This is a genomic window from Pseudomonas viridiflava (assembly GCF_003702045.1).
Lineage (GTDB): Bacteria > Pseudomonadota > Gammaproteobacteria > Pseudomonadales > Pseudomonadaceae > Aquipseudomonas > Aquipseudomonas viridiflava_C.
In genome coordinates this window covers 57672-173014 of record NZ_RBTP01000056.1, presented here as the reverse complement: position 1 = coordinate 173014, position 115343 = coordinate 57672, and the positions used below count along the sequence as shown (strand labels likewise).

92 protein-coding genes (2 of these 92 cut by a window edge) are annotated in these 115343 nt (G+C 58.7%); 27 read left to right on the top strand and 65 right to left on the bottom strand.

The window, feature by feature from the left end:
* Positions 1-1046: the 3' portion of a polysaccharide biosynthesis/export family protein gene (locus tag ALP40_RS17685; protein ID WP_122209495.1), read on the top strand. The gene continues 43 nt to the left of window position 1, outside the view; only the last 1046 of its 1089 coding nucleotides appear in the window; the start codon falls outside the window, past its left edge; its stop codon occupies positions 1044-1046.
* Between the two features lie 369 nt (positions 1047-1415).
* Positions 1416-1997, top strand: a complete 582-nt coding sequence (ssuE, locus tag ALP40_RS17680) for an NADPH-dependent FMN reductase (protein WP_122209494.1) — start codon at positions 1416-1418, stop codon at positions 1995-1997.
* A gap of 43 nt (positions 1998-2040) precedes the next feature.
* On the opposite strand, the gene thrH is transcribed toward ssuE, so the two are convergent.
* Positions 2041-2658, bottom strand: coding sequence for a bifunctional phosphoserine phosphatase/homoserine phosphotransferase ThrH (gene thrH / locus ALP40_RS17675; protein ID WP_122209493.1), 618 nt, complete (start codon positions 2656-2658; stop codon positions 2041-2043).
* 175 nt (positions 2659-2833) lie between these two features.
* Between thrH and ALP40_RS17670 the strand changes: the two genes are divergently transcribed.
* Positions 2834-3568, top strand: coding sequence for a phosphoadenylyl-sulfate reductase (locus ALP40_RS17670; RefSeq protein WP_122209492.1), 735 nt, complete (start codon positions 2834-2836; stop codon positions 3566-3568).
* Positions 3569-3637: 69 nt separating this feature from the next.
* Here ALP40_RS17670 and cysB read toward each other — a convergent pair whose 3' ends face one another.
* From cysB to ALP40_RS17645, 5 genes are all read right to left on the bottom strand, one after another.
* Entirely contained in the window at positions 3638-4612 is a 975-nt protein-coding gene (gene cysB, locus ALP40_RS17665; protein ID WP_122209491.1) for an HTH-type transcriptional regulator CysB, read from the bottom strand.
* Between the two features lie 166 nt (positions 4613-4778).
* Complete coding sequence (locus tag ALP40_RS17660) at positions 4779-5267, bottom strand: universal stress protein (RefSeq protein WP_122209490.1); 489 nt, start codon at positions 5265-5267, stop codon at positions 4779-4781.
* A gap of 91 nt (positions 5268-5358) precedes the next feature.
* Positions 5359-6264 carry a 5'-nucleotidase gene (locus ALP40_RS17655; RefSeq protein ID WP_122209489.1) on the bottom strand — a complete coding sequence of 302 codons (906 nt, stop codon included), beginning with the start codon at positions 6262-6264 and terminating at the stop codon, positions 5359-5361.
* A 17-nt stretch (positions 6265-6281) separates the two neighbouring features.
* Entirely contained in the window at positions 6282-7238 is a 957-nt protein-coding gene (locus ALP40_RS17650; RefSeq protein WP_122209488.1) for a putative 2-dehydropantoate 2-reductase, read from the bottom strand.
* A gap of 26 nt (positions 7239-7264) precedes the next feature.
* Positions 7265-7600 carry a thioredoxin gene (locus ALP40_RS17645; protein ID WP_122209487.1) on the bottom strand — a complete coding sequence of 112 codons (336 nt, stop codon included), beginning with the start codon at positions 7598-7600 and terminating at the stop codon, positions 7265-7267.
* 235 nt (positions 7601-7835) lie between these two features.
* Here ALP40_RS17645 and ALP40_RS17640 point away from each other — a divergent pair, with 235 nt between their 5' ends.
* The gene (locus ALP40_RS17640; protein ID WP_181115578.1) at positions 7836-8912 is read left to right on the top strand and encodes a 3-deoxy-7-phosphoheptulonate synthase; all 1077 of its coding nucleotides are present in this window, start codon (positions 7836-7838) and stop codon (positions 8910-8912) included.
* 71 nt (positions 8913-8983) lie between these two features.
* On the opposite strand, the gene ALP40_RS17635 is transcribed toward ALP40_RS17640, so the two are convergent.
* A complete protein-coding gene (locus ALP40_RS17635; protein WP_004887702.1) occupies positions 8984-9265 on the bottom strand; it encodes a GNAT family N-acetyltransferase in 282 nt (93 codons plus the stop codon).
* Between the two features lie 608 nt (positions 9266-9873).
* Between ALP40_RS17635 and oprI the strand changes: the two genes are divergently transcribed.
* Positions 9874-10125: an outer membrane lipoprotei OprI gene (gene oprI, locus ALP40_RS17630; RefSeq protein WP_002553018.1), complete on the top strand. Its 252-nt coding sequence runs from the start codon at positions 9874-9876 to the stop codon at positions 10123-10125.
* A gap of 420 nt (positions 10126-10545) precedes the next feature.
* Here oprI and ALP40_RS17625 read toward each other — a convergent pair whose 3' ends face one another.
* From ALP40_RS17625 to ALP40_RS17615, 3 genes are all read right to left on the bottom strand, one after another.
* Entirely contained in the window at positions 10546-11511 is a 966-nt protein-coding gene (locus tag ALP40_RS17625; RefSeq protein WP_122209484.1) for a L,D-transpeptidase family protein, read from the bottom strand.
* A gap of 102 nt (positions 11512-11613) precedes the next feature.
* The gene (locus ALP40_RS17620) at positions 11614-11895 is read right to left on the bottom strand and encodes a hypothetical protein (protein ID WP_083181989.1); all 282 of its coding nucleotides are present in this window, start codon (positions 11893-11895) and stop codon (positions 11614-11616) included.
* A 56-nt stretch (positions 11896-11951) separates the two neighbouring features.
* Positions 11952-12557 (bottom strand): arylesterase, encoded by a 606-nt coding sequence (locus ALP40_RS17615; RefSeq protein WP_122209483.1) that lies wholly within the window; start codon positions 12555-12557, stop codon positions 11952-11954.
* A 10-nt stretch (positions 12558-12567) separates the two neighbouring features.
* Between ALP40_RS17615 and ALP40_RS17610 the strand changes: the two genes are divergently transcribed.
* A complete protein-coding gene (locus ALP40_RS17610; RefSeq protein WP_122209482.1) occupies positions 12568-13251 on the top strand; it encodes an ABC transporter ATP-binding protein in 684 nt (227 codons plus the stop codon).
* A complete protein-coding gene (locus ALP40_RS17605; protein WP_122209481.1) occupies positions 13251-15767 on the top strand; it encodes an ABC transporter permease in 2517 nt (838 codons plus the stop codon). The genes ALP40_RS17610 and ALP40_RS17605 overlap by 1 nt, the downstream gene beginning before the upstream one ends.
* A gap of 251 nt (positions 15768-16018) precedes the next feature.
* On the opposite strand, the gene greB is transcribed toward ALP40_RS17605, so the two are convergent.
* The 5 genes from greB to ALP40_RS17580 all read right to left on the bottom strand — a co-directional run bounded on the left by greB (position 16019) and on the right by ALP40_RS17580 (position 19509).
* A complete protein-coding gene (greB, locus tag ALP40_RS17600) occupies positions 16019-16492 on the bottom strand; it encodes a transcription elongation factor GreB (RefSeq protein WP_122209480.1) in 474 nt (157 codons plus the stop codon).
* Between the two features lie 46 nt (positions 16493-16538).
* A complete protein-coding gene (locus tag ALP40_RS17595) occupies positions 16539-16868 on the bottom strand; it encodes a hypothetical protein (RefSeq protein WP_122209479.1) in 330 nt (109 codons plus the stop codon).
* Between the two features lie 104 nt (positions 16869-16972).
* On the bottom strand, positions 16973-17281 hold the full coding sequence (locus tag ALP40_RS17590) for a class I SAM-dependent methyltransferase (RefSeq protein ID WP_122209478.1): 309 nt from the start codon (positions 17279-17281) through the stop codon (positions 16973-16975).
* Positions 17282-17525: 244 nt separating this feature from the next.
* Positions 17526-17960 carry a DoxX family protein gene (locus ALP40_RS17585; protein WP_122209477.1) on the bottom strand — a complete coding sequence of 145 codons (435 nt, stop codon included), beginning with the start codon at positions 17958-17960 and terminating at the stop codon, positions 17526-17528.
* Between the two features lie 103 nt (positions 17961-18063).
* Positions 18064-19509: a transglycosylase SLT domain-containing protein gene (locus ALP40_RS17580; protein WP_122209476.1), complete on the bottom strand. Its 1446-nt coding sequence runs from the start codon at positions 19507-19509 to the stop codon at positions 18064-18066.
* Positions 19510-19684: 175 nt separating this feature from the next.
* Here ALP40_RS17580 and ALP40_RS17575 point away from each other — a divergent pair, with 175 nt between their 5' ends.
* From ALP40_RS17575 to ALP40_RS17565, 3 genes are all read left to right on the top strand, one after another.
* Complete coding sequence (locus ALP40_RS17575) at positions 19685-20521, top strand: TatD family hydrolase (protein ID WP_122209475.1); 837 nt, start codon at positions 19685-19687, stop codon at positions 20519-20521.
* 84 nt (positions 20522-20605) lie between these two features.
* Positions 20606-21910, top strand: coding sequence for a methyl-accepting chemotaxis protein (locus ALP40_RS17570; protein ID WP_122209474.1), 1305 nt, complete (start codon positions 20606-20608; stop codon positions 21908-21910).
* A gap of 118 nt (positions 21911-22028) precedes the next feature.
* Positions 22029-22391: an Mpo1-like protein gene (locus ALP40_RS17565; protein ID WP_122209473.1), complete on the top strand. Its 363-nt coding sequence runs from the start codon at positions 22029-22031 to the stop codon at positions 22389-22391.
* Positions 22392-22604: 213 nt separating this feature from the next.
* Here the strand turns inward: ALP40_RS17565 and ALP40_RS17560 are convergent, their stop codons facing one another.
* From ALP40_RS17560 to ALP40_RS17535, 6 genes are all read right to left on the bottom strand, one after another.
* A complete protein-coding gene (locus tag ALP40_RS17560; RefSeq protein ID WP_122209472.1) occupies positions 22605-23402 on the bottom strand; it encodes an acyl-CoA thioesterase II in 798 nt (265 codons plus the stop codon).
* 135 nt (positions 23403-23537) lie between these two features.
* On the bottom strand, positions 23538-24299 hold the full coding sequence (locus ALP40_RS17555) for a CHAD domain-containing protein (RefSeq protein WP_122209471.1): 762 nt from the start codon (positions 24297-24299) through the stop codon (positions 23538-23540).
* Between the two features lie 22 nt (positions 24300-24321).
* Positions 24322-26325, bottom strand: coding sequence for a DUF3488 and transglutaminase-like domain-containing protein (locus tag ALP40_RS17550; RefSeq protein WP_122209470.1), 2004 nt, complete (start codon positions 26323-26325; stop codon positions 24322-24324).
* Positions 26322-27278: a DUF58 domain-containing protein gene (locus ALP40_RS17545; protein WP_122209469.1), complete on the bottom strand. Its 957-nt coding sequence runs from the start codon at positions 27276-27278 to the stop codon at positions 26322-26324. The genes ALP40_RS17550 and ALP40_RS17545 overlap by 4 nt, the downstream gene beginning before the upstream one ends.
* Positions 27275-28192, bottom strand: coding sequence for a MoxR family ATPase (locus tag ALP40_RS17540; protein WP_122209468.1), 918 nt, complete (start codon positions 28190-28192; stop codon positions 27275-27277). Before ALP40_RS17540 ends, ALP40_RS17545 begins: the two co-directional genes overlap by 4 nt.
* A gap of 174 nt (positions 28193-28366) precedes the next feature.
* A complete protein-coding gene (locus ALP40_RS17535) occupies positions 28367-28645 on the bottom strand; it encodes a hypothetical protein (protein WP_004887711.1) in 279 nt (92 codons plus the stop codon).
* 173 nt (positions 28646-28818) lie between these two features.
* On the opposite strand from ALP40_RS17535, the gene ALP40_RS17530 reads away from it, so the two are divergent.
* Complete coding sequence (locus tag ALP40_RS17530; protein WP_122209467.1) at positions 28819-29874, top strand: patatin-like phospholipase family protein; 1056 nt, start codon at positions 28819-28821, stop codon at positions 29872-29874.
* 101 nt (positions 29875-29975) lie between these two features.
* Here the strand turns inward: ALP40_RS17530 and ALP40_RS17525 are convergent, their stop codons facing one another.
* From ALP40_RS17525 to kdpF, 6 genes are all read right to left on the bottom strand, one after another.
* Positions 29976-30668: a response regulator gene (locus tag ALP40_RS17525; protein ID WP_122209466.1), complete on the bottom strand. Its 693-nt coding sequence runs from the start codon at positions 30666-30668 to the stop codon at positions 29976-29978.
* Positions 30669-30723: 55 nt separating this feature from the next.
* Positions 30724-33387 carry a sensor histidine kinase KdpD gene (locus tag ALP40_RS17520; RefSeq protein ID WP_122209465.1) on the bottom strand — a complete coding sequence of 888 codons (2664 nt, stop codon included), beginning with the start codon at positions 33385-33387 and terminating at the stop codon, positions 30724-30726.
* Positions 33388-33594: 207 nt separating this feature from the next.
* Complete coding sequence (kdpC, locus tag ALP40_RS17515; RefSeq protein WP_122209464.1) at positions 33595-34167, bottom strand: potassium-transporting ATPase subunit KdpC; 573 nt, start codon at positions 34165-34167, stop codon at positions 33595-33597.
* 60 nt (positions 34168-34227) lie between these two features.
* Entirely contained in the window at positions 34228-36294 is a 2067-nt protein-coding gene (kdpB, locus tag ALP40_RS17510; RefSeq protein ID WP_122209463.1) for a potassium-transporting ATPase subunit KdpB, read from the bottom strand.
* A 10-nt stretch (positions 36295-36304) separates the two neighbouring features.
* Positions 36305-37999 carry a potassium-transporting ATPase subunit KdpA gene (gene kdpA, locus ALP40_RS17505; RefSeq protein WP_122209462.1) on the bottom strand — a complete coding sequence of 565 codons (1695 nt, stop codon included), beginning with the start codon at positions 37997-37999 and terminating at the stop codon, positions 36305-36307.
* 2 nt (positions 38000-38001) lie between these two features.
* Positions 38002-38097: a K(+)-transporting ATPase subunit F gene (gene kdpF / locus ALP40_RS17500; RefSeq protein ID WP_122209461.1), complete on the bottom strand. Its 96-nt coding sequence runs from the start codon at positions 38095-38097 to the stop codon at positions 38002-38004.
* Positions 38098-38341: 244 nt separating this feature from the next.
* On the opposite strand from kdpF, the gene ALP40_RS17495 reads away from it, so the two are divergent.
* Positions 38342-38605 (top strand): helix-turn-helix domain-containing protein, encoded by a 264-nt coding sequence (locus tag ALP40_RS17495; protein ID WP_122209518.1) that lies wholly within the window; start codon positions 38342-38344, stop codon positions 38603-38605.
* A gap of 105 nt (positions 38606-38710) precedes the next feature.
* On the opposite strand, the gene ALP40_RS25600 is transcribed toward ALP40_RS17495, so the two are convergent.
* From ALP40_RS25600 to ALP40_RS17470, 5 genes are all read right to left on the bottom strand, one after another.
* The gene (locus tag ALP40_RS25600; protein WP_122209460.1) at positions 38711-43660 is read right to left on the bottom strand and encodes an RHS repeat-associated core domain-containing protein; all 4950 of its coding nucleotides are present in this window, start codon (positions 43658-43660) and stop codon (positions 38711-38713) included.
* 92 nt (positions 43661-43752) lie between these two features.
* Complete coding sequence (locus tag ALP40_RS17485) at positions 43753-44238, bottom strand: hypothetical protein (protein WP_122209459.1); 486 nt, start codon at positions 44236-44238, stop codon at positions 43753-43755.
* Between the two features lie 41 nt (positions 44239-44279).
* Positions 44280-49397 (bottom strand): hypothetical protein, encoded by a 5118-nt coding sequence (locus ALP40_RS17480; protein WP_122209458.1) that lies wholly within the window; start codon positions 49395-49397, stop codon positions 44280-44282.
* A gap of 66 nt (positions 49398-49463) precedes the next feature.
* Positions 49464-54230 carry a hypothetical protein gene (locus ALP40_RS17475; protein ID WP_122209457.1) on the bottom strand — a complete coding sequence of 1589 codons (4767 nt, stop codon included), beginning with the start codon at positions 54228-54230 and terminating at the stop codon, positions 49464-49466.
* A 35-nt stretch (positions 54231-54265) separates the two neighbouring features.
* Positions 54266-56056: a hypothetical protein gene (locus tag ALP40_RS17470; RefSeq protein WP_122209456.1), complete on the bottom strand. Its 1791-nt coding sequence runs from the start codon at positions 56054-56056 to the stop codon at positions 54266-54268.
* A gap of 257 nt (positions 56057-56313) precedes the next feature.
* Between ALP40_RS17470 and ALP40_RS17465 the strand changes: the two genes are divergently transcribed.
* From ALP40_RS17465 to ALP40_RS17445, 5 genes are all read left to right on the top strand, one after another.
* Positions 56314-61530 (top strand): RHS repeat-associated core domain-containing protein, encoded by a 5217-nt coding sequence (locus ALP40_RS17465; RefSeq protein WP_259640724.1) that lies wholly within the window; start codon positions 56314-56316, stop codon positions 61528-61530.
* Between the two features lie 335 nt (positions 61531-61865).
* A complete protein-coding gene (locus ALP40_RS17460) occupies positions 61866-62417 on the top strand; it encodes a fimbrial protein (protein WP_122209455.1) in 552 nt (183 codons plus the stop codon).
* A 105-nt stretch (positions 62418-62522) separates the two neighbouring features.
* Positions 62523-63278: a molecular chaperone gene (locus ALP40_RS17455; RefSeq protein ID WP_122209454.1), complete on the top strand. Its 756-nt coding sequence runs from the start codon at positions 62523-62525 to the stop codon at positions 63276-63278.
* Positions 63279-63309: 31 nt separating this feature from the next.
* Positions 63310-65823: a fimbria/pilus outer membrane usher protein gene (locus tag ALP40_RS17450; RefSeq protein ID WP_122209453.1), complete on the top strand. Its 2514-nt coding sequence runs from the start codon at positions 63310-63312 to the stop codon at positions 65821-65823.
* A gap of 47 nt (positions 65824-65870) precedes the next feature.
* The gene (locus tag ALP40_RS17445) at positions 65871-67007 is read left to right on the top strand and encodes a fimbrial protein (RefSeq protein WP_122209452.1); all 1137 of its coding nucleotides are present in this window, start codon (positions 65871-65873) and stop codon (positions 67005-67007) included.
* Positions 67008-67033: 26 nt separating this feature from the next.
* On the opposite strand, the gene ALP40_RS17440 is transcribed toward ALP40_RS17445, so the two are convergent.
* The 3 genes from ALP40_RS17440 to ALP40_RS17430 form a co-directional block, all read right to left on the bottom strand.
* Complete coding sequence (locus tag ALP40_RS17440; protein ID WP_259640723.1) at positions 67034-68623, bottom strand: hypothetical protein; 1590 nt, start codon at positions 68621-68623, stop codon at positions 67034-67036.
* A 2-nt stretch (positions 68624-68625) separates the two neighbouring features.
* Positions 68626-70803, bottom strand: coding sequence for an autotransporter outer membrane beta-barrel domain-containing protein (locus ALP40_RS17435; RefSeq protein ID WP_122209450.1), 2178 nt, complete (start codon positions 70801-70803; stop codon positions 68626-68628).
* A 205-nt stretch (positions 70804-71008) separates the two neighbouring features.
* Entirely contained in the window at positions 71009-73012 is a 2004-nt protein-coding gene (locus ALP40_RS17430; RefSeq protein ID WP_259640722.1) for a hypothetical protein, read from the bottom strand.
* A 293-nt stretch (positions 73013-73305) separates the two neighbouring features.
* Here ALP40_RS17430 and ALP40_RS17425 point away from each other — a divergent pair, with 293 nt between their 5' ends.
* Entirely contained in the window at positions 73306-74055 is a 750-nt protein-coding gene (locus ALP40_RS17425) for a response regulator (protein WP_122209449.1), read from the top strand.
* Positions 74056-74065: 10 nt separating this feature from the next.
* Positions 74066-75121: a cell wall metabolism sensor histidine kinase WalK gene (locus ALP40_RS17420; RefSeq protein WP_122209448.1), complete on the top strand. Its 1056-nt coding sequence runs from the start codon at positions 74066-74068 to the stop codon at positions 75119-75121.
* 56 nt (positions 75122-75177) lie between these two features.
* Here the strand turns inward: ALP40_RS17420 and ALP40_RS17415 are convergent, their stop codons facing one another.
* From ALP40_RS17415 to ALP40_RS17380, 8 genes are all read right to left on the bottom strand, one after another.
* Complete coding sequence (locus ALP40_RS17415; RefSeq protein WP_122209447.1) at positions 75178-76227, bottom strand: AI-2E family transporter; 1050 nt, start codon at positions 76225-76227, stop codon at positions 75178-75180.
* Positions 76228-76317: 90 nt separating this feature from the next.
* A complete protein-coding gene (locus ALP40_RS17410; RefSeq protein ID WP_181115547.1) occupies positions 76318-77136 on the bottom strand; it encodes a DUF4892 domain-containing protein in 819 nt (272 codons plus the stop codon).
* A 139-nt stretch (positions 77137-77275) separates the two neighbouring features.
* Positions 77276-78130, bottom strand: coding sequence for an alpha/beta fold hydrolase (locus tag ALP40_RS17405; RefSeq protein ID WP_122209445.1), 855 nt, complete (start codon positions 78128-78130; stop codon positions 77276-77278).
* Positions 78127-78948 carry an alpha/beta fold hydrolase gene (locus tag ALP40_RS17400; protein ID WP_122209444.1) on the bottom strand — a complete coding sequence of 274 codons (822 nt, stop codon included), beginning with the start codon at positions 78946-78948 and terminating at the stop codon, positions 78127-78129. Before ALP40_RS17400 ends, ALP40_RS17405 begins: the two co-directional genes overlap by 4 nt.
* A 175-nt stretch (positions 78949-79123) precedes the next feature.
* A complete protein-coding gene (locus ALP40_RS17395) occupies positions 79124-79567 on the bottom strand; it encodes a hotdog fold thioesterase (protein ID WP_122209443.1) in 444 nt (147 codons plus the stop codon).
* Between the two features lie 68 nt (positions 79568-79635).
* Positions 79636-80091 (bottom strand): phosphohistidine phosphatase SixA, encoded by a 456-nt coding sequence (sixA, locus tag ALP40_RS17390; RefSeq protein WP_122209442.1) that lies wholly within the window; start codon positions 80089-80091, stop codon positions 79636-79638.
* Positions 80088-80432: a DUF4389 domain-containing protein gene (locus ALP40_RS17385; protein ID WP_122209441.1), complete on the bottom strand. Its 345-nt coding sequence runs from the start codon at positions 80430-80432 to the stop codon at positions 80088-80090. The genes sixA and ALP40_RS17385 overlap by 4 nt, the downstream gene beginning before the upstream one ends.
* A gap of 25 nt (positions 80433-80457) precedes the next feature.
* Positions 80458-81483 (bottom strand): NAD(P)H-dependent glycerol-3-phosphate dehydrogenase, encoded by a 1026-nt coding sequence (locus tag ALP40_RS17380; RefSeq protein ID WP_122209440.1) that lies wholly within the window; start codon positions 81481-81483, stop codon positions 80458-80460.
* A 318-nt stretch (positions 81484-81801) separates the two neighbouring features.
* Between ALP40_RS17380 and ALP40_RS17375 the strand changes: the two genes are divergently transcribed.
* The 4 genes from ALP40_RS17375 (at position 81802) to ALP40_RS17360 (ending at position 86711) form a co-directional block, all read left to right on the top strand.
* Entirely contained in the window at positions 81802-83727 is a 1926-nt protein-coding gene (locus ALP40_RS17375) for a response regulator (RefSeq protein ID WP_122209439.1), read from the top strand.
* A gap of 220 nt (positions 83728-83947) precedes the next feature.
* Positions 83948-84463 carry a 3-hydroxyacyl-[acyl-carrier-protein] dehydratase FabA gene (fabA, locus tag ALP40_RS17370; RefSeq protein ID WP_084916844.1) on the top strand — a complete coding sequence of 172 codons (516 nt, stop codon included), beginning with the start codon at positions 83948-83950 and terminating at the stop codon, positions 84461-84463.
* A 10-nt stretch (positions 84464-84473) separates the two neighbouring features.
* Positions 84474-85691, top strand: a complete 1218-nt coding sequence (fabB, locus tag ALP40_RS17365; protein WP_122209438.1) for a beta-ketoacyl-ACP synthase I — start codon at positions 84474-84476, stop codon at positions 85689-85691.
* 168 nt (positions 85692-85859) lie between these two features.
* On the top strand, positions 85860-86711 hold the full coding sequence (locus tag ALP40_RS17360; RefSeq protein WP_122209437.1) for a pirin family protein: 852 nt from the start codon (positions 85860-85862) through the stop codon (positions 86709-86711).
* A 13-nt stretch (positions 86712-86724) separates the two neighbouring features.
* On the opposite strand, the gene ALP40_RS17355 is transcribed toward ALP40_RS17360, so the two are convergent.
* Positions 86725-87453, bottom strand: a complete 729-nt coding sequence (locus ALP40_RS17355; protein WP_122209436.1) for a dienelactone hydrolase family protein — start codon at positions 87451-87453, stop codon at positions 86725-86727.
* Between the two features lie 94 nt (positions 87454-87547).
* Positions 87548-89455 (bottom strand): molecular chaperone HtpG, encoded by a 1908-nt coding sequence (htpG, locus tag ALP40_RS17350; RefSeq protein ID WP_122209515.1) that lies wholly within the window; start codon positions 89453-89455, stop codon positions 87548-87550.
* Between the two features lie 344 nt (positions 89456-89799).
* Between htpG and ALP40_RS17345 the strand changes: the two genes are divergently transcribed.
* Complete coding sequence (locus ALP40_RS17345) at positions 89800-90072, top strand: hypothetical protein (RefSeq protein ID WP_122209435.1); 273 nt, start codon at positions 89800-89802, stop codon at positions 90070-90072.
* Between the two features lie 81 nt (positions 90073-90153).
* Here the strand turns inward: ALP40_RS17345 and brnQ are convergent, their stop codons facing one another.
* Positions 90154-91467, bottom strand: a complete 1314-nt coding sequence (gene brnQ / locus ALP40_RS17340; RefSeq protein ID WP_122209434.1) for a branched-chain amino acid transport system II carrier protein — start codon at positions 91465-91467, stop codon at positions 90154-90156.
* Positions 91468-91766: 299 nt separating this feature from the next.
* On the opposite strand from brnQ, the gene ALP40_RS17335 reads away from it, so the two are divergent.
* Positions 91767-92342 (top strand): GNAT family N-acetyltransferase, encoded by a 576-nt coding sequence (locus ALP40_RS17335; RefSeq protein WP_122209433.1) that lies wholly within the window; start codon positions 91767-91769, stop codon positions 92340-92342.
* A gap of 100 nt (positions 92343-92442) precedes the next feature.
* Here ALP40_RS17335 and sucD read toward each other — a convergent pair whose 3' ends face one another.
* From sucD to sdhC, 9 genes are all read right to left on the bottom strand, one after another.
* Positions 92443-93324, bottom strand: a complete 882-nt coding sequence (sucD, locus tag ALP40_RS17330; protein WP_004882573.1) for a succinate--CoA ligase subunit alpha — start codon at positions 93322-93324, stop codon at positions 92443-92445.
* Positions 93324-94490 carry an ADP-forming succinate--CoA ligase subunit beta gene (gene sucC, locus ALP40_RS17325; protein ID WP_004882574.1) on the bottom strand — a complete coding sequence of 389 codons (1167 nt, stop codon included), beginning with the start codon at positions 94488-94490 and terminating at the stop codon, positions 93324-93326. Before sucC ends, sucD begins: the two co-directional genes overlap by 1 nt.
* Positions 94491-94695: 205 nt before the next feature.
* The gene (gene lpdA / locus ALP40_RS17320; RefSeq protein WP_122209432.1) at positions 94696-96132 is read right to left on the bottom strand and encodes a dihydrolipoyl dehydrogenase; all 1437 of its coding nucleotides are present in this window, start codon (positions 96130-96132) and stop codon (positions 94696-94698) included.
* A 165-nt stretch (positions 96133-96297) separates the two neighbouring features.
* A complete protein-coding gene (odhB, locus tag ALP40_RS17315; protein WP_122209431.1) occupies positions 96298-97524 on the bottom strand; it encodes a 2-oxoglutarate dehydrogenase complex dihydrolipoyllysine-residue succinyltransferase in 1227 nt (408 codons plus the stop codon).
* A gap of 41 nt (positions 97525-97565) precedes the next feature.
* The gene (locus tag ALP40_RS17310) at positions 97566-100397 is read right to left on the bottom strand and encodes a 2-oxoglutarate dehydrogenase E1 component (protein WP_122209430.1); all 2832 of its coding nucleotides are present in this window, start codon (positions 100395-100397) and stop codon (positions 97566-97568) included.
* A 260-nt stretch (positions 100398-100657) separates the two neighbouring features.
* The gene (locus ALP40_RS17305) at positions 100658-101362 is read right to left on the bottom strand and encodes a succinate dehydrogenase iron-sulfur subunit (protein WP_004882578.1); all 705 of its coding nucleotides are present in this window, start codon (positions 101360-101362) and stop codon (positions 100658-100660) included.
* A gap of 12 nt (positions 101363-101374) precedes the next feature.
* Positions 101375-103147 carry a succinate dehydrogenase flavoprotein subunit gene (gene sdhA, locus ALP40_RS17300; RefSeq protein ID WP_004882579.1) on the bottom strand — a complete coding sequence of 591 codons (1773 nt, stop codon included), beginning with the start codon at positions 103145-103147 and terminating at the stop codon, positions 101375-101377.
* A 3-nt stretch (positions 103148-103150) separates the two neighbouring features.
* A complete protein-coding gene (gene sdhD, locus ALP40_RS17295) occupies positions 103151-103519 on the bottom strand; it encodes a succinate dehydrogenase, hydrophobic membrane anchor protein (RefSeq protein WP_122209429.1) in 369 nt (122 codons plus the stop codon).
* Positions 103513-103899: a succinate dehydrogenase, cytochrome b556 subunit gene (sdhC, locus tag ALP40_RS17290; RefSeq protein ID WP_004882581.1), complete on the bottom strand. Its 387-nt coding sequence runs from the start codon at positions 103897-103899 to the stop codon at positions 103513-103515. The genes sdhD and sdhC overlap by 7 nt, the downstream gene beginning before the upstream one ends.
* Positions 103900-104248: 349 nt before the next feature.
* On the opposite strand from sdhC, the gene gltA reads away from it, so the two are divergent.
* Positions 104249-105538, top strand: coding sequence for a citrate synthase (gene gltA, locus ALP40_RS17285; RefSeq protein WP_004882582.1), 1290 nt, complete (start codon positions 104249-104251; stop codon positions 105536-105538).
* A 65-nt stretch (positions 105539-105603) separates the two neighbouring features.
* Here the strand turns inward: gltA and ALP40_RS17280 are convergent, their stop codons facing one another.
* The 9 genes from ALP40_RS17280 to ALP40_RS17240 all read right to left on the bottom strand — a co-directional run bounded on the left by ALP40_RS17280 (position 105604) and on the right by ALP40_RS17240 (position 113035).
* Positions 105604-106212, bottom strand: a complete 609-nt coding sequence (locus ALP40_RS17280; protein WP_122209428.1) for an START domain-containing protein — start codon at positions 106210-106212, stop codon at positions 105604-105606.
* Between the two features lie 56 nt (positions 106213-106268).
* Positions 106269-106526: a YkgJ family cysteine cluster protein gene (locus ALP40_RS17275; protein ID WP_122209514.1), complete on the bottom strand. Its 258-nt coding sequence runs from the start codon at positions 106524-106526 to the stop codon at positions 106269-106271.
* Positions 106527-106619: 93 nt separating this feature from the next.
* The gene (locus ALP40_RS17270) at positions 106620-107108 is read right to left on the bottom strand and encodes a translation initiation factor 2 (RefSeq protein WP_409077529.1); all 489 of its coding nucleotides are present in this window, start codon (positions 107106-107108) and stop codon (positions 106620-106622) included.
* A gap of 277 nt (positions 107109-107385) precedes the next feature.
* Complete coding sequence (locus ALP40_RS17265; RefSeq protein ID WP_122209426.1) at positions 107386-108825, bottom strand: PLP-dependent aminotransferase family protein; 1440 nt, start codon at positions 108823-108825, stop codon at positions 107386-107388.
* 392 nt (positions 108826-109217) lie between these two features.
* Positions 109218-110033 carry an OmpA family protein gene (locus ALP40_RS17260; protein ID WP_122209425.1) on the bottom strand — a complete coding sequence of 272 codons (816 nt, stop codon included), beginning with the start codon at positions 110031-110033 and terminating at the stop codon, positions 109218-109220.
* Positions 110030-110380: a DUF4398 domain-containing protein gene (locus ALP40_RS17255; protein WP_122209424.1), complete on the bottom strand. Its 351-nt coding sequence runs from the start codon at positions 110378-110380 to the stop codon at positions 110030-110032. The genes ALP40_RS17260 and ALP40_RS17255 overlap by 4 nt, the downstream gene beginning before the upstream one ends.
* A gap of 10 nt (positions 110381-110390) precedes the next feature.
* Positions 110391-111185 (bottom strand): substrate-binding periplasmic protein, encoded by a 795-nt coding sequence (locus ALP40_RS17250; protein ID WP_409077530.1) that lies wholly within the window; start codon positions 111183-111185, stop codon positions 110391-110393.
* 170 nt (positions 111186-111355) lie between these two features.
* Positions 111356-112285: an electron transfer flavoprotein subunit alpha/FixB family protein gene (locus tag ALP40_RS17245; RefSeq protein WP_122209422.1), complete on the bottom strand. Its 930-nt coding sequence runs from the start codon at positions 112283-112285 to the stop codon at positions 111356-111358.
* Complete coding sequence (locus tag ALP40_RS17240; RefSeq protein ID WP_122209421.1) at positions 112286-113035, bottom strand: electron transfer flavoprotein subunit beta/FixA family protein; 750 nt, start codon at positions 113033-113035, stop codon at positions 112286-112288.
* Positions 113036-113537: 502 nt separating this feature from the next.
* Here ALP40_RS17240 and ALP40_RS17235 point away from each other — a divergent pair.
* Positions 113538-115193, top strand: coding sequence for an electron transfer flavoprotein-ubiquinone oxidoreductase (locus ALP40_RS17235; RefSeq protein ID WP_122209420.1), 1656 nt, complete (start codon positions 113538-113540; stop codon positions 115191-115193).
* Positions 115194-115254: 61 nt separating this feature from the next.
* Here ALP40_RS17235 and ALP40_RS17230 read toward each other — a convergent pair whose 3' ends face one another.
* A protein-coding gene (locus ALP40_RS17230) for an AraC family transcriptional regulator (protein ID WP_122209513.1) crosses the window boundary here: on the bottom strand, positions 115255-115343 show its end. It continues 817 nt past the right edge of the window; 89 of the gene's 906 nt are visible here — the last part of the coding sequence; its start codon lies off the right edge, out of view; it ends in the stop codon at positions 115255-115257.

The following is a 115343-nucleotide window of genomic DNA, read 5'->3' as shown; positions in this document are numbered from 1 at the left end:
TGCAGGGGTGCGTGTTCGCGCCCGGCCAACACATGACGCCGGGGGATGTCACCACCACCGACCCCGACGAACCCAAGGCCTTACTGGTCGATATCAGCCCCAAAACCCTGCAGCAACAGCAGCAGAACACCGCTCTGGACACCAAAGCTTTACCTGCAGAACTGCTGAGCTACAAGACGCCGGAATACATCGTAGGGCCTGGCGACACGCTGCTGGTCACGGTCTTCGAACACCCTGAGCTGACCGCGCCCGGTTCCCAGGACCAACTGGATGCCAATACCCGCGAGGTGCTGAGCGACGGCACACTGTTTTTCCCGTACGTCGGCAGAATTCGCGCAGGCGGCAAAACGGTCAGCCAGATTCGTGAGCAATTGCGCATGGGCCTGGCGCCGCAGTACACCGAGGTCAAGGTGGACGTGAAGGTGTTGCGCTACAACAGCCAGCGCGTGCTGCTGTCCGGCTCGTTCAAAACCCCGGGGCCGCAATCGATCACCAATATTCCGTTGAGTCTGGTGCAGGCGATCAGCGTCGCGGGCATCGACCTGACCGACGCCAATCTGGCCGGTCTGACGCTGCGCCGCGATGGTCGTGACTACATGATCGACATCGACTCGCTTAACCGCAAAGGCTCGCAACTGAGCAAAGTCTTCCTCAAGGATGGCGACTACCTGCACCTCAACAGCGCCTCCAAGAACAAGATCTATGTGCTGGGCGAAGTACGCAATCCGCAGGTCATCTCGTTTGCCACCACCAACGTGACGCTTCTGGAAGCGCTGGGCAACTCCGGCGGGCTGAGTCCGGACAGTGCCGATGGCGATGCGGTGTACGTGATTCGCGGCGCGGAGAACTTCGCCAACGCGCCATCCACCGTATATCACCTGAACGCCAAGAAGCCCACGGCCTATCTGCTGGCCGGTCAGTTCGAACTCAAGGCTCAGGACGTGGTGTTCGTAGGCCCGGCCAACATCACCCGATGGAGCCGCTTCATCAGCCAGCTCCTGGGCTCGGCCAGCGTGGTACAGACCGGTGCTGCCTTCCGCAACTGATTCACTCGACGTCTAAACCTTGTCCCTGCCACTTCGGTTGCGGGGATTTTTTTATCTGCGGTTTGGTTTTTTGTGGTGTTGACACTGATTGTGCCGACGCTCTGCGTCGGCATGCAGCCCGTGACGCTGCGCGTCACACATGGCACAGATGGCGAACCCAGTGAGCCGAGCGCATGGCTCAAGCCCGCTTGAAAGTGTTGCTGATGCAACAGCCGTTCAACAGTTGACCGGCTTTTCAGCAGCTATTACACGGGCCGCTTTCACGGAAAAAAAGCCACCGGCCCAGTGTTTCCGGTGAATAAGCGACTTCACAGCGCGCTGGCACACATGCTGCTTTATCGTTTTACGCTTATCGCTAGGAATTCCCGCATGCTCGTTGTGTCGCTTTCAGGCAGTCCCTCCCCCAAGTCCCGCTCAGGTGTCGTATTGGCTCATGCTGGCCGCTGGCTGCAGAACCACGGTATTGACGTCACCACCCTGCGCATTCGCGACTTCAACGCCGAAGATTTATTGTTCGCGAAATTCGACAGCCCGCAGGTGCTGGAATTTGTCGAAGCTGTAAGGCAGGCCGACGGTCTGCTGATCGGCACGCCCGTTTACAAAGCCTCCTTTTCCGGCGCGCTGAAAACCCTGCTCGACCTACTGCCCGAGCGTGCCCTGCACGGTAAAGTGATACTGCCCTTGGCAACCGGTGGCAGCATCGCTCACATGTTGGCCGTGGATTACGCCTTGAAACCGGTGCTGTCGGCACTCAAATCCCAAGAAGTGCTGCACGCGATCTTCGCCATCGATACTCAGATCAGCTATGGCGACAACGAAGAAGGCGGCACGCTGGATGAAGTCCTCACCGAGCGCCTGCACGAAGGGCTCGAACATTTCTACCTGAGCCTGCAACACCGACTGCAGGCGCGGCACAAGGCGGCGGGCGGGCATTTGCAACTGGCGTTGTAGGTTTTACTCGACGCCGGCCTGTGGCCGCAGCCTCAATGACGGCCTATAACCTCAGCTCGCGATTCGACGCCTTGATGAATTCCTTTTTCAGGTCGTCGAACGTGTGCACGGCCGGGAACTGTGGAAATTCGCGGATCACGTTATCGGGGGCATGGAAGAGAATGCCGGCGTCGGCCTCACCCAGCATCGTGGTGTCGTTGTAAGAGTCGCCTGCCGCGATGATGCGGTAATACAGGCTCTTGAACGCCAGCACCGACTGGCGCTTGGGGTCTTTCTGGCGTAGCTGATAGCCGATGACCCGGTCGGTTTCGTCGGTGATCAGGCGATGACACAGCAAGGTCGGAAAACCCAGCTGACGCATCAGCGGCTGGGAAAACTCGTAGAACGTGTCCGACAGAATCACCACTTGAAACCGCTCGCGCAGCCAATTGACGAACTCCACCGCGCCGTCCAGCGGCGTGAGGGTGCCGATCACTTCCTGAATGTCGGACAACTTGAGGCCGTGTTCGTCGAGAATGCGCAGACGCTGCTTCATCAGCACGTCGTAGTCGGGAATATCCCGCGTGGTGGCACGCAACGACTCGATACCGGTTTTCTCGGCAAAAGCAATCCAGATTTCCGGGACCAGCACACCTTCCAGGTCAAGACAGGCAATTTCCACAGAGCGCTCCTCAAAGGACACTTCATAACGAAGGGAAGCGGCACTCTAGCCCCTGATCAGAGCCTGCGCAACGCAGTGCATCTGTTAGCGAAGCGGCCACGCCACGATGGATTTTGTTACCATTGCGGCCATCACGAGCGCTTAAGCGCCAACCTTTTGCCCAGGAAGCCGCCTGATGAGCCAACCCTTCGACGTCGCGCAACTGGCGACGACTTATGCGAACAAGTCTGCGCAAGACATTCTGAAACTGGCCTTTGAACAATTCGGTGACGAGCTGTGGATTTCCTTCAGCGGTGCCGAAGACGTGGTGCTGGTGGACATGGCCTGGAAGCTGAACAAGAACGTCAAGGTGTTCAGCCTCGACACCGGCCGCCTGCACCCGGAAACCTACCGTTTCATCGAGCAGGTGCGCGAGCACTACAAGATCGACATCGAGATCATCTCGCCGGACCAAAGCAAGCTCGAGCCTTTCGTCAAGGAAAAGGGGCTGTTCAGCTTCTATCGTGACGGTCATGGCGAGTGCTGCGGGATCCGCAAGATCGAGCCACTGAGACGCAAGTTGTCCGGCGTCAAGGCCTGGGCGACCGGTCAACGTCGCGATCAGAGCCCCGGCACGCGCAGCGCGGTGGCCGTCATGGAAATCGACACCGCTTTCTCGACGCCCGAGCGCACGTTGTACAAATTCAACCCGCTGGCGCAGATGAGCAGTGAAGAGATCTGGGGTTATATCCGAATGCTGGAGCTGCCATACAACAGCCTGCACGAACGCGGTTTCATCAGCATAGGCTGCGAGCCCTGCACGCGTCCCGTGCTGCCCAACCAGCACGAGCGCGAAGGTCGCTGGTGGTGGGAAGAAGCGACGCAAAAAGAGTGCGGCCTGCATTCGGGCAATCTGATCGCCAAGGTGTAGGTGATAGAGGCTCAGGTCAGCGGGGGCATCAGGTGATGCACCCGCTGACGCTGTATCAACGGTGTCCTATCAATGAACGGGCAGTTCGACATTGGCGAACAGCTCTTCCATCTCCTGTTTGTTGTGGCAGGTAATCGCTTTGGCCATCACTTCGCGGGTCAGGTGCGGGGCGAATTTCTCGATGAAGTCGCACATGAAGCCACGCAGGAACGTGCCGCGACGGAAGGCAATCTTGGTGACGCTTGATTCGAACAGATCACTGGCATCCAGAATCACCAGATCACTGTCCAGTTCTTCATCCACCGCCATCCGGGCCACGATGCCAACGCCCAGATTCAGCCGCACGTACGTTTTGATCACGTCGGCGTCCGCCGCTGTGAACACCACCTTTGGCTCAAGGCCCCGGTGACTGAAGGCTTCGTCCAGCTTGGAACGACCGGTAAACCCGAACACGTAGGTCACGATCGGGTATTCAGCCAGCAACTCCAGCGTCAACTTCGGCGCCTTGGCCAGAGGATGGCCCTGAGGCACTACCACGCAGCGGTTCCAGCGATAGCACGGCATCATCACCAGATCACTGAACTGTTCGAGCGCTTCAGTGGCGATCGCGAAATCGACCGTTCCGTCAGCCGCCATTTCGGCAATTTGCGTCGGTGATCCCTGATGCATGTGCAGCGCTACGTCCGGGTATTGCTTGATGAAATTGCTGATGACAGGCGGCAATGCGTAACGTGCCTGCGTGTGGGTGGTGGCAATCGACAGCGTGCCCTTTTTCTCGTTGGAGAATTCCTGAGCGATCTGCTTGATGCTTTCGACCTTGCGCAAAATCTCACCTGCCGTGGTGATGATGCGCTCGCCTGCCGGTGTGACACGCGTCAAGTGCTTGCCGCTGCGCGCAAACACCTCGACGCCCAGTTCGTCTTCAAGCAGACGGATCTGCTTGCTGATACCGGGCTGTGATGTGTAAAGGCTCTGTGCCGTCGCAGAAACGTTGAGGTCGTGGTGCGCCACTTCCCAAATGTAGCGCAGTTGTTGGAGCTTCATATGTATCCCTCAAAGCAGATAAACCCTAGGGGCATCAGCGACGGTATATAACTGGATTAATGGTCAGGCGAATAATTCTAGAACTTTTTATCACCTTTGTAAGGCGATGGCACGCTCGATTTCACTTAAACCGCCAATTAAACCTTGTTGCACCCCACCTCTACCCTCACCCTCTGTTCTGCATCATGGGCACCATGTAAACCGGTACTTCGGAAAGCTGTAAAACCCTGGCCGCCGTACGACCAATCGACGCGCCCTCTTTCGCCCTGTGGCTGTGACTGCCCACTACAAGCAAATCCACATCCAGTTTTCGCGCCTGCTCAAGAATCACGCTGGAGGGTTCTCCCTGAACGACCCGCACTGTGCGGATGAAAGACAGGTCTTTGTGACCATCACCCAGTTCCTCACGAAACCCGTCGAGCATCCGTTGCTCTATTGCATCCATGAACGCACTCACACCCCTGTCATGAAGTTCCCTCAACGCATCCTCACCCAGATAACTCTGCAGCACCGATTCGGCGAACAGCCCCATGGGTTCAACGACATGGATCACGTAAAGTTCGGCATCGAACGTCCGGGCCAATGCCAGCGCGTGTTGTGTCACATAAGGCGCGTACAGACCGAGGTCTGAGGCATAGAGCATCGAACGAACCATACAACCTCCCGAACAGCCACAATGGCGGAGATTGATTCAGCTTAGCAGCGCGCCAAAGGCTGCGACGGCGGGCAATTGACAGCCGGTCCGTTCAAGGCCTGATTTCGTTACTGATTCCGTGGGGAACATGGCCGGTAGCCACTACCTCACGGGCTTTTTCGCAGTGCCCGGGCTGATCATCGAAGAACACGTCGGCGGCAAAGGCTTCCAGGAAAGCCGATTTCTGCAACCCGCCCAAGAACAGCGATTCATCCAGTCGGATATCCCATTCACGCAATGTGCGTATCACGCGCTCATGAGCCGGCGCCGAACGGGCGGTCACCAGCGCAGTGCGGATCGGGCAGCTTGCCTCGGGAAATTCGCGCTGCAACAGATTGAGCGCGGCCAAGAACGGTTTGAATGGCCCACCCCGCAAGGGCTCGCGGGCAGATTCACGCTCGCTGGCCTGAAACGCCGCCAGTCCGCCGGACTGATAGATCCGCTCGGACTCATCGGAGAACAGCACCGCATCGCCATCGAACGCAATACGCAGCTCGGCGCTGGCCGCACGTCGCGCCCCGCCCGACAGGATCGTTGCGGCTGCAAACCCGGCATCCAGCGCGCTGCGCACGTCTTCGGCATGGGTCGACAGGAACAGATGGCAGCCGAACGCCGCCAGATAGGGATAAGGGCTGCGTCCGCCGACAAACGCAGCACGGCTGATGTCCAGCCCGTAATGCTGGATCGAATTGAACACCCGCAGCCCGGTATCGGCACTGTTGCGCGACACCAGCACCACCTCGACCCGCGCGCTGCTAAGGCTCGCGTTGAGGCTGAGCAGCTTTTCCACCAGCAGATAGGCGTCGCCCGGCTCCAGAATCTCGTCTTCATGCTCGATCTGATACTGGCGGTAAGCCTCGACACCTTGCGTCATGTACACCGCGTGGCTGTCGCTCAGATCGAACAGCGCTCGCGATGAGATCGCCAGTACCAACTTGTGACCTTCAGCGTCTGCCATGCCTTTTCCTCGTGTGTTTATCGGTTTTCACGGTCAATAAAGGCTAACGCCTGATACAGCGTGCGAACCCGTGGCATCTCGCAGCCCGCTTTCAATGCGGCCGCCAGCGGCCGGGCATAGATGGCGTCCAGTTCTAGCGGGCGCCGTTCAATCAGGTCGTGGTGCATGCTGGGCTTGTAGTCCGGCATGCCTTCGGTCACCGAGAACAGGTGACGCGCAATACCGTCCGGCAACGCATGACCACAGGCCTGTGCGCCCTGGACCACTTCATCCATCAGCGCCAGCACCAGATCTCGGCTGGCGGGGTCGCTCATCAAGCGCGATGTGCTGGTCCGCAACAGCGCCGAAAGCCCGTTATACGGCACGTTCCACACCAACTTCTGCCAGCGCGCCTGTTGCAGATTGGCCATCGCGTGGGCTTCGATGTCTGCGCGCCTGAACATATCCGCGCAGGCCTGGACAATAGACAGGCGTTCTGCGTCATCAGACGCCGGGCCGCTGTGATATCCCACGCTGACCGCACCGAAAGCCTGATGTGTCACGACGCCGGGCGCGGTTCGATGAACGCAGACGAAACACAGCCCACCCAGCACATGAAGGCCATCAGGCAACACGGCTCGCAACTGATCCTCGACCGCCAATCCGTTCTGCAAGAGCAGTACTTTCGCGCCCTCGGCGGCCATTCGGGTAATGATCGGACCCAGTTCGGCATTGCCGGTGCTTTTGGTGCCCACCAAAAGCCAGTCGCAGGGCGGCATATTGTCCGCCGAGCGGTAGGCTTGAACAGGGCTCAGATGCAGCGGGCCATGCACCGAACTGTTGACGTGAAGGCCGTCCTTCACGACCGCATTGAATTCGCTGCGCAGCAAAAAATGCACATCGAACCCGGCCCGTGCCAGCATCAGGCCGTAAAAGCCGCCGATGGCGCCAGTGCCTACAATGCCGATGCGTGGGCGTTTGGTCTCATTGCTCATAACGTCTCTCTTGCTGAGTGTCTGATTCAGGGCAATTCGTCAGGTGGGCTGCCCAGGGCACGCTCCAGCGCAGACGCTATTGACTCGAACGTCAGCGGTGCTCGAATCGCTCCGAAAAATGCACCGTCGCGTACCGCAAACAACGCCGGTAGATGAAACACCTCGTAGCGCTGCACGGCGCCGCCATTGTCCTGGGCGTCGATCCAGCACAGCCGGTCGATTGGCAGGCCCATGCCCGGCAACTGCTGCCTAGCCCAGCGGCAGGCCGAACAGCCGACGCTGGTGAAAATCACCAGTGACGTCCCCGGAAGCCCGAGCAATTGGTGGTCGATGTCCAGGTCGCTCAGTTGCAGTTCAATCAAAAAATTAGCCCTCACTTCAGGCGACACACTATCCGTTGCAGCGTCACGGGTTGCAAATGACAGATGCATTAAGGGGCATGAACTGCCGGTAAACCGGCCCAATGCGCAGCTTTGCCCATTGTCGAACAACGCGATAACGCGCTAAGGTTCCGCTCCCCACTGCGCTCAAACCTGCTGGGCACCGCCGCACAGGGGATCACAGGCGGCCAGTACCCGCGACCTGATGAGTAACACGATGGCTGATTTACCGATTGACGACCTCAACGTTGCATCCAACGAGACTCTGATCACACCGGATCAGCTCAAACGCGAAATCCCCCTGACCGACGCTGCGCTGCACACGGTCAGCCAGGGCCGCGAAGTGATCCGCAACATCCTCGACGGCAACGACCACCGCCTGTTCATCGTGATCGGCCCATGCTCGATCCATGACCTGAAAGCGGCCAAGGAATATGCCGAACGCCTCAAGGCGCTGGCTGCCGAAGTCTCGGACACTTTGTATCTGGTCATGCGCGTCTACTTCGAGAAACCGCGCACCACCGTCGGCTGGAAAGGCCTGATCAACGATCCGTACCTGGACGACTCGTTCAAGATTCAGGACGGCCTGCACATCGGTCGTCAGTTGCTGCTGGACCTGGCCGAGATGGGCCTGCCGACCGCAACCGAAGCGCTGGACCCGATCTCCCCGCAGTATTTGCAGGACCTGATCAGTTGGTCGGCCATCGGCGCCCGGACCACCGAATCCCAGACCCACCGCGAAATGGCGTCCGGCCTGTCGTCGGCCGTCGGTTTCAAGAACGGCACCGATGGCGGTCTGACAGTGGCCATCAACGCCTTGCAGTCGGTGTCCAGCCCGCACCGGTTCCTGGGTATCAATCAGGAAGGCGGCGTCTCTATCGTGACCACCAAAGGCAATGCCTACGGTCACGTGGTCCTGCGCGGCGGCAACGGCAAGCCCAACTATGACTCGGTGAGCGTCGCGCTCTGCGAACAAGCCTTGAACAAGGCCGGTATTCGTCCGAACATCATGGTCGATTGCAGCCACGCCAATTCCAACAAAGACCCTGCCCTGCAGCCGCTGGTCATGGAAAACGTCGCCAACCAGATCCTGGAAGGCAACGAGTCGATCATTGGCCTGATGGTTGAAAGTCATCTGAACTGGGGTTGCCAGGCAATTCCGAAAGACTTGTCCGAATTGCAATACGGCGTGTCCATCACCGATGCCTGCATCGATTGGGAAAGTACCGAAAAAACCCTGCGCAGCATGCACGCCAAACTCAAGGGTGTATTGCCGGCCCGCAAGCGTCAGTAAACGGTTATGCAGTCACGAAAACGCCGAGCAATGCTCGGCGTTTTTCATGCGGTTGATCAGGGCAACGGCGATCAGATTTTGGCGGCCTGTCGTTGGTGACGCTCCATGTACCGTTCCACATAAGAGCAGGAAGGAATCACCGTATAGCCCATGCTGTCGGCGTAATCGAGCGCCTTTTCGGTCAGCGCAGCAGCGATGCCCCTGCCTCGCAGTGCATCCGGGACGAAGGTCCGATAGAAATCCAGCGTCTGCTTACCCAGATCCATATAGGTCAGGTAGGCACGATGGCCGTCAATGTTGATTTCGAACTGATGGCCGGTCTGATCATGGTGGATGGACAACGCCTCGCTCATCGCTACTCCTCGCGGGTCTTGGAATTTGACCCCTACCTTACCGATCTTTTTCCGGCGAAGGAACATCTACGCCACCCTGTGCCTGTTTTGACACCGAGAAGAGCCTGGCCGATCTCTAAAAGAGCACCTGTAAATAGTAGGCGTCATTGCCGTTGATGCTCAAGTGCGTTGCTTATAAAAAAGCATAAAAACAAGCGTGAGTCGCAGCCGAACTCCACGCGACCCGCGCATCAGTTCATGCTGGAGGATCCAGACAACTCCGGTTCCGAACCATAGGCGCGCTTAGTCCACAAGTATGGAAAAGCGCTACACCCGGCATGAGAAGGCGATAACAAGCCGCCGTACATGGCCCGCTTGGGTTGGCTATGATGAGCCGCCTGGATCCGATTGTTATCGTCCCTTACAGCGGTCGTCGGTCACAGCAAAGTGGATAGTTTTTAGACAGTTTGCATGAGGAGTAACGCGGAACACTTTCAAAGCCAAGAAATTTATGCCCTTCTTGCGCTTCGTCCGTTTACTTACTACAAACAATGGGTACTATGTACGCCGGTCATTTTCTCACTTTCGAGAGATGACTAATTCGAATTAAGTCCTTGAAGGGGAACACGATGAACAACGTTCTGAAATTCTCTGCTCTGGCTCTGGCAGCAGTTCTGGCCACCGGTTGCAGCAGCGTATCCAAAGAAACCGAAGCTCGTCTGACAGCTACCGAAGACGCAGCAGCCCGTTCGCAAGCACGTGCCGACGAAGCCTACCGCAAGGCTGACGAAGCACTGGCTGCAGCTCAAAAAGCTCAGCAAACTGCTGACGAAGCCAACGAGCGCGCTCTGCGCATGTTGGACAAGGCTAGCCGCAAGTAATAGTCCCCTCGGGATTGTTGGAAGGCCGACCCGGCAACGGGTCGGCTTTTTTATTGGCTGACGTTTGAGATGTGTGGAGTGTGATCGCGCCCGAAGCCCTGTGCTCAGCGTTATATCCAGGTCATCTGGTTTCCAAAGGAAGCAGCAGCACTAACTCGCTTTTCTAACGCGATAGTCAGAACCCCGGCGAAGCCGGGGCCGGAACCGGAGCAAAGGGCTTTACTTGCTTTGGCCCCTCAAAGTAAGTCGCCGAGGGGCGAAAAGGTGACTTAAGCCGAGCGCATGGCTCACTGAATCGGCAGTCTGCTCCGCTTTTGACACGCAGCGTCACCGGCTGCGTGCCCTTGCGGAGCGATGAGCATGATCAAACGCTGCGGGATGGCACCACCCGAGGGTCGAGTGAGCCGAGCCTTCATCCGGTTACTGAAAAATAACCGGAGCCTCAGCCGCAGCAGGAGCCGTCCCCGGCACCGCGATCTCCACCGGCATGCCGTCTTCGGCCGCGACCACATCACGTACCAGGTCCCAGTTCATGCGCAGGTTATTGGCCAGATCGTCGCGCTTGAGCAGGGCGTTGATGACCGCCGTGTGCTTGTCGACCACCGAAGGATTGCCCAGATCATCCACCGGCGTGTGCGCTTCCAGGAAAACCTTACCGCCGCTCAGTCCGAACTTGTAGGGCTCGCTGATGATCCGCACCGTAGTGCCGACCGGCGCCATGTCGGCCAGCTCCAGCACATTGTCGTTGTACATGCGGAAACAGCCGTGGCTGGTGCGCATGCCGATGCCGAATTTCTTGTTCGAACCGTGGATCAGGTAGCCGGACATGCCCAGGCCGAACTTGAACGGCCCCAGCGGGTTATCGGGACCGGCCGGCACGACATTGGGCAACGGATCACCGTCTGCGGCATGCTCGGCCTTGATAGAGGCAGGAGGAGTCCAGGTCGGGTTCGGCGTCTTGGCCGTGACCTTGGTGACGCCGATGGGCGAACCCCAGCCCTCGCGACCGACACCCAGCGGATAGGTGTGCACCACGTTCTGCCCTTTCGGGTAGTAGTACATCCGGTACTCCGCCAGGTTGATCACGATTCCTTCACGCGGGCCCGGCGGCAGAATGAAACGGGTCGGCAGCACGATGTCTTTGCCTGCACCCGGCAGCCAGGGATCGACGCCCGGGTTGGCGGCAATCATTTCCAGATAGCCCAAGTCGTATTGGGTACCGATGTCAGCGAAGGTGTCTTCGTATTTGGCCTTGATGACCTGCACCTGCCCGACGATGTCCTCGCCGGGCGGCGGCAGAGGAAACTCCAGTGCATGGACAGAGCTCGCCGCGCAGAGAGCAGCAAGTGACAGACAGCGGGTAACGGCTGGAATGCGCGACAACATCCGGGAAGATCCTTCGGGTAACGGCGAGTTGGGAAAGAAGTGAAGTGTACACCTGCGTCCGGCGAATCGGGGATATCTGCGCCAGCCCTCTATTGGTAACGGCTATAACTCGGGCCAGATCGGGTTCATGCCTCGTCGCTGGGCATCCAGAATCGCCTTGCACAGGGGACACAAACGCTCATCGCGCAATGCATCGAGTTCGACCGCCGCCAGATGCGGTTGAGCCGGCAGCAAGGTGCCGCACAAGGTACGATCGATCGAACCGCCCAGCTCCAACTGACGGGCAATAAGATGCACCCGCACTTCCTGGCACGCGAACAGATCGAGCTGTTCGTCGGGCTCAAGCATTTGATAGGCATAAAGGGACCAGGCGGGACGCGGCATGGGGGGCTCCAGATCGGGGGCGCCACATTAGCCGAAAGCTCTCGCCTGGAAAAGCCTCAAAGCAGCGGTTTCAGGGTCGGCCAGACATTTTCCAGCAGTTTTTCCTGAGCCGCTGCCGCTGGATGAAGCCCATCGGCCTGCATCAACTGAGGCACGCCCCCCACCCCCTCCAGAAAGAACGGCACGAACGGGACCTTTTTCTCTGCGGCCAGGTGGCTGAAGACCTCCTCGAAGGCCTTGGTGTAACGCGGACCATAATTAGGCGGTATGCGCATCCCCAGCAGCAGCACCTTGGCGCCAGCGGCGCGGGAGCTGTCGATCATCGACGAAAGGTTTTGTTGCAATTGAGCAGGCAACTGACCACGAAGGCCATCGTTGCCACCCAATTCGAGAATAACCAGCTCAGGCTTATGCTCTGCAAGCAGCGCAGGCAGGCGCGCCTGACCTCCGGAGCTTGTGTCGCCGCTGATCGAGGCATTGACCACCTTATCGTCGAAACCCTGTGCCTTGAGCCGCTGTTCAAGCAGGCTCACCCACCCGACGCGGGTATCCAGTCCGAAAGCCGCGCTGATACTATCCCCAACGATTAACACCGTGCCCGCCACCGCGCCCTGTGACAGCAGCAGCAACCCCAGGCCAGCACTTAAAAACCACGCACGCATCGGATTCTCCATGAGTGAAAGTATTCTCAGTGCCCAAAGCCTCAGTAAAGTGGTCCCCAGCACCGAAGGTGACCTGACTATCCTGCACGAACTCTCCCTGGAACTAAACAAGGGCGACACGCTGGCCATCGTCGGGTCATCGGGTTCGGGTAAATCCACGCTGCTCGGTCTGCTCGCGGGGCTCGACCTGCCCAGTGCCGGTTCGGTGACCCTTGCAGGCCGCAACCTGAGCGAACTGGACGAAGACCAGCGTGCCCGGGTGCGCGCCGAGCATGTCGGTTTTGTCTTTCAGTCGTTCCAACTGCTCGACAGCCTGAATGCGCTGGAAAACGTCATGCTGCCGATGGAGCTGGAAGGCCGTCGCGACGCCCGCGAACAGGCGCGCAACCTGTTGGAGCGTGTCGGCTTGGGTCAGCGCCTGACCCACACGCCGCGCCAGCTGTCCGGCGGCGAGCAACAGCGTGTGGCCATCGCCCGCGCCTTCGCCGCGAACCCGGACGTGCTGTTTGCCGACGAACCCACCGGCAACCTGGACAGCCACACCGGCGAGCGCATCAGCGACCTGCTGTTCGAACTGAACAAGGAGCGCAACACGACGCTGGTGCTGGTCACTCACGATGAGCGTCTGGCGCATCGCTGCCGACGCCTGATCCGCCTTGAAGGGGGCCGTCTGGTCGCCCCGCTGGAGCCTTGATGGCACGCCTGCCTTTTGTTCGTCTGCTGAGCCTTGCTGCTCGCCAGTTGCTGCGTGATGCACGCGCCGGTGAGTTGCGGGTGCTGTTCTTTGCCTTGCTGGTGGCGGTCGCGGCCAGTACTGCCATCGGCTACTTCGGCGCACGCCTGAATGGCGCCATGCTGCTGCGTGCCACGGAGTTTCTGGGTGCAGACTTGATTCTGGAAGGTTCGAGCCCCGCCCGCCCCGAGCAGGTACGAGAAGGTGAGCAGCTGCAGCTCAAGCATGCGCAGATTGTCGTCTTCTCCAGCGTGATCGCCACGGACGCCGGCATTCAACTGTCGAGCATCAAGGCGGTGGATGACGCTTATCCACTGCGCGGCGAATTGAAAAGCGCGGCGGATGTGTATCAGACCGAAGAAACCGGCAGCGGGCCGAAACCCGGCGAAGCCTGGGCAGAGGCGCGCTTGTTTCCTGCCGTCAACCTGAAGATCGGCGACGACATCGACGTCGGCTCCAAGACGCTTAAGCTGACCCGCGTGCTGACCTATGAGCCGGACCGCGCCGGCAATTTCTACAGCCTCACGCCTCGGGTCATGATCAACCGGCAGGATCTGGCTGCTACGGGCGTAGTGCAGCCTGGCAGCCGGGTCACTTACAGGGAAATGTGGAGCGGTCCACCGGAAACGCTGGCTGCCTATCGCAAGGCCATAGAACCGGGCCTGGAACCGCATCAGGAAATAAAGGACGCCCGCGATGGCAGCCAGCAGATCGGCGGTGCCTTGGGTAAAGCCGAACGCTATCTGAACATGGCCAGTCTGGTCGCGGTGTTATTGGCCGGCGTTGCGGTTGCGCTTTCGGCTTCACGCTTTGCGGCACGACGCTTCGACGCCAGCGCCCTGCTCCGCTGCCTGGGCCTGTCACGAGGCGAAGCGATGGCGCTGTTCAGCCTGCAGCTGGCAATCATCGGCCTGCTGGCGAGCCTGAGCGGTGCCATGCTGGGCTGGCTGGCGCAGTTGGGGCTGTTCGCCCTGCTGCAAAACCTGTTGCCGACCACCGTCCCGCCCGGCGGCCTGCTGCCTGCCCTCGCGGGTATGGGCACCGGCTTGGTGGCGCTGGCCGGTTTTGCCTTGCCTCCATTGGCCGCCCTGGGTCGTGTGCCACCTTTGCGGGTACTGCGTCGGGACATGCTGCCAATTCCGGCCAGTTCCTGGCTGGTGTACGGCGCCGCGCTGCTGGCGCTGGGTCTGATCATGTGGCGCCTGAGCCTGGATCTGGTCCTGACCTTTGCCCTGCTGGGCGGGGGAATCGTTGCGGCACTGATACTCGGCAGTCTGTTGCTGCTGGGGCTCAAGAGTCTGCGCCGCTTGCTGTCGGGTGCATCGTTGCCGTGGCGGCTGGGCCTTGGCCAACTGCTGCGTTATCCGCTGGCGGCGGCCGGTCAATCGCTGGCATTCGGTCTGATCCTGCTGTCGATGGGCTTGATCGCACTGCTACGCGGCGAGCTGCTCGATACCTGGCAGAACCAGTTGCCCAAAGACGCACCGAATTATTTCGTGCTCAACGTGCTGCCGTCAGAGAAAGAAAACTTTGCCCAGGCCATGAGCAAGCTGTCCACCCACTCGGCACCGCTGTATCCAGTAGTGCCGGGGCGACTGACCAGCATCAATGGCGAGCCGGTGGGCAATTTCGTCACCAAGGACTCACGCGGTGAAAATGCCACGCGACGTGATTTGAGCCTGACCTGGGCTGCCGACATGCCCGAAGGCAACACGCTGACGGCAGGCCAGTGGTGGAAAGACCTCCCCGCCGATGCCAAGCCTGATGCGACACCGGGCGTTTCGATCGAAGCCAAACTGGCCCAGAGCCTGCAGATCAAGCTCGGTGATCGCCTGAGCTTCATCGTGGGCGGCCTTAACCGCGACGCGGTCGTTACAAGCCTCAGGGACGTGAACTGGGATACCTTCCAACCCAACTTCTTCATGATCTTCCAGCCAGGCACACTGGCCGATCTGCCGACCACCTACCTGACCAGCTTCTATCTGCCCAAGGGTCAGGACAAGCAAATCGTCGAACTGTCGAGGGCGTTCCCGGCCATCAGCATTCTGGGTGTGGAAGCGCTGCTGGAGCAGGTGCGCAGCATTCTCGATCAGGTCACGCTGGCGGTGCAGTTCGTGTTGCTGTTTGTGTTGGCCGCGGGCGTGGCCGTGCTGTTCTCAGGCTTGCAGGCAACGCTGGATGAGCGCATCCGTCAGGGCGCACTGCTGCGGGCGCTGGGCGCGGAGCGAGCGTTGCTGATCAAGTCGCGCAGGATCGAGTTCGGCCTGCTGGGAGCCGCAAGCGGTCTGCTGGCAGCGCTGGGCTGTGAGTTGGTGAGTTTCGTGCTGTACCGCTACGCCTTTTCACTGGAATGGAGCCCGCATCCGTGGCTGTTGCTGCTGCCGGTGATCGGCGCGTTGCTGGTGGGCGGTGCCGGTGTGTTCGGTACGCGCCGCGCATTGAATGCCAGCCCGCTGACGGTGCTGCGAGAGGGTTGATCGCCAATGTATTTACCCGCGAGAGCTCTTGGTTCTCGCGGTAAATACGGCGCGCATTGCTTGATCAGAAGCGGCTCGGCGGCGACGACTGGAGCCTCTTGGCTCTTGGGGTAACTTCCGGACCGTGGAAGCGGACTTGGCCGCGAATGGAGCATCTCAGTCGCTGCATCCTTATCCAGATAAACTGCATCTTCGCGGACAAACGGAACGCCAAACGGTCCGCTCCTGACAAGAGCGAGTCGATACCGCGTTTACTTCTCGTAAACAATGCTGTTCACGAACCACAGCTTCTCGCCCTCGGGCGTGTTGACGATCACTTCGTCGCCCTCTTCCTTCTTCAGCAGCGCCCGCGCCATCGGTGAGTCGATGGAAATGTAATCGTTGCGACCATAAATTTCGTCGTAACCCACGATGCGAAATTTCTTCAGGTCACCGTCCTCGTTTTCGATTTCGACCCATGCACCGAAGAACACACGGCCTTCCTGCTCGGGCGAGTACTGCACCACGCGCATGTCTTCCAGACGCTTGCGCAGGTAACGCACGCGACGGTCGATCTCGCGCAGCAGCTTCTTGTTGTACTGGTAGTCGGCGTTCTCGCTGCGATCACCCAGCGAGGCCGCCCAGGCCACCTTCTGAGTAATGTCGGGACGGTGCTCGCGCCACAGATAGTCGAGTTCTTTCTTCAGGGCATCGTGCCCCTGTTTGGTGATGATCTTTGTACTCAAGAGGGTCCCCATACACACAAAAATCAGCCCGACAGACGCTAAACGGTTAGCGCCGCGCCACCTCGTGGCGGATGCAGCCATCATAGTAAATCTGTTTGACGCTGTCGGGCTTGAGACGAGAATCGCTGTCGTACGTCTGCTCGGTAATGCCCAGCGCCATCGGGCGCATCCATTGCTTGGCGAATTTACGCGCCTGAAGCTTCTGCCGCGCACCATAACGGGTGACGCCCGATAGCTTGGACGCCTGCGCGCCGCCAGCGATGGTTGAGCCCCAGCGGCACAAGTAGCGTTCACTTTCCGTCGCGTTTCGGGCTTGGGCAGACAGCGCAACACCCGACAGCGTCAGGCAAGCCAGAGCACAATAAACCAATCGCATGCGCACACCACACCTAATCCTTTGATAAGGCGGCGATTTTGCCTATCAAGCGAAGCGGTGGGGGCCAGCATAATGCCTTCTGACGCTCAGCAACGTGCCATTGCTCAACCGAACGTAATCAAGCCCTGACGAGCGACACGTGTGAGGTCACGAATCACCTGCTTTACATCCTCTGCATTCGGCGACTGAATCACGGCTAGGTCAAACTGGTCGTTGGCGAAGTGGCTAAGCGGCTGGCGAGCGTCTACAAACTGAATCAGGAAAGCACAGGAGCCGCCCCGACGACGTGGCCAGCCATCCAGGTAACGCAACAGTGTCGGCTGATGGGAACCGGCGAGGAGAATTTTTGGATTCTTGCGAGCCAGCACAGTGCTGATCGGCGACAGACGAAGAAGGGGGCGCAGGTTATTCATGGTTTTGTCTCTGCCTCAAAAGCTCCGCTGGGCAGCGGTGAGAGGCAACACCGAACCAACGTTTTAGCGGTATTTCGACAAGGTTCGAACCCTGTCAGGCGCCCCGCAAGTAGTTGTTAAATCGGCGCTTGAACACGCATCCTAGAGAAGCGCTCCGCTCATTGTCAATCACCTTGCCCTACAATCCTGCCGAAACGCAGAAGGCCCACGTTCACGTGGGCCTTCTGTCTTGCAGCAGCACGGTTTATCGAGTGATGACACGGTCCAGAGACAATCTACCTGCACCTTCGATCAACACCGCCAGCGCTCCACCCAACAGCGCGAGGGCATATTCATACCCGTTGTTGGCCATGAAGAAACCGTTGCCGATGTGTACGGTGAAGATCGCCACCAGCAACAGGACAGTCACCAACGCCGCAGCCGGACGAGCCAGCAGCCCCAACAACAGGCCCAGACCGCCAAAGAACTCGGCACTACCCGACAACAGCGCCATCAGGTAGCCGGGCGTCAGACCCAGACTTTCCATGTACTGCGCCGTGCCTTCCAGGCCATACCCTCCGAAGGCGCCAAACAGTTTCTGGCTGCCGTGAGCGATGAAGGCGATGCCGACGATGACACGCAAAATGGTAAGGCCGTAGCCAGCGCGGGTGGTGAGTACGGATTTGATCAAGCTATTCATGCGGGCGTGCTCCAAAGTCGATTAAGTGAGAGTGGCGCCATCATAATCAAAACGACTCATATGAAAACGACAATAACTGGCGCACACCTATCGAAATAATTGATCAACGCCTGACCGTCGATTTTCCAGCGGCCTCTTTTTCAAGCGAATCGCGCTGACGATCAAAGGCCAGGTAGTACTTGTTCACGCTGTTGACGAACGTGACCACGTTGGCCCCGCCCTGCTCCATCGCAACACGCTCGGTCTGGAAGAACCACTGATTGGGGTTGAGCCCGCGCCTTCTGGCTTCGTCACGCATGCTCTGCACACGCTCAGGGCCCATGTTGTAAGCGGCCATCGTAAACGCCATGCGCTCGCGCTCGTTGACCCTGGGACTGGAAAAATACCGACGCTTGATCGACGCCATGTAACGCGACGCGGCGCGAACGTTGTCGTCCGCACTCTGGATATTCGTGACCCCGACACTCTTGGCGGCCGATGGCGTGATCTGTAGCAGCCCGGTCGCACCACCACTGCCCTTGGCCGACGGATCGAGCTTGGATTCCTTGAACGCCAGGGCTGCCAGATCCAGCCAGTCCATGCCCTGCGCATCGGCATGGCGCTGCAGCAACGGACGCAACTGCTCCAGCCGCTGGATGTTGCCGCGCACCAACGGATTGTTGACCCGGTACATGTTCTTGTAAGCCTTTTCAAAAGCTACGTCCTGCCGGGAGGACGGTGTGTAACCCTTGAGGAAATCATTGATGCTGGCACGCAGCGTGGTGGCGTTGTCACGCACGAACCAGCTGACATCGCCATGTGTTTTCAGGGACAGCCCGCGATCCAGACGCAGCTTGGGCATGACCCCCGCCCAGCGCTCGGCAATCGGCTGCTCGACTAGGGTCATCGGGTAGATACCGGCCTGCACCATCTCCAGTACGTCTTCGACGGCAAGGCTGGGATCGACCCACTCGATCTTCACCGGCGGCAGCTTGCGCAGCTCCAGTTGGCGATTGACCTGATGCAGGGCTTCGTCCGCGGCACTGCCGGTGGCCAGACTCAAGGTCCTGCCGGACAACTGCTCCACACGCCGCACGCTGCGGTCGCCGCGCAGGCCAACCAGCACCAGTGGCACATCGTGAATGATCGGATCGCTGGCCTGAACGCCCTTGGCGTCGCTTACGTCCAGCAGCTCGCCAGGGGCGATCAAATCACCTTCGCCGCGCTGCAGCGCGCTAAGCAACTGATTCTTGGCTTTGGGAATGACTTTGAAGGTGACTTTCTGTCCATCGCGGGCGTGGCTGTTGAGGTAGCGCTCGAACGCCTCCAGGCGGTGGTACTCGACTCCGATCTCCTGGCCCTTGACGTCGCCGGAGCTGTTGCGGCTCTGATTGACCAGCACGCGCAGCACCTTGCTGCTGCGAATGGCCGCCAGATCACGCACCGGGGGCGCGTGCGGCGTGGTAACCACAGGCCCGGCAGACGCAACCGGACGTGCAGACACTTCAGCCGATAAGGTCGTTAGAAAGGGCACCATGCAGACAATGGACACAAGCGTGGATCGGATCATTCATTCCCCAGGTGGCATCGCCGTAACATGAAAAAGGAACTCTGGAAGTCACGCAGCCGCATCAACATTGAAGAAAAGCATCGAGTCCTTGAGCTCAACCGTTTGAATAGCCAGCGTTTTCTTGTTTTTACCGAAGCTCTGATATGCTCGGCAGCCTTGCGCTGGAGGTAGCACCATGCAACTCATCGACATTGGCGTCAATCTGACGAACGCCAGCTTCGCTTCGCAGCGACAGGCGGTACTCGACCGTGCCTATGCCGCAGGCGTCGATCAACTCGTCGTCACCGGCACCAGTGTCCAGGGCAGCGAAGAAGCGTTGCAGCTGTGTCTGGAACTGGACGACAGTGCTCAGCGACTGTTCTGCACGGCCGGTATTCACCCCCACTCGGCGAGCGATTGGACCGGCGATACCGAGAAACAGTTGCATGCCCTGCTCAAGGAAAAACGTGTGCGGGCGGTCGGTGAATGCGGACTGGATTTCAACCGCGACTTCTCCCCTCGCCCGCAGCAGGAGAAAGTCCTGGAAGCGCATCTGGCGATGGCAGTGGAACTGCAATTGCCGGTCTTCCTGCACGAGCGCGACGCCAACCCGCGAATGCTGGAGATCCTGCGTGATTACCGCGATCGCTTGCCCGCCGCCGTGGTGCATTGCTTTACCGGCGAGCGCGCTGCGCTGTTCAGTTATCTGGACCTGGACCTGCACATCGGCATTACCGGCTGGATCTGTGACGAACGCCGCGGCACGCACCTGCATCCGTTGGTGGGCAACATTCCTCGCGGCCGCCTGATGCTGGAAAGCGACGCGCCGTATTTGCTGCCGCGCAGCCTGCGGCCCAAGCCGAAGAACGGCCGTAACGAGCCTGCCTACTTGCCTGAGGTGCTGCGTGAGGTGGCGCTGCACCGAGGCGAATCTCAAGAGGACCTGGCCCGTCACAGCACTACGTGTGCCCGTGAGTTCTTTGGCTTGCCTGCTGTGGAACAGGCCATCCAGGAAAATCCGCAGCTTTCTTGATCCGCGTCAAAGGTCACTTCGATGACCGGAATACAGTAATGGCACCTTGCTGCTATCACTACCGAACATCGAAGAAGACCCCTCATGCGCTCATGGCTTGGCAACCTGTCACTCAAATATAAATTCTGGGCCGTCAACGCGGTTGCGTTCATCACCACCCTGCTGCTGGTGCTGTATGCCGTGCATCTGGAGCAGCAATCGCTGGCGGCATCGGCGCGCAACGCCGCACAACTGATCGCCCAATGGCCTGCCACTCAGCCGCTGCCCGCCGAGGGCGCAGCGCTCATGTCCGCGCCTGCTTTTATGGACGTGCTCGCACAGCACGTTGCCCACTACGCATTGGCGGTCTTCATATTGATGGTGGTCATGCTCGGCGCATCGCAGTTGCTGATCCGTTTTTTGCTCAGCCAGCTCAACACCCTCAAGGACGTGATGCTGCATGTGGAAAAAACCGGTGATCTGTCGGCCCGCGTGCCAAACGGCAATGACGATGAAGTCGGGCAGATGGCCAAGGCCTTCAATGCGTTGCAGGCCGGTTATCAACGGGTAGTTGCGACGGTTTCGCAGAGTGCCATCAGGCTCGATCAGGGCGCCGCGCATTTGGCCTGTGGCATGTCCGAGGTGCGCCACGGCATGCTCGGTCAGCAGAGCGAAACCGATCAGGTCGCCACGGCAATCAATGAGATGACCGCCACCGTGCACCACATCGCTCGGCACGCCACCACCACACGCGATCAGTCACAGACCGCCGATGCACTGGCCAGCAGTGGCAAGGCGGTGGTGGACCGCGTGCAGGTGTCCATTGCCGGGCTGTCCAGCGGCGTGCAGCAGACGGCCGAGATGATTCAGCGCATGGCCGCCGACAGCCAGAAGATCAACGGCGTGGTCAACGTGATTCACAGCATTGCCGAGCAAACCAACCTGCTGGCGCTCAACGCAGCAATCGAGGCGGCGCGGGCTGGCGAGATGGGTCGCGGCTTTGCCGTGGTTGCCGACGAGGTACGCAACCTTGCCAAGCGTGTGCAGACCTCCACCGACGAAATCACCACAATGGTTTCCGCCTTGCAGAGCGGCACCCGTGATGCCGTGGATTTCATGCAGGACAGCTCGTACAAGGCCGATGAATGCGTGCAGCAGGCCCGTGAGGCGGGCGACGCCTTGGCGGCGATTGCCGATGCCGTGGCGCAAATGCGTGAAAGCAATACGCAGATCGCGGTTGCTGCCCAGCAACAGAGCCAGGTGGCCGAAGAGATGAACCGGGCGGTGGTGAGCATTCGCGACGTGACAGAACGCACCGTCACCCAGACTGTGGAATCGGCCAACACCAGTGGCGAACTTGCGGTATTGGCAGGGGAACTGAACACGGCCATCGGGCAGCTCAGACTTTAAATCGCTTTCTGTAAACGGCTATCACGCCGATAGTCAGCCTTGACTCGCGGACGGTCGGCGTCAGGCCTATTCTTCACGCATTGAAACAGGCGTTGAATGCATTGAAGAGGACAGCAGTATGGGCAAGCGACTTCCCAATTTACACACATGGCAGTGGCGTGGTTACGCAGACAATCATCGGCACCCGGCCAATCTGGTTTTACACCTGATTGCCGTCCCCTTGTTCATCCTGGCCGCCCTGCTGATCGTTGACGGACTGTTTACGCTGAGCGTTTCATCGATTGCCATCGGCGTGATCGGGTTGGTGGCCGCGCTGGCTTTTCAGCGCCACGGCCACACGCTGGAGCGGCGTCCGCCCGAACCTTTCAGTGATCGCAGCGATGCGGTCAAGCGGTTGTTGGTTGAGCAGTTCGTGACTTTCCCACGCTTTGTGCTCAGCGGCGCGTGGTGGCGGGCCTGGAAGGAACGGCATCGGCGATAGCGTTAAAGCGCGTTTTTGCTACAGCCTGGTTTTACAGCAAGACACAGACTGTGTGAGGCGGCTTGCCGGCGATCTGGCGGCTGCTGCGCAACCCATCGCCGCCGTCGTAACCTGCGAGAGCTCCCACACCTTTCGGGCAAAAGCCATTTCAGCTTTACCCGGCCGATTCAGGGTGTTTGAAACAGGCGGCTTGCATCATCTGATCACGCGCCGTTAACCAAACACTGTCACCGTCTGACGACTGATCGCAATCAACTCACCCTCAGGGGTCCACATCGCCGCAGCGGTATGCCCATAGCCGTCGCGGGCATGTTCAATCACTGCGCGATAGCTGCACCATTGCAAGGTGTCGAGCGCCAGCTGGGGTTGCACGAATTCGATGGTCCAGGTCAGCGAACTGCCGGGGGCGGGTCTGTTGAGGTGTGGCAACACCGCAGGCGGCCAACTGTCGACCAGCGCCAGAATGTGCGCCTCGGTCATTGTTTGAGACTGCACGGTGTCCCGAAAGCGGACGTAGCCACCAATGGCAGGCGACGGGGTGTTGCTGAACGGCATCCCGCCCAGCGCCCAGCGAAGCTCCATGAAGCGCAGGTACTCCGGCATGATGCCGCTGACAAAAGGCAGCTCGGCACATGCCTCGACAGGCTTGAGGGCAGGCGCGTGCTCTGCTTTGACCGAAATCATTGACTCACGTGCCGCGCCGAAACTACCTTGCATCAGCGTCATGACCTGGCCGTTCTGCATGGCGCGCCCCAGCACCTGGCTGACGGCTTTACCGTGACGCAGGATCTCGACCTCAAACGAAATCGGCACGCCTGGCTCGGCAGGCCCGACGAAGGTGATCGCCAGTGAACGCACGGGACGCCCTTGGGGGACCTGCGCGCGCATCGACTCAAAGCTCAACGCCGCCATCAATCCGCCAAAGCAGGCACGGCCTTGCGCCCACTCAGCCGGAATGATCACGGAGCCGGGGTTGTCTCGTACAGCGTCGATCAGTTCTGAAAATGTCATGTGGCGTCCCAGCAGAGAATGGAGGCAAGTCAGGGGATGGTACTCATCCCCTGCCCCACTGACATGCTAAATATCGGCCATTATTGCGGCCTGAATGACCTGTTTGCCGTAGGAAAGGCTTTATAAAGCCTGCGTTCAGAAACAGGCCTTCGCCAGCCGCTTCAACGACGCTTCAGCCTTGCGCTCGGCCCGCACGATTCCGATCTGCCAGCCGGCGATGCAAGGCGCCAGGTCCGGCTGTTCGCCTGCCTGCGCCAGCCATTGCAGGTGGTCATGCCAGTCACCCAGCTCACTCTGCGCCGACTTGAGGCGCGCCTGCATGTTCTTCGGCTGATGGCTCAGTTCCGGGTACGCCTCGGCGGCGTAACGCACACGCTTGATCAACAGGCGCAGGTCATGACGATCATGATCCGGTTCGGCCATCGCCGTGCGCAGCTTGCGCCACTGCTTGTCCATGCGCTTCTCGATGGTTTTGCGCAGCCCCCGCAGCAGGCCCTGACGCTGTTGCATGCGCAGCATCGTCGGGAACTGGTCGATCAATGTCAGCAGACGGGTCAGTTCGCCGGATTTCGCCACACGCGGGCAGGCGCTGCTCAAGTGTTCATGCCGTTTGCGCGCGGCATCACTCAGGCCCTGCTTGTCGAGAAACGCGGCGAGCACCTGCATATCGCGCAGCGGGGTCGTCAACTGGCCCACGGCCTTGGCGGCGTCTTCGAGTGGGGTGACCCCGGAAAACTCACGCAGAGGCCGCAGCACACTGCGCAGACGGCGCACGGTGGTGCGCAGATCATGCAGCGCTTCACTGTCGGTCGAGACGGCCAGTCGTGCCTGACAGGCAAGCAGTTTGACGTCCAGTGCCAGAACTTCAGCGACCAGATGATCCACCATTGAAGACATGCAATTCCCCCTTACAAAAAACTTAAGAATGAGCGTTCCGAACGGTCGTAAAACGCCAAGGCAGGCGACGACGAAGCACCTTCAAACGGCTGCGCAACCGACTCGTCGATGTCGGGGTTCCGGCATAGCGCTGCGCCTGGAACTCATCGATGAAGGCTCGGATGGCGTCAGCGTACTGTGGAAACAACGCCGCAGCCCGGTCACCGAACGCCTCGGCGCCTTCGCCCGGCATACGACGCAGACCATGACGAGCCAACAAGCGTTCAAAGGCATTGAACAATCGCAGCTGTGAATCGCTTTCCCGCTGCCAGGGCTTGAACAGCCACAAGGCCACCAGCCCCAGCGAAATCACGATCCCGATCACGAATACGGGTGCTTGAAAACCCGAAAACCAGCGGCTCAGCACCTGCAATTGCTGCTGCCCCTGATAGCCCAGTACCCAGCGCTGCCAACCGTAATTGAGGTTGTCCCAGCTCAGACGCAACGCGTTGATCCACGGCACATGGCGATAACGCAAGGCGGACAGGGGCGAATCCTGTAGAAAGGCTTCATCGGCGGCCAGCGCCTGTTCAAGCCCCTGTTCGATGCGCTGGGGGGCCACGGCAGCGGTCGGATCGACACTGCGCCAGCCAATACCTGGCTGCCAGTATTCGACCCACGCGTGAGCATCGAACTGGCGCACGGTCAGGTACTGGCCATCCGGGTTGAACTCGCCGCCCTGATAACCGGCCACCACGCGTGCGGGAATCCCGGCCGAACGCAGCACGAAGGTCATCGCCGAGGCGTAGTGACCACAAAAGCCACGGCGGCTGGTAAACAGGAATTCGTCGATGCTGTCGTTGCCCAGCGAATCGGGCTTGAGGGTGTAGTGAAACGGCTGGTCGGCAAAATAACCCAGCATGGCCTGCACCAGCGCGTCCGGCGTGGCATTGCGACGACGAAGCGCTTCTGCCCATTGCCTGGCCTGCGGATTGCCCTTGACGGGCAGTTGCAGATCCTGGCGTTGAATCTGTTCGCTGGGCTGCGCATCGCGCACGCTGTCCGGCCAGGACGTGACGCTATACAGCAACGATTGCTCGACCGGGCGCCTGCGCTGCAAGCGAAAGTCGCTCATCTGCCGGACTTCCGGCAGTGGCGTTTCACCGATATCCAGACTCGGTAGCCAGGGCCGACCGCTGGCTTCCATAACAACGCTGTACGCCACTGGTTCGCCGCGCTTCTGCCACTGCGGGAGTTGCACCGTCTGGGCGCGAGCAGACTGCGACCAGCGTCGGCCGTCGAATTGTTCGAGCGTCAGACCCCGCCAATACAGTTGAGTGCGCGCAGGCATCAGCCCTTCGAAACTGGCACGAAACACCAGCGCCGGTGAACGGCTCAGCTCGGCCATATCGCCGGGTGCCATGTTGTCGGAAAGCCCGGTCACGCCCTTGTTGCTGGGCTGCGGCAGCGACCAGAGCGGGTCCAGACGTGGAAAGAACAGAAACAGCAGAACCATCAGCGGCACGGCTTGCGCCATCAGCTTGAAGGCCAGTTTGAGAGTGCCCGCAGGCTTTGCGACCAGGTCTGATTGCTGCAAGCCGATCAAGGCCGCCAGCAGCGCACCGATTGGCAGCAGGCTGAACAGCGCCCACAGCAGGTTGTTCTCGAACAGGTAGCCGACCGCCACGCAGAAGAAACCGAGAAAGACCAAGACCCGGGCATCACGTCGGGTGTTCATTTCCAGCAACTTCAGCACAAAGGCCGCCACGAGTAGCGCGGCCCCTGCGTCCAGCCCCACCAGACTGCCCCGCGCCAGATACACACCGCCCGCTGTACCCACCAACAATCCGGATTTGACCCAAGCGCCCGGCAGACGCACGCGCATGCGAAACGCCTGCACACGCCAGACCGTGCAGCCCAGCCACAAGACAATGATCGAAACGGGTATGTGCAGTGCAAACGGTATGACCACCAAAGCCTGCGCCACTAACAACCAGGTCAGGCTGACCCTCGGGATTGGCTGGCTCACCGCCGCCTTCGCGCTCATGGCCGCTGCCCGTACAAAGCCAGCGCACGCAGGCAGGTTTCCCGATGCGCATCGCCGCTGTCCACGCTGGATAGAAAACCCGGCAGTCGCATCGAAAACGGCTGGCGACGTTCGGACAGTTCCAGCACCCAGTAGCACAGACGCGACAAGCGTTGCTCGATGTCGCCGCCTAGCGCCAGAAAATCCAGGCACAGTTCATGCCCGCTCAAATCGGTGAAATCCTTGACCAGCAGCCCTTGCCCTCGGGAGTACGCTTTCCAGTGCAATCGCCCACGGTTGTCGCCCGGCTGATAGCTGCGCAGGCCCTGATAGTCATCCACACCCGCGCCCTGAGTCGCCTGACCATCATCCTCGGCGTGGGGCTGCACGCCGTTCAGCAGCGGCAGGGTGCCCGACAAGGGGCGCGGATAGATCAATGCGGCCTGCTCCAGATCCAGCCAGGTCCAGGCACGGAAAACACCCAGCGGAAACACGCTCTCCACACGCAGCCGAGGCGCGCGCAGCCAGCCGCGACGCTCGGCCGGCAGCGTCAGCTCGACCTCGGTCAGCCCTTGGGCGCTGACGTCGCCCTGTTGCAGGTTGCTCGTTTCCCAGCCTAACCCGAGCGCCTGGTGCGCATGCCTTGTGCTTTCAAGGCGCAGCCGCAACGGCACCGCTTCGCCGACGAACACTGAGCGCGCCAGTCCGGCGCTCAGGATGAGTCCGCTGAGGTTGCGATACGTGTGCAAGATAGCCAGCACCCCGACTGACAGCAGCAGAAAGGTCAAGCCGTAGGCGAGGCTGTTCTGGTAGTTGATCGCGACCAGCAGCATCAGGACCAGCACCACCATGAAGGTGATGCCCGTTCGCGTCGGCAGAATGAAAATGCGCCGATGATCGAGTTCGATACGCGACGCCGCAGGAATGCGCTTGGCCAGCCAGCGTTGCCAGAACGGCTTGAACGGCTCGATCAAAGCACCGGCACCTCACGCAACAGCCACTGCACCAGCGCCCCGCCACCATGACCGGTCGGATCGGTGCGTTCGCGCAGGCGATGGCCCACCACTGACGGCAACACCGATTGCACGTCCTCCGGAATCACGTAATCGCGACCTGCCAGCATGGCCCAGGCTCGCGACGCCGCCAGAACTGCCAGGCTGGCACGCGGCGACAACCCATAAGCGAATTGCGGCTGGCTGCGGGTCGCGTCCGCCAGACGCAATACGTAGTCGACCAGCGCGTCACTGGCCCGCACCTGACGCGCCTCGGCCTGCAACTGGCCCAGCATGGCGTGATCCAGAATCGGTTGCAGGCGCGGCAACAGTTCGCGCCGCGACTCGCCCATCAACAGGGATTTTTCGGCTGCACGTGCGGGATACCCCATTGAGATGCGCATCAGAAAGCGGTCCAGTTGCGACTCGGGCAAAGCAAAGGTGCCACCGGAACTGAACGGGTTCTGGGTGGCGATCACAAAGAACGGATCCGGTAACAGACGGGTCGCGCCTTCGATGGACACCTGCCCTTCTTCCATCGCTTCAAGCAGAGCACTCTGACTTTTGGGCGTGGCGCGATTGATTTCATCAGCCAGCACCAGTTCGGCGAAGATTGGTCCAGGGTGGAAGGTGAACTGCCCGGAGTCGCGATCAAATACCGAGGTGCCGAGGATATCTCCCGGCAACAGGTCCGAGGTGAACTGAATACGCTGATAGCTCAGGCCCAGAATCTTCGCCAACGCCTGGCTGAGCGTGGTCTTGCCCATGCCAGGCAGGTCTTCGATCAGCAGATGCCCGCCACCGATCAGGCAGGTCATTGCCAGACGCACCTGTGCTTCCTTGCCCAACACCACCTCATTGATGGCGCTCAGGCATGCATTGAGTGTCTTGCCCATTGATACGCCTCCCCGGCAACTGCTTTATGCGGCCATACATGGCAAGCGATGCCAAACGTCCGAACACTTTACGGTTAGCGTAGGTTGTTTCGCCAGAGGCAGTAGGGATTTGCTTGAGAGGGCGTAAAACGATGACGGGCAAGCACGTCTGACGTGCCTGCCCGAGGGGGGAGATCAACGGCCGGCGCGTGACTCACGAATGTAAAAACGGGCTTTTTCGGACTTCTCGGTGCAGCCTTCAAACGCTTCGAACTGCTGCTGGGTTTTGGCGCCCGTCAACAGAGAGAGCGCCTTGGAGTAACTCACGGTTCCGGCAAAACCTTCGGCTTTGGCCAGGTCAAGCTCGTGCCAGGCTGCATCGATTTGTGTGGCACAGCTGTCCCGATACCCGGTCTTGCCGGCACACCCTGCAAGAACCACGATGAACAATGGCAGACAGATCCAGGCTTTCATGGGGTGTTACCTCAAGAGGAGAAATAGAAAAGATGCGGCTTTGACGGCGAGATTGGCTGAAAGTGCCGTCGTGCGCGGGCTCAAGGGTAACTGTTTTCCAGCATTGGGGTGGGTTTCATCATGCACGTCAGGGCAGTACAGTTAGCGCAGGCCAATGCCTGGAGAATGTCTGGATGAAAAAACGCATTGCGCTGGTGCTCGGTTCGGGTGGCGCTCGGGGTTACGCGCATATCGGCGTGATTCAGGAGCTGGAACAACGCGGCTACGAGATTGCCTGCATCGCAGGCTGTTCGATGGGTGCCGTGGTCGGCGGAATCTACGCGGCAGGCAAGCTTGATCAGTACCGTGACTGGATCGAGAGCCTCGATTACCTGGACGTACTGCGGCTGGTCGATGTCAGCTTCCGTCTGGGTGCGATACGCGGAGAAAAGGTGTTCGGCCAGATTCGCGAAATCGTCGGTGAGATCAACATCGAGGACCTGCGCATTCCCTACACAGCGGTGGCCACTGACCTGACCAATCAACAGGAAATCTGGTTTCAGGAAGGCTGCCTGCATCAGGCGATGCGCGCGTCGGCAGCGATTCCCAGCCTGTTTACACCCGTCATGCAGGGCGGCCGGATGCTGGTCGATGGCGGCCTGCTGAATCCGCTGCCCATCGTGCCGGTGGTGTCCAGCCACTGCGACCTGATCGTGGCGGTCAACCTCAACTCGACGCACCATCAGCATTATCAGTTGCCCGTGATCGAGCGTCCGCCAGCTGTGAAAAAGCGTTTTGACCTGCTGATCAATTCACTCGGCTCGCACCTGCCGTTTCGACGCAAGCTGGAAACCAATGGCGTGGCGTCGATTGCCGGGCAAACCAGCAGTCTGAAGCCCTCTGCGGCCAGAGTTCCCAGCCCCTGGCTTGGCGAGGTCAGCGCAGACCCGCAAGGCCAGCAACCGGCTGCCGCGCCCCAGGCCGAGGGCGCACCAAAATCGGCCAGTGGCTCGGTGATCATCGATAACGTGGGGCCTGCTTCGTTGCTGGATTTGATCAACCAGAGCTTCGAGGTGATGCAGACGTCGTTGGCGCAGTACAAGATCGCGGGTTATCCGCCGGACATCCTGATCAACGTGCCCAAACGGGTCTGCCGTTTCTTCGAGTTCTACAAGGCCCCGGAACTCATCGCTCTGGGCCGTGAGATTGCCAGCGATACGCTGGATCGCTATGAGAGTGATCAGCGATAGGTGCCGCACTCATAAGCGGACGCAGAGCGCCCCAGGCCGGCGTTCCCACACTGGAGCGTGAGGAACGATCAACACCCTGCGAAACTGATCGAAAACCTCACTCAATCACTGGCCAGCAACCGATACCCCACGCCTGCTTCCGTGAGGATGAACCTGGGCGATGTCGGGTCATCTCCCAGTTTCTGGCGCAGGTGCCCCACTACAATGCGCAGGTAGTGGCTGTCTTCGGTATGGGTCGGGCCCCAGATGTCCTTGAGCAGTTGCTGCTGGGTGATGACGCGTCCGGGGTGGCGCGCCAGCTGCGCGAGCACGGCGTATTCCTTGCGGGTCAGCGCGACTTCGTTGCCGTCCAGTAGCACCCGGCGATACGCAAGGTCCACGGTCAGCGGGCCGACTGTCAGCGCGGATTCGGGCTTTTCGTTGCCCGATACCTGACGCAGCAACGACCTGACCCTGGCCAGGAATTCCTGAATACCGAACGGTTTGGTCACGTAGTCGTTGGCCCCGGCGTCCAGCGCCTGGACCTTTTGCGCTTCGCTGGCGCGCACGGAAAGCACCAGCACCGGCACTGCCGACCATTCACGAAACTCACTCAGTACCTGCTGACCGTCCATGTCGGGCAGGCCCAGATCGAGCACCAGCAGATCGGGTTTGTTCAACGCTGCCTGGGTCAGGCCGTCGGCACCGGTGGCCGCTTCCAGCACCTTGTAGCCTTGGGACACCAGGCTGATACGTAGAAACTTGCGAATCTGCGGTTCGTCGTCAATCACCAGAATCGTCGCGGCCTGACTCATGGGCGCGAAGCCGTTTCAGGGGTGCAGGTGAGCGCTTGCGTAACCCGTAATCGACTCAACCCGGCTCCTCCATTTCAGTGTCTGGCTGCGCCTGCAAGGGCAGGAACAACGTGATGCGCGTGCCAAGGCCATCAATCCCTGACTCTACGCTCAAACGACCGCCGTGCGCACCGACCATGCCCTGACAGATGGCCAGCCCCAGGCCGGTGCCCTGTCCACCCCGGTCGCCGCGTGCGGCGGTGTAGAACATGTCGAAGATCTTCGCACGTTCGTCTTCGGGGATGCCCGGTCCTTCATCGCTGACCGAGAAAAACAGTTCGCTGTCGATCACGCCCGCACTCACCTCCAGACGTCCTCCCAGCGGTGAGAAGCGTGCGGCGTTTTCCAGCACGTTGACCAGCGCCTGCTCGATCAGTGCGGCATGTACATAAAGCAGTGGCAACGCCTCGGCTACCTGAGTGCTGACCTGCAACGGCATCATGACTGCACGCAGCCGGTTGAGCGCGCTGCCCACGATGTCGGCCGGCGAAACCCAGTCACGCGCCAGCTTCAACGCGCCATGTCCGAGCCGGGTCATGTCCAGCAGGTTCTGGATATAACGATCCAGACGCTCGGCCTCATCGCGGGTGCCTTCCAACAGCTCACGTCGGTCTTGCAGCGGAATGGCCTCCCCCAGTGCCAGCAAGCTGTCGATGCTGCCGCGCATGGAGGTCAGCGGCGTGCGCAGGTCATGGGACACGGAGGCCAGCAAGGCGCTGCGCAGTTGTTCGGTTTCGCCATGCAGGCGAGCGGCCTCCAGCTCCTCGCCCAGTTGGGCCCGCGCCAGCGCCTGGGCCAGTGGCTGGGTCAGCGCGGCCAGCAACCGCCGATGCTGCGCCGTGAACGACTGCCCTTTGCGAGCGCTGACGCCAAGCAACGCCAACGGCCCTTCTTCTGCCGTGATCGGCCACCACCACCATTGCCCGGAAGGAAGCGTGCCGGTGCCGCTGCCCGCAGGCTGCTCATGCTGCCAGGCCCAGTCGGCGGCGGCGCGCTCGGCCTCGGAAAAGGTCAGCGGCCCACCGGTTTCAACGGTCCAGCCACCCTGACTGTCGCGATCCAGCAGGCACAGTTTCAGCTCCTTCCAGCCACTGAAATGCTGCTCAGCGGCATGAAACACCGCCTTGCTGTCAGTGGCGGCGGTCATCTTGCGTGACAGGTCGAGCAGCTCACTGGTCTGCTCCTGAGTGTCGCGCAACGCCTGCAACTGGCTGCGCTGACGGGCCGCCAGCTTGCCGGTGAGCGCCGACATCAGCAGGAAAAACAGCAAGGTCAGGATGTCTTCGTCGCGCTGGATACTCAGCGAAAAACTGGGCGGGATGAACAGAAAGTCATAGGCCAGAAACGACAAACCGGCACACGCCAGTGCAGGCCCCATGCTGCTGCGCACCGCCACCAGCAGGACCGCCGCCAGAAAGATCAGAGAGATATTGGGCAACGCCAACAGGCCCGACACGCCCCACGCGACCATGCTGGCCAATAGGGTCGCGGCCAGCGCGATGCCGTAGTCCGACCACACCACATCGCGCAGTGGGCGAGCCCGGGGCGGTTGGTCGGTTTTTTGTTCGCTGTCATCGAGTACGCAGACTTCCAGCCCATGCCCCTCGCGCAGCAGCCGCGCAGCCACACCTCCGCCAAACAGGCGACGATACCAGTGTCGATGTGACTGACCGACCAGCACGACATTGGCACGCCGCTCCACCGCGTGCTGGATCAGGGTGCGCGCCACTTCTCCGGCGCGCAGTGAGACCACTTCGCCGCCCAGTCGCTCGGCCAGTTGCTGGGCACCTTGCAAGCGGGCTCGAGCGTGTTCATCCAGCGTCTGCCCGTCATCGACATGCACCGCGCTCCACGGCAGGTGACGACGCTGGGCGACCCGACTGGCATGGCGCACCAGACGTTCGGCCTGCACATCGCCGTCGATGCCCACCAGCAAACGGCCCCGCACCGCCGGCGCAGACTGCCCCAATTGCCGATACCCCTGCGCCAGGTCGTTGTCGACCTGAGTGGCAGCGGTCTGCATGGCCAGCTCGCGCAGTGCGCTGAGGTTGGTCGGGGTGAAGAATGCATCGATGGCCGCACGCGCCTGTTCCGGCACGTAGACTTTGCCCTCGCGCAATCGCTCGAGCAGCTCGCGGGGCGGCAGGTCGATCAGGATGAGGTCGAAGGCTTCTTGCAAAACCCAGTCTGGCAGCGTTTCGCGCACCTGCACGCCGGTAATGCCGCGCACTTGGTCGTTGAGGCTTTCCAGATGCTGAACGTTGACCGTGGAGTAGACGTCGATCCCCGCCGCCAGCAGTTCCTGGATGTCTTGCCAGCGCTTGGCATGGCGACTGCCGGGGGCGTTGCTGTGCGCCAGCTCATCGACCAGCACCAGGCTCGGGGCGGCCTTGAGCAAGGCGTCCAGGTCCATTTCTTCCAGCGTCATGCCTCGGTATTCGACGCGCAACAGGGGCTGCTGAGGCAAACCGTTGAGCAACGCTTCGGTTTCGGCGCGTCCGTGAGTTTCCACCACACCGGCCAGCACATTCACACCTTGACGCAGTTGCGTGTGAGCGGCCTGCAGCATGGCGTAGGTCTTGCCCACACCCGGCGCCGCCCCCAGAAAAACCTTCAGCCGTCCCCGGCCATCGCGGGGCAATTGAGCCAGTAATGCGTCTGCTCGACCGGAATCACTCACGTTGGGTATCACTCTCTTTCGGTGTGACATTCTGGGAGCGAGCTTGCTCGCGAAGGCCATTTCAAACGCCACATGTCGATTGAATGAACCGGCGCTTCGCGAGCAAGCGCGCTCCTGCAGACCTGTATTTTTTGCAGGAAGACCGCGTTGTGTCGGACCTCCGGCAGCCCTGCGTTCGCCGCACGGCGCGCATGATGTGAGCGAATGTTACAGCTGCGCGCTGCGTTGTGCTGACGTTATCTGATTCAGGCCCATGTTCAAGGTCAATACGTTGACCACGGGTGGGCCGATCAATGGACGCTGGGTGTTGGCGTCTATCAACGTCTGGACCCTCTCCAGCGGCAATTGCCGCGCAGTGGCCACACGCGAGGCCTGCCAGGCCGCGGCCTCGGGCGACAGGTGCGGATCAAGGCCGCTGCCGGACGTGGTCAGCAACGCCAATGGCACCGGCCCCTGACCGGGAACGGCCAGTTTGGCGGCGTCTTCGGTGACGCGGGTCACCAGCGCCGGGTTGCTCGGCGCGAAGTTGCTGGCACCGCTGGCAACCGTCGCGAACGCGCCAGCGGAAGGACGCGGCTGGAACCACTCATCACCCGTGAACGCCTGAGCGATCAGTTTCGAGCCGCGTACCTTGCCGTCCTTATCGTAGAGCAGGCTGCCATTGGCCTGAGCGGGAAACGCCACTTGCGCAACACCGGTCACCACCAACGGATACGCCACGCCAGTGATCAGGCTCATTAACACGATCAGGCTCAGGGCCGGACGCAATACATTCGACATCTTGCACATCCTCAATCAGGTGAAGCGGCACGCCGACCGGCGTGCCGCTCAGTCAACGGTTCAGACCAGGCCTACGGCAACCAGCAGCATGTCGATCAGCTTGATGCCCAGGAACGGCACGATGATGCCGCCCACGCCGTAGATCAGCAGATTGCGTCGCAGCAGGTGCGCGGCGCTGGCGGCCTGCACGCGTACCCCACGCAGGGCCAGGGGGATCAGCACCACGATGATCAGCGCGTTGAAGATGATCGCCGATAGAATCGCGCTCTGCGGGCTGGCCAGTTGCATGATGTTGAGCACGCCCAGTTGTGGGTAGATCGCGGCGAACAATGCAGGCAGCACGGCGAAGTACTTGGCCACGTCGTTGGCAATGGAGAATGTCGTCAACGCGCCACGGGTCACCAGCAACTGCTTGCCGATGTGCACCACGTCCAGCAGCTTGGTGGGGTCGCTGTCCAGATCGACCATGTTGGCCGCTTCACGGGCGGCTTGAGTGCCGTCGTTCATGGCCATGCCAACGTCTGCCTGGGCCAGCGCCGGGGCATCGTTGGCACCATCGCCGCACATCGCGACCAGACGGCCCTCGCCTTGCTCCTGACGAATCCGCTCCAGCTTTTTCTCTGGAGTGGCTTCAGCCAGCACATCGTCCACGCCCGCCTCTGCCGCAATCGCCGCAGCAGTCAACGGGTTATCGCCTGTGACCATGACGGTGCGAATGCCCAGCTTGCGCAGCTCTTCGAAACGTTCGCGGATGCCCGGTTTCACCACGTCTTTGAGGTGAATCGCGCCCAGCAGACGACCGTTGGCGCACACCAGCAGCGGCGTACCACCGGTCTTGGCGATCTTGTCGACTTCACGCGCCAACGGTGCAGGCAGGTCGCTGCGCTGCAGGTTGATGAACGCCAGCAGTGAATCGACCGCGCCCTTGCGATACACATGCCCCTGATAGTCCACGCCCGACAACCGGGTATCGGCACTGAACGGCACAGCGGTCACCGAGCTCAGCGTCGGCTCGTTCATCGGGTGCAGATTGCGCAGGAATTCGACGATGGATTTGCCTTCAGCCGTGTCGTCCGCCAGCGATGCCAGCAAGGCGCCCTCGCCCAGCTCTTTGGGGGTTACGCCGGGTGCTGCGTAAATCGCTGCGCAGCGACGGTTGCCGAAAGTGATGGTGCCGGTCTTGTCGAGCAGCAACACATGCACGTCACCGGCGGCTTCCACAGCGCGGCCCGATTTGGCGATCACGTTCAGGCGCACCAGGCGGTCCATACCGGCGATGCCGATGGCCGACAGCAGGCCGCCAATGGTGGTCGGAATCAGCGTGACCAGCAGTGCCACCAGAAACACCAGCGGCAAACTGCCACCGGCAAAGTGAGCGAAGGGCTGTAAGGTGATGACCACCAGCAGGAAGATCAGGGTCAGACCGATCAGCAGGATGTCCAGCGCCACTTCATTGGGCGTTTTCTGGCGCTTGGCACCTTCCACCAGTGCGATCATGCGGTCCAGGGTCGACTCGCCGGGGTTGGCACTGATGCGCACCAGCAGCCAGTCGGACACCAGACGTGTGTTGCCGGTCACCGCCGAACGGTCGCCGCCGGATTCGCGAATCACCGGCGCGGACTCACCGGTGATGGCCGCCTCGTTGACCGCCGCGATGCCTTCGATGACTTCACCGTCGCCGGGGATCATCTCGCCAGCTTCGACGCGCACCACATCGCCTTTGCGCAGTTCGCTGGCATTGATCGTGCGCAGGTTGCCGTTCTCGTCGCGGATACGCGCCTTCAGGCCTTCGCTGCCTGCTTTGAGGCTGTCGGCCCGCGCCTTGCCCCGGCCCTCGGCCAGCGCTTCGGCGAAGTTGGCGAACAGCACGGTGAACCACAACCACAGGGCGATCTGAATGCAGACGGAGGTCGGCACCTGCGGGTCGGGAATTACACACAGCACGGTGGTCAGGATGGCAGTCAGTTCCACCACCAGCATCACCGGCGAACGCTTGAGCAGACGCGGGTCCAGCTTCACGAAGGCCTGCACCAGCGCGGGACGCCACAGCGCCGACAGGCCGGTTTTGGCGGTTGTCTGAGCGGCTTGAGGTTCAGCCTGCTTTGCAGAAGAAATAGGCATGTTCATAGTCGGTTCCTCAGAAACCCAGGCTCAAATGTTCGGCAATCGGACCCAGTGCCAGGGTGGGCAGAAAGGTCAGGCCACCGACCAGCAGAATGGTCACGGTCAGCAGGGTGACAAACAACAGACCGTGGGTCGGGAAGCTGTCCTGGCCCTGCGGCAAGCTCTTTTTCATGGCTAGGCTGCCGGCCAGTGCGAGAACCGGCAGGATGTAGCCGAAACGGCCAATAAAGATCGCCAGGCTGAGCATCAGGTTGTGAAAGACCGTGTTGGCACTGAAGCCACCGAACGCCGAGCCGTTGTTGGCAGTGGCCGAGGTGTAGGCGTACAGCAACTGGCTGAAGCCGTGGGGACCCGGGTTGCTGATCGCCCCCGCAGGGCCTGGCAGGCTGGCGGCAATCGCGCCCAGTACCAGCACGCCGACCGGCATCACCAACAGGGTCGCGACCAGCAGCCGGACTTCCTGAGCCTGCAGCTTTTTGCCCAGATATTCCGGTGTACGACCGATCATCAGACCGGCGAGAAACACCGCGATCAGCACATTGAGCAGCATGCCGTTGAGGCCCACACCGACGCCGCCGAAGATCACTTCGCCGACCATCATGTTGACCAGCGCCACCATGCCGGTCAGCGGGTTCAAGCTGTCATGCATGCCGTTGACCGATCCGTTGGAAGCCGCTGTTGTCGCCACGGACCACAGCACCGTGCCAGTGGTGCCAAAACGGGTTTCCTTGCCTTCCAGGGGGGCGGTCTGCTCGACGCCTGCCAGGTTCAGTGCAGGGTTGGGCTGGTACTCGGCCCACATCGACACCGCACCACCGATCAGCAGCAACGCCAGCATGCAGCCGAGGATCGCGCGGCTCTGGCGCATGTCCTTGACGTAATGGCCGAAGGTGAACACCAGCGCGGCAGGGATCAGCAGGATCGAGACCAGCTCGAACAGGTTGCTCCAGGCAGTCGGGTTCTCGAACGGGTGCGCCGAGTTGACGCCGAAGAAGCCGCCGCCGTTGGTGCCCAGTTGCTTGATTGCAATCTGGCTCGCAGCGGGGCCCATCGGCAAGCTCTGATCAGTGCCTTGCAGGGTCAGCGCGTCGATGTAATGGGCGAAGCTCTGCGGCACGCCCTGCCAGACCAGAAACACTGCAAGCACAATGCTGATCGGCAGCAGGCCGTACAGGGTGGCGCGGGTCATGTCGGCCCAGAAGTTGCCCAGGCTGTTGGAAGAGCGACGGCTGATGCCTCGACACAGCGCCACCAGCACGGCCAGGCCGGTCGCGGCACTGACGAAGTTCTGCACGGTCAGGCCAACCATCTGGCTCAGGTAACTGAGCGACGCTTCGCCGCTGTAGGCCTGCCAGTTGGTGTTGGTGATGAAGCTCATGGTGGTGTTGAACGCCAGCGACCATTCCATGCCGGGCAACTGCTGCGGATTGAGTGGCAGCACGCCTTGTAGCATCAGGATCGCGAACAGCACAACGAAGCCTGCCAGGTTGAACGCCATCAACGCCCAGGCATATTGCTTCCATGATTGCTCCACCTGCGGATCGACCCCGGAAATCCGGTAGCAGGCCCGCTCCACCGGCCCCATAACCGGACTCAACCAGGTCCGCTCGCCTTCCATGACACGGTAGTAGAAACGCCCAAGCCAGGGGGCAGGGAGCAACAGCAGCACCAGAAAAGCAAGGATCAACAAGTAGTCGTAACTGTGCATGATCACTCCTGGCTCTGGTCAGCGCGCAACAGCGCAACCAGCAAATAGACGAAGAGTCCGACTCCCATCAACAGAGAGATACCATCCATAACGCTCATTGAAATTTCCCCATGATCAGGCCCCATCGGATGCGGTGATGGCCGTGTGAAAGCATTGTCGGGAGTCGGGGTGTAAAGTCGCGAGATCGAGAGGTGGAGCGAGCCGTAAAGAAGCTGTAAAGAAACGCTACAGAGCGCCACATCTAAGGCCTACATGATTATCAGCGCTGTCATTTATGTCAGGTTGCTGATGCGTACGGTGGGGGTATCGTGGTTCAGCGATCCTCACGGAAAGGACTCCACCATGCGTCGCGACAAGGGAAAATCCATCGACTCCACGCCCTCTCCAGCCGTCAACGCTGAGGTGGTACATCTGACCGTCAAGGAACGTCAGGTTCTGGAATGGGTGGCGATAGGCAAATCGGCCTGGGAGATATCAAGAATTCAAGGCTGTACCGAGGCAACGGTGTACTTTCATACCGGCAATATCCGGCGCAAGTTTGAAGTCACGTCGTTGCGAACAGCACTGGTGAAGGCGATCAAGCAGGGAATTATTGTGGTGAGATGAAGGCTGAGCCCAGTGTTTTCGAGCCTGGGGCTAGCGCACTCTGCGCTGACCGCGGGCGGACTTAAAACGGGCGACAACACCTCTGCCCGCTCTTCGTACTTGCTGTCAATCTTGGTTATCGACACCCAAATAGTTTTTTTTGCGTCCAGAGCCTTTGAGGTCACTGCGTGTGTTCAGATAATTTTTTACCCTGATTCTTTCGTTTTGGGCGTATATGGCTTCGCTGATATCGAACTTCTTCTCCCACGCCCTCAGACCGGATCTGGCTTCCTGAGTGATGACCCGCTTTCCGATATTTTTCTGTGCGAAGGTAAAATCTCGCTGTGCCTCCCCGTACAAATAGTTGTAATTGTCAAACGCTTCTTCTGCAGCGCTGTGGTCAGACACAAGCTGCCTGGATGGAGATTTGTGATTCAAACGGGAAAGCTCAATCTTACTGTCAAGTTTGGAAAGTTGATCGCGTGCGTCATCAAGGGGCTGTTTAGTCGACTTGGCTTTTTTCCCGAGGGCTCGCACCGCCTTAGGCGTCATCTTTCTGAGTGAAACAGGTGCGTTTGTGCTGTTTTTGAGGAAGGCTTTCGGTATGGCTTTATTCGCGGCCGAACTGAGCGGTGCCTTTAAAAGCCTTATCAAAGCCCCCCAAGGACTGTGCCCATCCGGATCAACAAGGTTCACCGGATCGCCCTCACAATACGCATACCCGTTCAAGCCCCCCTCCCCGAAAGGGCTCAAACTGTCGGGGCTGTGAAAGCGCATCAGCGCCGGGTTATAGGCCCGATAACCGTTGCCCAAGAGCTGCCAGCCGGTATCAGGTTCGACGTACTCCCCGTTGAACGCCAGTGTGCTGACCGGCGGCGAATCGGCGCTGCGATGTCCATAGGCGGTGTAGGCCAGCAGATTGACGTCCCCGGTCTGGACGTCGGCCAGTACACTCTGGCTATCACTGACGGCGAGCATCACCGCTTCGTTGCCCTGCAGCTGCGCCAGCACCTGACCATTACCCTGCATGAAGGTGCGGTTCTGGCTGCCATCCAAAAGATTGACCAGACGTTCATCACGGTAAAATCGAACGTCCGGGTTGCCATCCAGCGTTCGTCCCGCCAGCGTGTCCTGTGGTCCGTAGCGATATCGATTGATAGAAGGCGGAACACTGACTTCGACCAGACGCCCCAGCGCATCGTATTTAAGCATGCGCGCGGCCTCGTCGAGGATCAGATTGCCGTCTAGGTCGTACTCAAGGGGCATCTCCAGGGGCACGTAGTCTTTATGGCTATTGACCACCCTGCTCAGTTGTACCGGGTCGACACCTTCATAATGGTAAATCGCCCGATTGAGTCCCTCGTCGAACGAGGTCATGACCAGCTTCAGGTTATCCATGCCGTCGAAACTGAAAATCTGCTGATTGATGCTTTTGCCATAAGCATCGACGGGGCGCTGTGTACCTGTGCAGTTATACCGGACCAGTCGCCCACGGGGGTCATAGCCGTAAACCTCATCACGCAGCACGTCTTCACCCTCTGAAAGCGTGCGCTTGATCATGTCATCGACATCGTCGTAGGTCTGAGCCAAGCGTTGCCGCGTGCCATTGAGGTCGAAGGTGCGCAACACTTCTCTGCCCAGTTCGTCGTAGGTCAGGATGATGGCGACGTACTGCCCGCCAGCGCTGTCCCGGGTGGTGATACTGGCAGTGCGGCCGAGCGCGTCGTAGGTAAAATCTGAACAGAGCGTGCCCAGCGAGGTTTGTGCCAACCGTCCCTGATCATCGTATTGGTAAGTCTGCTCCTGTCCGAGCACATCGGTATAAGACTGCAGCCGGCCCAGACGACTGTACAGGTAGTGCATGGTGTAATCGCTGCCTTCGGAGACACGCTTCTCGCTTTTCAGGAATCCGGTGCTGTAATACGTCCGGTCCAACTGTTCGCCTTGCTCATTGGAATGCAGCAGGCGCGCATTGTGCTGGTCGTACTCATACGTAGCGGTCGCGCCGAATATACTTCTTCGCAGGGGCTCGCTGCCCAACTGTGGCTGGTAATCGTACTCAATGACCTGCCCACCAGGCGTCGTCACCGCTTTGGGCTGCCGCTGACCTGGCTCATAGGCAAATGAGCGTTCGCGCCCGCCCGTAATCGATTTGACCATGCGGTCCAGACCGTCATAGACCTGTTCCCCCAATACCGAACGTTGACCGTTGTGCTCGACGCAGACGCTGACAGGTAGGTCTTCGCTGCTGTGGACAGCAAATGCATGACTCACGATGGCTTCGTCCGGCAAGGTGGTTTCAATCACGCGGTCGAACGCATCGTAACGGTATCGGGTCGAGCGCTCGAAATCGGTAAGACCGACGATTTCTTCAGCGCTACGGCCCAGTCCGTCATAGTGATAACGGCTCAGGCTGAGCGGTTGTCCGTCAAGACCCCGACGCACGGTGCGGGTCGGCTTTTCAAAGAGGTTCAACCAGGTTTCACTGATGCCGCTTTTAAGCACCAACTCCCCCGTGCTCTCGGTCCAACTGCGTTGAATGGGGCCTTGGGATTCAAGCGTGCCAACGGGGTCGGTTTCCTCGAAAGTCTTTACGCCGTCGGGGCCGGTCACGGACCTCTGCTCGCCCCAATCGTCGTACTCCAGTACCTGAGCCAGCGCCAGTGATCGCTCTCCCATCCAATCGTATTCGGTTTCCCGAACCAGATGCCCCAAGGCGTCGTACACGGCTGCATACGTCTGGCGGGGCACGCCAGCGTCGGCACGATAGGTCGGGCTGTCGGCATCGTCACGCTCTTCGTAAACCACTCGCTGCAAACCGTCGAAGCGGCTGCAGGTCTTGACGCCCTTGACGTCGAACAAACGCTGCTCGGCCCGATCGGTCGTTGTAGCGCATAACTGGTACTCATAGCGCCGGGTCGCTTCGAATTCGGTGCCCGGCGCGACGGTTTCGCTCAGCACGCGCCTGAGCGAGTCGTACACGTAGCGGATTTCCACGTCATTGTCGTCACGGTTCAGCAACGGTTCGCCGTTGAGCAGTGAATGCTCGAGGGTGACTGTTTTCTTCACGCCATCAAAACCGGTCACGGTCTGCACGGTACGCTGCACGCTCTCCCCAAGCTCCGCACGTGCAAGTGTGCTGTACGCATACTCCGTGGCAGTGACCTGCCCGCCCATGCTCAGCGACTCCCGCCTGATACGCCCATGCTGAAAGGCGTCTTGCGAATCATCGATGTACTCGTAGGTCATGCACTGCAATACCTGCTCGCTCTCGGGAATCTGCTGCACCAGCAGCTCGATCAACTGGCGAGCGGTTTCCTTGAGTAATCGTCCTACGGCTGGGCCGAGCTTTATAAGGACGTCGACGATGCCATGCGCCTGACGCTGAAGAAGCGGCTGATCGCTGTCTGCCAGCGTTGCCAGGCTGTCGATGAACGCGTGAGCGGAGCGCCGCAGCGTACGTTTTGTGCCGCGCGAGGAGGCCGTCAGGCAGTCGATCAGCGCACAGGCATCATTTCCAAGCCTTTGCTTGAAACCGGAATCCAGCTGCACCACGCTTTCGCTTTCCAAGGCAATCCAGTCCTCCCGCTCACTGCCGATGACGGCCGCCAGCGAGGTATAGCGGTAAAGAGTGGCAAGCGTCGGTGCCTGTCCATGATCGGCGGGGGCTGGCGTTATGGTCTTGCTTTTGAGGGTGCGCACAAAACCTTCGGGGTCCGGCGGGCAGCCGTCCTCACCTGCCGCCGAGTACCACGTGTTGGTTTCGACGACTCCGTTGGCCTGGGTCTCGACCAACAGATTGCCCTGATTATCATAGGCACTGGTAACCGTCTCACTGCGCGGCGCTCTTGCATCGTTCAACCATCGCCACGTGGTGGTGACTTCCTTGGGCAACTGGCAGTCGTTCGGCTGAGCGGCAAACGGTGTACCGGGCAACAGATGATAAGCAGTGCTCACTTCACGGACCGCATCGTTCTGGGTCGTGGTTTCACTCGTCAGCAAATGGAACTGGTTGAAAACACGCTTGACGCTGCGCACGTCTACGTCGTCGACCCGCAGGGTTTCGGTGGACACGTACTCATAACCGCCTTCTCCCAAGTAACGGTAAAGGTTGTCCAGACCGTTGTCCTCCCAGGCGATATCAAGACCGGCGCCCAGAAAGTTATGCTCGCGCCCCTGACTGTCTGCATAGGTGTAGTGTACGTCCACCTCGGCCTGTCCACTGCCCGGGGTCGTCAGGTGGCGCGTGACGCGGGGCAGCGGATCACGCCCGGCCTTGGCTGGAAACGCATGGCCCTGGTCCTGATAAAAAACCGCTTCGTGTCCTCCTGCTGGCGTATCCACTGCCGTCATGCAGATATGGTCGCGAACAAGCTGGTACTCGAAACGCCACGACGCCCCCTCGTCGGTCGGCATCTCGACACGAGTCACCCGGTGGTCCGATCCGCTCAACCTCAGCACAAACGCCACGTCTTTGCCGTCTGCGGCCGACAAGCCGATATGCACAGCCGTGTCTTCGCGGCGTATCTGAAGCAAGACCTGCCCCGCATCGTCCTTCACCTCGCTGAGCCTTTGGTGAGTGCTGCCGAACGGCGTATAACTCAGGGTGACGCTATGCCCCTCGGGTGCAAGAATGCGTGTCGGCAAAGCCACGGTATGACCGCTCGCGCCCATTGTTTCGAGGACTTCCTTCACTCCGGACTTGTGCATCACCCGGTAATGGGTGTCGTCCTGCTTGTAGAAATGGAAGCTGTCGAGCTTTTTCTCCGGCATCACCAGTTGGTCAGCCTGAGTGCCGTACACTTTGAACGTCTCGCCGCTGCTCAACGAAACGACCTGATTGCCCGGCGTGTATTGCGACAGTCTTAAATTCCAGCCCAACCCAAAACCGCTGTCCTGAGTATTGAGCGGGTTGTAACTCAATACCAAAGGTAAACCGGGGCCGCGCAACCCGTTCGTTTTAACATCAGGTAACGTAAGGGAGACGGTGTATTGACCCGTCCTGGGATCTACACCGCTCTGCATGAAACTCATAAAATTAAAAGCATTGGAATGCACGGACGTTGAAATGGTCATGGTAAAAGACCTCAGTCTTGAAGCAGTGCTTAATTGCACAGAACCCTATAAATGGTGCACACCAAAGGGCGTGCACACAGTTAAACATTCGGTCACTTGGAAATATTGATTCGCAGACAGGATAACTTTCCAGGGGTATTTTCATCGCCGTCATACGGACGGATCATCCACACACCCGGCGCAACAATTTCATGCATCGGCCGTCCTTTAAGACCCTCAATAGAGATCAACCCGGTGGTCACCGGATCAATATAGGTTTTCATACCCAACACCCACCCACCGCTGTCGTCGCAATCTCTGCTTTCCAGGATTATCTCGGTAGCCGACCGTACATTATTCAGTCTGAAGTACCGCATCTCGTCATTTTCACAGTTATATTCTTCTTCGTTCAAGTTGACGGTGATGGACGATGTTTCAATAGCGATCGTGCAACTGTTGCCCCCTTCGTCCTGATTCTCCCTGAGTTCGATACTCCGCGCCGGATCGACATCAGAACTTGCGGACGCGAGGCGATCAACGCCAAACCCCGCCAGCGTTGCAATGAGCACGCAGGCCGAGAAGCGGTTTAAAACATTCATGATAAGGACTCCCTGTCATTCACGGTTACAAAAGCATGCTGTCAGAGGGGGATGTAAAGGGTATGCATCAGACGATTGCGCCTGCCCACTGTACCCTCCGACAGAAAACTGATTCGGCGCCGATGCACATTCCCCAATTCATCAAGTAGACTCACCACCAACGAGCGGTATAACGTGTCACGGTTATTATCGCCAGGGCCGATATACGGCACGCTGGGCGTTCGGTGCAAACTGATGGTCAGCCCACCAGACTCGAAAACCTCCCTATCGACTGGTATATCCAAAGACTCCACACCCTTTATGACGTGTTCGAGAGAGCCATCAAACAGGATCTTATCAACGTCATTACTTGCGTCTGGATCATTAAATATGTAACCAGTCCAACTAAAAAACGTTTCGGCTTGCTGCTCACTTTCCCAGAGAATCATGGAGGTCGAGACGCGTTCACCGCTGGACGGTAAAAACTTCAGCACCACGAAATCGAAAATTTCATTAGTGTTGGGGTATCGAATCTTCAAGTTCCAGTAATCGGTCGTGTGCAGGTTCAGGTTAAAGACGTCATCAGGCTCCCCTTCGCCAGGCGGTGTAGCGGTTGGATTTCCGCCAGAGCCCTCAGCGCGCGTGGGAACAAACAGGTAATGGGACGTATCGAACCGGGGAATGCCTCTCGGTGTAATCTCCACCTTGCTGTTCACACCCTCCAACCCTTCAGAGGTCCACCAACGGTTGCCGTCCTGCTGAAAGGTGGCATGAAAGGTTCCCGTATAACCTTGCGGAGCCCTGCTGTGCAGATAGTGATCGGTGGCGACAACCGAACGCTTGGGCGACTCGGCCGCCGCGTTGGCTAACGGGGGTAGCTGGAACCGGTTCTTCGTGGCGTTCAAGCACCAGTGTTGAATGCTGCCCTCGGGAATACCGTCTAAGGGTGGTTCGACAGACTCGATCACCTGCCCGGTGTCGTTGTCCACCAGACGCATCGACGCCTGCTCTGTGCCGCTCAACGAGTATTCCACCCCGTCCACAGGCATGACCTGCGTCTTGATTTGTAACCTCAGCTGTTGATAACCGTTGGGATAGAGGCTGCCTTTAGCTGGATTGCTTACGTTACCCGGCACGGTCACCGTAAACATCGAAAGCTCTGTCCAGGACGGCTCATCGACGACATCAGAAACCTCGATTACCGCATAGCCGCTGGCCAACACGACGTTATTGTTGACTACTTCACAGCTCACAACGCTGCTGCCCAGGTAGTCCAGGGGCGGTGTGAATACACCCTGAGCATCGACACTGCCCGCGCCGCCCTTCACTTTCCAGCGCCGCTCGTAGCCGGGTAACAGCGTGGAATCGTCATGCAGTTGAACCGGCACACCTTTAAGTGCTCTGGGGACGACCGCAGGCTCGATGCGCAGCGCCTGCTGGCCGTTGGCAATCAATACCGTTGCCTGCCTTTTTTCATCGCCTTGCACTGAGATCTGCTGGGTGGCCAATGCTCGTCTTCCGGACCTGGCGTCCGGTGTGAACAGCGCCCCGCCGTCGCGCTCGGTCAACGTGCCGGCTTCTCCCCCTTGCAACGCCCAACTGAGCGGTGCACCACCCAGCGCCGATGCCTTGAGCACCACAGGCTGCACCTGATCACCACCGGCCACGACCATGACACGCGGCGCAACTTCCATCGGTTCAGATACCACGCTCAACAGCGCCGAGGCGGTGCGGGACTTGCCAGCATTGTCGTAAGTGGCGGTGACGACGATACGCAGCGCATCATGGCCCATCTGCGCAGCACTGGCAGCCGTGTAAACGCCACTTGAGGTCATTGTGCCGTTCACCGCAGCGCTATGGCCTTGCAGGCTGAACACCTTCCAGCTGGAGGCGGCGATTTCCTGGCCCTGCTCGTCACGTAAGGCAAAACGCTGAGTCTGCCCCGCCACGAGGGTCGAGAGCAACGGCGTGACCGAAGCCTGCGCGGCTTCAAGGTTGGCGAACACCAGCAGATCATCTGCCGCGTAGATATCGGACGCAGCGAGCCGTGTTCCAGCGCCAGACCGCAGGCTGCCCAATACAGGCGGCCGATCTTTCTCGATGCCGTACTGCATGTCTTTGGACAAGACCAGCGAAGCCCCATAGGACTTTCCTGAACACGCTTTGAGCCTGGCCGGAAACGGATAAGGAAACTCGCTGTTCAACGGGAACTGGCCGTCGCCATGACTGGAACGCATGCGAATGAGTAGTACGAGCGCACCTTCACCGAAATGTCTAGCACCCGCGTCTCGCGCCCCGGGCGCAGGCAGGGTCAATACGCGTACGCCCGCAGGCGACTGGGCGTCGTAATGATTGAGGTCGATGCCGAGCAGGACGAACACGGCACGATGCAGGGCAATCTGTTGGAACTCAGCCGCGAAAAAACCTGACAGCTTTTGATTGGCGACCGCGTCGACGCCAGCCAGATTGCAGTCAAAGTCCTCGCCCTTGGCCAGATTCAAGGTTACGTGACCTTCGCTGTCCACCTGCAGAGGCACGTTCATGGTGACGTGAAACCCCATCGATTCAGCGATTTTAAAACTGCCGGACACCGAGGCTGCACCGCCCGTGGGTTGACGTGATCTGCTGTAGCGTCCGGCCACCATGTTCATCGTCACCGTAACGGAGGAGGCATCCGCAGCCAGAAACGACACGGACGGCACGCCCAGCTCGACCTGCTGCAGATGCACGCTCTCGACGTTATGCGCGTCTATTGCGATAACGCCATTGAACAGAGGCAGGAAGGCGAAATGCTGGTAACGCTCGACGTATTGCTGTTCGAGCTGCTTGTTGAGCTCCTCGCCGCTGACGGCCAGGATGGCCCCCCATCCCTGGGTGGGTATTGGAGGCAGCAACAGCCTTTTCAAGATTTCTGCAGAACGGTCCAGCGGCAACGGCAAGATAATATGCCCCTCGAAGACGCCCCAATCAGGATCGTTGAGCCTTGCGAAAATCAGTACGAAACGGTCCAGGGCTTTAGGGTCGCTTTTGTAGACGTCGCCAGAAAAGCTGCCAGCCATGCTGGCGGGCTTAGACCACTCCACCCCGGAAACGACACTGCCGTTGGCGTTACTTCTGGCCTGCAAGCGTATCTCGCCGTCGCCCAAACCACTGTCCTGGACGGCTTCTATGGTCAGTGCGGACGGCATCTGGCGAACCAGTATCCAGGTCGACCGGGTATGTTGCCCGTCGCTGACGGCTATTTCCTCCAGCACAGACGTTTTGCCCGAGACCTTTGGCCCCGCGACATACACCTGCCCGCCCGCGCCATCGGCCTCGGGTTCCAGCGAGCCACTTTCGCCGCTTACAGGGTCAACGATCGACCAGGCCAGGTTACCCCCGCCAAGTGTGGTGGCAGAAAGGCTGACGCGCTCGCCGTAATTGCAGACCTGGATCAACGGATTAATGCTCAAGACGTCAGCCTGCACGGTTACCAGTACCGTACTGCGTTGCTGCGTTACAGGGTCGGTGGCGGTGACAAGTACTTGCTGAAACGCTTGGAAGAGGGCTTGCGCGTCGGGTGCAGTATAAATCCCCTGCCCGTCGACAGTGCCTGGACTGGCGTTAATGCCAGGTGGATTTTCGACGCTCCACACCAGGCCAGCGCGCGCGGGTCGAGTGGTCATTTGCAATTGCGCACCCGCAGGCACCAGTGCCTGCTGCTCGACAATCTTGAACGCTGCGGCGGCGGAGTCGACCTGGCCGAATACGGCGAGGTCATGAGGCATACGTTGCGTCAACGCTTGCACGACCTGATTTTCACCCAGATCGAAGCCGCTCAGAACGCTGTCGTAGCCTTGGGTGTGGAGCGTGCGGCCAAGCGCCTTCGTCAAACTGTGCTTGACGGTATGCGCCACAAAACCCTTGATCTGCCGTTGTTCTGGATCGGTAAGGTCGTCCAGTCGCCCTTCAACGGCGCTGACTTCCTCATCATTGTCATAGGGCACGTAGAAATGACCTTCCATCACCTGGTCGTCGGACTCGCCGGGCACCAGATGAAAGACGTACTCGAGGTTGACGTTGAACGTTTCGCTGCGTGATTTCCATTCAGTGCTGTTTAACGCTCTGTACCGGAAGTCGATATTGACGGGAAAACTCCAGCTCTGCGCTGCCTGACTGTAATCGAAGTCGATGGTCAGGGATTTCTGAGCGCTGACTGCAGGAATGCTGAGCGGCGTTGACTCGAACTCGAAGTCAGCAGTCTGGTATCGCTCTGCCGCAACATCAAATAGACCGGCCCTTGCGACCATTCGCTCCAGCGGTTTTTCTTCTGGAACGATGAACTCGAAGTCCGGGCTTTGCAGTGCTTGCATCACCGCATGGCCGAACGCTGCACGGTGCAACGCATGGGAGGAGAACACCGCTGTCGCCGAATAATCTTTCCCGACATCGTTGGGGATCAAGTAGCGGAAGTCGGCAGCGTCGTCGGGGAATCCGCCTGTGGCGCCATGTTCCAGCGTGGTAAACAGCAGCAGGGCACCTCTGCCATCGGCATCGCCTGCACCTTCAGCGCTTTCACGTTGCGTGCGTGCATCAACCCTGCGTACGTTGAGCAGCGGATTACTCTGCTCGCCAAAAACGCCCAGCGTAAATTTTTGTTGCCGGTTCTGCGGATCGCGAAACCACGCTTGCAGGAATTTGCCAGCCTCGCGCTGCTCCGTGAGACTGCTGCCGGAAAAATCCAGCGTCACGTTTTCGCTCACGCTCAGGTCGACCGCCAGCGCCGGGCCCTGATTGGTCAGATCCGTATCCAGATGCAGATCTGCGACACCTGACGGGGTATAGGCGAACATCTTCAGGATGCTGTTATGCCCCTGGCTGTTCTCCACAACAGTATGTGTGCCGCTGAGAGCAGACATTCGCCACGCCACTGGCGCACTTTCCAGTGAACTGTGCTCGAACGACAGCGCAGGTGGCCCGAGTACCAGTCCCGAGAAAAAATGCGAAATATTCGTATCGGGAACGGCGATGCTTCCATCAGGGACGGGCTGCGCCAGCCCCTGGCCTACTCCGAGTTGATAGGCCTGCGTGAGCAGACCGTCGACTGCTTTAGCGTCAAGCGCTATTACTGCGTCCCAGCCTCTCAACCGGGTTGTATCTTGCATCCATGCCAACAGACTTTCTGCTGAATGACCGGCCATGACATCACCTCCTGTGATACCAACGTGGTTTTCTGACTTGCGTGTTTTCTGACTCGTGTTTGAGTGTTAGGAAAAGTGACTGGCCAGCGGCAAAGACAGAATGATGTGACCTTGCAACTCGCCCATGACAACGTGCTGGACGGTGGCTAAAATCAGGACAAAGTGTTTGTCCGCCTCCTCGCCAGCGCTGTACACACCATCTGTTATCGAGCCAGGCCCGCCCAGCGGCATCGACCAGGTGGCAGTGACCACATTTCCATTGCCAATGGCCTGTAGGAGGACCTTCTCGGCGCTTGTGCCGTCTTGCTCTGCAATCGTCGCCTTGATGGTCAGAAACGGAGTATTTTTTTGAACCAGCACCCAGGCGGACGTACTGAAGTCCTGATTGGCAAAGACGATTTCGTCCAGCACATAGGTTTTTCTGACATCCGCCGAGCTGGCGGTGTAGGTGTAGCCACTATCAGTCAGGGTGCTGGGTGATAGCGTGCCGCTCTCTCCCTCCACTGGATTCTTGATCGCACACGTCGCGTCATCGATGCCCGTCACGCCGACGGCCAGCTCAACGCTCTGCCCGTTATCACACACTTGAATCAGCGGATTGAGGCTCACCGGGCTGGCTACAACGGTCACCAACGCGGAGCTCTGGTGGCTCGTTGCCTGATCGGTTGCGGTGATCCTTAGGCGAATGAAAGACTCAGCCTTTGAGAGGGCTTGCGGCGCGTAGTACTTGCCCATCGCGCTGATAGCACCGGCATCCTCTGAAGCTCCGTGCAGTTTTTCGACGCTCCAGTCCACCTGCATACCCGCAGGCTCGGTCGCGAATTTCATCGCGCTGTCTACAGTCATCAAATGCTCTTGGGGGCTGACGACAAAACGGGTCGCGGCCGGGGCGATACGACCGAACAATGCGATATCCCGAGGTGCACGAAAGACGTCGCTCACGATGGCATGATTGAAGTTGAGCTGGATGCTTTCCTCAATGAACGCACTGACTGGCAACCTGAACTGAAGCACCTTGGCCAGAAGTGCTTGAATGTCCGTCCCCATCCTTGTTTTGTCCCAAGAGACGATGCCTAAAGCAACCACGCCCATTGTCAGCAACAGGGCATAGTCCTCCACCGGTATGCCTTCCAGTGATTCGAAACTCAGCTCTCCTTCTTCACTCCGCACGCGGAGGTCCAGTGTGGGTTTGAGCACCAGATCGTTGTCGTCATCAGAAAACAGATAATGGCACGTCACCTCAATGGCGATCGTGTTGACGGCCACAAACACCGGATAAATTGAATCAGGAAACTCAAGGGTGACGCCTTCACGCGCCTCAGCTTGCCAAGTCAAAACCGCGTTGCGATTGCCGTCCAGCGTAATCGTCAAAGGCATTGAAACAGTATGGGCATCATAGGAAGCCCCGGTTCTGAAAACCCTGGGTGTAACGTACTTGCCGTCCAGAAAAACCGGTAGTAGATCTTTGGATGCAGAAGGGATCAGCAATTGTCCTGTTCGCGCAGTGGCTTTGGTCACTCGACCATCGGCATCTTTGATGTAATCGAATTCGATGTACTCAAAAGCAGAAGAAACGAGCGCTGTCACGGTCTCGATGACTTTCGCAGCCTTGTTTATCCTCCCCTCCGCAAACAGAACCGTCGCGCCATAGCGTCCTGAGTCTTCGTCCGGAATCAAGTACCTGTATTCAATCGGAATATCCCCCCCCGTCGAGCCGTCCTCCATGCAGATGAACGTCAGAATCGCACCGTCGCCATTACTTGCAGTCTGCTGCGCTTGCGATGATCCCTGCGGACGCGTCTGCGTACGCAGTTTGAACGACTCAGCGCGCATCAAGGTATTGGAACCGGGGCCAATGGTGCCCAATGTCCAGATCCGCTGCTCATCCGGAAGCTGATTGAACAGGTCCTTGAAAAAGTCACCCCCCAGCTTCTTCTCATACTCCGATTCGGCGAATGTCAGGATGAAGTTGTCACTGTGCTGCAAGTCCAGTCTGACACGGCCATCGTCTTCGACCAGACCCGCAACCTGGTCCAGACGCAGATCGAGCGTCAGCCTGGGCCCTTGAAGCGGGTCAAATCGGGTGAGCTTTACCACGTCCCAACTGTCGACATTCTTGTGCAGGGTCCGCTGTATTCCGCCCAGAATGGCGCAGGTCAAGGAGGCATGGGAATCGCCCAGATCGTCGTTAACAAAAGCCAGACGAGGCGCATCCAGCAGGAACCCATGAATTGCCTCGATCCATTCATTGTTGACCGTCGGCACCTGACCACTCACCGCAGGCAGATAGGTGTCAGAGGAAAAGCGATGGATATACTCTTGCAACAACAGCGAATTGACACTGCTGCGATCCATAGCCGCGATGGCGTCCCAGTCCCACATTACGTTATTGGCGGGGTCTGCCATCCATTCGACAAGGCCCTCCAGCGAGGTATCGGCCGCTGGCGCACTCTGTTTTGGAGAAGCCTTGGGCTGGCTGAGGGACAGCAATCCGCCGGGGGCCGCGTCCTCACCCATCAAGGTCAACTCATCTTTAAAGTCCGACAGTGGGAGCGGCAGGATGATGTGCCCTTCCACATCGCCAAACATGGCGTCAGAGTACGTAGCCAAAACCAGCGCGAATCGATCCTGTATGTTATCAGGTGCCTGGTATTTGCCATCAGCGTCGATCGAGCCGGGACCACCCAGCGGCAAGGTCCAGACAGGTTTGATTTCAGCGCCGCTCCAGAGCGCCTGCAAACTGGCTTGACCGGTAGAGGCGTCATTGACCCGTGGCTTGACGACCAGAACAGGCGTTTTCTGCACCACCAGAATCCAGGCCGAACGCGCGCCGGAGGGGCCGCTAACCTTTATCTCATCCAGTACATAGGTCTTTTCGCTCACCTTGGGGCCAGCCACATAGGTGTGATCGCCACCGGGCGCTGTACTGGGCCTGACCGAACCACTTTCACCCGACACCGGATTGGCTATTGCCCACTGCAATGGCTCATCGGCAAAACCCTTGGCCGCGAGTTCGACGGTTTCACCGGTGCTGCAAACCTGAACCAGTGGACTGACCGTCAACGGGTTCGCCAGGACGGTGACCAGAGCGGCACTGGAGTGTCCTGTCGCCCTGTCCTCAGCAACGACCCGCACCCGCATCTGGCCATCTAACGCACTGGCGTGCGGCGACTGATAAAGTCCGGCGGGCGTTATACAACCCTTTTCAACCGAGCCGCCTTCGAGCGCTTCCACCGACCAGGCCAGGTTTTGTAGGGTCGGCTGGGTGACGAACGATTGACTGCTGCCGGCCATCATCAAAGGCTGCAGGGGGCTTACGACAAACGAAGTTGACTTCGGGTTCACATGACCAAGAATCAAAACGTCCTTGGGCACATGCAGAGTATCGCTCTGGACGAACTGACCAAAACCAAGCGTAAGCTGTTCATTAAGAAAATCTTCAAAACTCGATTCGACTGGAAATGTTTGCTGAAACAAAGGATCGACATGCCCAGTCAACATATTGGTTATGGCTTCGTTCACGATGCTCATAAGAGTTCCGATCGCCCCGAGCATGTCGTCCCAGGCATTTTTTTCTCCGGCAGTCGGCGGGAGCGCGATAATGTTTTTATCAAATGTGTACGCGGTATTGGTCCAGTGTCCGTCGATCAGTTGATAAGCAGCATGAAGCACGACATCGACCCCGAACCGGTAGAAGGACTCTGCCGATTCGGTAGTGAACGTCATGCCAGTGATCGATCTAGATGACCAGGTCATCTGAATCCCGTCGTCGCCAAACGCCACTGTCGCTGGGAGATCGGGCGTGAGTTCAAACGCCATTTCATGAATCAGAAGCTGTGTTTCTTCGCCGGTATCGGGATCGGTTTGAGTGATCAGGTGGCTTGGAACGTTCAACACCCCGGACGTCAACTGCGCCTGCAAGAGCGTACCGTCCGCATCGTTGGTAAGTTCAAAATCAGACTTGCCATAAATGTGCGCAAGCGATGCCAGCATAGCCGCCAATACGGTCTCTTTGGGCATCAGCACGCTTGCAGAGTAATCCTTGCCGGTATCATCCGGAATGAAGTAAGGATAGTCAGCCGGTAAAGTACCGCCCTGCCCCCGATCCACCATATTGATGCAAACCAGAACAGCCCCTTCGCGATCAGTCGCAGTCTCCGCACTCATCGATGCCTGGGGATCAGCCTTGACCTGCAGCCTGAAGGACGCCGGCTTCATCAGCGGCAAGGCTGCGTTTTCGGTTTCGATCCTGGCGATTTCCCATATCCGCTGATCGTCAGGCAACTGGCTGATTAGACTCTTGAACAGATTGCCCACCAGCAGTTGCTCGTCTTCGGTGCCGGCGCCTGTCAGCCTGACCTCATCACTGTCTTTCAAATCGAGAATGATGCGCCCGTCATCGGACACGCTTCCCGGCGTCTTGGTCAGGTAAAGATCCAGCACCACGCGTGGGCCCAGCAATGGGTCTATTTCCACAATGCGCTGGATCTGCCATTGGTTGTCTCTGCGACTCATCGTAAGCCAGGCACCGGCGGTCACCGAACAGCTCAAGGTGGCATGATCGCTGTCCAGGTCAGCATTTTCGAAAGACAACTGCGGTGCATCCAGTCTGAAACCGCAGATGGCATCCAGACGCTTGCCCGCAATCGTATCGACCACACCACTGATCAGCGGTAACCAGGGATAGGCTGAGGAACGTGTCACGTGTTGCTGCGCCAGCAACTCATTGACTTTCTTGCGCCCCAGGATCGCAATCGCACCCCATCCGTGCATAACATTGTTTTCAGGGGCCTGCATCCAGGCCAATAGACGTTCCAGCGTGTTGCCATCCATGGCGAATACTCCTTATGAGTTGTAGCTCTATCGGTTTACACCTGATCCCTCAGGCGGAAGGTGATGAAAGGGAACTGCACATAGGTGGCGCCCTCATCGAAGCTGACCTCAACCGTCACCTTATTGGTTTCGGCGTCTTGCAGTAGCCCCTCCAGGAAGCCTTTCGGTATGAGTGCCGAGACTTTTCCGGCCATACACTCAGCCGCGGTCACTGATTCGGCATCGCCCGTGCGCACATCGACACATTGCGGGACACCCCCTGTCGATAATCCGCAAGCGATGATCCGCACCCGCTGCCCTTCAGCCATGTAGGTCCATGAGCCGAGCTCCAGCCCTGCACCTTCGATGGGTACTTGCGCAAGCGTGAGCCACCCATCGACGGTGAATGGCTGCACGTTTTGAAGGGTCGGCCAGCCGCTGTCGATACCCCTGACCTCCAGATCGAACACTTTCGACCGGCTGAGGCCTTCCTGGTCGATCACTTCGTAATACACATTTAAGCGCTTGCCCATATTGGCAGGCACCGCGGATGCCGGAATGAGAAATAGCTGGCGATCAGCCTCCGAAGGTTCTGCAATGAAACTGCCGGTGCTGCCGTATCCGTCCCAATGCATGCGTACCTGGTCATCGGGACCAATGACAGCCTCCTGGGGGGTACGAACTTGCACCCCACCGACCAATGCCAGCGCGAAGGCATGCCCAGAGACACCGGTTTCACTCTCGTCGTCGAGGGTGGCCTGAGCGATCTCCGGCGCAGGCAGGAAAAGCGGCTGGCGCAACGTGACCGTGCGCAACACAGAACTGCCCGCCGCCGCCAGCCGCGCGTACTGGTACATGAAGTCCACTTTTTTACCGTTGTGGCTGAGGAGCCAGTCTTGCTCCACTGTCAACTCAAGCACCTGACTATCGAGCGTCGATACATCGGTACGCAATGTTTTCACCAAGCGGCTTTCGCTGCTGATGTAGACAACCACCTCATCGTCGATACGCAGGCCTGCGTATGGTTCGACTTTCAAGGTGATGCCATCGGGAAAGGCCTGCGGATCAAGCGAGTCGCCCTCCACACCCACGATTTCCAGCCTAGGCAGCAAAGGGACGGCCGCAGGTACGATGTTCAGGGTCTGGACAGGCCCCTGTGTCGTGAACGTGGGTTCGGCATAGTCGATTTTCTGGCTCATAAGCGCGTACCCCCCCCCAATCGCCTCCAGCTCGGTTGAAGGGATTTTCCACACCAGAGGTTGCCCTGCCTCAGCATCGGTAACTGTATGAGGCCGAATCAATGACGTAAAGAAAGAATCCTCAGCAAAGTACAGGTCCAGCGTAAGCGTCACTTTGTCGCCCGCTCGCATGGCCTTGTACGGCGGCGTAACAAACAGAAATTCATTGGGTATCGAGTTCGCCGTCACATCCAGTTTGAGGTCGTGGGACTCTTTACACTGCGGCACAGCCAAGGATGTGGTGGATCGTTTCCCTACATTGAAAAACAGCCGCAATGACTCGTTTTGCTTATCCGGCTGAACGCTGTCAGGTACGTAGTACGAATAAAAAACCCATCCCTGATCAAGGCTCATGAGTTTTTGGTTCTGAATCAACACCGGCATGCCATCGTCGTCAGGGGCTACGACATCAACGATCGTGTCAAACACATCCACCACCTCGCCTTGCGCACCGCAACCGCGCCAGTTGACGACAAAGTACTGCCCCTCGGCGATGTCGGGATACCAGACATAGGTCAGCAGTGGAGCACTACCCAATTGCTCAAGATCCACGAAATTACCGGGCTGTTGCAGTTCGGGGACCTTGGGTGGCGGAAGATCGACGGCCATAAGTGAGCTCCTTTCAAGCTGGCGCGTTCAGCCAGATGGCTGTGAATGGAGTCTTTTTAAGCCTGCGCGTGTCGTCTGCCTACTCGCACAACTGCTAGGTCCCCGGCTCGTTGGGAGCTGGTACGGTTGAACGAGGCCTTCAGGTTTGCAGGTTCCTCAGGCAGGAGCTCTGAAGTGCCGCCTATGACTCAGGCGCATGGATTGCACGGCAGTCAACCGGTGCGCTCGTCTCGTTTTCAACCTGCGAGGTCCGCCACATGACCGCTTCCACCTCCGTACACTCCAATGCGCTCAACTTCATGAGCTGCCTGAAAAGCGGTGTCGATCCGCGTACCGGGCTTTACAACGTGTCGATCAATCTGCCCGAACTGAAAGGCAATGATCTACTGGGGCCTGGAATCAATCCCAGGCTCTCCTACAGCCCTCTCAACACGCTGGACAGCGGCTATGGCATGGGCTGGAGCCTGCAACTGTCGCACTACAACCCCGGCACTCATATCCTGTCCCTGAACACGGGCGAGACGTTCCGTATCGATGGAACCGGGGGCACTCGACTCATCAAGCGCACGTTGCGGACCCGATACACGAAACGCACCCGTTCCTGCAAACAGACTGGCCACGACAAGCGCAGCCACAAAACGCGGACTCGCTACACAAAATGTACGACCCGGATCACCCATACGCGTGCCGGTCGACTGACGATGTCGGAGAAAAAACTCGACACCTTTCATTTCTACAAGCTGGACGAAACCACCTTTCAAGTGGTGCATAAGTCAGGCCTTACAGAAATCCTTGAAGTACACAGCAGCGGCAATAAGCGTATGGCCTGGCCAGTACAGATCATTGCGCCCTCCGGCCATAGCCTCTGGCTCACTCACAAACCGTTCGACAGCACTCAGTACCGGCTTGAATCGGTTCAGGACGATCAAGACCGGAAACTGCTGAGCATCGTGCGCAACAGCCTGAGTGTCGACATCACGCTGCACCCCGAAGCCGGATCCCAAGGCGGACCAATGGCGCAGTTCGTCATGTACCTGTCAGGCAGTGACAAGCGTGTTTCCCGGATCACGCTGCCCACCGAAAACAAAGCGTCATGGCGGTTCGAATATGGTTTGGAGAACAACAACCACCTGTGCATCAAGCACGTCAAGACACCGACAGGTAGCCAGGAAGACGTTTACTACCAGGACAGCGGCCATGAGTTCCCGGTCAGCGCCCAACGCCAGCCCTTGCCAAGGGTGACTCGGCATATCGTCGATCCCGGCTTTTCCCAGCCAAAGGTCGACGTCCGCTACACCTATAAGGACAGCCTTCAGCGCTCACGCAATTTTCTGGGCGCGGGCCTTAGCATCAATTGGGAAGACAATGGTCTGGACAACCTCTTCAAGTACCTTGAGCCCTATGACTATGTCTGTACCGAGAGCCTTTGGGTCGACGACAAGCCGGTGCGCAGTATCGAGCGCACGTTTAATCGATTCCACTTACAGACAATGGAGGTTACCACCCAGAACGAACACCGGCAGACCGTCGAGACGCTTTACGCCATTGAAGAAGGCGTGCCGTTCTCCAGGCAGCCCAACTACTGCCAACTGCCGAGGGAAATCAGAACCCGATGGGAGGTCTTGAACGAGCCTGGACGCGTACGCAGTGAAACGGTCAGCAACACCTATGACAGCCACGGCAATCTGCTGGTGTACGCCCGTGCCGACGGCATCGTTGAAACCAGTACCTGGTATCCCGCCGAGGGAATCGAGGGTGACTGCCCGCCAGACGCGGAAGGATTTGTCGGCCAGTTGCGGACCAGAACCATCGTCCCGGCACCCTCGACCGAAGGCGGCGCACCGATCCTCTCCACCCACTACCGCTACACGGCCTTGCCGCCACTGGACAATAATCGCGGGATGCCCGACTGGATCGTGCCTGCAACCGAAACCCTGGTGCAGATTAACGCCGATGGCGCAGGTAACGAGGTGGAGCTGCAGCAGACCCGCCTGACGCATTTCAATCGGCCTGAACAGCCTTTTTTACATGGCCGTGTCGAGCGTGAAACCTTACGCATGAACGGTCACTCGACCCATACCGACTACGACTACACCACCCTGGACAGTCCGCAGCTGGGTATACCGGTGCAGCAAGTCACCCAACGGCTGAGCACTGACGTCGACAGCGTGGACAGCGTTGCGGTGCGCCAGCTTTCACCCCTTACCGGGCAGGAACTGGTCACCCAGGCCCACGGGGTGGAAACCCGCTACGCGTTCGACGCGCTCAACCGGTTGATCCGGGAAGTCGTCGTCCCCGGCACGCCTTTCGAGGCGAGTCGACACTATCAATACGTCCTCTGCGCAAATGCAGGAGAACAGGCGGAACAGATCACGATCAATGCCCGCCAGGTCATGACCCGCAGCCGCATGGACGGGTTGGGTCGAGTGATCTACGAAGAGCAGGATCACATCCGTGCCGACGACCCAACGGTCCCCCTTCAAATCTACGCAGCCCAATACAGCACCTGGAACAACGTGGAACGGGAAACCGCCTACGACTACCTGGATGATCAACCGCTGGTGCTGACACGTCGCTTCGCCTATGACGACTGGAATCAGCAATGCACGGTGACCGGTGACGACGGTGTGCAGACCCATCAGCATTTCGACCCTATCGGCAACGACGCATACAACGGTGCGATTCAACGTAGCTGGGTGCAAAGCGACGGTGAAACACCAGAGATCAGCGACAGCAGCGAGAGCTGGTTGAACCCGTTTGGCAAACCTGACCAAATCCGCAGCCTGAGCGGCAGCGGCCAGGTGCTGGGCACGAAGTCTTTTCGGTACGACGGGCTGGGCCGCTGCACCTGTCAGACCGACGAATCCAGCTATACCACGCGGTTCAGCTACGACGCCTGGTCGCGCATGACGGCTACCACGCTGCCCGACGAGAGCGTGGTCCACCGTGGTTACGCCGCGCACAGTGGCGCCGAACTGGCGACGGTGCTTGAAGTGGTTCACAGCGACGGCACCACCAGAACCCTCGCAGGCGAACAGGTCTTCGACGGTTTGCAGCGACTGACCCGCAGTACTGTCGGTCCACGTGTAGAGCTGTACGCGTATGAAGACGACCAGAAACAAGTCAAGACCCGAACGACCGCCAAAGGAGACGCGATCACCTTTTCCTACAACCCGGCCCTCACTGATCAAGCGCTTACCAGCGTCGCACCGGATGAAAGCGCTGAATACGATTACGACCCCAAAAGCGCACGCCTGACCCGGGCCCACAATGTTCAAGGCACGCGGACCTACGATTACGACGTGCTCAATCGACTGAAGGCGCAAAGCTGGATCGACAACCAGGGCAGATCCTGGAGATCGTGCTACCAGACATCCCGTCAAGGGCGCCCGCTCAAACGCACAGAATTTGAAGCGGACAACACTGTAGGTTTTGATACCCTGTTCCACTACGACAGCCTTGGCAGAGTCGACGGTATCGAACAGGGCATGCTGCAGGTGTCGATCGAGTACGACGGCTTGAGCCGAGCCCGCCATGTGCTGACTCATGACCTGAGCGCAGGGACGACCCTGGCAACCCGTTTCAAGTATGACCATCAGGGCCGGGAAACGCTCAGAGCCCAGGCGCTTGACCAACAACCCGAACGCATACTTGAACAGGTCTGGCAAGCCGACGGATTACTGGAAAGCCGGCATCTGCACCAGGAAAGTGAAAGCCTGTTGCTGGAACATTTCACCTATGACTCTCGCGGACGACTGACCGTGCATGAATGCTCGGGCAGCCTGCTGCCCAGAGAACCCCACAGCCCCACCAACACCGAGCCACGGGAAATCGTCCGTCAGTTGTTCAACTTCGATGCGCTGGACAATATCAGGCTGGTTACCACCACCTTTGCCGACGAAACGGTTGAGCGGGCTATCTTCGGCTACGCCAGCGACGATCCTTGCCAGTTAGTGACCGTTACCTACATGCCGCCCAGAACGACAGACAGCCCGACCACCACGTTCAGCTATGACAAAAACGGCAACCAGCTCAATGACGAGCAAGGCCAGACGTTGCGCTACGACAGCCAGAACCGCCTGCTGAATGTTCTGGACACCGACGGTCAGTCGCTCAGTGAATACCGTTATGACAGCCATGATCATCTGGTGGCCTTGCGACACGGCCATGAAAGCGAGACCCTGCGTTTTTATCAGGATCAACAGCTGAGCAGCAGCGTTCAGGATGATCGGCGCACTCACTACCTGTATCTGGGCGAGCAATCGTTGGGACAGCAGTGCGAGGGAAACCAAGACGAAACGCTGCTCCTGTTTACCGACTCGAACAACAGCGTGCTGGGCGAATGCCGGCAAGACGTCGCAAGAACAACGGTGTACAGCGCCTACGGGAACCGTTATAGCGATGAGCAACTGCGTACCACGCTTGGCTTCAACGGAGAAGTCCGCGATGCCGCCAGCGGCTGGTATCTGCTGGGCAAGGGCTACCGGGCCTACAACCCCGCCCTTATGCGCTTTCACAGTCCCGACTCTCTAAGCCCTTTCGAGGCGGGTGGCGTCAACCCGTATACCTATTGCCTGGGTAACCCGATCGCCCTGCGTGATCCCACGGGGCATGACGCCAGTGTTCAAAGCGGTCGCCTGCGGCGGCCGGATGAAGGTCAGTTGTATCCCCCTTCGGCTGGCGGCGGTGGCGGATTCCTGAACTGGATAGGCGTGGCTGTCGGTGCGTTCTTTACGGTAACGGGAGTAGTGTCACTGGCAATGACATTCGGCCTATCGGCACCGGTCTCAATACCGATGATTGGTGTAGGAATGGCCACCACGACCTCTGCAACTGTCGCTCTGGTTGCAACGACAGCACTCACGGCGGCCTCAACCGCTGCATCGGCCGTCTCCGCGGCGAATGGCGATCAAACAGCCGGAACCATTGCCATGTGGACAGGATTTGCTGCTTTGGGCGTTGGCGTGGGATCGGGTTTAGTCTCAGCAGCGGCGCGCGCACTGAATAAGCCTGGAACCAATATGGGGGTGCGAAACCTGATTTTTTCCGGAAAAGTACGCGAGCCTTCATCTGGCATCACATCGCCAGGCAGATCGGGATCAAGGGCCAGCGTATCTCAGTCGACCTCTGCAGCACCCGCTCGAACCCCTTCGCCATCAGGGTCCTCAGCGGCCTCGCCACCCGGTTCTTCCTTGGGTGCTCCTGTGGCGAGCCCAAAACCTTCCATGGCAAATGCCACTGCAAGGCCCACTATCGACCCGAACAGCTTATTGAGCGCCAGAGCGAATCTTAGGCCACAACCGCCACGACAGGCTGCGATCACGGGAGAACTGGATGAGCTGAGGCTGGCAACCCAAAGAATCGCAAATGGCGGCACTGTCAAACAGGCTCTTGAGGCGGCCGCCCCGGCCAATGGGCGATCACCGATGTTGGAAAATATTGTTATGCAGGAGGCTAGATTCATGCGCTCCTGAGTACGTCTATCAGCCAAGTAAAGATGCTGCCGCATCGGCGCTTGGCTGCTTTCCGTTGTTCTTTAACGACGGGATGGTCTTGGCTATCCGATAAAAGTCATCCCTCAAAAAAATACCAAAACCAAAAGCCATGTCCGTATGAATGCATTAATAAACATATAGGAAATTTCCTACAAACTCAGTCATAAATCCTGTGGAGAACGCACCTGTAATTCCAAGACTCTTCACACTAAACTCCCGCCCCGTCATGACAGCTAACACAAACCCAGCAATAAAACCGCATCAATAGTTACATCCATATTCCGCAACTTTTGAACCACTCTCAGGTATTTATCGTGAAAACAACTTTCTCTGCCCTGGGCCTTGCCTTGGCTGCTGCACTGGCGAACACCTCTGCGTTGGCGAATACGGGCACTATCAACTTCGAAGGCATGATTACCAGCAGCACGTGCCCTATCGAAGTCGTCAACCCGGGTGATGGCGCAATCGGCAATCTGGTGAAAATGGGCTCTGTCGACGCATCCCGCTTTACCGGCGTCGGACAGGAATACAGCGGTAAAAGCTTCGCCCTGCGTTTGAACGACAAGGGCTCCTGTAACCTGACCGGCACTGACGACGTTGCGAAAGTCACTTTCAACGGCGTTGCCGACAGCACCGAAAGCTACTTCGCGGTTACACCGACTGCAGATGGCGCCAAGGGCGTTGCAATCGTCATCAAAGACCACACTGGCGAGCCCATAGCGCCTGGCGCAGAGTCCGCGCCGTATCCACTGATCAAGGATGGCGTAACCGATATGGTTTTCAACGCCTACTACCGATCGACCTCAGCCACTGTCACTGCCGGTACTGCTTCGGCAGACGTGCAGTTTGTCGTGGCCATTAATTGATACACACCCCTTTCGCTTGATGTGTGATGGCCCACGCGCCGAGCACTAACAGCATCGTCAATACATCCAGGCCTTCCAGGGCCTGGATGTACAAGGTAAATCCTCATGTTCGGCATTATCTGCAAGCAGGCCTTTATCAAGCCTGCACGCGGCATCTGCATGGCTATGTTCATGCAGACCGCCTGCCTGCCCGCAGCTCAGGCGGCACTGACCGTCAATGCGACTCGCGTAGTGTTTGCCAGCGACAAACGCAGCACCTCGGTCATTATTTCAAACCCCAGCGACAGACCGTTTGCTGTTCAGACCTGGGTTAACACGTCGGCAGACGACGCCACCACCATCGTACCGTTCGCGCCCACACCCACCCTGTTTCGCCTCAATCCCGGCAAGGAACAGCAAGTGCAGATCAACGGGTTGCCCAACGACCTGCCTGACGACCGCGAATCCCTGTTCTATTTCAATGTGCAGGAAATTCCCCAAGCGGACAGCACGCAAAGCAACGTGCTGAATATCGCCCTGCGTACACGTCTCAAACTGTTCTATCGCCCTGCCCGGTTGACCGACAACCCTACTGCGCGCTTGAAGGATCTTCAGTGGTCGGTCAAACGGGTTTCAGGCAAGACACTCCTGACCGGAACCAATCCGACCCCCTTTCACGTGTCGTTCATCCGCCTTGACGTCTGCGCAGGCGGCAAGACAGAGAAGATCAAACAGGCCGCCATGCTCGAGCCGATGACCTCTCGGACCTACGAACTCGACGGCTTGCACGCATCCTCAGACATGCAGGTGGTGTTTTCCACCATCAATGACTACGGCGGCTACAGCACGCCCGTGACCCTCCCGGCCAGGCTGATCCCGTAAGACAGCGTCGATTCATCTCAGGACATTGACCATGACCCTATTACCTGAATCCGGGCTCATACCGGTGCGCCTGCGTTTTATGCGTTCGCTGCTGGTGTGTGGCAGCGGCGCTTTTATTCTGGACCCGGTCCACACACTGGCGGCCACCCCCTTCCAGTCCGGTTTTCTGCGTCAGGGACCCGGTTATTCCAGCCATGCGGCAGGACAGGCACTCGACACGCTGGCCAGCATGCAAGACCTTGCACCCGGCAGGCACTGGGTAGAGATTCAGATCAACAAACGCTACTTCGGTCGGCAAGCGCTAAATTTCGAAGCCGACCCGCAAGGCGAACGCCTGCTGCCCTGCCTCTCCGGCGGACTACTTGAGCAGATGGGGCTGCGCCTTGAAAGTCTCGCCGATCCGGCATCGCTCACTGAATCGTGCATCGATCTGCTCAAACGTGTCCCCGGATCGCTGATCGATTTCGACGGTGGCAAGTTGCAACTCTCGATATCCATCCCACAGGTCGCCATGCGCCGCGATAAGGGAGGCCAGGTCGATCCGGCCCTGTGGGACTACGGTATCAACGCGGCATTTTTCAGTTATCAGGCCTCGGCACAGCAAAATTTCAGCACTGAAACCGGCCGACGCAACAGTGCCGACCTGTACCTCAACAGTGGCATCAACCTGGGGAAATGGCGACTGCGCAGCAATCAAAGCGTACGCCACGATGAAGAGGGCGCGCGCGAATGGACGACGGCCTACGCCTATGCCCAACGCGATATTCCTGGCACTCACGCAAACCTGACGATTGGCGAAACGCACACCGGCGGTGACGTTTTTTTGAGCCTGCCGATCAAGGGCGCGCTGATCAATACCGACCAGGAAATGCTCCCCGATGCCCTGCAAGGCTACGCACCGGTGATCCGCGGGGTGGCGCAAAGCAGGGCCAAGCTGGAAGTGCTGCAGAACGGTTTTCCGATTTATTCAACTTACGTCAGCGCTGGCCCCTACGCTATCGATGACCTGACCACCGCAGGCAGTGGCGAACTGGAAGTCGTGCTGACCGAAGCCGATGGCCAGGTGCGGCGCTTTACCCAGCCTTACTCCGCGCTGGGCAACCTCTTGCGCGAAGGCACCTGGAAGTACAGCGCCGCAATGGGTCGCTACAACGGTCTCAATGCACTTGAACAACCCTGGTTATGGCAAGGTACGCTGGCAATGGGTACCGGCTGGAACTCGACGCTTTACGGCGGCCTGATGACCAGCGACATTTATCGCGCCACCGCGCTGGGGATATCCAGAGACATGGCAGGGCTGGGCGCGCTGGCGTTCGACGTCACGCACTCGGATGCGCAGATCGACAAGCCTGGCCAGCCAAGCGTGCAAGGCCTGAGTTATGCCGTCAAATACGGCAAGGCGTTTGCGTCCCAGACCCATCTGCGCTTCGCCGGTTATCGCTATTCCACCCAGGGTTACCGGGACTTTGACGAAACCCTGCGGCAGCGCAGTGACAGCACATTGTTCAAAGGCAGCCGTCGCATCCGACTCGAGGCCTCCCTGCATCAACGAATAGGGAACCGCAGCAGCGTCAGCCTGACGCTGTCCCGGCAAAACTATTGGGGCATCAATCAGGAACAACGTCAGTTCCAGTTCAACGCCAATACCCGCTATGCCAACGTCACCTACAACTTCTACGCCTCACAGTCGCTTAGCGACACACGCACCCGTGGCAGCGACCTCCAGGTGGGGCTCAGTGTGTCGATGCCGCTGGACATCGGGCATTCAAGCAATGCCACCTTCGACCTGCAGAAAAACGGCGATCGCCATCACCAACGCGCCAGCCTGAGCGGCAGCCTCGACGACAATCGCCTCAGTTACCGTACCAGCCTGAGCAGCGACGATGGCCGCCAGCAAAGCGCAGGATTTGCGGCCAGCTATCAGGCCCCCTTCAGCAGTATCGGCGCCGGGATAACCCAAGGCAGCAATTACCGCAGCACATCGGTCAACGCCAGCGGCGCCGTGCTGCTGCACGCCGATGGCATTGAATTGGGAACCAGCCTTGGCGACACCCTTGCACTGGTTGAGGTGCCACATACGCCAGGCGTCGGCATCCTCAATGCGATCGGGGTCAGAACAAACGAGCGTGGTTACGCGCTTGTGCCCTATCTGCGCCCTTATCGTTACAACCAGATCGCGCTGCAGACCGACCAACTCGGGCCTGAAGTGGAAATCGACAACGGCAGCGCTCAGGTCGTGCCGGCCCGTGGCGCAGTGGTCAAGACCACCTTTACGGCGCGAGAGGTTACTCGACTGATCATCAACGCCCACGCCAGCGATGGCCAACCGCTGCCGTTCGGTGCCCAGATCAGCGATGAGTACGGAAACCTCATGGCCATCGCAGGACAGGGCGGACAGATTCTACTGTCCACCGGCATGCAACCGCAGACACTCGATGTGCGATGGGGCAGCCAACCCGAGCCCCGATGCCGCCTGCGCATCGACCCGGCCAGCATGCCGTTGGCCAAAGGTTATCGATCACAAAATTTGAACTGCATCCCATGACAGCAGCAAGGACGCGCTCGCGCCCTAGTCCCCATCAGGAAAACCCAATGAACACTGCCTATTACTGTATGGCCTCCAGCCTGCTGCTAGCCCTCTGTGTCAGCCCTGTCAGCATTGCGATGGCCAATGAGAGTGAACAAGAGCCGTCCAATGATTGTTATTGGCGGACAAGCCCGGGCCTTAAAGACTTTCGTCGCGATATCGGCGCGCTTTATGTGCCGCGAGACGCAAAGATCGGATCGGTGATCGGCACCGTCGACATGAACGCGACTACAAGCGATCTGGCCGGGCTGGAGGCGGCATGCAGCAATGACGGCACCGCACTGCTTGAATTTCGCGCAGTCGCAACGGTGCCCGTCTTCGCGGGTATGCTAGACCCGATCAATGGGGAAGACGTGACCGGCAAGATATTGCAAACCAATATTCCTGGGGTCGGCGCGCGGATCAAGCTGGGCATTCCATTTGCCCCCCCTCCCGGCACTGCATGCACCAACTGTTTTATCCCTGTGGACGGACCCCCCACAGTGCCCTACCTGGGCGTCAACGATCACCGGATCATGATCTCGGCAATAAGAATGCTGCACCTGAGAAACCAGGTCACGCTGGTAAAGACCGGGCCCATTCCACCCGGCCCACAATTGCTGAATGGTAACGAACTGTGGAGTGGCAGTGTAACGACATTGGGGAGGATCATACGTTTTGGCATGACAGGCACCATCCACCAGGCCCAATGCAGCGTCGGCGCTGACGCGGTAAGCGCGGATCCTGTGCAGCTAGGGGAATGGGACAGCGCTGACTTCACGGGTCCAGGCTTTACCACGACACCGGTGCCTTTCAGTATCGCTCTGAGCAACTGCGAGACCGACCCCGATCCTGACACAGGCTTCGTCGCGACCACCCACATCCAGCTCGACGGCGTCCAGGGTTCAGTACCGGTAGGGCCGACCAACAGCGGAGTTTTCAGCCTGACCAGCGACTCTACCGCCCAAGGTGTGGGCATTCAGGTTCTCAAGGCAGATGGCGTGACGCCGGTTGAGCTGCAAGCTGAGGTCCCGTTGCTGAAGGTCAGTCCGGGCACTACCGTGATGAACTTTCACGCCCGCTTCTACCAGACCGATGCCAGCAGCGCGATTCGGCCAGGTCTGGCTAAAGGGGCGTTGAGTTTCACCATGACGTATCAATAGCCCTTTAGCTTCAAGCGCGGTTACTGTCAGGCTGATAGTGTCGGACGCAGAGAGGGAAATACCTGCCAGGTGAGTTTTACATCGAAGCTCACCCTGACCCTGACCTCAAGCTGACTGTTGAGCTTGAAGCGTTGCAACTGAGCCTTGGCAATATTGCCAGTCTCAATCTGCTGCGCTACCTGGGGCACCCGGTACTCTTGCACGACATCGACCACGAGCAACTCGTTGTCATTGTTTACCCCGCGTACCTCAATGTTGATGTATTGACCAATGGCCATGAATGGCCAGCTTTGGAGGGTAAAGAACGCGTAGCCGCCATCCGCAACCGTTTTGATACTCAGGTGACCACCTTGCACTTTGTCGCATTGCACGACGGGAAAACCGGTGATTTTCGATACGCTCAATGTGTGCCTGCTTGAGGCATGAGGGGGTTCGACGCCGCTTTCGAACACCTCGTAGTAAACCGGGATCGACTTGCCGAAATGCTGGGCAACTTGCGTGGAAGGGATGGCGAACGTTCTTGAGTCTGCCGGCTCTGTGCGATAAGCCCCCGGGGTGCCAGGCTCCCCCCACTGAACGGAGACCGTTTCGCCGGGAAAGATGACGGCAGTTTCAGGTATGACCACATGGACACCATTCAACGCATTCAAGGGGTTGAGCGTGCTGGAACTCGATCCGGATGTTTCACTGATCTGCGGTGATGGCAGGACCCGTGGAACGGGCTGGGCACACACCTCAAGCACCTCCGACTGCGAATACGCGCTGGCATTGCCTGCCCTGTCGGTGAGTCTGTAGAAGGCATAGCGTTGCCCATCTCCGCTGGCGATGATAAGACTGCCCGGATACACCACCGACAGCGGCTGACTGTCACCGCGTGACAAAACCCGATGGTCCACTTCGTCGCCAGGCTGCACGGTCAACGGATCGGTCGTCCAATACCAGGAAATGACATCGCCTGGTTTGAAATCCTCGTACACAGGGACTTCTGCAATCACCTGATGGCTGTGATCATTCAGGTATTGCTCCGTGACAGTCCGCGTATCGAATTTCAGCCGGTCAATCACGACAGCGGTAATGGGCGGTTTTAGATCGACCGTGACGAACTGCTTTTCGGAACTGGAGAGATCATTGTTATTGGTGGTTTTCAGTTCGTACCAGACCTGATGAGTACCTTGAACCAGGTAGGTACTCGGCACCTGAAACAAGCGCTGTTCTGGGGAAATCACAGGATAGCTGTCACTTTCAAACGCTCGATGCTCAATCAGATGCGTGCTGACTCCTGTGGTCCAATACAACGTCAGCAACGTTTCGGTGCCAGGTATAGGGATGTGTTCCCATTCAGGAACTTCTACCGGCAAATCCTGAACAGTTGCGCTGACAGGTAACAGGCTGGTTTCATCCCAATCAGGGCTGTCAGGCAGCAGCGCAGTCACTATAGGTTTTGGCAGAGATGCTTCTATATTCGTCATTCTGAACGCTCCATGCAGACTCCGTGTTCGGGAGCCTTTACCTTCTCTCGCTCTCCATTTAACGCCCCTGTCCTGCATGACGACACTGTCAGAATTACGAGGTAGGTGAATAAAAAAAGGCCATGACGGCCTTTTTTTATCAATCATCGCTACCAGCTATAACGCAACCCTATATTGGCCCCCCACGGCTGCTCTATACGATTACCACGGCTATAGTCGAAATCGGCATGCATTTGCCACTGTTTCGATACCGACATCGCCACCCCTGCGCCTAGCTCGCCACGTGAACCTGACAAGTCGTTATTGAAGCGGTTGTCATTGACCTGTACTTCATTTTCATCCATGAACTCATGAGCCAGTGCAGCACGCACGTAAGGCTGCAGAACACGTCCGTCGCCCACATCGAAGTTGCGCCCCGCCGTTGCGCCCATCTTGGCCAGCAACGATCCGGTCCGCTCGCCTTCTGCGCGCATGCCGTTGGACAGTTGATAATCCTCACCGCCTAAAGCAAGGCCGGACACCTGAGCGAAGGGTTCTATGAAATAACCGTTCGCCAGACGGATGTGACGACCGAACTCCAGAGAAGCGCCCAGTCCATTGGTGTCGTAGTCGCTGTTGGACTGCTGCCCATCACTCATGGCGACATCGGCCTTGTTGCGCAAATGATTGAATTTCACCACGCCGTCAACGTAATAACCGCTCTGTTGGTCCAGCCACGTGGCATAGCCACCTGCGTAGTAGCTATTGATCGTTGCGGTGGTACCACGTTGCAAATCCAGATCGGACTTGCTGTAACCGGCCATCACCCCTATCAGCCACTGCCCGTCACCGAATGGCAGCGGCGCGTCTGCTCCCAGGCTCAAACCGCTCATGGACTGCCTGTAACCGACACCCGCACTTTGCTCGACATCGTAGCGGCTGCCGTAAGCACGCATCCAGCCTCCGGCGTTGCCGGGATTACTGCGCAATTCGCCCATGCGTGTGCGCAGCGTGGTCAGCTCTCCATACCAGACAGTGGGCGCAGCATTGAACAAGGCCAGGACCGAGCTTGTACTCGGGCTGATGGTCTTGGTCGACGCATCCAGATACCAGTCATTGCCTTCACGCATCAAATCGTAGGACCAGGTTCCCTGATCGACCGGCCCGCCCAGCAGGCTGAACTGCGCATCACCTGCACCGATATGCACCATGTGCAGACGGGTATCGCTCAAAGGGTCTTCGCCGCTAGCGGTCACCGCCAACTGGTGATTGCCACTGGCGTTATCGGCGACGTCCAGAAAGTCATTTTTGCCTTCAGCGAAATCGGCCTCCATCGCAAAAGTGCCGTTACCCGACAGATTGTCTACTGACAATACATGGAATTCACCCGGTCCGCCGAAACGCACCGTACCGCCTCCAAGGGCCAGGTTATCCACCCTGCCGTCTCCAGTCAGAATCCATTGCGCGCTGCTGTCAACGTCCACTCGCTCGACATTGCTCAGGTTGCCTGTCAGGGTAGCTGAATTCTGCAGAACCAAATGGGCAGTGGCCCCCTGTTGCGCCACAACGTCTCCGGTCAACTGGCTATTGTCCACCGTCATGTTGGCAGCCGCATTGCCGATGACGTCTAGCAAAACGCCATTCGAACCCTGCAATGTGGTGCCGTTGTTCACATAGATCTCGGCGGCAGTGGAAGGAAGGCCGTAATCGCCCACCAGAAGGGCCGCACCGGTTGTGCCTTGCACCGTCACACCGTCAAGCACCAGCTTATTGGCCACGGACAAGTCACTGCCCGGGTTGATGCCCACGCCATTGCCACCGCTGAGCGTACCGCCGTAGAGCGTCGCCGATCCATTGCCCATCTGCAGGCCAACGGTGTTGCCGCTGATCTGGGAATTGCGCGCAGTGAAATCCGCGAAGGTGCCGACTTGAACACCGATCAGCCCGGCACTGATCGTACTGTCCTGAACGGTGGCGCTGGAACCGCCGGGCACCGTGCTGACCTTGCCTAACGATAATCCCACTGTTGTACCGGTGATCGAACTGCCGACAATGCTGGCGGTGGAATTGAGCAACGCCACGCCTGATCCGGTGCCGGCTACGCTTGAGCCATTAAGCTTCAGGTCTGACCCCTGCTCGACATTTACCTTGAGCGTGGAGGCACCATTGGCCGTAAGTGTGGCCCCATTGATAACCCGATAATCGGTGATAGGTGTGGCCCCGTTGATAGATCTGTCGGTGCTGATGGTTTCAGCGAAGACCTCATTGCCCGATAACAATAACGGGGCAAGCATCAACGGTTTAAGTGTGAAAAAAAACGAGCGACTACGAGCGGGACACGTGTTCATCCAGGGCATCTCCATACTGCAAACGGCGGGTTCGTTTTCACGTGAACCTGCGACCAACGAAAGGGCGCCGAGATTAGCCAGACACTCCATCATCTTCTATCAGACGGATCCGTGTTTAGTGTAGGACTCTTCCTACACTAAACACGTTACTTGCATAACACTCCGTCGGAATAACGGGAAATCACCTTGAATTACGCTATAACCATCAGGGAATTTCCCGCAGAGAAGTTATAGCGCAGGTGCCCTCTTCGCCTTCCAGGTCCTGAATAGCGACGAGCGTATTGATGAACTGTGAATCCACGGCCTTATCGCCAACAGTGAGCGTATAAATCACTTGGGCGTAACCCCACCCGCCCTCGGAGCCTTCATGCACCGGCAAGATGTAGGTGCTGTAAGGTTCAACAAACCATTGCATGCCGTTAGTGTGTGCATCTGCATCAATAGTCATTGTCGCCGTCAACAGCGTTCCGGCAACATCGGTTATAGCATCGCTGTCTTTTAATACCCATTTCAACGCAATTTCATCACCCGCAACTAAATACTCAGAGGCTGGAATACTGACTCGATAGCCTATCGCTTCATCACTGCTGCGTTTATGCAAAGACTCGCAATTGAGTATGTCAGTGCCGCTCACAACAGACACATCGGGAAACGTCGCGGCCGCCAGAACGATTGGCACAGCATCGACAACGACCGTGGTGTTCGTGGACTGTTGCGGGTTGATAAAATCGGGATGGGTGATCGAGTAATAAACCGATATGTTGCCGGAGCCACCGGCTTCGATTTCACCCCACGCAATGGTCAGCTCAATGTTATCTCCCTCGACCTCAGCACCGGTCAGCGTTACCGTGTTCGTGACGGCCACGCCATTCCAGTACAGCGTAATGACCTCTCCTGATCGGGTCGGTGCGTGGAGCGTCACGGTGGCCTTCGCATCCTTACCCTTGTCGTTTTCTGTCAGTTCGTTTGTTTCGCCTGATTCCCCGGTGACAATCACCGGCTCAAGGTCAGGATTGACCGGATTCGGCTCGTGCGGATTTACAGGCCCTGAGTACGCCAGGTTGACATCCACATCGATGGCATCAGCGTCCGGTAGTGCAAAGGGCGTTGTGCCACGCATGACGGTGTAGGTCACCGGAACCGTCGAAGTAAAAGGAGCGGTTTCAGGAGCCGTGTATTCGGCGCTCAGATGATCCCAACTGACGACAATCTCTACAGGAAACGGGTTATCCCCCTCACCGATCCGCTTGGGTGTCAATTGGGTGGCCCCCCAAGTGACCACAACATCATCATCGGGATGAAAATCCTCGAATGCCGGAATCTCGACGGTGACGCCCAAATGAGCATCGCCCAGGTCAATGAGCCCATCCGCAGCCAGTGGAACGACGGGAGGTTTCAGGCCAGCAGGCAAGGGCCCTCTGGCCACCGCAACGGTGCGCACTCTGGAAGGTCGACTACGATTTCCTGCCTTGTCAAACAGCTCGTAGGCAACGTAATGGTCTCCTGAGGCATAGCGCTCCACCAGCTCGCGAGGGATCAATACCCTTCGGTCTGCGGGAAGAAGCATTTCCACATCGGGAATGATGGGCTGATCGGCGGGCGGAATGGTATTCGACCAGAGGACCACAACCTTTACGAACTCTTTTTTCTCCTCTTCAAAGTCGGGCACGGTCACAAATACCCCGCCCTGGGCATCGAGCGCAGCGTCATTGATCGGTCCGGGATCCTCAACCGCAGGCGGATCGACCGGGCCATAAGGTGGAGTACGGTCTACCGTGATGGGCTGGTCTTGGGAATATTCCACCTCGCCCGAACTCCATAACTTCACGCCGTATCTGAACTGGAACGTGCCTTCAGTCTGCAAGAAGTGCTTGCGTTCAATCACCCGCGGCAAAGGGAATTCCTCTTTGATAGGCGTCGTGAGGGTCTCCGTCGAAAGTTTCACATAGGTGTTGGCACCCTCAGGTCGCCATTCGAGATGAAGCTCCTCGGTAAAGCCGGGCGGCGGACTGGTAAGACGCCAGTCAGGCACTGTGATGGCCAGATCGTTAGCAAGCGCGGTGATGGGAAGTAGCCCATCGGCGTCACCTGCCATCGCTTCTACTACAGTGGCCGGTACCAGTTGCGTGGCCCTTTTACTCATGCGCACCCTGCGCTGCGTGATGTACGTGTAGCGCGCCTGCGCCGATTTTTTAGGGGTCCAATCCATGACTGACATCTCCTATGTGTGTGCATTACACGGATGATCTAAGGGCGGCAACGTGAGAGCGCCACCTTTCTCCAGTGGATACCCTGCGCTGCCCCGCAAACAACTCTCGGATTTACCAGCTTGACAGCCCCCAAAATCGGCGCGTCAGGGATGACGTGGAAAAATGTGTCCGAGTTGATACATTGATGACATGCGCATGACATTTCGTGCCTACATGCTCGCGCACCGCGCCAGCCAATCCGATACTGGCAGTCAGCTGTTCACCCCGTCAGCCCGCGAGACAACACAGGCCTATGCAAGCACTTACCGACAGCCCGGCCCACGAGTCGAACACTGAACAGCGCTGGACGACCCGCGCCCTGATTGTCGATGACGACGTGGCCATCCGGGAATTGCTATGCGATTACCTGACGCGCTTCAATATCCAGGCACGCGGTGTAACGGACGGTGCGCAGATGCGCCTTGCTCTCACTGAAGAAACCTTCGACGTGGTCGTACTGGACTTGATGCTGCCCGGTGAAGACGGCCTGTCGCTGTGCCGCTGGCTGCGCAGCACATCCGATATTCCAATCCTGATGCTGACGGCTCGTTGCGAACCGACTGACCGCATCATCGGCCTGGAATTGGGTGCCGACGATTACATGGCCAAGCCGTTTGAACCCCGCGAACTGGTCGCCCGTATCCAGACCATCCTGCGCCGGGTACGCGATGAACGCAGTGATCAGCGCAGCACCATTCGTTTCAACACGTGGCGCCTGAACAGCGTTCTGCGCCAATTGATCGCACCGGATGGTCTGGTCGTCCCCCTGTCAAACGCGGAGTTTCGCCTGCTGCGGGTCTTTCTTGAACGTCCGCATCGGGTACTCAGCCGTGAGCAATTACTGGACGCCGCCCGCGGCCGGTCAATTGAGGCGTTCGATCGCAGCATCGACCTTCTGGTGTCGCGCCTTCGTCAGAAGCTGGCCGATGACCCCAAGAACCCACAATTGATCAAAACCGTGCGCGGCGAAGGCTATCTGTTCGACGCCCGGGATATGGGTTGAGGAGCCTGGTTTGATCCGCAAGTTCGACACCCTCTTCGCCCGACTCTTCGGGGGTGCGCTCGTGGCGATCCTGCTCGCGCATTTGTTGGCGTTCATGTGGTTCATGCATTACGGCATGCACCCGATGCCGCCGCCCCCCGTTACGGAGCCCGTTGCACAGCAAGGCCCAGAAAGCCCAATCGTTCCAAACGAGGCACGTAGACCGCCAAGGCCACCCCTGCTGGGCGGCCCTGCGGTTCCTTTGTTTTTCCAGTTCATCACGCTGATCATTGCGGCCTGGTACGGTGCCAAAGCGCTGAGCCGTCCCGTTCAACGCATGAGCGAAGCCGCCGAACGCCTGAGTGAGAACCTCGACAGCCCGGCGCTGGAAGTCTCCGGTCCGCGAGAAGCCCGTCAGGCCGCACAGACCTTCAACCTGATGCAGCACAACCTTCGCGAACAGATGCAGCAACGCGGGCGAATGCTGGCAGCGGTCTCTCACGACCTGCGTACGCCCCTCTCGCGCCTCAAGCTGCGTGTCGAGCAAATCGAGGAACCCAGGCTGCACGGGCAGATGACCCAGGACCTGAACGACATGATCAACATGCTCGATGCCACCTTGGCGTACCTCAACGAGCACCGCAGGACTGAACTGCTGCAACAGCTGGATTTGCAGGCGCTGATCGAATCACAGGCTGAAAACGCCCAGGATAACGGCGAAGACGTGCAGCATGAAGGCCAGTGCAGACCGCTCAAGACTCAGCCTATGGCGTTGCGCTCATGCCTGCAGAATCTGGTCGACAATGCGCTGCGCTATGCCGGCAGCGCCCGAATCGTGATTGAAGACGGAGTTAATCGGGTCAGGGTGTCAGTCGTCGATCACGGCCCCGGCATAGCGCCAGAGCTGTTTGAAAGCGTGTTCGAACCTTTCTATCGACTGGAAGGTTCGCGCAATCGTAATTCGGGGGGTGTGGGTATGGGCATGACTATCGCCCGCGAGGCGGCCAGGCGAATTGGCGGGGAACTCACCCTTGAACAGACACCCGGCGGCGGCCTGACGGCGATCCTGCAACTGCCGCGTCATTGAGAGACTGTGCCGGTCGCAGGTTTCACCCTGCGACGCTCTTCGTCAGTATGAAGGGTCTACTCAACGCGACGTGCTCGCTCGCTGCCCACCCAATCCGTCAACAGACTGTAAGCCACCGCCAATAGCGTCGGGCCTATGAACAGGCCGATGAAACCGAACGCCAGCAGCCCGCCAAACACCCCCAGTAGCACGATCACCAACGGCAGGTTGCCACCGCGGCTGATCAGATAAGGCTTAAGTACGTTATCCACGCCACTGATGATGAACATGCCCCAGATCCCCAGAAAGACCGCCATGCCGTACTCGCCCTGCCAGACCAGCCACGCGGTGGCGGGCAGCCAGACCAGCGGCGGCCCCATGGGGATCAGGCTGAACAGGAAGGTCAGGATACCTAGCACCAGCGCACCCGGAATGCCGGCGATGAGGAAGCCGATCAGTGCCAGAACTGCTTGTGCCGCTGCGGTGCCAATCACACCATTGACCACTCGCTGAACCGTACCGGCCACCAGATCCAGATAATACTGGGCGCGATCGCCGATCAGGCGCTCCAGCAAACTGAGCACGAAAGCGGCCAGACGCGGGCCGTCACGGTAGAAGAAGAAAGCAAAAACGATGCTCAGGGTGAGTTCGAGAATGCCACCGCCAATCTGCGCACTGCGCGCCAGGAGCCAGTTGCCCACCTCCCCCAGGTAAGGCTTGACGGTGGTCATGAACGCCGCACCCTGCTGATCGATGGTGGTCCAGAACCCTACCAGGCGCTCTCCCACGATCGGGATACCCGCCAGCCACAGGGGTGGATCGGGCAAACCATCGACTTGCACATCCTTGACGAAGGCCGTTGCGTCGCGCACATGGTCCGCCAGATTGAAACCCAGCCAGACCAGCGGAGCGGCCACCAACAGCAGCCAGCACAGGCTCATGACCAGCGCAGCCAGTGACTCCCGACCTTTGAACCAGCGTGTCAGCACGCGCATCAGCGGCCAACTGGCGAATGCCAGCACCGCGCCCCAGATCAGTGCCGACCAGAACGGTGCCATGACCCACAGGCAGGCACCGAACAGTGCCAGAAGCAGGATCTGAACCAGCAGGCGATCGTTGTTGAACATGAGGTGCCTACGAAGCGGAATCGGAAGTGGCGAGCATAAAGACGAATACGGCTGGCGTCAGCCGTATTCGTCATTGTGGCAGACAGGCGCTTAGCGAATCACTTCGATCGACAGGCCCTTTTTATCGGAACCCCCGGTTTCGAGTCGCGCCGCGCGCACGCCTTTGGCGATCAGGGCATCGCGCCAGGCTGCCGCACTGGCCCCCGACACCGTGGCACGCAGGGTGCTGTCGAGGTTCAATCCTCGGGAAATCAGCGTCACCCAGGCATCTTGCGGTTCTGCGCCGAGTCGGGGCAGATCGAGTCGGCCGGTGCTCTTGAGCTGCCGCAGCAGGGTGGCCGATGTGGGCAGCAGATCGCCCAGCGGGGCCGCCGCTTCGAATTGCTCGACATGCAGGTAAGCGCGACGATTGCCGCGGGTGATGCTGTAAAGCGCAACCAGCGTTTCAGCGTGAGGCTCGGCAAGACGCAACAGCAGGTACGCCTGTCGATCATCGGCGCCATACAACTTGGAGTTGCCGAACACTTCGTTGGCCCACAGGCTACTTTCGCCGCAGTCCCGTGCCTGACACCAGAACAGCAACTCGGCTCCCCGCTGTTGCAACGCCTCACGAGCGCTGGTGAACGCATCGTCGGACGGGAGTTCGGCAGGCAGTTGATAGGTAATTGACGTCAGGTTGCCTCGCGCACTGACTTGCCCATCGAACCGCAACTGTCCACTTATCTTACGGATCGAGCCCATTGGGTAAATTCGTTCGAGTTCGGCGCGAGGACGGTAGTCGACGATCTCCGTGTCGGTAAGACGCGGCAGAATCTCAAGATCCTGGCTGCCCGGCACATCGGCGGCGGCGACCATCGGGCTGAAGATCGACACCAACAGAAAGACGAATGGAACACGTGATACACGCATGAGTGCTCTCATTGGCAGGCAGACGGTGAAATGAACGGAAGAGGATGGCCACTGGGGCGATCATGAACGGCGGCAGGTTGATCCATAACGGTTGACTCCTGTTTCAACCCGTTCAGCGTCGGCAGTTGCCGGCTTCAAGTCAAGAAGCAGCGAAGAAGCGATTGAAACAGCGTGCAACAGAGCAGGCGCCCTCCTCGTCATTCAAATGCAGATGATGCCCTCCTGGCAGGCTTTCGATCTCGAATGGAAGGCTGGAAAGTACGTCGCGTTTTTTTGCCAGCATGCCCTCTTGGGCGATGATCAATTGCGTCGGACAGCGCACACGGTTGACGAACGCCATCGCTTGCAGCTCGGTCAGACGTGTTGCCGAGGGCAAGGTCAGCCGACTGTCGCTGCGCCAGGTGTAGCCGCCCGGAACCGGCATCAGACCACGCTGTGCCAGCCTCTCCGCCGCCTCGCGACTGACCGCTACGACGCCGTGCATACGGGCCTGAATCGCCCGATCCTGATCCTGATAAACGGGCTTTTTCTTGCCAGGCAATGCCAACTGCGCCTGCAACGCCGTCCCCAGACGCTCAGCCGCAGAATCGGCCTCGCCCGTCAACGGAATCAGACCGTCGATCAACGCCAGGTGCGTGACACGTTCGGGTAACGCACCTGCCAGCATCACTGAAATGATCGCACCCAACGAATGCCCCAATAGCGCAAAACGTTGCCAACCCAGCTGTTCGGCCACCTGCAGTACGTCGAACGCGTAATCGGCGAAGGTATAGCCAGCACCTATCGGACGATGATCGGAATGACCGTGCCCTGCCAGATCCAGCGCCACGATACGCAACCCTTTCAGATGCGGCGCAAGTCGGGCGAAGCTGTTGGCATTGTCCAGCCATCCATGCAGCGCGATAACCGGCATGCCGTCCTCGGGACCGAACAGATGCGCCGCCAGCTCGATATGTCCCAGGCTCAAGCGCACCTCTTCGACCGGACACGTCATGCGAGAGTCTGCCGCTCATTGCGCTGCGCGCTGCGTGCGTCCCACCGAGTGAACAGTGATTTGAGCAATTGCGCCGTCTCGTCCGGACGTTCCAGTGGAAACATGTGCCCTCCCGGCATCGATAAGTACTCGCCTTCACGCATGCGCCTGGCCAGATAGCCATGATGCGGCATGATTACACGGCTGTGCTTGCCACGCACCATCGCCAGCGGCACCTTGAGCCTGCGTGAAGGCATGGGGCTGGTGTGCGGAATGCTGCGATAAATGCTGATTTCGGTGGCGGGGTCGAAGCGCAAACGCAATTGTCCGCCGTCAGGCCTCAGACCATGTTGCAGGTAGGCGTCCAGGCATTCAGGATCGAAACGGCGAAACAGGGTTTTACTGGCGAAATAGGCTCGGGCCGACTCCAGATCGGCAAAGGCCTCACGGCGCCCCAGCGTGCGACCCGCGGGTGTGATGCGGTCGATAAACCCCAAGCGTTTGGCCGCGCGGATGAACAACTGATCGGCCAGCCCCAGCACAGGCGAATCCAGCATCACTACGCCCCGATAAAGCTCCGGACACCGCAGCGCCGCATGAAGGTGCAGCAGCCCGCCCAGCGAATGCCCGACGCCCCACACCGGACCGGCTTCTTCACGCAAATGGTGGACCAATTCATCGACCAGATTCAGCCAGTTATCGTTTACCGGAAATCGCGGGTCATGGGCATGCTGTTCCAGATGGGCAACGCTGTACTCAGGGGCCAGCGCCGCGAACAGCTTGCCGTAAGTGCCCGAAGGAAAGCCATTGGCGTGGACGAAGAAGACGGACTGGGGCATGCCGAGACACTCAAGGGCGAACGAGTCACGATTGTGCGCACCGGGCCAGACCTACGGCAACGATTGGAACTGCCATCGAAGGTGTCACTCCGGCCATCGGGCAGCGTTAATGCCATGACCGGAGTGAGTCACCTGTCACAGCTTCTGAGCAAACACATTAAACGAGGGGTTTCATTCAACGAACCGGCGGTTCCTGACCATGAGGGACGACCGCAACGGTAAGGCGCGAGATACAGCTCAGCTTGCCCTCTTCAGTGGTAATCCGGATATCCCAGACATGGGTGGTGCGACCGATATGCACCGGCCTTACGACACCGGTCACTCGTCCGGAACGTACACCGCGCAGGTGATTGGCATTCACTTCCAGGCCCACACAGAAAAACCTTTCCGAATCGACCAACAGGTAACTGGCCATCGAGCCCAGCGATTCAGCCAGCACCACCGATGCACCGCCATGCAGCAGGCCGAACGGTTGGTGAGTACGCTGATCGACCGCCATGCTGGCCGTCAGCGAATCGTCTGTAAAAGACTCGAAACGAATATCCAGCACTTCACCGATGGTGTTCTTCTGAGCCTTCATCAGGGCTTCGATGTCAGGGGTCACACGCCATACACTCATGTTCAATCCTTTTTAATGGTGGGGTGACGCTATTTTCTACAGGCTGAGCGTCCGACGTGCGGACCCGCTCAAACGTGGCGAACGCTGTTGAGTTTCATGCCGGCGGCAAGCACGTGCTCACCTTCCAGCTCTGCAAGGCTTGCCGTGCTCATCGGCTCGGCATCCTGATAACTACCGTGGGCCAGCAACCCGATCAGGGCGCCGACCAGCGGCTGATGGCTGACCAGCAAAACCTCATTAGCACCCAGCGCTTCGAGGTGATCCAGTACCTGACGCGGGTCGCTGTCGGGGGTCAGCCAAGAGACAGTAATGATCTCTTCGCTGAAGCCCAGAAACCGGTGCACCAGCCCCGCCGTCTGCTGCGCACGCACATAAGGACTGGCGAGTATTTTCTGCAGCGGCTTGCCTATCAGATGGACCGCGCTCTTGAGTACTTCTTCCCGACCATGAGCGGTCAGCTCGCGCTCGGCATCGCTGCGCGCTCGTGATTGGGCTTCGCCGTGGCGCAAGATCCAGACCTTCATAGCTTAGGCTCCTCGTCACGTACCGGATGCGGTGCGGGTGCAACGTAATGCGCCGCTTCGCCATCCGGCACACGAGGCGATGGCCAGTCAGCGAACGGCCAGGGTTTCTGATCGGTATGGAACGTGCCGAAGCGCCCGATCTGGGCAAGGAACTGACTGAGGCTGTCACCAAAATTCATCAGGCTGGCGCTGGGCGCGCCGTAGATCAGGCGATAGCCCAATTGCACCAGCACCACACCTGCCAGCACCACTTCAGCCACCTGCCAGACGATGAGGAAAAGCAGCATCCAGACAATGCGCAGCAGGATGGATTCGTTCTTCTGGATATTTGACGCGTTCAAGGTCCTTCTCCTGGATGAGGTGGTGTCAGTTGAAGCCCGTGATGGAAATGAAATCGACGTCTGTCTTGGGCTCCGCGCGCATCAGCGCCTCGATAACCTGATTGAGCGTACGGCCTTCGAAAAGAATGGCATGCAGGCCCGCGACCAGCGGCATGTATACCTGAACTTCCTGGGCTTTGACCTTGAGCACCTTGAGGGTGTTCACGCCTTCTGCGACTTCGCCCAGACGGGTGACCGCCTCATCGAGGGTCAGCCCCTGCCCCAGCGCAAAGCCGACCTGATAATTGCGACTCTTGGGCGATGAACAGGTGACAATCAGATCGCCCACGCCAGCCAGCCCCAGAAAGGTCATCGGGTTGGCACCTTGGGCCACCGCAAAGCGGGTCATCTCGGCCAGCGCACGGGTGATCAACATGCTCTTGGTGTTCTCGCCCATTTCCAGCGCCACCGCCATGCCGGCAATGATCGCGTAGACGTTCTTCAAGGCTCCGCCCAGCTCCACACCGAACCGGTCGGCGCTGGCATAAACGCGGAACGTGCGGCCATGCAGCGCAGCCTGCACCTGCTGGCACAACGCGTCATCTTCGCTGGCGACCACCGTGGCGGTCAGCGCATGTTCGGCGATCTCGCGCGCCAGATTGGGACCGGACAGCACACCGATACGCGCCTGCGGCACGATCTCTTCGAGGATCTGGCTCATCAGCTTGAAGGACTTTGCTTCGATCCCCTTGGTCAGGCTGACCAGCATCTTGCCGTTCAAGTGCTCGATGTGGGGCGACAACACGCTGCGAAGCGCGCTCGATGGCAGGGCGACGAAGATCAGTTCACTGCCTTCAAGCGTCGCGGCAAGATCAGTCACCGGCTCGACTTCCGGTCGAACCTTGATGCCCTTGAGATAGCGGGGGTTTTCACGATTGACGCGAATGGCCTCTGCCTGCTCGGGATCACGCATCCATTGACGAACCTGATGGCCGTTTTCGGCCAGAAGATTGGCGATGGCCGTGCCGAAGCTGCCGCCACCAAGAACCGCTACAGGCTGTTGCGTGGTCATAAATACATCCATCCTGGGCCACTGACTGGCGATGTCGGCATTATACGGAGCGTCACGCCGTCGGCCAGCGACAAACGCCTTCGTGGCGCGTTGATTTTGCTGCAGCCTGCGTCAGTATCCGCCCGGCGAGAATAAGTTGTCGGGAAATGGCTGCCATCTCGGGTAACATATTACGCACACACTATGCAGTATTGTGTCCGTCGGCGTTACGGCTCAGCCAGGTCCGCGAAACCGATGCCATGAACCAGACCGAGAGCGCACAGGCATGGACGCACCCAACACCCCCCAAACGCACCCCGCAACGCTGACGGGCAGCCAATGACGCTGCGTCACTGGGACATCAACACCCGTACCCAAATCATCAGTCTGGGCCCTGCCCTTTTGCTGACGGTGCTGCTGATCGGTTTCTTTACGTTCGTGCGTATCCAGGACCTGCGCCAGGAACTCAACCACACGGGGCAGCTGATCGCCAATCAGTTGGCCCCGGCCGCCGAGCCCGGCCTGCTGGTGGGTGACACCGAAAGCCTCAAGGGTCTGATGCGCGCCACGCTGTCCATGCCCGGAGTGCGTTATGTGGAAATCCAGGACAGCTCCAATACCGTTCTGGTGTACATCGACCAGCCACAGGAGAGCGAGCGCAAGAGCCGTCAGATGGAGACATTCCAGGCCCCGGTGCGTGCACAACATTTGGTTGTACGCAGCGCGCCTGCGGTAGGAGAACAACGGTCGGATACCGTTTCTCAACGTTATCTGGGGCGGGTGCTGGTGGGAATGTCCAGCGAAGCATTCAACCGTCGCCAGCAGGAAATACTGCTCAAGGCTGGCATCCTGGCCCTGTGCGCCCTGCTATTCACTTTCCTGTTGGCAAGACGCCTGGCGCAGAGCCTGTCACGCCCGATCAGCCGCATGGGTGAAGCCCTCAAGGCCATCCAGAAAGGCGATTACAGGACCCCACTGCCGGTCAGTGACGACGCAGAACTGGGTGCACTGGCACGACACATCAACAACCTTGCCGCCAATCTGGACAAGGCCAGCCTGGAGCAGCAACGTTCAATGGCGCAACTGATACAGACCCGTGAAGAAGCCGAGCAGGCGAACCGGGCAAAATCCGACTTTCTGGCGATGATGAGTCATGAGCTTCGCACCCCCATGAATGGCGTGCTGGGCATGCTGCAGCTCATGGAAACCACGCGCATGACCGACGAGCAAAGCGAATACGCCGCGCTTGCGACCGAATCAACGGAGCACCTGCTGAGGGTCATTAACGACATTCTCGACTTTTCACGCATCGAACGTGACGCATTGCAGATGGAAGGCATTGCCTTCAATCTGGCCGAACTGGTCAGTGCATCGACCCACGCATTCAGCCACAACGCTCAACAGCGCGACCTGCAGCTCAGCCTGCATATTCAGCCAGGGCTGGAGTCGCTGACGGTCATCGGAGATCCGACACGTATCCGTCAGATTCTGGTAAACCTGATCGGCAACGCACTGAAATTCACCGAACAAGGCAGTGTCTGTATCAAGGCAGGCTGGACCCTGCTCGAAGCCGAACGACTGCAATTCACCTGTACCGTAAAGGACAGCGGTATCGGCATTCACGCCGATAGACTGGAGTCCATGTTCGACGCGTTCCAGCAGGCCGACAGCTCTATCTCCAGACGTTACGGCGGCACAGGGCTTGGACTGCCGATTGCGCGCACCCTGGCCGAACGAATGGGCGGCACCCTGCACGCGCAGAGTGAAGAAGGCGCGGGTTCTCTGTTCACGTTGCAGATCCCGTTGCCTGTTTCACGGCAACTGCCCGTCGAGAATCGACACCCCTTGTCCGCGCTTGACGGTGCGAATAAAGAGCGCAGTGTATTGCTGGTCGAAGACAATCCGGTCAATCGCACCGTTGCCCAGGCCATGCTGCACAACCTGGGGTGCCAGGTGGACATAGCCATCGATGGCGCTCAAGCCGTGAGCATGGCCTGTGACGGGAAATACGGACTGATCCTCATGGATTGCCGACTGCCGGTCATGGATGGTTATGAAGCCACACGTCGCATCAGGCAACTGGCGGGGATCGAGCAGCCACCGATTATCGCGCTGACCGCCAATGCCTTGCAGGGCGACCGCGACGCCTGTTTACAGGCGGGGATGGACGACTACCTGGCCAAACCCTTCAAACACGCTGATTTGCAGCAGGTTTTGCGGCGCTGGTTATTCTTTCGGACACCCGTGACTGGCGATAAATGTTAAATTGCGGCAGTCTTTGCAACCTGATCGACCCTTAACTGCGGTCGTATGACACAATTCAGTGCACAGGTGTACTTTGATTTCTACCGTCCTGTGACTTTCACTACAACGCAACAGTCTATGAGTAGGCTGCCGGACAGAGTCCTGGCAAATTAGTCCGCCAGGACTGGCGTTTGGGCCAGTGGCGCCCCAACCTGCCGCACACGATCATTGAGGAGCTCGCATGACCAAACAACACGCCTTTACCCGGGAAGACCTGCTGCGCTGCAGTCGTGGCGAGCTGTTCGGCCCAGGTAATGCGCAACTGCCCGCCCCCAACATGCTGATGGTTGATCGCATTACGCACATCAGCGAAGAAGGCGGCAAGTTCGGCAAGGGTGAGTTGGTCGCCGAACTGGATATCAACCCGGACCTGTGGTTCTTTGCCTGCCACTTCGAAGGCGACCCTGTCATGCCTGGCTGCCTGGGTCTGGACGCCATGTGGCAACTGGTCGGTTTCTACCTGGGCTGGCAGGGCAATCCCGGTCGCGGGCGCGCCCTGGGCTCAGGCGAAGTGAAGTTTTTCGGCCAGGTCCTCCCGACCGCCAAGAAAGTCACCTATAACATCCATATCAAACGCACCATGCGCGGCAAACTGGTCCTGGCTATCGCCGAAGGCACCGTGAGCGTTGATGGTCGCGAAATCTACAGTGCCGAAGGTCTTCGTGTCGGTCTGTTCACTTCCACTGAAAATTTCTAAGGGTACTCGCATGCGCCGCGTCGTTATCACTGGTCTGGGTATTGTTTCGTGCTTGGGCAATGACAAAGACACCGTCACCGCTAACCTGCGTGCCAACCGCCCTGGCATCCGTTTTCAGCCGGATTATGCCGAAATGGGTCTGCGCAGCCAGGTTGCCGGCTCCATCGACCTCAACCTTGAAGAACTGATCGACCGCAAGATTTTTCGCTTCGTCGGTCACGCGGCAGCTTATGCCTACCTGGCCATGAAAGATGCCATTGCCGACTCCGGCCTGACCGACGAGCAGGTTTCCAACGTGCGCACCGGCCTGATCGCTGGCAGCGGCGGCGCTTCGACGCTGAACCAGATGGAAGCGCTCGATATTCTGCGTGAAAAAGGCGTCAAGCGCGTCGGTCCGTATCGCGTCACCCGGACAATGGGCAGCACCGTTTCGGCTTGTCTGGCCACGCCGTTCAAGATCAAGGGCGTGAACTACTCCATCTCCTCCGCCTGCGCTACCAGTGCGCACTGCATCGGCAACGCGGTCGAGCAGATCCAGCTGGGCAAACAGGACATCGTGTTTGCTGGCGGCGGCGAAGAAGAACACTGGAGCCAGTCGTTCCTGTTCGACGCAATGGGCGCGCTGTCCACCCAGTACAACGAGACGCCGGAAAAAGCCTCCCGCGCCTACGACGCCAAGCGTGACGGTTTCGTCATTGCCGGTGGCGGCGGCATGGTGGTTGTCGAGGAGCTGGAACACGCATTGGCTCGTGGCGCGAAGATCTACGCAGAAATCGTTGGCTACGGCGCAACCTCGGATGGCTACGACATGGTCGCTCCAAGCGGCGAAGGCGCTATCCGCTGCATGCAAATGGCCTTGTCGACGGTTGATGGCACTATCGATTACCTGAACACCCACGGCACCTCGACCCCGGTCGGTGATGAAATGGAGATGAACGGCGTACGCGCAGTCTTCGGCGAAAACGCTCCGGCCATCAGCTCCACCAAGAGCCTGTCGGGTCACTCCCTGGGCGCCGCAGGCGTGCACGAAGCGATCTACTGCCTGCTGATGATGGAGAACAACTTCATCGCCGGTTCTGCCAACATCGATGAGCTGGACCCGAAAGTCGCCGACATGCCGATTCTGCGTGAAACCCGTGAAAACGCGAAGCTCGATCTGGTCATGAGCAACAGCTTCGGCTTCGGCGGCACCAACGCCACGCTGGTTCTGAAGCGCTATCAGGCCTAACATTCAGCCTGTGCAAGACTGAAAAGGCGCCTTTAGAGGCGCCTTTTCTGTTTTTGGAATGCAAATGAACGGTTTGTGGGAGGCGGCTTGCTGGCGATGACATGCTCTCCTCGCCCTGCCCGCGCTATGATTTCTACCACTCCCTGACGGACCGCCGAGACCCGAACCATGCTCACCATCACCCCGCGCGCTGAAACAGTTGAGGGTCAGCCGATCCTACGCCCCCTGCCCTCTGCGCGGTGCCGCAGCGTCGGGCCGTTCGTGTTCTTCGACCATATGCTGGAAAAGGACTACCTGCCCGGCACTGGCATGGACGTTCGACAGCACCCCCACATCGGCCTGTCGACGCTGACGTATCTGCTTGAGGGTGAATTGCTGCACAAGGACAGCCTGGGCAGCGACCAGTGCGTCAAGCCAGGCGACGTCAGCTGGATGACATCCGGGGCTGCCATTGCACACATCGAGCGCACGCCCGAACCACTGCGGATCAGCGGCTCGCGCCTGCACGGCCTGCAGGTCTGGCTGGCATCACCCCGTGAACATGAACTAGGCAAGGGCCATTACAGCCATCACCCGGCGCACAGCCTGCCGCAGAGTGACGGTATGGGCATTGCCATCCGCATATTGGCTGGCAGCGGTTTTGGTTTGCAGTCTCCCGTACCGGTGCTCTCAGACACGCTGTACGCTGAAGTACGCTTACAGGCCGCCACGACCCTGTCCATTCCGACAGAGCATCAGGAGCGCGCTGTGTACGTTCTTGAGGGTGAGGCTTCACTAAACGGAACACCCGTCGCGGCGCGCACGCTGGTCGTGCTGGAGCCGGGAGCTTCAGTCAACTTGTGCGCGGACAGCGAATGTCACGCCGTGCTGATAGGCTGCGCAGCACTGGACGGGCCACGCAGAATGAACTGGAATTTCGTGGCCAGCGATCAAGCGCTGATTGAAACAGCGCGAAATCGCTGGGCCACTGGCGACTGGCCAACCGTTCCAGGCGAAACGGGTCGGATCGAGCTGCCCTGAGTCTGTTGGCCCGCTAGCCGAATACTTCGCTCAGCAAATCGTGCATCGACTTGAAGGCGCGGCCAGCAACTTTGGCGTCGTACATCATCTTGCCTGGAACATTGGCGTGCGGATCGGTGAACGAGTGGTACGCACCGCCGTAGTTATGCACTTGCCAATCGACGCTCGCTGCGTCCATTTCTTCTTCGAATGCCGATATCTGCTCCTTTGGCACCATCGGGTCGGATGCGCCATTCAGAATCAGCACCGAGCCCTTGATGTTTGCAGCGTCGGCAGGATTGGGTGTATCCAGCGTGCCGTGAAAGGATATGGCGGCCTTGAGGTCGGCGCCGCTGCGTGCCAGCTCCAGCGAACAGCAACCACCGAAACAGAAACCGAAGGTGGCAATACGGCTGGCATCCAGGGAAACACCCGCCTGACTCAACAGCAGATCAAGACCTGCCTGCATGCGCTTGCGCAGCAATGCACGGTCGTTTTTCAGGGGCATCATCGCCTCGCCTGCTTCATCGCCGTTGCCCGGACGAATCTTCTGGCCATACAGGTCGGCCAGCAGCACCACATAACCCTGCTCTGCGACCGCTTTGGCGATGTCCTCGGCACCTTCGCTGACGCCCATCCAGTTGGGCGCCATCAACAGGCCTGGACGAGACGAGGTCGCACTGGCGTCGTACACCAGACGACTTTCGTAGGGCTGGCCATCAATCTGATGGACGACGGAACGGATTGTAATCTTGCTGCTCATCGCTGACTCCTGATCATTTTCTGAAGGGTGCAAAGGAAATGCTCGAAAGATCAAACAAAAAACCCGCCGAAGCGGGTTTTTTGTCATTCGGTCATCAAACCGACAGTTCTACCAACAGCTTGTTCAAACGGCGAACGTAAGCGGCCGGATCCTTGAGGCTGTCACCGGCGGCCAGCGCAGCCTGATCGAACAGGATATGCGACAGGTCACCAAAGCGCTCTTCGCTCTGTTCGGCGTCCAGCTTGCCGATCAGTGGGTGAGCCGGGTTGAATTCGAAGATAGGCTTGGAGTCCGGGACTTTCTGACCGCTAGCTTCCAGAATCTGACGCATCTGCAAGCCCATGTCCTGCTCACCAATCGCCAGAATCGCGGGAGAATCGGTAAGGCGATGCGAAACACGCACTTCGCTTACAGACTCGCCCAGCGCAGTCTTGATCCGCTCGATCAAGCCTTCCTTGTCCTTGGCAATCTCTTCCTGGGCCTTCTTGTCCTCTTCGGAGTCGAGCTTGCCCAGATCCAGATCACCACGCGCCACGTCCACGAAGCCCTTGCCGTCGAAGTCGCTCAGGTAGCTCATCAGCCACTCGTCGATACGGTCGGTCAACAGCAGCACTTCGATGCCTTTCTTGCGGAAGACCTCAAGGTGCGGGCTGTTCTTGACCTGCGCGTAGGATTCGCCGGTGAGGTAGTAGATCTTGTCCTGACCTTCCTTGGCGCGAGCCAGGTATTCGGCCAGAGAAGCGCTCTGCTCGCCGCTCTCGTCGGAGGTCGATGCGAAGCGCAGCAGGCCGGCGATTTTCTCCTTGTTGGCGAAGTCTTCCGCTGGGCCTTCCTTGAGGACCTGACCGAAGTTCTTCCAGAAGCCCTTGTACTGCTCAGGCTCGTTCTTCGCCAGCTTTTCCAACATGTCGAGCACACGCTTGGTGAGCGCCGATTTCATCGAGTCGATGATTGGGTCTTTCTGCAGAATTTCGCGAGACACGTTCAGCGACAGGTCGTTGGAATCGACCACGCCTTTGATGAAGCGCATGTACAGCGGCAGGAAAGATTCAGCCTGATCCATGACGAACACGCGTTGCACGTACAGCTTCAAGCCACGCGGCGCTTCGCGCTGATACAGGTCGAACGGCGCACGGGCCGGCACGTACAGCAGCGACGTGTACTCAAGCTTGCCTTCGACCTTGTTATGGCTCCAGCTAAGCGGATTTTCATAGTCATGAGCAACGTGCTTGTAGAACTCCTGATATTCCTCGTCCTTCACTTCGGAACGGGAACGGGTCCACAGGGCGCTCGCTCGGTTGACGGTTTCCCATTCCAGCGCTGGCGCCTCTTCACCTTCGGCGGCCGGAGCCTGCTCTTTCGGCAGCTCGATCGGCAACGCGATGTGGTCGGAGTACTTTTTGATGATATTGCGCAGACGGTAGCCGTCGGCAAACTCGTCTTCGCCGTCTTTGAGGTGCAGGACGATACGAGTACCACGTTCAGCCTTGTCCAGGGTCGCGACTTCGAACTCGCCCTCACCCTTGGACGACCAGTGAACGCCCTCGCTGGCAGACAGGCCTGCACGGCGGCTGAACACTTCAACTTGATCGGCGACGATGAACGCCGAGTAGAAACCGACACCGAACTGACCGATCAGGTGCGAATCCTTTTTCTGGTCGCCCGACAGGTTTTTCATGAAATCGGCGGTACCGGATTTGGCGATGGTACCCAAGTGGGTGATCACATCGTCACGGCTCATACCAATGCCGTTGTCTTCCAGGGTTACGGTCTTCGCGTCCTTGTCGAAGCTCACGCGGATCTTCAGCTCTGCCCCGCCTTCCAGCAGTTCAGGCTTGGACAGCGCCTCGAAACGCAATTTGTCGACCGCGTCAGACGCGTTCGAGATCAATTCGCGAAGGAAGATTTCCTTGTTGGAATACAGCGAATGGATCATGAGGTGAAGCAGCTGCTTTACCTCGGTCTGGAAGCCCAGGGTTTCCTTTTGAGTTTCCACACTCATGGTCATCAAACTCCGATCTGGATGGCATAAGCCGCCACAGCGAGGCTGTGTGCCTGTGTAGCAGCGTGTAGTCATCAAGGTGGGGGCTGGATGCAGGATTTCAAGGGCGAATAAATCAATCCGAACTGTCGCGATACGTTAATGGCCCGCAGGCGGGGTCATTGAATTCGATCAGCCGGATGCACAGGGCAACTATCCACTTTCTGATGCGCAATTCATAAGACTGCTTCAACCCGGTGTGCATGGCCGGAACACTGACCAAAAACAATAGTGGGGTCGTTTGGAACTTAATTTACAAGGGGACGCTCTTAGCCACGTGGATACTCAATAAGGAGAAATACCCCATGCGTAAATCTTTAGCCTATGCCTTGATGCTTTCTGCCACTTTGGGTCTTGCCGCCTGTGACAAAAAGTCCGAAAACACCCAGCAAGATGCAAACAAAGCTGCTCAACAGTCCCAGGAGTCGATGGAAAAAGCTCAGGACAAAGTGAACGACGCGGCCAAGGAAAGCCAGGAAGCTGCTCAGAAAAACGCAGAAGCCGCCCAACAGCGCGCGACCGAGAACGCCAACCAGGCTCCGGCCCCGGCGACTGACGCAGCGCCAGCGAAAAACTAAGCCAACAGGCTTGCAGAACTACACATAATAAAGCCCGCTTTTGCGGGCTTTATTATTGATGTTTTAATTATATTACTTGCCTCATGCCAACGCTTCGCTGCGTTTGCCTAATCGTCGATCCACTGCAATAGCCGCCGCCAACGTTATAACCGATGGAATCAACCAGGCCAAGCCTTGCTCACTCAGCGGCAAGTTGGCCAGTGCGCCCGGCAGGTAGTCGGTAAACCCCGCACCTTTAATCGCATCGATCAATCCGAAGAGCAAAGACACCAGCATCACGGGAGCAACCACCCGGCCTTGATGATGCCAAAGGCTTTTGCAGAAACTCAGCGCGACGAGCACGATGCAAGGCGGATAGATCGCCGTCAACACCGGGATCGAAAACAGAATCAGCTTGGTCAGGCCAAGATTCGACACCAGCAGCGAGAACCCCGCCAGCAACACCACCAGCGTCTTGTAGGATAACGGCAGCACCTTGGCAAAGTACTCTGCGCAGGCGCACGTCAGGCCAACCGCAGTCACCAGACACGCCAAGGAAATCAACACCGCCAGGAAGCCGCTGCCCAGCGATCCGAAGGTATGCTGCACATAGGCGTGCAACACTGCCGCGCCATTACTGGCACCCGCTGCAACCGCATGACTTCCGGAGCCCAGACGGAACAGACTGATGTAGACCAGCGCCAGCCCGACGCCCGCAATCAGCCCGGCGATGATCGCATAGCGCGTGATCAGACGGGGGGACTCGACACCACGAGAGCGAATGGCATTGACGATGACAATGCCAAAGACCAGCGCGCCCAGCGTGTCCATCGTCAGGTAGCCATTGATGAAACCCTGCGAAAACGGCGCAGCGGCGTAAGCAGGTTCGGCCACGCCGATATTCCCTGCTGGCAGGGCGAAGGCGGCAACACCCAGAATGGCCAAGGCAATGATCTTCAGCGGCGCCAGAAAACGCCCAACCGTGTCGAGCAGACGGCCTGGGTACAGCGAGACCCAGAACACCACCAGAAAATAGACCAGGCTATACAGGGCCAACGCCATCGGGCTGTCACCGGTGAGCGGCGCGAGCCCCACTTCGAACGACACAGTAGCGGTACGCGGCGTGGCGAACAGTGGCCCGACTGCAAGGTAGCAAACCGCCGCCAGCAAACCTCCGGCGATCTTGCCGATAGGGCTGCTGAGCGCATCCATCGCGCCACCGACCTTAGCCAGCGCGATCACTGTCACTACCGGCAAGCCCACCGCGGTAACCAGAAAGCCCAGCGCCGCGATCCACACATGCGGACCAGCCTGTAGCCCTACTATAGGGGGAAAGATGATATTGCCAGCCCCAACGAACAGGGCAAACGTCATAAACCCAAGTGCCAGGATGTCCTGGCCTTTCAATACTTTCATTCCAAGCAACCACACAGAATCGAGATAAGGGAGGGGGCGCCACCTGTGAATGAGACGAACGCGGCCCGTCGGTGTAGGACGTGGCGAGGATTTGCGAGATGCCCCTCGTGAGGGCTGCGCAAAAAAATGGCCGACAGGGTAGCTAACTCAAGCAGAAAATGCACTATCGCAGGGCGACACGTGCGACGACGCACCCGAATATCGCATCCTTTCATACTGCTCGAACTTCAGAAACCCCTGACAGACGGGACACAGGATGATCGATAGATTGGCCAACATTTACCGCCAAAGGATGCACCGTGACCTCGACAAACCAGCCTTGCCAGATCGCCACCCCTACCCTGCACACACCCCGCCTCATCCTACAGCCGATACGACTGGAAGACGCTTGCGCACTGCAGACCTCGTTCAACCACTGGGAAGTGGTGCGCTATCTGACTCACCACGTTCCCTGGCCTTACCCTGAAGGAGAAGCGCTGCGCCATCTGCAGGAGGATGTATTGCCCGCCATGCAGGACGGCGAGGAATGGCATTGGTCAATCCGCTTGCGTAGCGACCCTGCACGCCTTATAGGCAGTGCCTGCGTGATGGACGAAGAAGACAACAACCGAGGATTCTGGCTCGCCCCGGCCTATCAGGGCCAAGGCCTGATGTCGGAAGTCTGCCCCGTAATTGACCGGTTCTGGTTTGAGACGCTGGGGCGCTCCACGCTGAGAGTGGCCAAATCGGCCCTTAATGAAGCCTCATGCCGCCTGTCCAGGCGCGAAGGCATGCATCTGGTCCACACCCGTGAAGACCTGTTTGTCTGTGGCACGACTCAGGAACAGATATGGGAAATGACGCAGGAACAATGGCGGTCTCTCAATTACCGTTAATCCGGAAGCTGACGAGACAACTCTGCCTGACGCTTTTGCATCACCCAAACAAAAGCCACCCGAAGGTGGCTTTTGTCGATTGCCATTCAGTAAGCGGAGCTTACTTCACCGGCCAACCGGTCAGCTCGGCCAGAGCCTTGCCGATGTCTGCCAGGGAACGAACGGTTTTGACGCCCGCGTCCTGCAGTGCAGCGAACTTCTCGTCTGCAGTACCTTTACCGCCGGAGATGATTGCGCCCGCATGGCCCATGCGCTTGCCCGGAGGAGCAGTCACACCTGCGATGTAGGAAACAACCGGCTTGGTCACGTGTGCCTTGATGTAGGCAGCCGCTTCTTCTTCAGCCGAGCCGCCGATTTCACCGATCATGACGATCGCTTCGGTCTTCGGGTCTTCCTGAAACAGCTTCAGGATGTCGATGAAGTTGGAGCCCGGAATCGGGTCACCACCGATACCAACGCAGGTGGACTGACCGAAACCGGCGTCAGTGGTCTGCTTCACAGCTTCGTAAGTCAGGGTGCCGGAACGCGACACGATACCGACTTTGCCTGGCAAGTGAATGTGACCTGGCATGATGCCGATCTTGCACTCGCCCGGAGTGATGACGCCTGGGCAGTTAGGGCCGATCAGGACCACGCCCAGCTCGTCACACTTGACCTTGGCTTCCAGCATGTCGATGGTCGGAATGCCTTCGGTGATGCAGACGATCAGCTTGATGCCGGCGAATGCAGCTTCCAGGATCGAATCTTTGCAGAAAGGAGCCGGAACGTAGATAACCGAAGCATCGGCGCCAGTGGTAGCGACAGCTTCTGCAACCGTGTTGAACACCGGCAGGTTCAGGTGAGTGGTGCCACCTTTGCCTGGGGTCACGCCGCCAACCATTTTGGTGCCGTAGGCAATGGCTTGCTCGGAGTGGAAGGTACCTTGCGAACCAGTGAAACCCTGGCAGATAACCTTGGTGTCTTTATTGATCAGGACGCTCATTATTTGCCCTCCGCAGCTTTGACGACTTGTTGAGCAGCGTCGGTCAGGCTGGTAGCCGCGATGATGTTCAAACCGCTTTCTGCCAGTACTTTAGCGCCCAGTTCAGCGTTGTTGCCTTCAAGACGAACAACAACCGGGATTTTAACGCCGACTTCTTTCACTGCACCGATGATGCCTTCGGCAATCATGTCGCAACGAACGATGCCGCCGAAGATGTTTACCAGTACTGCAGCGACGTTGGTGTCGGACAGGATGATCTTGAACGCTTCGGTAACGCGCTCTTTGGTAGCACCGCCACCAACGTCAAGGAAGTTTGCAGGCTTGCCGCCATGCAGGTTGACGATGTCCATAGTGCCCATCGCCAGACCGGCACCGTTGACCATGCAGCCGATGTTGCCTTCCAGCGCCACGTAGTTCAGTTCGAACTTGGCAGCGTGAGCTTCGCGCGGATCATCTTGCGATGGATCGTGGAAAGCTTTCAGCTTTGGTTGACGGTACATGGCGTTGGCGTCGATGTTGATCTTGGCGTCCAGGCAATGCAGATCGCCGTCAGCCTTGATCACCAGCGGGTTCACTTCCAGCAGGGCCAGGTCGTGGTCCTGGAACAGCTTGGCCAGACCGGTGAAGATCTTGGCGAACTGAGTGACTTGCTTGCCTTCCAGACCCAGCTGGAATGCCAGATCGCGACCCTGGAATGGCTGAGCGCCAACCAGTGGATCGATAGTGGCTTTGAGAATCTTTTCAGGGGTGTCGTGAGCGATCTTCTCGATGTCCACACCACCTTCGGTGGAAGCCATGAACACGATACGGCGGCTCGAACGATCGACGACAGCGCCCAGGTACAACTCTTTGGCGATGTCGGTGCACGATTCAACCAGGATCTTGGTCACTGGCTGACCATTGGCGTCGGTCTGATACGTGACCAGACGCTTGCCCAGCCACTGCTGTGCGAACGCTGCAGCGTCTTCTTTGCTGCGAACCAGCTTGACGCCGCCCGCTTTACCGCGACCACCTGCGTGAACCTGGGCTTTGACGACCCACTCGGTTCCGCCGATCTTGTCGCAAGCTTCTGCTGCTGCTTCCGGGGTGTCTACTGCGTAGCCTTTGGATACTGGCAGGCCGTATTCAGCGAACAGCTGCTTACCCTGATACTCGTGAAGATTCATGCTGATTACCGTCTTCGTTTAGGTACTGCGCATTCGGTGCTGCACGTCAGCGTGCCGCACCACCTGTGACCGCTACTCCGGGTCGACCCCATGAACGCCGTGGGCATTCGTGGAGCCACCTGAGAGGTCGAGTCCGACGCAGATTCCGCGGTGAGCCCTGCTGGCAGGATTCACGACGGGCACTGCGCCGTGGTTTCTTGTTGTCTTAGCGTTTCTTGCGGTTCTGGATATGAATGGCGCCGCCATTCACGGCCAGGGCCGCTTCGTGCAGCGCTTCGGACAGCGTCGGGTGCGAGAAGACCATCATGCCGATGTCTTCAGCGCTGGTGCCGAACTCCATTGCAATGGCGCCCTGCTGTACCAGTTCGGCAGCGCTCGGGCCAATCACGTGCACACCCAGAACGCGGTCGGTCTTGGCGTCGGCGATGATCTTGACGAAGCCGCCGGTGTCATTGGCTGCCATCGCGCGGCCGCTGGCTGCGAACGGGAAAGTGCCGACGTTGACTTCAACGCCTTCGGCCTTCAGGGTCTGTTCGGTCTTGCCGACCCATGCGATTTCCGGGTGGGTGTAAATGACCGAAGGCACCAGATCGTAGTTCATCACGGCCTTGTGGCCCTTGATGCGCTCGACAACCATGATGCCTTCTTCTGATGCCTTGTGGGCCAGCATCAGACCACGAACCACGTCGCCGATCGCGTAAACGCCCGGTACGCTGGTGGTGCAGTAGTCGTCAACGAAAATGAAACCGCGCTCATCGATGTCGACCCCGCTGTCAGCAGCCAGCAGATCGGTGGTCACTGGACGACGACCCACAGCAACGATCAGTCGATCGAAGGTGATCTTCTGCTCGCCATCTTTATCGGTGTAGCTGACTTCCACTTCTTCACCGTTGACTTTCGAACCGGTCACGCGAGCGCCCAGTTTGATGTCCAGACCCTGCTTGGTGAAGGTCTTCAATGCTTCCTTGGAAACCGCTTCGTCAGCTGCCGGAATGAATTTTTCCAGGGCTTCGAGCACAGTGACTTCAGCGCCCAGGCGAGCCCAGACAGAGCCCAGCTCCAGACCGATCACACCCGCGCCGATCACGCCCAGACGCTTTGGCACTTGTTGGAATTCCAGAGCACCCGTCGAGTCCACGATGACTTTCTGGTCGACCGGAGCCGGCGGAATGTCGATCGGACGCGAGCCGGAAGCCAGGATCACGTGGTCCGCTTCGATGATTTCGACCGTGCCATCAGCACCGGTCAGCTCGACCTTCTTGCCGGCCAGCAGCTTGCCATGGCCTTGCAGAGTGGTCACGCCATTGGCTTTGAAGAGGCTGGCAACGCCGCCGGTCAAGCCTTTGACGATAGTGGACTTGCGACCGATCATGGCCGGCACGTCCATAGATACTTCGGACGTCGAAATACCGTGGACCGCAAAACCGTTCTTGGCTTCGTAGAATTTCCAGGAGCTGTCCAGCAGCGCCTTGGACGGAATGCAACCAACGTTCAGGCAGGTACCGCCGAGGGCCAATTTGCCCTCCTTGTCCTGATACTTCTCGATGCAGGCAGTCTTGAGACCAAGTTGCGCAGCCTTGATGGCGGCAACGTAACCGCCAGGGCCTGCGCCAATCACTACCACGTCGAATTTCTGGGACATAAAAAGATTCCTTTTTAGCTGCGAGCTTCAAGCTGCAAGCTGCAAGCCGCTCTGCCTTGCGGCGTCGCTGGCTTGCGACCAATTCATAAGATGCAACACACCAGCCTCAGGCTGCACATCGACCTGATCGCTCAAGCCAGACACGTGCAACCTGTGGCCGCTTCATCAGATATCCAGCAGAAGACGCGCTGGATCTTCCAGCAGGTTCTTGATGGTAACGAGGAAAGTTACCGCTTCTTTACCGTCGATCAAACGGTGATCGTACGACAGCGCCAGATACATCATCGGACGAATCACAACCTGACCATTGATTGCCATAGGACGCTGCAGAATGTTGTGCATGCCCAGAATAGCCGCCTGCGGCGGGTTGACAATCGGAGTCGACATCATCGAACCGAACGTACCGCCGTTGGTGATGGTGAAGGTACCGCCAGTCATCTCGTCAATGGACAGCTTGCCGTCACGGGCCTTCTTACCGAAGGTAGCGATGCCGCCTTCGATTTCGGCCAGGCTCATGTGCTCGGCGTTACGCAGAACCGGTACAACCAGACCACGGTCACTGGACACCGCGACACCTACGTCGGCGTAGCCGTGGTAGACGATGTCGGAGCCGTCGATCGACGCGTTCACAGCCGGGAAGCGCTTCAGTGCTTCGGTAGCCGCCTTGACGAAGAACGACATGAAGCCCAGGCGTACGCCGTTGTGGGACTTCTCGAACAGGTCCTTGTACTTCGAACGCAGCGCCATGACTTCGGTCATGTCCACTTCGTTGAACGTGGTCAGCATGGCCATGTTGGACTGAGCTTCAACCAGACGCTTGGCGACGGTTGCACGCACACGGGTCATCGGCACACGCTTCTCGGTGCGGTCACCCGCAGCAACGACAGGTGCAGCAGCGGCAGCAGGTTTAGCAGCAGGCGCAGCGGCTGGAGCGGATTTCTTCGCTTCGATGGCCGCGACCAGGTCTTCCTTGGTGATACGGCCGTCTTTACCGGTGCCCTTGACGCTGGCCAGGTTGATACCGTTTTCTGCAGCCAGCTGGCGTGCGGCAGGCGCAGCAATCGGGTCTTCATCATCACCGGCAGGTGCAGCAGCAGGCGCTGAGGCCGTTGCAGCAGGTGCAGCCGCGGCCGCTGGCGCAGCAGAGGCAGTCGCACCGGCGTCCAGGGTTGCAATCAGTTCATTGGAGAGGACGGTGTCGCCCTCGCCTTTCACGATCGATGCCAGCACGCCGTCAGCTTCGGCCAGCACTTCGAGGACAACCTTGTCAGTCTCGATGTCGACCAGCAGCTCGTCACGTTTTACCGCTTCGCCCGGTTGCTTGTGCCACTTGGAAATGGTGCCGTCGGCAACGGATTCCGGGAAAGAGGGGGCTTTGATCTCGATAGCCATTATCTGTAATTCCTTAATTCGGTTTCTAATGCTCGAAGGCGTTAAACAGTGAAGGCATCTTGCAGGAGTTTTTCCTGCTGCTCGGCGTGCATCGAAGCGTAGCCACAGGCTGGCGCGGCAGAAGCATCACGACCTGCATACTCAAGAATGAGCTCGCGCTTATGGTTGCCCACGCTGCGACGCAGATGATGCTGACTGCTGTACCAGGCACCCTGGTTCATCGGCTCTTCCTGACACCAGACCGCATGCTGCAGATTGGTGTAAGGCGCGATCGTTTCCATCAGGTCATCTTCAGGGAACGGATACAGCTGCTCGATACGAACGATGGCGATGTCTTCACGACCTTCGGCACGGCGTTTTTCCAGCAGGTCGTAGTAGACCTTGCCGCTGCACAGCACCAGACGCGTAACCTTGGCCGGATCGAGGGTATCGATTTCCGGAATGACGGTCTGGAACGAGCCTTCGGCCAGTTCTTCGAGCGTCGAAACCGCAAGCTTGTGGCGCAACAACGACTTGGGTGTCAGAACAACCAGCGGCTTGCGCAGCGGGCGGATCACCTGACGACGCAGCAAGTGGTAAATCTGGGCCGGCGTCGTTGGCACGCACACCTGAATGTTGTGCTCGGCGCACAGTTGCAGATAACGTTCAAGACGTGCGGAGGAGTGCTCCGGCCCCTGCCCTTCGTAACCGTGAGGCAACAGCATGGTCAGACCGCACAGGCGGCCCCATTTGTGCTCGCCGCTGGTGATGAACTGGTCCACAACCACCTGAGCACCGTTGGCGAAGTCGCCGAACTGAGCTTCCCAGATCACCAGCGCATTGGGCTCGGTGGTCGAGTAGCCGTACTCGAATGCCAACACGGCTTCTTCCGACAGGAACGAGTCATACAGATCAAAGCGAGGCTGACCGGCATACAGGTTCTGCAGAGGAATGTAGGTGCCTGCATCCTTCTGGTTATGCAACACGGCGTGACGGTGCGAGAACGTACCGCGACCGATATCCTGACCCGTCATGCGGATCGGGTGGCCTTCAAACGCCAGCGTGGCGTACGCCATCGTTTCGGCGTAGCCCCAGTTGATCGGCAAGCCACCGGCCTGCATCTTCTGGCGATCTTCGTAGATCTTCTGAACCTGACGCTGCACGACGAAGCCTTCCGGCAACTCCATCAGCTTGGCGGACAGTTCCTGCAGGGTCTTGAGATCGAAACGGGTGTCGTGACGTGCAGTCCAGGCGTGGCCCAGATACGGACGCCAGTCCACGAACAATTCCTTGTTCGGTTCCTTGACCAGGCTTTTTACGACGTGCAGACCGTTGTCCAGCGCGTTGCGGTAGTCGTCGACCTTGGCCTGAACACGGGCTTCGTCGAGAACGCCGGTCTTGATCAGACGCTCGGCGTACAACTCACGGGTGGTACGCTGCTTGGTGATCTGCTGGTACATCAGAGGCTGAGTGCCGCTCGGCTCGTCAGCTTCGTTGTGACCGCGACGACGATAGCAAACCAGGTCGATAACGATGTCACGCTTGAACTGCATGCGGTAATCGATCGCCAACTGGGTCACGAACATCACGGCTTCAGGGTCATCGCCATTTACATGGAGAATCGGGGCCTGAATCATCTTCGCAACGTCGGTGGCGTACTCGGTGGAGCGCGAGTCCAGCGGGTTGCTGATAGTGAAACCAACCTGGTTGTTGATGACGATGTGGATCGTACCGCCTGTCTTGAAGCCGCGAGTCTGCGACATCTGGAAGGTTTCCATCACAACGCCCTGGCCTGCAAACGCGGCGTCGCCGTGAAGGGAAATCGGCAGAACCTTGTCACCATTCGGATCGTTGCGACGATCCTGGCGCGCGCGAACCGAACCTTCGACCACCGGAGACACGATCTCCAGGTGAGACGGGTTGAACGCCATTGCAAGGTGAACTTCACCGCCTGCGGTCATGACGTTTGAAGAGAAGCCCTGGTGATACTTGACGTCACCGGAACCCAGTTCCACTTTCTTCTTGCCTTCGAACTCGTCGAACAGGTCGCGCGGGTTCTTGCCGAAGGTGTTGACCAGCACGTTCAAACGGCCACGGTGGGCCATGCCGATCACGACTTCCTTGGTGCCGTAGGAGCCGGAACGCTGGATCAGCTCGTCGAGCATCGGAATCAGGCTTTCGCCGCCTTCCAGGCCAAAACGCTTGGTGCCCGGGTACTTGGTGCCCAGGTATTTTTCAAGGCCTTCGGCAGCGGTTACGCGCTCGAGCAGATGGCTCTGGATGTCCGCCGAAAAGGCAGGACGACCGCGTACGCTTTCAAGACGCTGCATGAACCAGTTGCGCTGCTCGGAATCCACGATGTGAGTAAACTCGGAGCCGATGGTGCGACAATATGTCTGCTGCAACGCTTCGTGGATTTCGCGTAGGCTCGCTTCCTCTTTGCCGATGAACAAGTCGCCGGCGCGGAAAGTCGTGTCCAGATCGGCATTGGTCAAGCCGTAGTGATTGATCGACAGATCGGCGGGTGCAGGACGCTGCCAAAGACCCAGCGGATCGAGTTGGGCAGCCTGGTGGCCACGCATACGATAAGCCTGGATCAGTCGCAGTACTTCAACCTGCTTCTTCTCGTGCTCGCTGCTCACACTGCCGGCGGACACCGGTTGAGCACGGCGCTGGTTTTTAGCCAGCAACACGAAATGATCGCGAATGGTCGAATGCGATACATCAGTGGCAGAGCTGCCATCAGCTGGCAACTTCTGAAAGTAGGTGCGCCATTCTTCTGGCACAGCGTTAGGGTCGTGCAGGTAAAGCTCATAGAGCTCTTCCACATAGGCAGCGTTACCACCGGATAGGTGGGCACTGTTCCACATGCGCTGCATCACGCTTTCTTGCATGCTTGGTCACCCTCGGTAAGGGGACACCACCGGCGAAGACACCAGAGCAATCCTGAAATAGTCGTGTGCAGCGACTGTATCAAGTCACCAGGGAATCACGCAGATAGTCCGGGTACCAGCCCGGATGCCCCTGCTGGTCTCATTTCTTCAAAATAAGAGCCGCAGCTTTGCGAGCTACTGCTCAGGTTAAAACCACGGCGCCGGTTGAAGCCTGCGCCGCGGCCATTTCAGTACAACGGTGTTACGGGTAAAGCGATAAATCAGACGCCGTTCTGCAGAAGCATGTTGCGGACGTGACCGATAGCCTTGGTTGGATTAAGGCCTTTCGGGCAAACGTTGACGCAGTTCATGATCCCACGGCAGCGGAACACGCTGAACGGATCATCCAGCGAAGCCAGTCGTTCGCTGGTCCGGGTGTCGCGGCTGTCAGCCAGGAAACGGTAGGCTTGCAGCAATGCGGCAGGGCCCAGGAACTTGTCGGGGTTCCACCAGAAGGACGGGCAGGACGTCGAGCAGCAAGCGCACAGGATGCACTCGTACAGACCGTCAAGCTTCTCGCGCTCTTCCGGGGTCTGCAGACGTTCGATGGCCGGAGCCGGCGTGTCGTTCTGCAGGAATGGTTTCACCTTCTCGTACTGCTTGTAGAAGATGCTCATATCGACGACCAGGTCACGAATGACCGGCAGACCAGGCAGCGGACGCACGATGAGCTTGCCCTTGGCAACCACGGCAGACACCGGCGTGATGCAGGCCAGGCCGTTCTTGCCGTTCATGTTCATGCCATCGGAGCCACAAACGCCCTCGCGGCAGGAGCGACGATACGAGAAGCCTTGATCCTGTTCTTTGACCAGGGCCAGCACGTCCAGCACCATCAAGTCCTTACCACCGGTATCGACCTGAAATTCCTGCATGAACGGTGCAGCGTCCTGCTCAGGGTTGTAACGATAAACACTGACTTGCAACATATCGGTCACCCCTTAATAAGTCCGAATCTTAGGTTCAAAAGTCGGAACAGTTTTCGGCGAGAAGTTCACGGCACGTTTGGTTACGCGCTTGTCACCCGGGAAGTACAGGGTGTGGCACAACCAGTTTTCGTCGTCGCGATCTTCAAAGTCTTCACGGGCGTGAGCGCCGCGGGACTCTTTACGATGCTCTGCGGCAATTGCCGTGGCTTCGGCAACTTCCAGCAGGTTTTGCAGTTCAAGCGCTTCGATACGGGCAGTGTTGAACGCCTGACTCTTGTCGTTGATCTTGACGTTGGCAATACGACCACGCAGGTCGGCCAACTGAGCAATACCCTTCTGCATGTATTCGCCGGTACGGAATACGCCGAAGTAGTTCTGCATGCAGCTCTGCAGCTCTTTGCGCAGCGAGGCGACGTCTTCGCCTTCGGTGCGCTCGTTCAGGCCGGCAAGACGCGCCAGAGCGGCGTCGATGTCGGACTGGGAGGCACGGGCATAATCAACGCCCTCACGCAGAGCCTGCTCCAGGTGGATGCCCGCAGCGCGGCCGAATACCACCAGATCGAGCAACGAGTTGCCGCCCAGACGGTTGGCACCGTGAACCGATACGCAAGCCACTTCGCCTACAGCGAACAGACCCGGAATGATCTGATCCGTTCCAGCGGCGTCCTGAGTGATCGCCTGACCGTGAATGTTGGTGGCAACGCCGCCCATCATGTAGTGACAGGTCGGCACGACAGGAATCGGCGCAGAAGCCGGATCAACGTGCGCAAAAGTCTTGGACAGCTCCATGATGCCCGGCAGGCGGCTGTGCAGCACTTCCTCACCCAGGTGATCGAGCTTGAGCATCACGTGATCGCCGTCAGGACCACAACCATTGCCAGCAATGATTTCCTTGACCATCGAACGCGCAACAACGTCACGACCGGCAAGGTCTTTCGCGTTCGGAGCATAACGCTCCATGAAACGCTCGCCGTGCTTGTTGATCAGGTAACCGCCTTCACCACGGCAACCTTCCGTCACCAGTACACCTGCGCCAGCGATGCCGGTCGGGTGGAACTGCCACATCTCGATGTCCTGAACCGGCACACCGGCGCGCAGCGCCATGCCGATACCGTCGCCGGTGTTGATCAGGGCGTTGGTGGTCGACGAATAGATGCGGCCTGCACCACCGGTCGCCAGTACGGTCGCGTTAGCGCGAATGTATGAGGTTTCACCGGTTTCGATGCAGATGGCGATGATGCCGACGAACGCGCCGTCCTGGTTCTTGACCAGATCAACTGCATAATATTCGTTGAGGAATACGGTGCCGGCTTTCAGGTTGGCCTGGTACAGGGTGTGCAGCAATGCGTGACCGGTACGGTCGGCCGCAGCGCAAGTACGAGCAGCCTGACCGCCTTTACCGAAGTCCTTGGACTGGCCACCGAACGGACGCTGGTAGATGCGGCCCTGTTCGGTACGGGAGAACGGCAGGCCCATGTGCTCGAGCTCGAAGACCGCTTCCGGACCTACGGAACACATGTATTCGATAGCGTCCTGGTCACCGATGTAGTCGGAGCCCTTGACGGTATCGTACATGTGCCAGCGCCAGTCATCGTTCGGGTCGGCCGAAGCGATTGCGCAGGTGATGCCACCCTGGGCAGATACGGTGTGCGAGCGAGTCGGGAAAACCTTGGTGACCACGGCAGTCTTGTGACCACCCTGGGCGAGCTGCAGCGCAGCGCGCATGCCTGCACCGCCACCACCAATGATGATGGCGTCGAAAGAAAGCGTGTTTGTATTAGCCATGGATCAGATACCCCAAAGAATCTGCACGCCCCAGACGAAGTAGGCGAACATCAGAACGCCGCATACCGCCTGGAACAGAAAACGTACTGCAGTCGCGGACTTGCCCAGCGCCATTGGCGTCAGGTAGTCGGTCGCGATGGTCCACATGCCGACCCAGGCGTGAGCGCCGAGGGCAACGAGGGCCAGAAGACTGAAGATACGCATCCAGTTGCTTGCAAACAGGTCATGCCATTGGGCGTAACTCAGACCTGGGTGAAAGACCATGTAGCCGATCAGGAAAATGAAGTAAGCCGCGAGCACGACTGCGGAGACACGCTGCGCCATCCAGTCATAGAGGCCCGAACGCGAAAGGTTGGTGACGTTGGTTACCATATCCATACTCCTGCCAGCAGAATCAGTACCACGGAGACCGCGATAACGATTTTGGAGCCCAGCTTGCCGCCTTCCAGCGTCTCGCCCACTCCCGTGTCCATGATCAGGTGACGGATACCGGCCACCAGGTGATACAGCAGGGCAGACAGCAGCCCCCAGATGACAAGCTTGGCCAGCGGGCTGGTCAGACACGCTTTTACTTCACCGAAGCCTTCTTCGGATGCCAGCGACTTGTCCATTGCGTACAGCATGATCGCAATACCGACAAAGAGGATGACACCGGAGATACGGTGAAGGATGGACGTGTAAGCAGTGACTGGGAGCTTGATGGTCCTTAGGTCTAGATTTACAGGTCGTTGGCTATTCACGGCTTTTTTCACACTGAAGAGCCCCTAACATTCAGGGCAAGTTGTTGGGAAGTGCACTGGTCAGGTACCCACCACCCAGGAAGTGACGACCCCCTTCGAACAGGCTCAAAAGCGCCCGGCGGTCGGACGCCGAGTATAGACAGTTAGGTTACTAATGACAACGCACAGACTTACCGCCAATAGCGCATTGCGCTTGTCACATAAAAGGCGTAAACGGCAGGAAACGGGTTCGAAAAGTATGCACACAGGCCTTCTGGAACGCGACTTTAGGCAAATTGACTTTAGAATTTATCTCACTATAGTGATGCGGGCCCTGCGTGGGGGGCCTGTCTGATGATTTGAAGCATAAATAGGAGGCCACATGGCTGACAAAAAAGCGCAGTTGATCATCGAGGGCGCTGCCCCCGTCGAGCTGCCAATTCTGACCGGTACAGTGGGTCCGGACGTGATCGACGTACGCGGTCTCACCGCCACCGGCCGCTTCACATTCGACCCGGGCTTCATGTCGACCGCCTCTTGCGAGTCGAAAATCACCTACATCGATGGTGACAACGGAATCCTGCTTCACCGCGGCTACCCTATCGAACAACTGGCCCAGCATTCCGACTACCTGGAAACCTGCTACCTGCTGCTCAACGGCGAATTGCCCACCGCCGAGCAGAAAGCCCAATTCGTTGCCGTGGTGAAAAACCACACGATGGTCCACGAACAGCTCAAGACCTTTTTCAACGGCTTTCGCCGTGACGCCCACCCGATGGCCGTCATGTGCGGCGTAGTCGGCGCATTGTCGGCGTTCTACCACGACTCGCTGGACATCAATAACCCGCAGCACCGCGAAATTTCCGCCGTACGCCTGGTCGCCAAGATGCCGACCCTGGCCGCGATGGTCTACAAGTACTCGATGGGGCAACCCATGATGTACCCCCGTAACGACCTCAGCTACGCCGAAAACTTCCTGCACATGATGTTCAACACGCCGTGCGAGATCAAACCGATCAGCCCGGTGCTGGCCAAGGCGATGGACAAGATCTTCATCCTGCACGCCGACCACGAACAGAACGCCTCGACGTCCACAGTGCGTATGGCGGGCTCTTCGGGCGCCAACCCGTTCGCCTGTATCGCGGCGGGCATCGCAGCCCTCTGGGGCCCTGCTCACGGCGGCGCCAACGAAGCTGTCCTCACCATGCTCGACGAGATTGGCGATGTGTCCAACATCGACACGTTCATCGCCAAGGCGAAGGACAAGAACGATCCGTTCAAGCTCATGGGCTTCGGTCACCGCGTCTACAAGAACCGCGACCCGCGCGCTACCGTGATGAAACAGACCTGCGACGAAGTACTCAAGGAACTGGGCATCACCAACGATCCGCAGCTTGAACTGGCGATGCGCCTCGAAGAGATCGCCCTGACCGATCCGTACTTCATCGAGCGCTCCCTCTACCCGAACGTCGACTTCTACTCGGGCATCATCCTGAAAGCCATCGGTATCCCAACCAGCATGTTCACCGTCATTTTCGCCCTGGCGCGGACCGTCGGCTGGATCTCGCACTGGAAAGAAATGCTCTCCAGCCCTTACAAGATCGGCCGTCCACGTCAGCTGTACACCGGCAACGTGCAGCGCGACATCGTCGAGCTGAAAGACCGCAAGTAAGCAAAACCCGCACATTAAAAAGGGCTGCCACTGGCAGCCCTTTTTATATCTGTTTACACAACCACTTACTGCGCAGCCGCCCTCTCCTTCAACGCCTTCAACGTATTGAAGGGCGCGTCCACGACGAACTTGTTGGCCAGCATGGACGGTACGCTGCCGCCCGGCTCGGTGTGCACCTGATACGTCACCTCAGTCTGATTCGCCCCCTTGGGAACAAGCTTCCAGAAACCCTTGACCTCCGCCACACGCACATACCCTTTTTCTTCCGGTATGTAGGTGGGCAGCTCTTCAAGATTACGGGTCACGCTTCCATCAGCGCCCTCCTGAGTGGTGATCAACAGCACCGAGTCACGCGGGGTCACCGGCCACGGGGTATTGAACCGTGTATAGGTCCAGGCCTTGTCGCCCTCATGCTTGAGGACCTTCTGTAGCTGACACTCATGGATCCACGCACAGGCCCCCGCAACATCTTCCTGGAGCGCACGCAACTTGCTCACACTCGTGTTGATCACGGTGACACCACGATAAGCCTTGTACTTGGAGCCCGGCACATCGCTGAGCGAGACCTTGATTCCATCCTCATCTTTGGCAACTTGCCAGTCTTCAGCCTGAGCAACGCCCGCGAGCATTACAGTCAAGCCACACGCTACAGCCATGCGATACAGCGGACCCATTGTCTTATTCCTTGTTGTTGAGATTCCGGTAAAACAATCGTGTTAAGCGGTAAATGTCAGACGACTGCGGTCATTTTTTCCCACCAACCGATCAGACGGATCGCATCGGCCTGATCAACGCCGCACACGTCTTCGGCCGCCTTGAACTGGCTACAGACAGCCGGGCGCTCAGGCTGCCCGAACAGTCCACAGAGAAACGCCGCAGAAAGATGCAGACAGCGCTCCCCTGCCGGCTTGCCGTTGGGCATACCCGGTAGCGCAGATGTAATGGAAGGCGCGATGCAGCAGGCACCGCAACCAGAGCGGCAATCCATGAACCAGGCCCTTGCTGAATAGTTGAAAAGAAACGAGATAGTACCCATCAATGCGCCCATCTGGAAACGGCGTTCCGGACGATCAGCAGGGCGTTACTGATTGAATTTGAAGTCCAGTGCCGCCCCTTCGACATCGCGGCGGTTGTCGTTACGCATCTGCAGCTGCATTTCATTGGACAGCAAACGGCCGTTCAACTCGAATCCATTCGGATCTGCAGCAGAGTCCTTGCCACCAAACATCTGCGGCAATATGGGCTTGCGCTTCGCTGTGATGACATTGGCCGGGGGCTCGAGCTTCTTGACCAGATCGGGCGGCAGGGTCAAATCCAGCTTAGGCCGGGCAAGATGGACATCCTTGGCCTTGACCTCCTTGCCAGCCTTACTCGCAACCTCACGTTTGGCCGAAGCCTGCTTCGCCGGGACAGACTTTGCGACCGATTTGGCGGTAGCGGGTGCGTCATGAATCGGCCGCGGCGCGACAGGCGGAGTAGCGTCCTTCCCAGCCACCACCGGCTTCACCGGAATATTGGGCATCAGCTCATGCGTCGCTGCAGGCGCTTTGTCCGCTGCAGAATCGGTCACTGCCGACTCACGCGGGACGCTCACCGTTGACGGCACCTCGGGGACTGCCGAGGACGACACCGAGGCACTGCTTTCAGTCTTTGGCTTGGGCACTGGCGTCTCCTGAGCATCGCACGCACTCAGCAAGATAACGACCGACAGACCTAAACAGCGAAACATATTCATAGGCAATAAATCAGACAAGGCAGTGGCAAAGCCGAAAGAGCTACATGCTGTGCCTTTGAGGCATACATGACAAGCCAAGAGTTCCGAACAATTGACGAAAATCAGCTGGTATTCAGTAGACTGGCGACACTTCCTGACACAACTGTCTGGCCAACATGCCCAATGTCATCAACGCCCGCTCTGCTTCCCTGTTCCAAGGCATTCCACAGTTGAGGCGAATACAGTGATTGAATTGCTCGGTGTTACTGAAAATAAGCCCCGGCGCAATACTGATGCCCTGCTCCAGCGCCCTGACATGCAACTCCTGAGTATTCACCCGTCCAGGCAGACTTACCCAGAGAATGAAGCCACCTGCCGGCCTGCTCATTTGTGTGCCTTCAGGAAACGACTGCTGAACCGCAAGTTGATAAGCGCTCAGGTTCTTACGGTACTCCAGCCTGATGAACCTCAGATGTCGATCGTAGCCGCCGTTCTCCAGGTAAGCGGCAATTGCCATCTGCGTCACGCTGCAGGCGGAATGGGTGCTGAAGGTCTGCAGCCGCTGGATTTCGGCCTGGTATTTGCCAGCGATCATCCAGCCAATGCGCACCCCGGGCGACAGCGTCTTGGAGAAACTGGAGCAATACATCACGCGACCGAGCCGATCAAAGGCCTTGAGCGCCTTGGTGCGCCCCACTTCAAACATCAACTCGCCGTACACGTCATCCTCGACCACCTGAATGTCGAAGTCCGAGGCCAGTCGCAGGAGATTCTTCTGCCGCTCTTCCGGCATGGTGCCGCCCAGCGGGTTGCTGAGCCGCGACGTGAGGACGAGTGCCTTGATCGACCACTGATTGGCTGCCAACTGCAGGGCCTCCAGACTAATCCCTGTGGCAGGATCACTGGGAATCTCGATGACCTTCAAACCCAGCAGATCGGCCAACTGGAGCAGACCGTAATAGGCAGGCGATTCAGCGGCGATCAGGTCCCCGGGGCGGGTCAGGACACGCAACGCCATTTGCAAGGCATCCACACAACCGTGGGTAATGACCACCTCGGACGGGTCGACCACCACCCCCGCATCACGCATACGAATGGCCACCTGTCGGCGCAAAGGCTCAAAGCCGGGACTGAACATGTAACTGAACGCGCGTGGGCTGTGAAAGCGAGTGACCTTGGCCAGTTGCTGATGCAACGCGCGGACGGGCAGATAATCGACGTGTGGCACCGCGGCACCCAATGCGAAGACACCTTCACGGCGCGACTCTTCAAGCACCTGTTGGATGATGCTGCTGCGCGTGACCAGACCCGGACGCTCGACACGGGCGATGTCCGGCGTCGAAGCGGTCAACGCTGGCGTCTGATGCACGTAATAGCCGGATTGCGGCCTGGCCCGGATCAGCCCCTGATCTTCAAGGTTTGCGTACGCCTGCAAAACCGTGGCATGACTGACGTTGAGCTGCGAACTCATCTTGCGTACCGACGGAACGCGCTCGCCCGGCTGATAAACACCCCGACGAATGTCTTCAGCCAATTGCTGAGCAATGCGTTGGTAAAGCAGAAGATTCGTCATGGACACAGCCTCATGAAGACCGGCCATTTATTTTTGTAAAACAGATGAGTGGCAGCCGGGCACTGTCATGAAGTGTACTGGAACAGTTTCAGATGCGGCCAGCAATTGTGTCGAGTGGTGCGGATAAAAGAAGAAACTCGGGCGCAATAAACATGCAGCAGGTTAACGGCGTGAGAGCGTTGCGCTGAGCTGGGTATCTCGAACTAAGGGAGTTCTAGCAGATCAGGACGACCGCAACGGGCGGCGCAGCAGCCCGTTATTGCTTCTGATGCGCCGACAGGTGCAGTTTTGTTGCCGGTTTCCGGCAGATCGATCACTGGCAAGCGCGCGCCTACGCAACAGGCATAGGGCGCCTCGCTGGCGAGTGGCCCGCGCCCTCTCGCTTAAGTCATCTAGCGCGCCGCGCCGAGCTGACCCTTCTCATCGGAAAAGACGATTTCCACGCGACGATTCTGCGCACGACCGCGTTCGGTGGCGTTCACACTGACCGGAAACTCCTGGCCATAGCCCTCAACCTTGATCCGCTTTTCATCGATGCCCAGATCCATCAACACATCCGCGACAGCCTGCGCCCGGTCACGAGACAACTTGAGGTTTTCCTGACGATCACCAGTGCTGTCGGTATAGCCCTCGATCCTGACGATCCGGCGCGGGTTGATCTGCAAAAACTGCACGACCTTAAGCACGGTACGGCTGGCAGAGTTTTTGAGTTCGGCATGCCCGGCATCGAACAAGACATCACCCAGCGTCATGACCAGACCCCGTTCAGTCTGAGTCGTGGCGAGGCTCAAAATCTGATCCTCCAGCCATCGACCCTGCTGCTGAGCGCTGGCCAGCTTGGCTTCGCGCAGACCCAATTGCAGGCGTTGACGTTCCATCTCCATCTTCGCGAGACGTTCCTGGCTCAGCATCAGGTTGCTGTGTTCGCGAGCGATCTCGCTGTAACGGCTACTCAAGTAGGCGTAATGAGCGACGTCATTGCCACTGCCCAGGTAACTGGACAGGCGCTCGGCGCGGGCCAGCGACTCACCTGCACGAATCACGTCTTTGGGCGCACTGCGCAGCACATCAGTGTCTTCCTTGACCTTCTGGAAGTCCGCGCTGGCCTGTTGCAGGGCCTGCTCGCTGCTTTGATGGCCTGCGCAACCATAAAGACCAGCCGAGCCCAATAACAGGCACACACTCAGCGCACGAGGGATACGGTTCATTGAGCGTCTCCCAACTGCTTGCGCAAACGATTCAAACGAGTATTCAACTGCGTGATCTGCTCCTGACTCTTCTGCGTCAGGACACGGGCTTCGGCCAGACGCGCATCCAGCTCAGCCTGCTCGGCCTTCATGCGCGCGTCTTTGTAGGATTTGTCAGCCATGTCGGAACGGGCATCGGCGAACTTGGCTTCGGCCGTTTCCAGCTCGGGCTGTTCGTCAGCACCGACAGCCTTGGCCTGCTCAAGCGCCTGCTCGGTCAATTTAAATTGTTCGGTCGGGACCGGATCACTGGCGCAACCGACCAGCGTGGCGATAGCCAGGACGGCGATTGAAAAACGAATACTCACAAAAACATCCCTACTTGGTTGAGGCGCTGGCACTGGCAGGCTGCAACAGCTGGGTTTTCCACAGATCCAAATTGTGTCGGATCACGTCGCCTGCGAGGCCGGAGGCGGCCGATTCTGCCATCTTTTTCGCCAGCTGTCCGCGTAACCAAGGATCGTTGCAGGCTGAGTTGAATGATAAGGCCAGATAAAGACCGGGGCGGTCGAGGGGCGCGGACAACGCCACCAGGTCTTGGGCCAGCCCCAGCGTCTGGACCATGACCATGCCCGCGTAACGCCCGGCCAGCACGTAATCCACCTCACCCAGCGCCAGTTTCTGGAACGCAGGCGTCAGGCCGGAAACGCGCTCCAGCGTCAATTGCTGCCGGGTGGCTTCGTCGAACGCAGGCGTTAGTCGGGTTTTCTCAGAGATCGCACCGGGATGACCTTGCAGCTCACTCAACATTGTCAACGGCACGTCACGGTCATGACGCGTCCAGATCACGATGTCGTTCTGCACGATGGCCGGATGCACGTAATCCAGCGCATCCAGCTGCGCAGCGCTCATGGGCGCATCGGCCAGCAGGTCCATGCGCCCCGTTCGCACTTCTTCCAGGGCCTGACTGCGCTTGCCTGCGTAAAGAAACTCGACCTTGATCCCCAACTCCCCAGCCACCTGCTTCAACAGGTCGGCGTTGGCACCCATCAGGTGCTTGGGATCCTGAGGATCACGCCATAGATAAGGCGGAGCATCTGGACTGCCGGTCACGATCAGCCGTTCACACTTGCCAGCCGCCAAGCCGAGCGCCGGGGTTAGAAATGCCCCCATAACCAGTAAGCGCAGCAGTTTGGGACGGCGCACGGAATCGCGTTGCATGGACAGCCCTTTTCACGAGTCGATAAAAAACCCGTTCATCCCGACCCCATACACCGCAGGCAAGCCTGACGGTCGCTGGAGCCCGAATCGAACGGGTTCTCTTTATAGTGCAAGCGTTCGGGTCAGACCAGCTTTTCCAGCTCTGGAATCGCTTCGAACAGGTCCGCTACCAGACCGTAATCAGCCACCTGGAAGATGGGGGCTTCTTCGTCCTTGTTGATCGCAACGATCACTTTGGAGTCCTTCATGCCTGCCAGATGCTGTATCGCACCGGAAATACCGACCGCAATGTACAGCTGCGGCGCGACGATCTTGCCGGTCTGCCCCACCTGCATGTCGTTAGGCACGAAGCCGGCATCGACGGCCGCGCGCGAGGCACCGACCGCAGCGCCCAATTTGTCCGCCAACGCGTACAGGTGCTTGAAGTTATCACCGTTCTGCATGCCGCGGCCGCCGGAAACGACGATCTTGGCAGCCGTCAGCTCAGGACGGTCGGACTTGGCCAGTTCTTCGCCAACGAAACTCGACTTGCCTGCGTCGTGGGCAGCGGAAACAGCCTCGATCGACGCCGAACCGCCTTCAGCGGCCACCGGATCGAAACCGGTGGCACGCACGGTAATGACCTTGACCGCCGCCGTGGACTGCACGGTGGCAATGGCGTTACCGGCGTAGATCGGACGGGTGAAGGTGTCGGCCGACTCGACCGAGATTATCTCCGAGATCTGATCCACGTCCAATTGCGCAGCAACACGCGGCAGGATGTTCTTGCCATTGGACGTGGCAGCAGCCAGCACGTGGCTGTGACCGGCGGCCAGCTCGACCACCAGCGGTGCGACGTTTTCCGGCAGTTGGTGCGCATACGCGGCATTGTCGGCGACCAGCACTTTGGCCACACCGGCGATTTTCGCAGCGACTTCGGCAAGGGTGCCAATGCCGGAACCGGCGACCAGCAGGTGGATGTCACCACCGATCTTCTGGGCTGCAGCGAGGGTATTGAGCGTAGCCGGGGCTACGGTTGCATTGTCATGCTCAGCGATTACCAGGATCGTCATTTAGATTACCTTCGCTTCGGTTTTCAGTTTCTCGACCAGTTCAGCCACCGACTTGACCTTGATGCCCGCGCTGCGTGCAGCAGGCGCCTGGACCTTGAGGGTCTTGTTGGTCGAGGCCGTGGAAACGCCAAGCGCATCCGGTGTCAGCACTTCAAGCGGCTTCTTCTTGGCTTTCATGATGTTGGGCAGCGAGGCGTAACGTGGCTCGTTCAGACGCAGGTCTGTGGTCACGATGGCCGGCAGGCTGAGGGAAACGGTTTGCAGGCCGCCATCGATCTCGCGGGTCACGGCAACCTTGTCGCCTTCCACATCAACCTTGGACGCGAACGTGCCTTGCGGGTAACCGCTCAACGCCGCCAGCATCTGGCCGGTCTGGTTGTTGTCGCTGTCGATGGCCTGTTTGCCAAGGATCACCAGTTGTGGTTGCTCCTTGTCGACAACAGCCTTGAGCAGCTTGGCGACGGCCAGGGACGTCAGCTCTTCGACGGATTCGACCAGCACGGCGCGATCGGCACCCAGCGCCAAAGCGGTACGCAGTTGCTCTTGAGCCGTGGTCGGGCCGATGGTCACCACGACGATTTCAGTCGCTACGCCCTTCTCTTTAAGGCGTACGGCCTCTTCCACGGCAATTTCGCAGAAAGGGTTCATGGACATTTTGACGTTGGCCAGATCGACGCCGGAGTTGTCCGCCTTGACGCGAACCTTGACGTTGTAGTCGACCACTCGTTTGACAGCTACAAGAACCTTCATGGATTCCTCACTCTCGGGTGAAAAGATGTCGCCCGGCAGTGCCGGACGATCGATATGTGTCCTCAACAAGCAATCGTATTCGTGCAGGCGAACATAACGCCTTCGCCAAAGGCCCGATTAATACCGGGCGTCACCCGTCATGCACCGGCAGGGTGTGTAAAATGCGCCGGGCGACATTGACCTGACTGCCTGCACCGCATTCGCCTGATGCCTTTTGAGAGATCCGAGCGGACCTCGTTTCGGCCTACGGCAAACGCAAAACCGCCCGTATCTTGACCGTAACACCATTTCCGGTCAATACGCCAAATCGGCCAGTCATGAGTCCTGCGTCTTTGATTTATCTGGCCTGCGGCCGATTCAAACAAACGTTTGTATTGGACCCGCACAGTGGTGTAGATATAATGCACGCCTTAAAAAGATATGCGGTGCCCAAGCGAACCGTATATCGGTCTTTCGAGACCCATAAAAAAATACCGTGAGCCTTGAGAGTAGGAGATAGCCTGTGGAACGCGAATACATGGAATTCGACGTCGTCATCGTCGGAGCCGGCCCGTCCGGGCTTTCAGCCGCTTGCCGCCTCAAGCAGAAAGCTGCCGAAGCCGGGCAGGAAATCAGCGTCTGCGTGGTGGAGAAAGGCTCCGAAGTCGGTGCACACATCCTGTCCGGCGCGGTATTCGAGCCCCGCGCCTTGAACGAACTGTTCCCTGATTGGCAGGCAATGGGCGCTCCGCTCAACACGCCGGTCAAGCGCGACGACATTTATGTCCTGAATGATGCCGAGAAAGCGCGCAAGGTTCCGAACTTCTTCGTGCCCAAGACCATGCACAATGAAGGCAACTACATCATCTCGCTGGGTAATCTGTGCCGCTGGATGGCCCAGCAGGCTGAAAACCTGGGCGTCGAGATTTATCCAGGCTTCGCGGCACAAGAAACCCTGTTCGATGAAAACGGCGTGGTGCGCGGAATCGTCACCGGTGACCTGGGCGTCGATCGCGAGGGCAATCCGAAGGAGGGCCTTTACACACCCGGCATGGAGTTGCGCGCCAAGTACACCCTGTTCGCTGAAGGCTGCCGTGGTCACATCGGCAAACAACTGATCAAGCGTTTCGATCTGGACAACGAAGCCGATGTCCAGCATTACGCCATTGGCCTCAAGGAAATCTGGGAAGTCGACCCGGCAAAACACGAACAGGGCCTGGTCGTTCACACCGCTGGCTGGCCGCTGGACGACGCCAACCCGGGAGGCTCTTTCCTTTATCACCTGGAAAACAATCAGGTGGTGGTGGGTCTGATCGTCGATCTTTCCTATTCCAACCCGTATCTGTCGCCGTTCGACGAGTTCCAGCGCTACAAGCATCACCCGGTCGTCAAGCAGTACCTGGAAGGCGGCAAGCGCATCAGCTACGGTGCCCGCGCCATTGCCAAGGGCGGTCTGAACTCGTTGCCGAAAATGGTCTTCCCGGGCGGCGCCCTGATCGGCTGCGACCTGGGCACCCTGAACTTCGCCAAGATCAAGGGCAGCCACACCGCCATGAAGTCCGGCATGCTGGCGGCCGATTCGATTGCAGAAGCACTTCTGGCAGGCAAGGAAGGCGGCGATACGCTGACGTCCTACGTCGATGCCTTCAGGGCAAGCTGGCTGTATGAAGAACTGTTCGCCAGCCGCAATTTCGGCGTGGCGATTCACAAGTACGGCGCGATCAAGGGCGGTGCGTTCAACTTCATCGACCAGAACATCTTCGGGGGCAAACTGCCGTTTACCCTCCACGACACCAAGCCGGACTACGCCTGCCTCAAGCTGTCGGCCGACTCGACGAAGATCAATTACCCCAAACCCGACGGCAAGCTCAGCTTCGACAAGCTCAGTTCGGTCTTCCTCTCCAGCACCAACCACGAGGAAGAACAGCCTTGCCACTTGAAGCTGACCGATCCGAGCATCCCGATCAGCAAGAACCTGCCCCTGTACGACGAGCCGGCACAGCGCTACTGCCCGGCGGGTGTGTATGAAGTGGTCACCCAGGAAGACGGCGAGAAGCGCTTCCAGATCAACGCCCAGAACTGCGTCCATTGCAAGACCTGCGACATCAAGGATCCATCCCAGAACATCACCTGGGTGGCACCGGAAGGCGCTGGCGGTCCGACTTACCCGAACATGTAAGCGTTTTCTCGCATCAATCATAAAGGCTCCCTCGGGAGCCTTTATGATTTGTAGCAGGGCATCAGGCAGGCACGCCCAAATAGGCACCCTCTTCACCCGGACTGCGCTCGAAGTAGCGTTTGTACTCGCGACTGAACTGCGACGCGCTCT

Coding starts and splice junctions, on each gene's coding strand:
- ALP40_RS17275 (WP_122209514.1), bottom strand. CDS start 106,526: ATGGATTGCCGCTCTGGTTGCGGTGCCTGCTGCATCGCGCCTTCCATT.
- ALP40_RS17495 (WP_122209518.1), top strand. CDS start 38,342: ATGCGTCGCGACAAGGGAAAATCCATCGACTCCACGCCCTCTCCAGCC.
- kdpC (WP_122209464.1), bottom strand. CDS start 34,167: ATGTCGAATGTATTGCGTCCGGCCCTGAGCCTGATCGTGTTAATGAGC.
- ALP40_RS17345 (WP_122209435.1), top strand. CDS start 89,800: ATGCGTAAATCTTTAGCCTATGCCTTGATGCTTTCTGCCACTTTGGGT.
- sdhD (WP_122209429.1), bottom strand. CDS start 103,519: ATGGTAACCAACGTCACCAACCTTTCGCGTTCGGGCCTCTATGACTGG.
- ALP40_RS17615 (WP_122209483.1), bottom strand. CDS start 12,557: ATGCGTGCGTGGTTTTTAAGTGCTGGCCTGGGGTTGCTGCTGCTGTCA.
- ALP40_RS17415 (WP_122209447.1), bottom strand. CDS start 76,227: ATGTTCAACAACGATCGCCTGCTGGTTCAGATCCTGCTTCTGGCACTG.
- ALP40_RS17640 (WP_181115578.1), top strand. CDS start 7,836: ATGGCTGATTTACCGATTGACGACCTCAACGTTGCATCCAACGAGACT.
- ALP40_RS17475 (WP_122209457.1), bottom strand. CDS start 54,230: ATGGATGGCAACACGCTGGAACGTCTATTGGCCTGGATGCAGGCCCCT.
- ALP40_RS17555 (WP_122209471.1), bottom strand. CDS start 24,299: ATGTCTTCAATGGTGGATCATCTGGTCGCTGAAGTTCTGGCACTGGAC.
- ALP40_RS17355 (WP_122209436.1), bottom strand. CDS start 87,453: ATGAGCAGCAAGATTACAATCCGTTCCGTCGTCCATCAGATTGATGGC.
- sucD (WP_004882573.1), bottom strand. CDS start 93,324: ATGAGCGTCCTGATCAATAAAGACACCAAGGTTATCTGCCAGGGTTTC.
- ALP40_RS17525 (WP_122209466.1), bottom strand. CDS start 30,668: ATGAGTCAGGCCGCGACGATTCTGGTGATTGACGACGAACCGCAGATT.
- ALP40_RS17575 (WP_122209475.1), top strand. CDS start 19,685: ATGCAACTCATCGACATTGGCGTCAATCTGACGAACGCCAGCTTCGCT.
- ALP40_RS17400 (WP_122209444.1), bottom strand. CDS start 78,948: ATGCCCCAGTCCGTCTTCTTCGTCCACGCCAATGGCTTTCCTTCGGGC.
- ALP40_RS17550 (WP_122209470.1), bottom strand. CDS start 26,325: ATGAGCGCGAAGGCGGCGGTGAGCCAGCCAATCCCGAGGGTCAGCCTG.
- ALP40_RS17540 (WP_122209468.1), bottom strand. CDS start 28,192: ATGGGCAAGACACTCAATGCATGCCTGAGCGCCATCAATGAGGTGGTG.
- cysB (WP_122209491.1), bottom strand. CDS start 4,612: ATGAAGCTCCAACAACTGCGCTACATTTGGGAAGTGGCGCACCACGAC.
- ALP40_RS17560 (WP_122209472.1), bottom strand. CDS start 23,402: ATGACATTTTCAGAACTGATCGACGCTGTACGAGACAACCCCGGCTCC.
- ssuE (WP_122209494.1), top strand. CDS start 1,416: ATGCTCGTTGTGTCGCTTTCAGGCAGTCCCTCCCCCAAGTCCCGCTCA.
- ALP40_RS17445 (WP_122209452.1), top strand. CDS start 65,871: ATGAACACTGCCTATTACTGTATGGCCTCCAGCCTGCTGCTAGCCCTC.
- ALP40_RS17655 (WP_122209489.1), bottom strand. CDS start 6,264: ATGGCAGACGCTGAAGGTCACAAGTTGGTACTGGCGATCTCATCGCGA.
- ALP40_RS17245 (WP_122209422.1), bottom strand. CDS start 112,285: ATGACGATCCTGGTAATCGCTGAGCATGACAATGCAACCGTAGCCCCG.
- ALP40_RS17565 (WP_122209473.1), top strand. CDS start 22,029: ATGGGCAAGCGACTTCCCAATTTACACACATGGCAGTGGCGTGGTTAC.
- ALP40_RS17650 (WP_122209488.1), bottom strand. CDS start 7,238: ATGAGCAATGAGACCAAACGCCCACGCATCGGCATTGTAGGCACTGGC.
- ALP40_RS17485 (WP_122209459.1), bottom strand. CDS start 44,238: ATGAATGTTTTAAACCGCTTCTCGGCCTGCGTGCTCATTGCAACGCTG.
- ALP40_RS17625 (WP_122209484.1), bottom strand. CDS start 11,511: ATGTTGTCGCGCATTCCAGCCGTTACCCGCTGTCTGTCACTTGCTGCT.
- ALP40_RS17395 (WP_122209443.1), bottom strand. CDS start 79,567: ATGAGTGTATGGCGTGTGACCCCTGACATCGAAGCCCTGATGAAGGCT.
- ALP40_RS17260 (WP_122209425.1), bottom strand. CDS start 110,033: ATGAACCGTATCCCTCGTGCGCTGAGTGTGTGCCTGTTATTGGGCTCG.
- ALP40_RS17590 (WP_122209478.1), bottom strand. CDS start 17,281: ATGAATAACCTGCGCCCCCTTCTTCGTCTGTCGCCGATCAGCACTGTG.
- oprI (WP_002553018.1), top strand. CDS start 9,874: ATGAACAACGTTCTGAAATTCTCTGCTCTGGCTCTGGCAGCAGTTCTG.
- ALP40_RS17450 (WP_122209453.1), top strand. CDS start 63,310: ATGACCCTATTACCTGAATCCGGGCTCATACCGGTGCGCCTGCGTTTT.
- ALP40_RS17480 (WP_122209458.1), bottom strand. CDS start 49,397: ATGGCCGGTCATTCAGCAGAAAGTCTGTTGGCATGGATGCAAGATACA.
- htpG (WP_122209515.1), bottom strand. CDS start 89,455: ATGAGTGTGGAAACTCAAAAGGAAACCCTGGGCTTCCAGACCGAGGTA.
- fabA (WP_084916844.1), top strand. CDS start 83,948: ATGACCAAACAACACGCCTTTACCCGGGAAGACCTGCTGCGCTGCAGT.
- ALP40_RS17620 (WP_083181989.1), bottom strand. CDS start 11,895: ATGCCGCGTCCCGCCTGGTCCCTTTATGCCTATCAAATGCTTGAGCCC.
- ALP40_RS17240 (WP_122209421.1), bottom strand. CDS start 113,035: ATGAAGGTTCTTGTAGCTGTCAAACGAGTGGTCGACTACAACGTCAAG.
- kdpA (WP_122209462.1), bottom strand. CDS start 37,999: ATGCACAGTTACGACTACTTGTTGATCCTTGCTTTTCTGGTGCTGCTG.
- ALP40_RS17465 (WP_259640724.1), top strand. CDS start 56,314: ATGACCGCTTCCACCTCCGTACACTCCAATGCGCTCAACTTCATGAGC.
- ALP40_RS17635 (WP_004887702.1), bottom strand. CDS start 9,265: ATGAGCGAGGCGTTGTCCATCCACCATGATCAGACCGGCCATCAGTTC.
- ALP40_RS25600 (WP_122209460.1), bottom strand. CDS start 43,660: ATGACCATTTCAACGTCCGTGCATTCCAATGCTTTTAATTTTATGAGT.
- sucC (WP_004882574.1), bottom strand. CDS start 94,490: ATGAATCTTCACGAGTATCAGGGTAAGCAGCTGTTCGCTGAATACGGC.
- kdpB (WP_122209463.1), bottom strand. CDS start 36,294: ATGAACATGCCTATTTCTTCTGCAAAGCAGGCTGAACCTCAAGCCGCT.
- ALP40_RS17435 (WP_122209450.1), bottom strand. CDS start 70,803: ATGAACACGTGTCCCGCTCGTAGTCGCTCGTTTTTTTTCACACTTAAA.
- ALP40_RS17410 (WP_181115547.1), bottom strand. CDS start 77,136: ATGCGTGTATCACGTGTTCCATTCGTCTTTCTGTTGGTGTCGATCTTC.
- ALP40_RS17375 (WP_122209439.1), top strand. CDS start 81,802: ATGACGCTGCGTCACTGGGACATCAACACCCGTACCCAAATCATCAGT.
- ALP40_RS17250 (WP_409077530.1), bottom strand. CDS start 111,185: ATGGGGGCATTTCTAACCCCGGCGCTCGGCTTGGCGGCTGGCAAGTGT.
- ALP40_RS17570 (WP_122209474.1), top strand. CDS start 20,606: ATGCGCTCATGGCTTGGCAACCTGTCACTCAAATATAAATTCTGGGCC.
- lpdA (WP_122209432.1), bottom strand. CDS start 96,132: ATGTCCCAGAAATTCGACGTGGTAGTGATTGGCGCAGGCCCTGGCGGT.
- ALP40_RS17440 (WP_259640723.1), bottom strand. CDS start 68,623: ATGATTGATAAAAAAAGGCCGTCATGGCCTTTTTTTATTCACCTACCT.
- ALP40_RS17535 (WP_004887711.1), bottom strand. CDS start 28,645: ATGAAAGCCTGGATCTGTCTGCCATTGTTCATCGTGGTTCTTGCAGGG.
- ALP40_RS17470 (WP_122209456.1), bottom strand. CDS start 56,056: ATGGCCGTCGATCTTCCGCCACCCAAGGTCCCCGAACTGCAACAGCCC.
- ALP40_RS17360 (WP_122209437.1), top strand. CDS start 85,860: ATGCTCACCATCACCCCGCGCGCTGAAACAGTTGAGGGTCAGCCGATC.
- ALP40_RS17585 (WP_122209477.1), bottom strand. CDS start 17,960: ATGAATAGCTTGATCAAATCCGTACTCACCACCCGCGCTGGCTACGGC.
- ALP40_RS17425 (WP_122209449.1), top strand. CDS start 73,306: ATGCAAGCACTTACCGACAGCCCGGCCCACGAGTCGAACACTGAACAG.
- sixA (WP_122209442.1), bottom strand. CDS start 80,091: ATGAAGGTCTGGATCTTGCGCCACGGCGAAGCCCAATCACGAGCGCGC.
- ALP40_RS17455 (WP_122209454.1), top strand. CDS start 62,523: ATGTTCGGCATTATCTGCAAGCAGGCCTTTATCAAGCCTGCACGCGGC.
- ALP40_RS17310 (WP_122209430.1), bottom strand. CDS start 100,397: ATGCAAGAAAGCGTGATGCAGCGCATGTGGAACAGTGCCCACCTATCC.
- sdhA (WP_004882579.1), bottom strand. CDS start 103,147: ATGGCTAATACAAACACGCTTTCTTTCGACGCCATCATCATTGGTGGT.
- fabB (WP_122209438.1), top strand. CDS start 84,474: ATGCGCCGCGTCGTTATCACTGGTCTGGGTATTGTTTCGTGCTTGGGC.
- ALP40_RS17660 (WP_122209490.1), bottom strand. CDS start 5,267: ATGGTTCGTTCGATGCTCTATGCCTCAGACCTCGGTCTGTACGCGCCT.
- ALP40_RS17610 (WP_122209482.1), top strand. CDS start 12,568: ATGAGTGAAAGTATTCTCAGTGCCCAAAGCCTCAGTAAAGTGGTCCCC.
- ALP40_RS17280 (WP_122209428.1), bottom strand. CDS start 106,212: ATGGGTCCGCTGTATCGCATGGCTGTAGCGTGTGGCTTGACTGTAATG.
- ALP40_RS17430 (WP_259640722.1), bottom strand. CDS start 73,012: ATGGATTGGACCCCTAAAAAATCGGCGCAGGCGCGCTACACGTACATC.
- ALP40_RS17605 (WP_122209481.1), top strand. CDS start 13,251: ATGGCACGCCTGCCTTTTGTTCGTCTGCTGAGCCTTGCTGCTCGCCAG.
- ALP40_RS17380 (WP_122209440.1), bottom strand. CDS start 81,483: ATGACCACGCAACAGCCTGTAGCGGTTCTTGGTGGCGGCAGCTTCGGC.
- ALP40_RS17530 (WP_122209467.1), top strand. CDS start 28,819: ATGAAAAAACGCATTGCGCTGGTGCTCGGTTCGGGTGGCGCTCGGGGT.
- brnQ (WP_122209434.1), bottom strand. CDS start 91,467: ATGAAAGTATTGAAAGGCCAGGACATCCTGGCACTTGGGTTTATGACG.
- ALP40_RS17580 (WP_122209476.1), bottom strand. CDS start 19,509: ATGATCCGATCCACGCTTGTGTCCATTGTCTGCATGGTGCCCTTTCTA.
- ALP40_RS17595 (WP_122209479.1), bottom strand. CDS start 16,868: ATGCGATTGGTTTATTGTGCTCTGGCTTGCCTGACGCTGTCGGGTGTT.
- gltA (WP_004882582.1), top strand. CDS start 104,249: ATGGCTGACAAAAAAGCGCAGTTGATCATCGAGGGCGCTGCCCCCGTC.
- odhB (WP_122209431.1), bottom strand. CDS start 97,524: ATGGCTATCGAGATCAAAGCCCCCTCTTTCCCGGAATCCGTTGCCGAC.
- ALP40_RS17670 (WP_122209492.1), top strand. CDS start 2,834: ATGAGCCAACCCTTCGACGTCGCGCAACTGGCGACGACTTATGCGAAC.
- ALP40_RS17405 (WP_122209445.1), bottom strand. CDS start 78,130: ATGACGTGTCCGGTCGAAGAGGTGCGCTTGAGCCTGGGACATATCGAG.
- kdpF (WP_122209461.1), bottom strand. CDS start 38,097: ATGAGCGTTATGGATGGTATCTCTCTGTTGATGGGAGTCGGACTCTTC.
- ALP40_RS17305 (WP_004882578.1), bottom strand. CDS start 101,362: ATGTTGCAAGTCAGTGTTTATCGTTACAACCCTGAGCAGGACGCTGCA.
- ALP40_RS17265 (WP_122209426.1), bottom strand. CDS start 108,825: ATGACGAATCTTCTGCTTTACCAACGCATTGCTCAGCAATTGGCTGAA.